The organism is Herbaspirillum sp. 1173 (genome assembly GCF_031455335.1).
GTDB lineage: Bacteria > Pseudomonadota > Gammaproteobacteria > Burkholderiales > Burkholderiaceae_D > Herbaspirillum > Herbaspirillum huttiense.
This window is the reverse complement of record NZ_JAVDSP010000013.1, coordinates 1-87,438: the sequence shown is the minus strand read 5'-3', so window position 1 is coordinate 87,438 and position 87,438 is coordinate 1. Positions and strand designations below refer to the sequence as shown.

The 87,438-nt window shown below is 63.0% G+C and carries 74 protein-coding genes, 1 tRNA gene and 1 pseudogene; 46 read left to right on the top strand and 30 right to left on the bottom strand.

The genetic code is table 11. The features are described from left to right. The 3 genes and pseudogenes from J2X56_RS25950 to J2X56_RS25940 form a co-directional block, all read right to left on the bottom strand. Nucleotides 1-422 (bottom strand): annotated as a pseudogene (locus J2X56_RS25950) (NAD(P)(+) transhydrogenase (Re/Si-specific) subunit alpha); the annotation flags it as partial. Nucleotides 423-505: 83 nt separating this feature from the next. Further along, complete coding sequence (locus tag J2X56_RS25945) at nucleotides 506-1,555, bottom strand: porin (protein ID WP_121037543.1); 1,050 nt, start codon at nucleotides 1,553-1,555, stop codon at nucleotides 506-508. 126 nt (nucleotides 1,556-1,681) lie between these two features. Then, entirely contained in the window at nucleotides 1,682-2,890 is a 1,209-nt protein-coding gene (locus J2X56_RS25940; protein ID WP_121037546.1) for an aspartate transaminase, read from the bottom strand. A gap of 411 nt (nucleotides 2,891-3,301) precedes the next feature. Between J2X56_RS25940 and nac the strand changes: the two genes are divergently transcribed. The 15 genes from nac (at nucleotide 3,302) to J2X56_RS25865 (ending at nucleotide 16,304) form a co-directional block, all read left to right on the top strand. Continuing rightward, nucleotides 3,302-4,228: a nitrogen assimilation transcriptional regulator NAC gene (nac, locus tag J2X56_RS25935; protein WP_121037549.1), complete on the top strand. Its 927-nt coding sequence runs from the start codon at nucleotides 3,302-3,304 to the stop codon at nucleotides 4,226-4,228. 147 nt (nucleotides 4,229-4,375) lie between these two features. Further along, the gene (accB, locus tag J2X56_RS25930) at nucleotides 4,376-4,822 is read left to right on the top strand and encodes an acetyl-CoA carboxylase biotin carboxyl carrier protein (RefSeq protein ID WP_121037552.1); all 447 of its coding nucleotides are present in this window, start codon (nucleotides 4,376-4,378) and stop codon (nucleotides 4,820-4,822) included. Between the two features lie 41 nt (nucleotides 4,823-4,863). Further along, nucleotides 4,864-6,216, top strand: a complete 1,353-nt coding sequence (gene accC / locus J2X56_RS25925) for an acetyl-CoA carboxylase biotin carboxylase subunit (RefSeq protein WP_310163944.1) — start codon at nucleotides 4,864-4,866, stop codon at nucleotides 6,214-6,216. 62 nt (nucleotides 6,217-6,278) lie between these two features. Further along, complete coding sequence (pxpB, locus tag J2X56_RS25920) at nucleotides 6,279-6,923, top strand: 5-oxoprolinase subunit PxpB (RefSeq protein ID WP_166675767.1); 645 nt, start codon at nucleotides 6,279-6,281, stop codon at nucleotides 6,921-6,923. After that, the gene (locus tag J2X56_RS25915; RefSeq protein ID WP_121037558.1) at nucleotides 6,920-7,921 is read left to right on the top strand and encodes a biotin-dependent carboxyltransferase family protein; all 1,002 of its coding nucleotides are present in this window, start codon (nucleotides 6,920-6,922) and stop codon (nucleotides 7,919-7,921) included. The genes pxpB and J2X56_RS25915 overlap by 4 nt, the downstream gene beginning before the upstream one ends. Nucleotides 7,922-7,928: 7 nt before the next feature. Then, entirely contained in the window at nucleotides 7,929-8,324 is a 396-nt protein-coding gene (locus J2X56_RS25910) for a biotin/lipoyl-containing protein (protein WP_134040109.1), read from the top strand. A gap of 38 nt (nucleotides 8,325-8,362) precedes the next feature. After that, nucleotides 8,363-9,127 (top strand): LamB/YcsF family protein, encoded by a 765-nt coding sequence (locus J2X56_RS25905; protein WP_121037564.1) that lies wholly within the window; start codon nucleotides 8,363-8,365, stop codon nucleotides 9,125-9,127. 133 nt (nucleotides 9,128-9,260) lie between these two features. Beyond that, nucleotides 9,261-10,004: an SDR family oxidoreductase gene (locus J2X56_RS25900; protein ID WP_121037567.1), complete on the top strand. Its 744-nt coding sequence runs from the start codon at nucleotides 9,261-9,263 to the stop codon at nucleotides 10,002-10,004. 41 nt (nucleotides 10,005-10,045) lie between these two features. Further along, entirely contained in the window at nucleotides 10,046-10,711 is a 666-nt protein-coding gene (locus tag J2X56_RS25895; RefSeq protein WP_121037570.1) for an RraA family protein, read from the top strand. 88 nt (nucleotides 10,712-10,799) lie between these two features. After that, the gene (locus J2X56_RS25890) at nucleotides 10,800-11,807 is read left to right on the top strand and encodes a D-glycerate dehydrogenase (RefSeq protein ID WP_121037573.1); all 1,008 of its coding nucleotides are present in this window, start codon (nucleotides 10,800-10,802) and stop codon (nucleotides 11,805-11,807) included. Between the two features lie 280 nt (nucleotides 11,808-12,087). Beyond that, nucleotides 12,088-12,789, top strand: a complete 702-nt coding sequence (locus J2X56_RS25885; RefSeq protein ID WP_121037577.1) for an amino acid ABC transporter permease — start codon at nucleotides 12,088-12,090, stop codon at nucleotides 12,787-12,789. A 3-nt stretch (nucleotides 12,790-12,792) separates the two neighbouring features. Beyond that, nucleotides 12,793-13,560 carry an amino acid ABC transporter permease gene (locus J2X56_RS25880; RefSeq protein ID WP_121037580.1) on the top strand — a complete coding sequence of 256 codons (768 nt, stop codon included), beginning with the start codon at nucleotides 12,793-12,795 and terminating at the stop codon, nucleotides 13,558-13,560. Next, on the top strand, nucleotides 13,557-14,285 hold the full coding sequence (locus tag J2X56_RS25875) for an amino acid ABC transporter ATP-binding protein (RefSeq protein ID WP_121037583.1): 729 nt from the start codon (nucleotides 13,557-13,559) through the stop codon (nucleotides 14,283-14,285). The genes J2X56_RS25880 and J2X56_RS25875 overlap by 4 nt, the downstream gene beginning before the upstream one ends. A 143-nt stretch (nucleotides 14,286-14,428) precedes the next feature. Continuing rightward, entirely contained in the window at nucleotides 14,429-15,274 is an 846-nt protein-coding gene (locus tag J2X56_RS25870; RefSeq protein WP_121037586.1) for an ABC transporter substrate-binding protein, read from the top strand. A gap of 166 nt (nucleotides 15,275-15,440) precedes the next feature. Next, the gene (locus J2X56_RS25865) at nucleotides 15,441-16,304 is read left to right on the top strand and encodes a DMT family transporter (protein ID WP_121037589.1); all 864 of its coding nucleotides are present in this window, start codon (nucleotides 15,441-15,443) and stop codon (nucleotides 16,302-16,304) included. Nucleotides 16,305-16,564: 260 nt separating this feature from the next. Here the strand turns inward: J2X56_RS25865 and plsY are convergent, their stop codons facing one another. The 4 genes from plsY to J2X56_RS25845 all read right to left on the bottom strand — a co-directional run bounded on the left by plsY (nucleotide 16,565) and on the right by J2X56_RS25845 (nucleotide 19,290). Beyond that, nucleotides 16,565-17,182, bottom strand: coding sequence for a glycerol-3-phosphate 1-O-acyltransferase PlsY (gene plsY, locus J2X56_RS25860; RefSeq protein ID WP_121037592.1), 618 nt, complete (start codon nucleotides 17,180-17,182; stop codon nucleotides 16,565-16,567). 94 nt (nucleotides 17,183-17,276) lie between these two features. Beyond that, nucleotides 17,277-17,777, bottom strand: coding sequence for an aminoacyl-tRNA deacylase (locus J2X56_RS25855; RefSeq protein WP_039790088.1), 501 nt, complete (start codon nucleotides 17,775-17,777; stop codon nucleotides 17,277-17,279). 76 nt (nucleotides 17,778-17,853) lie between these two features. Further along, nucleotides 17,854-18,777 carry a site-specific tyrosine recombinase XerD gene (gene xerD / locus J2X56_RS25850; protein ID WP_121037594.1) on the bottom strand — a complete coding sequence of 308 codons (924 nt, stop codon included), beginning with the start codon at nucleotides 18,775-18,777 and terminating at the stop codon, nucleotides 17,854-17,856. Nucleotides 18,778-18,786: 9 nt separating this feature from the next. Next, nucleotides 18,787-19,290 (bottom strand): methylated-DNA--[protein]-cysteine S-methyltransferase, encoded by a 504-nt coding sequence (locus J2X56_RS25845; RefSeq protein ID WP_310163932.1) that lies wholly within the window; start codon nucleotides 19,288-19,290, stop codon nucleotides 18,787-18,789. An 88-nt stretch (nucleotides 19,291-19,378) separates the two neighbouring features. Here J2X56_RS25845 and J2X56_RS25840 point away from each other — a divergent pair, with 88 nt between their 5' ends. Beyond that, on the top strand, nucleotides 19,379-20,029 hold the full coding sequence (locus tag J2X56_RS25840) for a VOC family protein (protein WP_310163930.1): 651 nt from the start codon (nucleotides 19,379-19,381) through the stop codon (nucleotides 20,027-20,029). A 509-nt stretch (nucleotides 20,030-20,538) separates the two neighbouring features. Here the strand turns inward: J2X56_RS25840 and J2X56_RS25835 are convergent. The 3 genes from J2X56_RS25835 to J2X56_RS25825 all read right to left on the bottom strand — a co-directional run bounded on the left by J2X56_RS25835 (nucleotide 20,539) and on the right by J2X56_RS25825 (nucleotide 23,521). After that, the gene (locus J2X56_RS25835) at nucleotides 20,539-21,819 is read right to left on the bottom strand and encodes a TRAP transporter large permease (RefSeq protein WP_204727168.1); all 1,281 of its coding nucleotides are present in this window, start codon (nucleotides 21,817-21,819) and stop codon (nucleotides 20,539-20,541) included. Further along, entirely contained in the window at nucleotides 21,816-22,376 is a 561-nt protein-coding gene (locus J2X56_RS25830; RefSeq protein WP_121037603.1) for a TRAP transporter small permease, read from the bottom strand. Before J2X56_RS25830 ends, J2X56_RS25835 begins: the two co-directional genes overlap by 4 nt. A 128-nt stretch (nucleotides 22,377-22,504) precedes the next feature. Next, nucleotides 22,505-23,521 carry a TRAP transporter substrate-binding protein gene (locus J2X56_RS25825; protein ID WP_121037606.1) on the bottom strand — a complete coding sequence of 339 codons (1,017 nt, stop codon included), beginning with the start codon at nucleotides 23,519-23,521 and terminating at the stop codon, nucleotides 22,505-22,507. Nucleotides 23,522-23,729: 208 nt separating this feature from the next. Here J2X56_RS25825 and J2X56_RS25820 point away from each other — a divergent pair, with 208 nt between their 5' ends. Genes J2X56_RS25820 through J2X56_RS25810 form a run of 3 tightly spaced genes read left to right on the top strand, consistent with a single transcriptional unit; the run spans nucleotide 23,730 to nucleotide 27,284 of the window. After that, a complete protein-coding gene (locus tag J2X56_RS25820; RefSeq protein WP_039790098.1) occupies nucleotides 23,730-25,757 on the top strand; it encodes a PAS domain S-box protein in 2,028 nt (675 codons plus the stop codon). A 41-nt stretch (nucleotides 25,758-25,798) separates the two neighbouring features. Further along, complete coding sequence (locus J2X56_RS25815; protein ID WP_034334304.1) at nucleotides 25,799-26,389, top strand: response regulator transcription factor; 591 nt, start codon at nucleotides 25,799-25,801, stop codon at nucleotides 26,387-26,389. 4 nt (nucleotides 26,390-26,393) lie between these two features. After that, nucleotides 26,394-27,284: an AEC family transporter gene (locus tag J2X56_RS25810; protein ID WP_034334306.1), complete on the top strand. Its 891-nt coding sequence runs from the start codon at nucleotides 26,394-26,396 to the stop codon at nucleotides 27,282-27,284. A gap of 28 nt (nucleotides 27,285-27,312) precedes the next feature. Here J2X56_RS25810 and J2X56_RS25805 read toward each other — a convergent pair whose 3' ends face one another. Then, nucleotides 27,313-29,739 carry a penicillin acylase family protein gene (locus J2X56_RS25805; RefSeq protein ID WP_310163917.1) on the bottom strand — a complete coding sequence of 809 codons (2,427 nt, stop codon included), beginning with the start codon at nucleotides 29,737-29,739 and terminating at the stop codon, nucleotides 27,313-27,315. Between the two features lie 27 nt (nucleotides 29,740-29,766). Further along, nucleotides 29,767-30,951 carry a tRNA epoxyqueuosine(34) reductase QueG gene (gene queG, locus J2X56_RS25800; protein WP_245202091.1) on the bottom strand — a complete coding sequence of 395 codons (1,185 nt, stop codon included), beginning with the start codon at nucleotides 30,949-30,951 and terminating at the stop codon, nucleotides 29,767-29,769. A gap of 67 nt (nucleotides 30,952-31,018) precedes the next feature. On the opposite strand from queG, the gene tsaE reads away from it, so the two are divergent. Together tsaE and J2X56_RS25790 are read left to right on the top strand one after the other, a co-directional pair. After that, nucleotides 31,019-31,504 carry a tRNA (adenosine(37)-N6)-threonylcarbamoyltransferase complex ATPase subunit type 1 TsaE gene (tsaE, locus tag J2X56_RS25795; protein WP_039790104.1) on the top strand — a complete coding sequence of 162 codons (486 nt, stop codon included), beginning with the start codon at nucleotides 31,019-31,021 and terminating at the stop codon, nucleotides 31,502-31,504. Beyond that, the gene (locus J2X56_RS25790; protein ID WP_121037614.1) at nucleotides 31,468-32,829 is read left to right on the top strand and encodes an N-acetylmuramoyl-L-alanine amidase; all 1,362 of its coding nucleotides are present in this window, start codon (nucleotides 31,468-31,470) and stop codon (nucleotides 32,827-32,829) included. The genes tsaE and J2X56_RS25790 overlap by 37 nt, the downstream gene beginning before the upstream one ends. Before the next feature lie 98 nt (nucleotides 32,830-32,927). Here J2X56_RS25790 and J2X56_RS25785 read toward each other — a convergent pair whose 3' ends face one another. After that, nucleotides 32,928-33,590 (bottom strand): VTT domain-containing protein, encoded by a 663-nt coding sequence (locus tag J2X56_RS25785; RefSeq protein WP_204727166.1) that lies wholly within the window; start codon nucleotides 33,588-33,590, stop codon nucleotides 32,928-32,930. Between the two features lie 514 nt (nucleotides 33,591-34,104). On the opposite strand from J2X56_RS25785, the gene J2X56_RS25780 reads away from it, so the two are divergent. From J2X56_RS25780 to J2X56_RS25760, 5 genes are all read left to right on the top strand, one after another. After that, nucleotides 34,105-37,122, top strand: a complete 3,018-nt coding sequence (locus J2X56_RS25780; RefSeq protein WP_310163907.1) for an EAL domain-containing protein — start codon at nucleotides 34,105-34,107, stop codon at nucleotides 37,120-37,122. A gap of 453 nt (nucleotides 37,123-37,575) precedes the next feature. Beyond that, complete coding sequence (locus J2X56_RS25775; RefSeq protein ID WP_134135389.1) at nucleotides 37,576-39,549, top strand: methyl-accepting chemotaxis protein; 1,974 nt, start codon at nucleotides 37,576-37,578, stop codon at nucleotides 39,547-39,549. 144 nt (nucleotides 39,550-39,693) lie between these two features. Beyond that, a complete protein-coding gene (mutL, locus tag J2X56_RS25770; protein WP_310163905.1) occupies nucleotides 39,694-41,646 on the top strand; it encodes a DNA mismatch repair endonuclease MutL in 1,953 nt (650 codons plus the stop codon). A 10-nt stretch (nucleotides 41,647-41,656) separates the two neighbouring features. Then, nucleotides 41,657-42,613, top strand: coding sequence for a tRNA (adenosine(37)-N6)-dimethylallyltransferase MiaA (gene miaA / locus J2X56_RS25765; protein WP_310163902.1), 957 nt, complete (start codon nucleotides 41,657-41,659; stop codon nucleotides 42,611-42,613). Between the two features lie 93 nt (nucleotides 42,614-42,706). Next, a tRNA-Met gene (locus J2X56_RS25760) sits at nucleotides 42,707-42,783 on the top strand. A gap of 148 nt (nucleotides 42,784-42,931) precedes the next feature. On the opposite strand, the gene J2X56_RS25755 is transcribed toward J2X56_RS25760, so the two are convergent. Beyond that, a complete protein-coding gene (locus J2X56_RS25755; protein WP_310163898.1) occupies nucleotides 42,932-43,996 on the bottom strand; it encodes an HNH endonuclease in 1,065 nt (354 codons plus the stop codon). A gap of 467 nt (nucleotides 43,997-44,463) precedes the next feature. Here J2X56_RS25755 and J2X56_RS25750 point away from each other — a divergent pair, with 467 nt between their 5' ends. The 3 genes from J2X56_RS25750 to J2X56_RS25740 all read left to right on the top strand — a co-directional run bounded on the left by J2X56_RS25750 (nucleotide 44,464) and on the right by J2X56_RS25740 (nucleotide 48,206). Further along, the gene (locus J2X56_RS25750; protein ID WP_310163895.1) at nucleotides 44,464-45,294 is read left to right on the top strand and encodes a MetQ/NlpA family ABC transporter substrate-binding protein; all 831 of its coding nucleotides are present in this window, start codon (nucleotides 44,464-44,466) and stop codon (nucleotides 45,292-45,294) included. Nucleotides 45,295-45,918: 624 nt separating this feature from the next. Further along, nucleotides 45,919-47,343, top strand: a complete 1,425-nt coding sequence (locus tag J2X56_RS25745; protein WP_310163893.1) for a diguanylate cyclase — start codon at nucleotides 45,919-45,921, stop codon at nucleotides 47,341-47,343. Between the two features lie 53 nt (nucleotides 47,344-47,396). After that, complete coding sequence (locus J2X56_RS25740; RefSeq protein ID WP_409025231.1) at nucleotides 47,397-48,206, top strand: TIGR02285 family protein; 810 nt, start codon at nucleotides 47,397-47,399, stop codon at nucleotides 48,204-48,206. A 9-nt stretch (nucleotides 48,207-48,215) separates the two neighbouring features. Here the strand turns inward: J2X56_RS25740 and J2X56_RS25735 are convergent, their stop codons facing one another. From J2X56_RS25735 to J2X56_RS25710, 6 genes are all read right to left on the bottom strand, one after another. Further along, on the bottom strand, nucleotides 48,216-49,406 hold the full coding sequence (locus tag J2X56_RS25735) for an AGE family epimerase/isomerase (protein ID WP_310163887.1): 1,191 nt from the start codon (nucleotides 49,404-49,406) through the stop codon (nucleotides 48,216-48,218). A 26-nt stretch (nucleotides 49,407-49,432) separates the two neighbouring features. Continuing rightward, a complete protein-coding gene (locus tag J2X56_RS25730; protein ID WP_310163884.1) occupies nucleotides 49,433-50,449 on the bottom strand; it encodes an ABC transporter permease subunit in 1,017 nt (338 codons plus the stop codon). 2 nt (nucleotides 50,450-50,451) lie between these two features. Next, entirely contained in the window at nucleotides 50,452-52,044 is a 1,593-nt protein-coding gene (locus tag J2X56_RS25725; RefSeq protein WP_204726040.1) for a sugar ABC transporter ATP-binding protein, read from the bottom strand. Nucleotides 52,045-52,164: 120 nt separating this feature from the next. Continuing rightward, nucleotides 52,165-53,115: an ABC transporter substrate-binding protein gene (locus J2X56_RS25720; protein WP_310163880.1), complete on the bottom strand. Its 951-nt coding sequence runs from the start codon at nucleotides 53,113-53,115 to the stop codon at nucleotides 52,165-52,167. Between the two features lie 98 nt (nucleotides 53,116-53,213). Then, complete coding sequence (locus tag J2X56_RS25715; RefSeq protein WP_121037665.1) at nucleotides 53,214-53,843, bottom strand: nucleoside/nucleotide kinase family protein; 630 nt, start codon at nucleotides 53,841-53,843, stop codon at nucleotides 53,214-53,216. A 423-nt stretch (nucleotides 53,844-54,266) separates the two neighbouring features. Then, entirely contained in the window at nucleotides 54,267-54,875 is a 609-nt protein-coding gene (locus tag J2X56_RS25710) for a cysteine hydrolase family protein (protein WP_134135423.1), read from the bottom strand. Nucleotides 54,876-55,059: 184 nt separating this feature from the next. Between J2X56_RS25710 and J2X56_RS25705 the strand changes: the two genes are divergently transcribed. The 12 genes from J2X56_RS25705 (at nucleotide 55,060) to J2X56_RS25650 (ending at nucleotide 69,533) form a co-directional block, all read left to right on the top strand. Beyond that, nucleotides 55,060-55,923: a LysR family transcriptional regulator gene (locus J2X56_RS25705; protein WP_051156696.1), complete on the top strand. Its 864-nt coding sequence runs from the start codon at nucleotides 55,060-55,062 to the stop codon at nucleotides 55,921-55,923. Between the two features lie 193 nt (nucleotides 55,924-56,116). Further along, a complete protein-coding gene (miaB, locus tag J2X56_RS25700) occupies nucleotides 56,117-57,457 on the top strand; it encodes a tRNA (N6-isopentenyl adenosine(37)-C2)-methylthiotransferase MiaB (protein WP_121037671.1) in 1,341 nt (446 codons plus the stop codon). A 30-nt stretch (nucleotides 57,458-57,487) separates the two neighbouring features. Continuing rightward, the gene (locus tag J2X56_RS25695; protein ID WP_034332135.1) at nucleotides 57,488-58,615 is read left to right on the top strand and encodes a PhoH family protein; all 1,128 of its coding nucleotides are present in this window, start codon (nucleotides 57,488-57,490) and stop codon (nucleotides 58,613-58,615) included. After that, nucleotides 58,602-59,057: an rRNA maturation RNase YbeY gene (gene ybeY / locus J2X56_RS25690; RefSeq protein WP_008325707.1), complete on the top strand. Its 456-nt coding sequence runs from the start codon at nucleotides 58,602-58,604 to the stop codon at nucleotides 59,055-59,057. The genes J2X56_RS25695 and ybeY overlap by 14 nt, the downstream gene beginning before the upstream one ends. A 317-nt stretch (nucleotides 59,058-59,374) precedes the next feature. Continuing rightward, nucleotides 59,375-61,021 carry a methyl-accepting chemotaxis protein gene (locus J2X56_RS25685; protein WP_310163874.1) on the top strand — a complete coding sequence of 549 codons (1,647 nt, stop codon included), beginning with the start codon at nucleotides 59,375-59,377 and terminating at the stop codon, nucleotides 61,019-61,021. A 211-nt stretch (nucleotides 61,022-61,232) separates the two neighbouring features. Next, nucleotides 61,233-62,111 carry an HlyC/CorC family transporter gene (locus tag J2X56_RS25680; RefSeq protein WP_034332131.1) on the top strand — a complete coding sequence of 293 codons (879 nt, stop codon included), beginning with the start codon at nucleotides 61,233-61,235 and terminating at the stop codon, nucleotides 62,109-62,111. 28 nt (nucleotides 62,112-62,139) lie between these two features. Beyond that, entirely contained in the window at nucleotides 62,140-63,765 is a 1,626-nt protein-coding gene (gene lnt / locus J2X56_RS25675; RefSeq protein ID WP_310163869.1) for an apolipoprotein N-acyltransferase, read from the top strand. Between the two features lie 120 nt (nucleotides 63,766-63,885). Next, nucleotides 63,886-64,803 carry a glycine--tRNA ligase subunit alpha gene (glyQ, locus tag J2X56_RS25670; RefSeq protein ID WP_039790129.1) on the top strand — a complete coding sequence of 306 codons (918 nt, stop codon included), beginning with the start codon at nucleotides 63,886-63,888 and terminating at the stop codon, nucleotides 64,801-64,803. Nucleotides 64,804-64,877: 74 nt separating this feature from the next. Next, nucleotides 64,878-66,998 (top strand): glycine--tRNA ligase subunit beta, encoded by a 2,121-nt coding sequence (glyS, locus tag J2X56_RS25665; RefSeq protein WP_252697618.1) that lies wholly within the window; start codon nucleotides 64,878-64,880, stop codon nucleotides 66,996-66,998. Nucleotides 66,999-67,089: 91 nt separating this feature from the next. Then, on the top strand, nucleotides 67,090-67,647 hold the full coding sequence (gene gmhB / locus J2X56_RS25660) for a D-glycero-beta-D-manno-heptose 1,7-bisphosphate 7-phosphatase (protein ID WP_017451462.1): 558 nt from the start codon (nucleotides 67,090-67,092) through the stop codon (nucleotides 67,645-67,647). A 55-nt stretch (nucleotides 67,648-67,702) separates the two neighbouring features. After that, nucleotides 67,703-68,488: a 1-acyl-sn-glycerol-3-phosphate acyltransferase gene (locus tag J2X56_RS25655; RefSeq protein WP_121037685.1), complete on the top strand. Its 786-nt coding sequence runs from the start codon at nucleotides 67,703-67,705 to the stop codon at nucleotides 68,486-68,488. Between the two features lie 52 nt (nucleotides 68,489-68,540). Beyond that, nucleotides 68,541-69,533: a M48 family metallopeptidase gene (locus J2X56_RS25650; RefSeq protein ID WP_121037688.1), complete on the top strand. Its 993-nt coding sequence runs from the start codon at nucleotides 68,541-68,543 to the stop codon at nucleotides 69,531-69,533. A gap of 29 nt (nucleotides 69,534-69,562) precedes the next feature. On the opposite strand, the gene J2X56_RS25645 is transcribed toward J2X56_RS25650, so the two are convergent. From J2X56_RS25645 to J2X56_RS25605, 9 genes are all read right to left on the bottom strand, one after another. Beyond that, nucleotides 69,563-71,686, bottom strand: coding sequence for a TonB-dependent receptor domain-containing protein (locus J2X56_RS25645; protein ID WP_310163860.1), 2,124 nt, complete (start codon nucleotides 71,684-71,686; stop codon nucleotides 69,563-69,565). 204 nt (nucleotides 71,687-71,890) lie between these two features. Beyond that, complete coding sequence (locus tag J2X56_RS25640) at nucleotides 71,891-73,174, bottom strand: chloride channel protein (protein WP_209533528.1); 1,284 nt, start codon at nucleotides 73,172-73,174, stop codon at nucleotides 71,891-71,893. 175 nt (nucleotides 73,175-73,349) lie between these two features. Then, a complete protein-coding gene (gloA, locus tag J2X56_RS25635; RefSeq protein ID WP_039790136.1) occupies nucleotides 73,350-73,754 on the bottom strand; it encodes a lactoylglutathione lyase in 405 nt (134 codons plus the stop codon). Between the two features lie 105 nt (nucleotides 73,755-73,859). Further along, a complete protein-coding gene (locus J2X56_RS25630) occupies nucleotides 73,860-75,455 on the bottom strand; it encodes an EAL domain-containing protein (protein WP_209568022.1) in 1,596 nt (531 codons plus the stop codon). 263 nt (nucleotides 75,456-75,718) lie between these two features. Next, a complete protein-coding gene (locus J2X56_RS25625; RefSeq protein WP_034335597.1) occupies nucleotides 75,719-76,096 on the bottom strand; it encodes a hypothetical protein in 378 nt (125 codons plus the stop codon). 163 nt (nucleotides 76,097-76,259) lie between these two features. Then, nucleotides 76,260-77,042 (bottom strand): 16S rRNA (adenine(1518)-N(6)/adenine(1519)-N(6))-dimethyltransferase RsmA, encoded by a 783-nt coding sequence (gene rsmA, locus J2X56_RS25620; protein WP_121037700.1) that lies wholly within the window; start codon nucleotides 77,040-77,042, stop codon nucleotides 76,260-76,262. A 26-nt stretch (nucleotides 77,043-77,068) separates the two neighbouring features. Beyond that, complete coding sequence (gene pdxA, locus J2X56_RS25615) at nucleotides 77,069-78,091, bottom strand: 4-hydroxythreonine-4-phosphate dehydrogenase PdxA (RefSeq protein WP_310163854.1); 1,023 nt, start codon at nucleotides 78,089-78,091, stop codon at nucleotides 77,069-77,071. Between the two features lie 123 nt (nucleotides 78,092-78,214). Next, the gene (locus J2X56_RS25610; RefSeq protein WP_310163850.1) at nucleotides 78,215-79,714 is read right to left on the bottom strand and encodes a peptidylprolyl isomerase; all 1,500 of its coding nucleotides are present in this window, start codon (nucleotides 79,712-79,714) and stop codon (nucleotides 78,215-78,217) included. Nucleotides 79,715-79,739: 25 nt separating this feature from the next. After that, nucleotides 79,740-82,022, bottom strand: a complete 2,283-nt coding sequence (locus J2X56_RS25605; protein ID WP_134135449.1) for an LPS-assembly protein LptD — start codon at nucleotides 82,020-82,022, stop codon at nucleotides 79,740-79,742. A gap of 97 nt (nucleotides 82,023-82,119) precedes the next feature. Between J2X56_RS25605 and J2X56_RS25600 the strand changes: the two genes are divergently transcribed. The 5 genes from J2X56_RS25600 to upp all read left to right on the top strand — a co-directional run bounded on the left by J2X56_RS25600 (nucleotide 82,120) and on the right by upp (nucleotide 87,236). After that, entirely contained in the window at nucleotides 82,120-83,151 is a 1,032-nt protein-coding gene (locus tag J2X56_RS25600; protein ID WP_088754622.1) for an aminoglycoside phosphotransferase family protein, read from the top strand. 10 nt (nucleotides 83,152-83,161) lie between these two features. After that, entirely contained in the window at nucleotides 83,162-83,878 is a 717-nt protein-coding gene (gene murU, locus J2X56_RS25595) for an N-acetylmuramate alpha-1-phosphate uridylyltransferase MurU (RefSeq protein ID WP_204726049.1), read from the top strand. Next, a complete protein-coding gene (gene pepP, locus J2X56_RS25590; RefSeq protein ID WP_310163845.1) occupies nucleotides 83,875-85,221 on the top strand; it encodes a Xaa-Pro aminopeptidase in 1,347 nt (448 codons plus the stop codon). Before murU ends, pepP begins: the two co-directional genes overlap by 4 nt. 107 nt (nucleotides 85,222-85,328) lie before the next feature. Continuing rightward, on the top strand, nucleotides 85,329-86,477 hold the full coding sequence (locus tag J2X56_RS25585; protein WP_310163843.1) for an FAD-dependent monooxygenase: 1,149 nt from the start codon (nucleotides 85,329-85,331) through the stop codon (nucleotides 86,475-86,477). 111 nt (nucleotides 86,478-86,588) lie between these two features. Continuing rightward, complete coding sequence (gene upp, locus J2X56_RS25580; protein WP_006461705.1) at nucleotides 86,589-87,236, top strand: uracil phosphoribosyltransferase; 648 nt, start codon at nucleotides 86,589-86,591, stop codon at nucleotides 87,234-87,236. A gap of 85 nt (nucleotides 87,237-87,321) precedes the next feature. Here upp and J2X56_RS25575 read toward each other — a convergent pair. Beyond that, on the bottom strand, nucleotides 87,322-87,438 hold a 117-nt coding region (locus tag J2X56_RS25575; protein WP_310163950.1), incomplete at its 5' end, for an NAD(P)(+) transhydrogenase (Re/Si-specific) subunit beta.

The window sequence follows — 87,438 nt, the reverse complement described above, 5'->3', positions numbered from 1 at the left end:
ACGGCCTTGTAACCGGCGATGTTGGCCTGCGAGGACAGCACGTCCAGCGACTGCGCGCGGGTGGTGCGGGGCGCGGCTTCGAGGCCGAAGGCGGTGAGGCCGGCGGCGGCCATGGCGGCGATGTTGTCGGCATCGAACGGGTTCAACATGCCGATGACCACGGTACCCGGTTGCAGGCGAGCGCGTTCGGCCTCATTGGGGGCGCGCACCTTGAGCAGGATCTCGGCGGTATAGACCGCTTCGGCGCTGCCGATGCTGGCGCCGACGGCCACATAGGCGTAGTCAGGAATGCTGGACCTGACGCCTGCACCGGACTGCACCCTGACTTCATGCCCGGCCGCGATGAATTTCTTGACTGTCTCCGGCGTGGCGGCCACGCGGGTTTCTCCATCCCGTGTCTCGACGGGGATGCCTATGATCATGAATTGCTCCTGCTGTTATCGTTCTTGTGACGCGGTCATGCGACGCGCAGGGGGACATCGCCGAGGATGTCCCCGGTACTGCATCAGAACTGGTGGCGAATGCCGGTGGTCACGCCCAGACGATTGCCGAACAGCGTGCCGGAGGTGGAGCCCAAGGTCTTCCATGCGTCGGTGAGCTTGGTGTAGTCCACCGTGAGATAGACATCGGTGCGCTTGCTGAAGGCATAGAGTACGGTCGGTGCGATGGTCAGGCGGTTGCCGCTGGTGCCGGCGTGCTTGAGGCGGTCGAAGTAGACCGCGTTCCACAAGCTCCACGGTCCGCTGATGTTCCATTTGAAACCGGCAGAGTAGGAACTGTTGCGATAGTCGGCGATATCGAGCTTGTTGTTGATGTAGCCTGCGTACCACTTCACCGGACCTGCGGTGTAGGTAGCGCCCAGTGACCAGGCCGTCTGCTTGCTGTTGGCGCTGATGGCCGAGCTGAAATAGGTAGTCGAATTATTCAACACCTGCCACGCACCGCCGATGTGCAGCGGACCGTCATCATAGGCCAGGCCGATGGCCCTGGATTCACCATTGTGGATGTCACCCGCCACTTCGCCGGCACTGTAGCCCAATGAGGCCGTCACACCCTTGTAGGTGCCGGCATAGCGCAAGCTGTTGTCCAGTCGCGCGCCCATGGTGTAGTTGCCGCCCTGGAAGCCGATGGTCTGGGTCACGTTGGAGAGAGCATAGACGTCATAGCTCACGACCATGTCATGGATCAGTGCATACTGACGCCCCACGGTCAGCTTGCCGAAGCCGCCTTGCAGCCCGACCAGAGACTCCCGGCCAAACAGCCGGGTGCCGGAAGCCGGTTGCTGTTGCAGCGCGCCGGTGTCGGTCCCGAATCCGGTCTCCAGCGAGAACAGCGCCGACAAGCCGCCGCCGAGATCCTCCGTCCCCTTGAAACCGATACGGCTGCCGGACAGCGGACCGCCGGCCAGTTGCACCTTGCTCCCGCCCGCGGCGTTCTCATTGGTGCTGTAGCGAACCGACGAATCGACGATACCGTAGATCGTGACACTGCTCTGCGCCTGGGCGCCACAGCTGATGATCCCCAGCGCTGCGGCCGACATGGCTATTTTTTTCATTGACGACTCCCTTTAGTGGTTGAATTGAATTGCACCCTCTACCTCAGACTCTTCGGGAGCCGGCGTGGCGCCGCCTCCCGGCAATGGCCGCCAGGATGTCAGTCATAACGGCCGTTGTTCTTGGGATCAGCGCAGTGCCGCGACCGCGCCGGCCATACGGCGGCAACCTTCTTCAATGGTTTCCACCGAAGTGGCGATGGACATGCGCATATAAGGCGAGAGGCCGTAGGCCGTCCCGGCCACCAGGGCGACGCCAGTGCTTTCGAGGAAATACATCACCACATCGATGTCGCTCTCGATCACCTTGCCTTCCGGCGTCTGGCGGCCCAGCAGGCCACTGCAGTTGATGAACAGGTAGAAGGCCCCCTCGGGCTTGCGGCAGCTCAGGCCATCAATGGCGTTGATCAGTTCAAGCCCGCGATCACGGCGGCGGCGGTAGGTATCGGCAAACTCGGCCACGAAACCCTGGTCGCCGGTCAGTGCGGCAAGAGCCGCCGCCTGGCTGACGGAACTGGGATTGCTGGTCGACTGCGATTGCAGGATATCCAGTGCGCCAATCAGATCGCTCGGACCGGCCGCATAGCCGATACGCCAACCGGTCATGGCATAGGTCTTGGAGACGCCATTGATGAGCAGGGTACGCTCGCGCAGATCGGGCGCTGCATTGAGCAGATGCGGCGTAGGCTGTCCATCGAATCGGATATGTTCGTAGATGTCGTCAGTCATCACCAGCACCTGCGGATGACGGCGCAGCACCTCGGCCAGTGCCTGCAGTTCTTCCAGGGTATAGGCTGCTCCGGTCGGGTTGCTGGGGGAATTGATGATGAGCCACTTGGTGCGTGCCGTGATGGCCGCATCGAGGACAGCAGGCGTCAGCTTGAAGCCGTCTTCCTCCACGCAGGGCACGACGACCGGTGTGCCATCACAAGCCAATACCATATCGGGATAGGACACCCAGTAAGGTGCCGGCACCAGTACTTCATCTCCGCTCTGCACCGTGATGGCCAAGGCATTGAAGATGGCGTGTTTGGCCCCGCAGGTAGCGATGATCTCTCGCGGCGCATAGGCCAGCTGGTTTTCGCGCGCCAGTTTTTCTGAAATGGCTTGGCGCAATGCAGGCGTACCCGCGGTTGGCGTATAGCGCGTCTGGCCGGACTCGATGGCCTCGGCGGCAGCGCGGCGGATGTGCGCGGGCGTATCGAAATCGGGCTCACCCACGACCAGGTTGACGATGTCCTTGCCCTGGCGGCGCAATTCGGCCGCACGCTCGGCAGCGGCACTGCTGGGGGACTGTTTGATACGACGGACGCGGTCAGCGATACGGGGGGAAGTCACACGGCTCTCCAAAAAACGATCAAGAGCGCTAACGGTAAGCGGCTGCCCATTTTTCCGATAAGACGACTTTCGTCTGGCAAAATAACCTCGCCTTATGGCTGCCCCGCAAACTGCTTTTAGCTTGGCTCTCGACGTTTCATGGAGCCATCCCGGACTCTGCTCGCAACCCCTGCAAACTCGGGCTTTCCGCCTGGCCAGCGGCATTTTTTAAGCGACTCGGCCAGTAAATAATTTCCATGCGACAGTGTGTTGATACCGCAACGCGAGCATCCATATAAAATTCTTCTGCCGTGATAGCGTTATCATTGGAGCCCTACCGATATCAACAAGCAGAAGACAAACTGCGCGCCGTATGTGGAGACAGTGGCGTGATTCTTGCATCACGGCTCGCAGCATGGGAGGAAAAGAATCGTGAATCTGCGTCGCCTTAAATATTTCGTCAAAATTGTCGACATCGGCAGCCTCACTCAGGCAGCCGAAATCCTGCACATCGCGCAACCCGCCTTGAGCCAGCAACTGGCCACGCTGGAAGGCGAGTGCCGGCAGCAGCTACTGGTACGGACCAAGCGTGGCGTGACGCCTACGGAAGCGGGCACGACCCTGTATCGCCATGCACAGATCATCCTGCGCCAGGTGGAGCAGGCCCAGAATGACGTCAAGAAATCGGGACAGGCGCTGTCGGGCCAGGTCTCGGTCGGTCTCTCGCCAGGGACGGCCGCCTCGGCATTGTCTCTGCCGCTGCTGCAGACGGTACGGGCGCGCCATCCTGGCGTACTGCTCTACATCAACGAGAACTTTGGCACGACGTTGAGTGAACTGATCATGAACGGGCGCATGGACATGGCCGTCCTGTATGGCGAGAAGTCCTTTCCCGGCCTGTCGTACAAGCCCTTGCTCAAGGAAGATCTTTATCTGGTCGCCCCCGCCTGTCTGCACTTCCCCGAACGCGAGATCAGCTTGCGCGAGCTGCGCGATGTGGAATTGCTGCTGCCACGGCCGTACAACTATGTGCGCAAGTACGTCAACGAGGCCTTCATGGGCGCACAGATGGTACCGCGCGTGGTGGCCGAAATCGAGTCGGCCGCCACCTTGTCGTCGGCTATCGGTGCCGGGCTGGGCGCGACCATCCTGCCGGTGTCAGCCGCGCGCGTGATCGCGTCCTCCGGCAACGCCACGCTCTCGCGTATTGTCGATCCGGTGATACTGGCTCCGTTGTCCCTCTGCGAGTCAGATCACCTTCCCCTGTCCGAACCCGCAAACGCGGTGCGCGAGATCCTGCTGGAGCTGGTGGATGACCTTGCCCGTGACAGCGGGCAGCCTCTCGTTCAGGAGCCGTGAACCAGCCTGGATGGGCGGCGGCAGTACCGCGCACCAATCCATAAGGTCGCCTTATCCCTTCAAAGCCAATCCGTCTTATCCCATTGCGAGCGGTCCGCGTATATTGAATTCCTGAATATCGATAGCGCCGCACAGGCAAGGAAAGCGATGGATCTCCCCAAGATAAAAGCACTGATCGACCTGCTCAACAGCTCCGGGCTGAGTGCACTTGAATTGGCCGAGGGCGAACACAGCGTGCGCCTGGAACGGCACGCAAATGCAACTGCGCATACGGTGGTGCCGGTGCCGACCGCTGCTCCCCTCTCTGCGCCTCCCCTGTTTTCTCCCGCCCCTGCTCCTGCTGAAGCAGCGTCCAGCACAGGGCGTGTGATCGCCGCCCCCATGCAAGGCATCTTCCATCTCACACCTGCTCCGGGCGAATCTCCGTTCGTGCAGATCGGCGACGAAGTGCAGTTGGAACAGGTGGTCTGCGTGATCGAAGCCATGAAGATGTTCAACACGGTCGAGTCCGACCAGTCCGGCCGCATTGCAGAGGTACTGGTGAGTTCGGGCAGCGAGGTCAAGGTCGGCCAGGCCCTGTTCCGCCTCGCCTGACCCCGGCCAGGATCGCCCTCGCTCATTCACCCCACACATTCATGCTCAAGAAAGTTCTCATCGCCAATCGTGGCGAAATCGCCCTGCGCATCCAGCGCGCCTGCCGCGAGCTGGGCATCGCTACCGTAGCGGTCTACTCCGAGGTCGACGCCGGTGCCCGTCACGTGCGCCTGGCCGATCAGGCACTGTGCATCGGACGTGCCCACCCCACCCACAGCTATCTCAACAAGCACGCCATCGTCCAGGCCGCACGCCTGTGCGGTGCCGATGCCGTCCATCCCGGTTACGGTTTCTTGTCCGAGAACGCCGAATTCGCGCAGTTGCTGGAGGATGCCGGGATTGTCTTCATCGGTCCGCTGGCAAAGTCCATCCGCGTCATGGGCGACAAGATCGCGGCCAAGCAGGCGATGCTCGCCGCGGGTGCGCCGTGCGTACCGGGCTCCGATGGCGCATTGCCCGCCGATATCGAGGCACTGAAGCAAATGGCCCGCGATATCGGTTATCCGGTCATCGTGAAGGCAGCGGGTGGAGGCGGTGGCAAGGGCATGCGCGTGGTCCAGCAGGAGAGCGAGCTGGCCGAGGCCGTTGCGTTGACGCGTGAAGAAGCGCGCCGCGCCTTCGGCAATCCGGAGCTGTACATGGAGAAATTCCTGCAGCATCCCCGCCACGTGGAAATCCAGGTCCTGTGCGACAACCACGGCAATGCCTTCTGGCTGGGCGCGCGTGATTGCTCGATGCAGCGCCGTCACCAGAAAGTCATGGAAGAAGCGCCAGCGCCCGGTATCGCCTCCGCATTGCTGGAGCAGGTGGGTCAGCGCTGCGTCGAAGCCTGCCGGCAGATCGACTACCGCGGTGCCGGCACATTTGAATTCCTCTTCGAAGATGGACGCTTCTACTTCATCGAAATGAACACGCGCTTGCAGGTCGAACACCCGGTCACCGAAATGACCAGCGGCATCGATATCGTGCAGGCCCAACTACGGGTGGCCAGCGGCGAGGTATTGCCCCTGCGGCAGCAGGATATCCAGTGCCATGGCCATGCCATCGAGTGCCGCATCAACGCAGAGGATCCCTATACCTTCGCGCCCTCGCCCGGCACCATCAGCACGTGGGAACTGCCCGGCGGCCACGGAGTACGAGTCGATTCCCATGCAGGCGTCGGTTATACGGTACCGCCCTACTATGACTCCATGATCGCCAAGCTGATCGTGCATGCGCCCACCCGCGAGGAGGCGCTGGCCCGCATGCGCGGTGCGCTGGCAGAGATGCGGGTGAGCGGTGTGAGCACCAACCTGGCGCTGCATGGCGACCTGATGACTGAACCCGGCTTTGCTGCAGGGGGCGTCAACATCCATCACCTTGAACACTGGCTCAAGCATCGGAACGCACCGTGAAACCATCGACCAAGCTCAGAGAAATCCCGCCGCCAACGCAACCGGGCAGCGATGCCCATGCCCTGAAGATCAGCCTGCTGGGCGCCAAGGCCGTCCTGTTCGAGGCGCCGGGCGCGATGGACCTGCCGCAGCAGCGCCGTATCTGGGACCTGGCCCAGCGCCTCGCAGACTGGCCCGAGGTGGCCGAAGTCGTCCCCGGCATGGCCAACCTGATGCTGGTACTGCGCCAGCCGCCGTCCGACATCGCCAGCGTGGAAGGCGCATTGCGCCAGGCATGGGAAGAATCGGTCGAATTGCACATCGAGGGCCGGCACATGGCGCTCGATGTGATCTATGGCGGGGAGGGTGGCCCGCACCTGGCCGACGTCGTGGCCCATACCGGGCTGTCCGTGGATGACATCGTGCAGATGCATGCGGCACCGCTGTACACCGTCTATGCCTTGGGCAGCCATCCTGGCTACTGTTACCTGGGCGGCATGGACCCTCGTATTGCTACCCCCCGGCGCAAGGTGCCGGTGGTACGACTGCCCGGCGGCTCAGTCTCCATCGGCGGCGAACAGACCGGCGTGTCGGCCTCGGATGGCCCCAGCGGCTGGAACACCATTGGCCACACGCAAATGCGTTTCTTCGATCCGCACCGGGAACCGCCAGCCATCCTGGCACCGGGCGATACGATCCGCTTCAACATTGCAAAGGTAATCAAATGATCGAGATCATGGCCACCGGTGCACTGAGCACCGTGCAAGACCTCGGCCGGTTCGGCGTATTGCGCTATGGCGTCGGCACCTCGGGAGCCATGGACGACCTGGCACTGGCCATCGGCAATATCCTGCTGGGCAATGACAGCAATGCTGCCGGGATCGAGGTCCCGATTCTGCCGTTTCGCGTTCGCTTCACCACCGATGCCGATTTTGCGCTGACCGGTGCCGACTGCGAAGCCACGCTGGATGGCCAGCCCGTTCCACCCTGGTGGTGCCGGCAGGCTCGCCAGGGGCAGGTATTGGCGCTGGGCGTACCGCGCAGCGGTGCGCGCGCTTACCTGAGCGTGGCCGGGGGAATCGATGTCGAGCCGGTACTGGGGTCGCGCAGCACGCAGATGCGCGGCAACTTCGGTGGTTTCGAAGGCCGCCCGCTGAAGAAGGGAGATGCCCTCAAGACAGCCTTCCGCCAAGGTGAGTTGACGCCGGTATCGGGCATTTCTTCCAGCGGCTTCGGCGTGCGTCCACCGCAACTGGGATTGCCGCTGACACTGTCGGGAAGCCAGGAGCAGATCCCCGTGCGCGTACTTCCGGCGGGCGAATATGAGGGCTATACGGCGCAATCGCTGGAGGCGTTCTGGCAGCAGCCTTGGCAGGTCACCCCGCAAAGCGATCGTTATGGCTACCGTCTCGAAGGACCGGGACTGCAGGCGGCGCGTCCCATGGAAATGCGCTCGCACGGGATCGTGCCCGGCGTGATCCAGGTACCCCACAGCGGGCAGCCCATCATTCAGTTGCGCGATGCCCAGCCTTCGGGCGGCTATCCCAAGGTGGGCACCGTCATCGAAGCCGACCTGTGGCGTCTGGGGCAGGCGCGCATTGGCCAGTCACTGCGTTTCATTCGGGTGGACCATGCGCAGGCCAGCGCCGCGCTGGAAGAAAAGGCGCTCTATCTCGCGCAATTGCAACAAGCGGTGCAGATGCAACGCAAGATCTGGAACAGCTGAGGTGGCCATGGACATTGAACAATTACAGGCGCTGGTCACACTGACGGAGCAGGGCCGGCTGGCGGTACTGGAACTGCGCCGCCCGGGAGAGCGCGTACGCCTGGAGGGACCGGCTCACCTGGATAGCCGGGTTGAGGCAGCGCTGCCGACAGTCTCGCAGGGCGACAAGACAACCCAGGTCATGGCACCTGGTTTCGGTCATCTCGTCACGCAACATCCGCTGCGCTCCGCTCCTTTCGTGACCAACGGCAGTGTGGTGAAACCGGGTGACATCCTCGCACTGATCCAGGCCGATGAACTGTACCTGCCGGTCACCAGCCAGGACGCTGGCTCGGTACGCAGCCTCACGGCAGCGCAAGGCCTGGTCGGCTACGGTACGCCGCTTTTTGAAATTGACGCCTGAGCGACAATCGCGTTGCATTCGGGAAACCAAGGATACACATGAAGATCGATCTCAATGCCGACATCGGCGAAGGCTACGGCCACTACCGCATGGGTGATGACGAGGCACTCATGGACATCATCACCTCGGCCAATATTGCTTGTGGCTTCCACGCTGGCGACCCGGTGATCATGGACCGCACCTTGCGCCAGGCTGCCGCCCGCGGCATCGATATCGGTGCCCACGTCGGGTTTCCCGACATGCTTGGCTTCGGCCGGCGAGTGATCCAGGCCGATCCGCAGGAACTGGCCAAATACGTGCTCTACCAGCTGGGCGCACTCTCCGGCCTGGCCCGGGCAGCCGGTTGCCGGGTAGGACACATGAGCTTCCACGGTGCACTGGGCAATATGGCGGCCGCCGATGATGCGCTGGCCGAACCGCTGCTCAGCGCGATCGCGCAATTCGACCCCGAGATCATCATCAGCGTCTCGACCAATACGGCCATCGAACGCGCAGCCGTACGCCACGGCCTGCCGTGCGCCACGGCCTTCCTGGCCGACCGTGCCTACGACGACCAGGGGGCCCTGGTTTCGCGCAAGCTGCCCGGTGCCGTCATCGAGGACAAGCAAGCCGTACTGCAGCGTGTGGTGGAGCTCCTGCGTACCGGCAGCGTCGCCTCCATTACCGGGACGCCGCTGCCCATGCCGGTAAAGCAAATCCTGGTGCACGGCGATACGCCGGGTGCCGTGGCCCTGGCGCGCGCCATTCGCGGTGCCATCGAAGAGGCCGGGGGCAGCGTCACGCCGGTGAGCCAGCTACTGTAACGTATTGGCCTGGCTGGACATAAGCAGTGCTTATCCCCTCAAAGCCAATCCGTCTTAGTCCGAAGCGCGCCTGCGCGCTATATTCAACTCAGCGGGCCGCCCAAGTGGCGGCTCTCATACTGGAGATCTTCACATGCCTTTTTCTGATTACAAGACCGCACTGGTGACGGGTGCCTCCACCGGCATGGGCGCAGCCATCGTCGAACGTTTCTGCAAGGAAGGACTGGAGGTGCACGCACTGGCCCGCAGCGAAGGGGCACTCAAGGAACTTGCGGCACGTACCGGTTGCATCCCGCATGTGGCCGACGTCCGTGACCTGCCCGCATTGACTCGCCTGGCACAGCAATACCAGTTCGACGTCCTGGTCAACAATGCCGGCATTTCAACACCGGGTTCGATCCTCAATGCCAGCGAGAGTGACGTCGACGCGCAGGTCGAAATCAACCTGCAAGCGGTCCTGCACCTGGTCCGCCTGATCATGCCCGGCATGGTCGAACGTGATCGGGGCCACATCGTCAACATCAGCTCGATTGCCGCCATCTACAACTTCAACGGCAACTCCATCTATCACGCCACCAAGGCCGGCATCCACGCCCTCTCACGCCAGCTGCGGGTCGATGCCACCGGCAAGCGGGTGCGCGTCACCGAGATCTGCCCCGGCCGCGTGGCCACCGATATCTTCGGACATGTGCATGGCGATATCGAGGCCGCACGCAAACAATTCATCGACGGCTTCGAGCTTCCGCAGGCCTCGGACATTGCGGATGCCATCGCCTTTGCCGTCTCGGCCCCCATCGCCGTCAACATCAGCAACATCGAAATCCTCCCGACGCTGCAGGTACCGGGCGGCCTGACCACCATCAAGCCGCAGGACTGAGTCCGGCGGCCTTCATTTCCACCAGAGAGAGAATCCATATCATGGAACATATCGGCGCACGCAAGAATCCGTCTTCGCCGCAGGCCCCTGCGGCCATCATCGAGCAGCTCAAGAGCATCCCGTCGGCACTCATCAGCGACAACATGCGCCGCCTGGCGGGCACCTCCAACCTGCGTCCCATGTATCAGGGCGAGCAACTGGTCGGTACCGCCGTGACGGTACGCGTGCGCCCCGGGGATAATCTCGCCATCCATCGCGCTTTCGACTACTGCCGCCCGGGTGACGTGATGGTCATCGACGGTGGCGGTGATACGACCCAGGCGCTGATGGGCGAAATCATGACCACCTACGCCCGCACCATCGGCATTGCGGGACTCGTGATCGACGGTGCCATTCGCGACGTGGCAGGGATTCGTGAGATGGGCTATCCGGTCTTTGCCCGTGGAGCGACGCATAAAGGTCCGTACAAATGCGGCCCCGGCGAAATCAATGTCCCGGTCAGCATCGACGGCCTGGTCATCAATCCGGGCGACATCATCGTGGCCGATGAGGACGGTATCGTCGCCTTCGCCCAGTCCGAAGCATCGTATCTGATCGAAAAGGCGCTGCAGCAGATCCAGCGCGAACAAGACACCATGACCGCCATCCGCGAAGGCCGCTACGACCGTTCCTGGATTGACGCGCTCGAAGCCAACAGCGCCGGCTGACGCCATTTCTGCACGTGTAGTACCACCTGCGCCAAATGGCGTTTGCGCGCAGGTGTCAATAAATAAAACGATATCGGAGACAGACCAGATGAAAGCAGCCATCGCCGTTACCCGGGCGACCTTCCCGGACATCCTGGAGCGCCTGCAGACGCGCTTCGACGTACTCGACAATCAGCAGGACATATTGTGGAGCCAGCCTGAGCTCATCGCCCGCCTTCAAGGCAAGGTCTGCGCCGTGACCCATGGCAGCGACCGCATCGATGCCACATTGCTGGATGCCTGTCCGCAATTGCGCGCGGTGTGCAACGTCGGCGTGGGCTACAACAACATCGATGTAGAGGCCTGCAACCAGCGCGGCGTACTGGTCACCAATACCCCTGACGTGCTCACCGAGACCACGGCGGATTTCGGCTTCGCCTTGCTGATGGCCACCGCGCGCAGAATCGCCGAATCCGATCGCTACGTGCGCGCGCGGCAATGGAACAAGACGGGGATCTACGACATGCTGCTGGGAGCCGACGTCCACGGCAGTACCCTGGGCATCTTCGGCATGGGCCGCATCGGCCAGGCCATTGCACGGCGCGGCGCGCATGGTTTCGGCATGCGTGTGATTTATCACAACCGCAGTCGCCTGGATCCCTTGGTCGAACAATCCTGCAATGCGGCCTATGTGGATCGCCAGACGTTGCTGTCGCAAGCAGATCACCTGATCGTGGTGGTCCCCTACTCTGCCTCGTCCCATCATGCGATCGGTGCTGCGGAACTGGCGCTGATGAAGCCTACCGCCACCCTGGTCAATATCGCACGCGGCGGCGTCATCGACGATGCCGCCCTGGCCCAGGCGCTGCGCGCCGGCACGATCGCTGCAGCCGGACTGGATGTCTTCGAGGGTGAGCCCAATGTGCGGCCGGACCTGCTTGACATTCCCAATGTGGTCCTGACCCCGCACATCGGCAGTGCCTCCATTCAGACGCGACGCGCCATGGCACTGCTGGCAGTACGCAACCTGGAAGCCGTCTGTGCCGCACCGGTACCGGCGGTACTGACCCCGGTCAATCCGGAACTGCTCTCCAGTCCCTCTCGTTTGCGTCGCTGACGCGTTTGCTGATGCCGGTTGCCGCCATGCGCGTGATTCTTGCAATACGCCATGGCCGCGTACTCGCACGCGCCAGATCGTGACCGGCCGCGAGCTCGGACAGCCCCAAAATGGGGCTTGCTGCACCACCAGAGACGAAGGATGCACCACCATTTCAGAAACTTATCGGATCAGATGAAAAGCGTCTTTTCTTATCGTTTTTGAACCGCGTATTCTCTCTGCAAACGAGTTGTCATTGCCAACACGCATACCGTGGGCGCATCAGTAAAGGAGAAACGCCATTAACCTCAACCTCAATTTTGCAGCCGTCCTGCAAGGGCAATATGCCGACTTGCTGGTCAAGGGCCTGCTGCTTACCCTGGAGCTGACGGTTGCGTCCTGGCTCGTGGCGATGCTGCTGGGGACCTTGCTGGCCACCATGCGCATGAGCGGTCACCGGCTTGCCACGGGCATCGTATCGTGCTTCGTGGCCTACCACCGCAATGTACCGATGCTGGTGCAGATCATGATGTGGTATTTCGCGCTGCCCTCGTTGCTGCCTGACGAGGCCCAGATGTGGATCAACCAGTTCAACGGTGAATTCCTCTACTCCGTCATTGCCATCGGCTTGTGCATGGCCGCCTATGTATCGGAAGACATCCGCAGCGGCCTGCGGGCGATTCCGGCTGGCCAGTTCGAAGCCTCGCGGGCACTGGGTCTGAGCTATCTGCGCACCATGCGTTTCGTGATCCTGCCGCAGGCACTGCGCATTGCGGTGCCGCCCCTGATCAACCATACCGTGCTGCTGTTCAAGAACACCAGTCTGGCCATGGCCATTGGTGTGGCCGAGCTGACCTACGCCACGCGACAACTGGAGAACTACACGTTCCGCACCTTTGAAGCCTATCTCATCGCCAGTGTCGGCTACCTGGCCTTGTCCCTGGCACTGATGGCAGCAGGCGAGGCAATCTCGCGTCACTACAAGATTCCAGGAAGCCGCTAAATCATGTTCGATATCCTGCACAACTACTGGGAACTGCTGCTGCTCGGGCAATATCCGCACGGTGCGCTGGGCGGACTGGCCATCACCCTGATCCTTTCATTGCTGGGTCTGGGCCTTGCCTTTCCGGTCAGTATCCTGCTGGCCCTGGCCCGCATCAGTCCGATGGCCGTATTCCGTGTTCCGGCAACCATGCTGGTCTACACCATCCGCGGCATTCCACTGATCATGGTGATCTTCTGGGTGTATTTCTTCCTGCCCTTGCTGATCGGCCGGACCATCACCGGTTTCACCACCATGCTGTGTACTCTGGTGATCTACCAGAGCGCCTACCTCTGCGAGGTCATCCGCGCCGGTATCGAAGCGCTGCCCAAAGGACAGCTCGAAGCTTCGCGTGCACTGGGGCTGGGGTATTTCCGCACGCTGCGCTTCGTGATCCTGCCGCAGGCCTTGTACAACATGATGCCCAGCATGATCAGCCAGTTCGTCTCGACCATCAAGGAAACCTCGTTGGGTTACGTGATCAACGTGCCCGAGGTGACCTTCGCAGCCAATCAGGTCAACAACCAGTTGCTGACCAAACCGCTGGCGGTCTTTTCACTACTGGCCCTGATCTATTTCGTCCTGTGTTTCTCCTTTACGGAGCTGGCGGATTACATCGAGCGCCGCATTACCAACAAGCGCGCCGGCAAGGCACGCAAGAACAAGCCGGATGTTGGCAGCAAGCTGTCCATGACCGCGCTTCCCGCAGCAGCAAGCAAGGAGAATTCATGATTATCTTCACTGACGTCAACAAGTGGTACGGCAATTACCATGCCCTGGTCAACGTCAATGCCCAGGTCAAGCGTGGCGAGGTCGTGGTTGTCTGCGGTCCCTCGGGCTCCGGCAAGTCCACCCTGATCCGGACGGTCAACCGTCTCGAGGACATCCAGCAAGGACAGATTGCCTTCGATGGCCAGGACGTCAATGCCGCCGGACTTGACCTGAACAAGTTCCGTACCCGCGTGGGTTTCGTGTTCCAGCAATTCAACCTGTTTCCGCATCTGTCTGTGATGGACAACATCATCCTTTCGCCGACCCGGGTCAACGGTCTCAAGCGCCAGGCAGCGCGCGAAAAGGCAATGAGCTTGCTGGAGCGCGTGGGCCTGTCATCCAAGGCCGACTCCTTCCCGGGCCAGCTCTCCGGCGGCCAGCAGCAGCGTGTGGCCATCGCCCGGGCATTGGCCATGGACCCGCCGGCCATGCTCTTCGATGAACCCACCTCGGCGCTGGACCCCGAAATGGTGGGCGAAGTGCTCAACGTCATGAAGAGTCTGGCGCGCGATGGCATGACCATGATGTGCGTCACGCATGAAATGGGATTTGCCCGGGAAGTGGCCGACCAGGTCTGGTTCATGGATGCAGGGACCATCCTCGAGCGAGCTTCGCCCGAGAAGTTCTTCACCAGCCCGGAACATCCGCGCGCGCAGCGTTTCCTTTCCGACCTGCGCTCGCACTGAGCCGCGCGGTGCGACACCGACAACAAGTTGCAGTCCACGGAATTCGTCCTGATCAAGCGGATTCGACCCAAGGTCTCCTGCCGGCAGGCAGGGGCAATCATTCATCAAGACCTGTTCCAAGAAAAACTGAGGAGCCTTACATCATGAAATTGAATCGCATCGCTGGTGCCTTCCTGTTCTGTAGCGCGATCGGCATCATCCCGCAGGCCAACGCGGACCAGTTGCAAGAGGTCCAGGCACGCAAGGAGTTGATCTGCGGCGTCTATGCGGATGTCGTTCCGTTCTCGTATCCCGACCCCAAGACGCGCGCGCTGGTGGGGATGGATGTGGACCTGTGCAACGCACTGGCCAAGGAAATGGGCCTCAAGCCCACGCTCAAGCCCTTGTCGGTCGAGGCGCGCATTTCGGAAGTGAAGATGGGACGCGTCGATCTGGTCATCGCCAACCTGGCCTACACCAAGACCCGCGGCGAACAGATCGAGTTCAGCAATGCCTACTACATCACCAAGGAGGTATTGCTGGTCAAGAAGGCCGACGCCGGCAAGACTCTGGCTGATTTCGAAGGCAAGCGCATCAGTGCAGCCAAGGGATCGACCTCGGAACAGTCGATCTACATGTCGGTCAAGAATGGCCAGGCCGTGACCTTCCAGGATTCCGGATCGGCCTATCTGGCCCTGCAGCAGAACAAGGTGAACGGCTTCGTCACCAACATGATGACGGCCATCCAGTATGCCCAGGAGACCAAGGGCAGTCCTAACGAACTGGCGATCCTGCGCGAACCGATGGCGCTGGAACCGATCGGAGCCGGCATGCGCAAGGGCGAGCCTGCCTTTGCGGCGGCGGTCAACAAGGGCCTGATGGCATTGGAGAGTTCGGGTGAATTCAAGAAGATCTGGGACAAGTGGCTCGGTCCGGATACCCGCTATGGCATCACCCGTACTGAAAAAATCGCACCGCTGAGCGAATTGAAGTTCCAGCCCATGCCCTGAATGTTGTCTTTGCATCCCCTGGAAGTTGCTTGAGGCAGTGTCACCTGAGTGTGGTGACTTTTCGGGGATTGGCGGCAGTTGCCAATCCCCTTTTTCTTTCCGGTCTTCGCAGGTTGCCGTTGTCACGGTGGTCTATAGCCCCCCGTCTCGCTTTATTTCCCATCTCATGTCTCCCAAGGATCTTTTTGCTGTCCTCATCGCCATCGCGGTGTGGGCGGGCAACATCATCGCCGTCAAAGCCGGTGTCGCTGAACTGCCGCCCTTGTTGATGACGGCCATGCGACTGGCCATGGTCGGTATCGTGTTGCTGCCCTTCGCGCCGCCGTGGCGCATCGCGCGCACACAATGGAAGTGGATCGTGATGCTGTCGGCCACGTTCTCGACCTTGCATTTTTCTCTGATGTTCATCGGGCTGGGCATGGCGGAGGCGGGCACCGGTGCCATCCTGCTGCAGATGGGAACGCCACTGGCGATCGTTCTGGGCGTGCTGCTGTTCGACGAAACGATGGCACGTCGTCATTGGGTCGGTCTGGCCGTCTCGCTGATGGGCGTGGCCATCCTTACCTTCAGCCCCTCGATGCCCGGAGCACTCGCCTCATTTCTGCTGCTGGGCAGTGCACTCGCCTGGGCGGCCTCGAACATCATCGTCAAGCACGCCCGTATCCCCGATCTGATGGCGATGATGTGCTGGTCTTCCTTGCTGGGCGTACCGCAAGTGCTGCTGGCATCGTGGATGTTTGAACACGGACAGGCTCATGCCGTCATGGAGGCCAGTTGGCATGCATGGCTGGCCACGGCCTATTGTGCGTTGGGTTCATCCGTACTCGGCTACTGGATCTGGTACCGCCAGCTGGAACGCTATCCGGTGAGCAAGCTGGCGCCCTTTTCGCTGCTGACACCTGTATTGTCCACACTTCTTGGGGTATGGCTGCTCAAAGACAGCGCCAATCTCATCAAGATCATTGGTATCTCTACGGCAGTATTGGGTGTGGGCGTATTAAACAGCACGCGGGTTGAAGGGAAACAATAGGGTCGGCCGTGCTTGGCAAACATTGATTCTTGACATGCACGCAGAATTGCTCCTCTCCGTCTGCCCCACCGTCCCTTGCCGTCCGGAGGCTGCCACACGGTAGTACCACTCTCAGTATCCCGGTTCGTTCAACTCCGCAAAACTTATCCCTTATCCGGTCAACGGCCTGGTGCCGATCAATCGTGAGGACGAGAACGCACCATCAACAAAAAGGGCCGCAATGCAAATTGCGGCCCTTCTTTTCATTCCAATCGGCAGTCTTACTTGGCCGCCTTCTTCTTGTCGCCAATGCGGCTTTCCTTGCCCGCCAGCAGATTGCCGATGTTCTTGCGATGGCGATAGATCAGCAGTGCCGCCATGGCGACCACAGCCAGCAGGATGCCATCGGTAGTGCCGAACAGCAGGCCGTAATAGAACGGTGCAAACAGCGCTGCCACCAGCGCTGCCAGCGAGGAATAACGGAAAGCGAAGGCCACCACCAGCCAGGTCGCCAGCGTGGCCAGACCGAGCCACGGGTTCAGCGCCAGCAGGATGCCCAGTGCAGTAGCCACGCCCTTGCCGCCGACGAAGCGGAAGAACACCGGCCACAGGTGACCGAGGAAGACCGCCAGCGTCACCAGCGCGATGCCGGTATCGTCCACGCCATAGTGCGGACCGAATTTCTGCGCCAGCCACACCGCCAGCCAGCCCTTGAAGCCATCGCCCAGCAAGGTGAGCGCGGCGGCCTTCTTGTTGCCGCTGCGCAGGACATTGGTCGCGCCCGGATTCTTTGATCCATAGGTGCGCGGATCGGACAGGCCGAACAGCTTGGACACCAGCACCGCAAAGGACAGTGAACCGATCAGGTAGGCCGCGATGGCAAAGAGGATGTTGTACATGAGGTGGGGCTTTCTGCTTTTGCTTTCTGTTGTCTCTGTTATCGGGGAGCGGCGTCAGCACGCGTCAAGTGTCGTCAAGTGTGAGCGTGACGGTTCACGCCGCATCGGCCAGCGCACACTGTACCGCCTTGGCCGGCAACACCTTCAGGATCACCGCCGGATCGATGCCGATCAGGAAACCGCGCCGTCCGCCGTTGATGTAAATCTTGTCCAGTTCGAGGATGGTCGACTCCACATAGACCGGCATGGTCTTGCGCGTGCCGAAGGGCGAAGTACCGCCGATCAGGAAGCCCGAGTGGCGGTTGGCTACCTCCGGCTTGCACGGCTCAACCGACTTGCAGCCGATCTGGCGCGCCAGATTCTTGGTGGAGACCTTGCAGTCGCCATGCATGAGTACCAGCAGCGGCTTGGCGGCCTCGTCCTGCATCACCAGGGTCTTGATGACCGCATGCTCATCCACGCCCAGTTCGCGCGAGGACACCGAGGTGCCACCGTGCTCCTCGTAGGCGTAGGGATGCTCGGTAAACGCCACGCCCTGCTTGCGCAGGAATTGCGTGGCGGGAGTTTCGGAGATGTGTTCTTTCTTGGCGCTCATCGGTCTCTTCCTGACGGTACACTGACCGGCCGCACAGGCCGGCCGGGCCGTCATGGGCGCACATTATGCCGCAAGATCAGCCGCGGGGGTGATGTGCGGCATGCAGTTGCTTGAGGCGTTCGCGTGCGACGTGGGTGTAAATCTGCGTCGTGGAAATATCGGCATGGCCCAGCAGCAGCTGCACCACGCGTAGGTCGGCCCCATGGTTGAGCAGGTGCGTGGCAAAGGCATGGCGCAGCGTGTGCGGCGACAGGCGCACCGTAATACCGGCCTGCAGCGCGTATTTCTTGATGAGGGTCCAGAACATCTGGCGCGTCATCGGCCCGCCCCGTGCGGTCACGAAGAGCGCATCATCGATCTGTCCCTGCAGGATCTGGCTGCGCGCCTCGGCCAGGTAGCGCGCCATCCACGCACCGGCTTCCTCGCCGAAGGGCACCAGGCGCGTCTTGCTGCCCTTGCCGGTCACGCGCAGCACGCCTTCGTTCATGCCGACCTCGATGCTCTTCAAGGTCACCAGTTCCGAGACCCGCAAGCCGCTGGCATACATCAGCTCGATCATGGCGCGATCACGCAGGCCCAGCGGCGTGGACACATCGGGCGCGGCCAGCAGCGCTTCCACCTGCCCCTCCGACATGGTCTTGGGCAGGCGCTGTGGCTGGCGCGCCGAGCGCAGCTTCAGGCAGGGATCGGCGGTGACGTGATGTTGGCGCAGGGCCAGCTGGAAGAAGCGTTTCAATACCGCCAGGCGGCGATTGGAGGAACTGGGCTTGGTCTCATCGTGGCGCGCCGCGAAATAGGCGTTGAGATCTTCGGCCTGCGTATCGTAAAGGGCCTTGGCGCGCTCCTGATACAGCCAGTGCGCGTACAGAGTCATGTCGCGCCGATAGGCTTCCAGCGTATTTTTGGACAGGCCATCTTCCAGCCACAGGCTGTCACAGAATTCGTCGATGGCCTCGCGGCTCACGGACGGCGCTTCGATCTTTGGTGTGGTGCGTCCCATGCGTCTTCTTCAGTATCCCGCCACGCCTTCATGGCGCAGCAGCCAGCGCTTGACCTCCAGGTGGAAGCCATCCTCATCGTCATGATGCGAGAAGCCGCCCAGGCCGCCCGCCGCCGTCACCCGATGACAGGGAATCACCAGCGGATACCAGTTGGCCCCGCAAGCCTGACCGACCGCGCGCGGTGCGGACTGGATGCGCTTGGCGACCTGGCCATAGGTCAGCACCTGACCACAGGGAATCTCGGCAATGGCACGCCAGACGCGCTGCTGGAAGGCGCTGCCCACGCTCAGCAGCGGCAGTTCGAAACGAAAAGCGGGGTCGGCCAGGTAACGCGTGATCTGCTGCACTGCCTGCGCGGCCACGGCATCGGTGGCGTCCTTCTCGGCGTAATGCGGCGGCAGGTAAACCATCTCGACCACGGCCCCGGCCTGGGTGCGCACCCCCATGCCGCCGAAGGGCGTATGCACTACGGCGGAGAACAGGGCGGTCAGTGGAGAATCTGCTGGGGTCATCGGGAGCCGTGGCGTGGACCTGGGGCAGCTATTGTAAGCAATTCACGCGCGGGCTTGATACCATCAGGCAAAACTTGATGGAGACCGCATGAGCACCGCCCCCTTGCATACCGATCCGGACCACCTGGTCATCACCGCCCCCACGCTCAAATCCGGCATGGCCTGGGTGGAACAGTGCCTGGGCGTGTCCATGGCGCCGCGCATCGGCGGCCAGCATGTGCGGCTGGGAACGCACAATGCACTGCTGTCGCTGGGCGAAGGCTTCTACCTCGAAGTCATCACCATCGACCCCAACGCCGATGCGCCCGAGCGGCCGCGCTGGTTCGGCATGGATCATCTGGGCAAGGACGCTGCGCCCCGCCTGGCGCACTGGGTGGCCCGCACCAGCGATATCGCGGCGGCCGTGGCGGCCAGCCCCGTTTCACCGGGCGTGATCGAACCCATGAGCCGCGGTGCACTGGACTGGCTCATCACCATCGCCGCCGATGGAACATTGGCCTGCGAGGGCGTGATGCCGTCGCTGATCCAGTGGCTTAGCCAGCCGCACCCGGCCAGCGCCCTGCCCGACCGCGGATGCCGTTTGCAGCAACTGGTTCTGGAACATCCCGCCGCGCAGGATCTGCAGGCCGCATGCCGGGCCATCGGACTGGACGATGCGCGTATCGTGTTGCAGGAAGGAAAGCAGGCCAGCCTGCGTGCTGTGGTGTCAACGCCACACGGGGAGCGGGTACTGGGCTGACGGCGGCGTGCGGGAGGTAAAACATATAAACCGTATAAACGATTTATACACATCATCAGCACCACGCGACACAAAGAAAAAAGGCGCATCCGCGGATGCGCCTTCAAAATACTCCAGATGCATTCCCGACCGTTTGAACGGTTTCAATCGAATGCACGTCTCCTCAGTTTCCCGGTATTGATACCGTTTGTTATGCACCACCCGCTTTGTATTCGGTGCTGCCTCGCCACGCCCGGACCGATGTGTCGGAGGGGTCGCCGCCAAGGCAAGTACATCAACAACTCACTAGAAAAACCTAAAACAAAACTCGATTGCCAGGGCGGCAAATACAAGGTGCCGATTCAGCAAAGCACGCACTTTAGCAGCACTTTGTGCCGTCTCAAAGCACTTTTTCAGGGCAAAACCAACATACTTTTCAGCAACTTGACAGACATCTGACGAAATCGGCACCGGCCTGGTGCAAGCCAGGTAACGGCGCCGATTTCATCGTCTCATGGCGTGGTTGCGGATCAGTTGTAGATCAGGTTCGGCAGCCACAGCGACAGGCCCGGCCAGTAGGTCACCAGCGCCAGGAAACCGAGCATGGTCAGCAGCCACGGCATGACCGCAATGGTCAGTTCGGTGATGCCCATCTTGGTAATGCCCGAGGCCACGTACAGGTTCAGCCCCACCGGCGGATGGCACATCCCCACTTCCATGTTGACCACGATGAGGATGCCGAAGTGCACCGGATCGATGCCCAGCTTCATCGCCACCGGGAACAGGATCGGTGCCAGGATCAGCACGATGGACGAAGGCTCCATCACGTTACCGGCCAGCAGCAGCAGGATGTTGACCACCAGCAGGAAGGTGATCGGTCCCAGTCCCGAATCGGTGATCCATGCCGCCATCGTCTGCGGAATGTTTTCACTGGTCACCAGGAAGGAGAACAGCACCGCATTGGTGATGATGTAGAGCAGCATGGCCGACATCGACGCCGAATCCAGCAGCACCTTGGGCACCTGCTTCAGGCTCAGGTCCTTGTAGACGAAGACCGCGATGAAGAAGGCGTACACCGCCGCCATGGCCGCTGCTTCCGTAGGCGTGAAGACACCGGTGTAGATGCCGCCCATGACGATGACGATCAGGAACAGGCCCCAGCCGCTCTTGCGGAAGGCTGCAGCGCGCTCGGCCCAGGTCGCCTTCTTCAGACGCGGATAATTGTTCTTGCGCGCCAGGAACCAGGTGGTCAGCCCCAGCAGGAAGGCCAGCAGCAAGCCCGGTACCACGCCCGCCATGAACAGTTTGCCCACCGAGGTATTGGTGGAGACCGAATACATCACCATCACGATGGAAGGCGGGATCAGGATGCCCAATGCGCCGGAGGTCGTGATCACGCCTGCACCGAAACGATTCGGGAAACCCTGCTTGACCATCGCCGGCAGGATGATGGACCCGATCGCCACCACGGTCGCGGGCGACGACCCCGACACCGCTGCGAACAGCGCGCAGGCCAGCACCCCGGCCAGCGCCAGGCCGCCATGCCAGTGGCCGACCATGGAGGTGGCGAAGTTGATCATGCGCCGCGCCACACCGCCGTGGGTGAGGAAATTGCCAGCGAGGATGAAGAACGGGATGGCCATGATCTCGAACTTCTCGATGCCCGTGAACAGCTTCAGCGCCACCGACTGGATCGGCACTTCGGTCATCGTGAACAGGAAAGTCAGGACCGTCAGGCCGAGCGAGATCGAGATGGGCATCCCGGTCAGCATCAGCCCGAACAGCAAGACGAAAATGATCAGTGCATTCATGCTTTACCTCCGCTGGTTTCTTCGTCCAGACCTTCCACGTGGGCATGGTCATGCTTGGGCAATTCGCCGGTCCGATAAAAATTCCACGCGACCTGGAGGAAACGGAAGCACATCAGGTACGACCCCAGCGGCACGGCCAGGTAGACGATCCACATCGGCAATTCCAGCACTTCAGAAGTACTGTCGTGCTGCGCGATGTCGTAGACGAACTCGGCACCGAAGGTCCCGACGATGCCGGTAAAGAGCGCGCCGGCAAACAGACCGAAGAGCACGAACTTGTTGCGCCACGGGGTGTTCATGCGGTTGATGAGCACATCGACGCCGACGTGGATGCCGGTGCGCACGCCATAAGCGGCGCCGAACTTGGCCATCCACACGAACATGAAGATGCACAGCTCCTGGGCCCAGCTCATGTTGATCTGGATGAGCTGGTCCTGCAGCCAGGGAATATCCAGGCCCGAGGCGTAGCGGTGTACCACCGCCACGAAAATGATGAAGGTGGCCGCGGCCATGAGGAACGCGATCAGCCACTCTTCCAGGTGGTCGAGTAACTTCATGAAGTCTCCTTGCGCCAGCAGGCCGATACCACAGCGGTATCAGCCCATGACATTGCTTGTTCGGATTGTTCTTCTCTGCAATGCGCCCGCTTCATTGCGAAGGCGGGCGCCCGTTGGAGCCAACGGATTTACTTCTGGCCCAGCGCGGCCGATTCCTTGTTGACGGCGTCGATCAGGTCCTTGCCGATGCGGCTGGCCATCTGCTGCTGTACCGGCAGCAGCGCCTTGCGCCACTCCGCTTTCTGCGCGTCGGTCAGACGGTAGACGGTGGTCTTGCCGGTCTTTTCGACGGCGGCCAGAGCAGCATCGTTTTCCTGCTGGGCGATGGCATTGGCGTACTTGGTCGCATCCTTCATGGCGCCTTCGAGCTGGGTGCGCACGTCGGAGGGCAGGCCGTCCCAGAACTTCTTGTTGACGATCACCGCATAGCCGAGGTAGCCGTGATTGGAGACGGTGACGTGCTTCTGCACTTCATGCATCTTCTGGGTGTACAGGTTCGAGGGCGGGTTCTCGGTGCCATCGACCACGCCGGTCTGCAGCGCCTGGTAGACCTCGGAGAAGGCCAGCACCTGCGGGTTGGCACCCAGTGCGCGCATCTGGGCATCAAGCACCTTGGAGGACTGGATGCGCATCTTCAGGCCACGGAAGTCCGAGGGCTGATGCAGCGGCTTGTTGGCCGACATCACCTTGAAACCGTTGTCCCAATAGGCCAGGCCGGTGATGCCCTTGGGCTCCAGCTTCTTGAACAGATCCTTGCCGATCGGACCTTCGGTCACGCGGTACAGCACGTCCTTGCTGGGGAAAATGTAAGGCAGGTCGAAGACTTCGAACTCCTTCACGCCCAGCGGCCCGAACTTGGCCAGCGACGGCGCCAGCATCTGCACGGCCCCCAGTTGCAGGGCTTCCAGTTCTTCCTTGTCCTTGTACAGGGTGCTGTTGGGATAGACCTCGACCTTCACGCGGCCCTTGGTGGCTTTCTCGGCCAGTTCCTTGAAACGCTCGGCCGCCTTGCCTTTGGGCGTGTCGTTGGCCACCACGTGACTGAACTTGATGATGATGGGCTGTTGCGCGAAGGCGCTGGCCACCAGGCCGGCATTGACGACAGTCGCCGCAGCCAGCGCAAAGACGATGGACTTCAGTTTCATGCTTGTCTCCCCAATGAGATGGAAATGATTTAGTTAGTAATTTTTATGGACTAAGGCCGGTCTTGGCGGGGACCGGATTGTGCTGGCGAATTTTGCGCGGCCTCACCAAAACGGAGCAAGTGTGGTTAACCACAATGTCCCTGCCGCCCACTTCCCGCCGCGCAGGAAGCTGGCGCAAGCTTTTGGGCGCGGCTACACTGGCGGCGTCATGAAAACCGTCCCGCCGCCCCCCATCGCTCCCCAGCCCGATGCCGCCTCGCAGCTGCAGGCCTCCGGCCGCAAGACCACCATGCGCTGGCTGATCCCTTTCCTGCTGGTGTGCCTGTTCCTGGCCACGCTGATCTGGCTGCCGCGCCAGGCGCAGCAGATGGAAGCCAGCGAACGGCTGGAGCAACTGATCGCCGATTCGCTGTGGGTGGAACAGGCGATCCGCTTCCAGCTCAGCCGCGATGACGAGAGCATGCGCATCATCGGCCGCGAGATCAGCAACGGCCGCCTGCATCAGGATCATTTCCGCAGCCGCCTGAACGCCCTGCTGCGCAACAACCGCGAGTTCTATCGCGTGACCTGGTTCAACGCCGAAGGCCATCCGGTTGCTTCAACCGATGATCTTCCGATCAGCCGCAAGGACCTCTCGCAACCCTCGCTGATGACGGCTGACCGCGCGCGCCAGATGCGCCGTCCGCTCTACAGCCCGCCGGCCATCCCGCCCGGCATCGCCGAACCGATGCTGATGGACTATCACGTGCCGCTGTTCCATGACAATCACTACATCGGCAGCCTGGTGGCCAGCTATGCGGTGGCACGCATCCTCAACGAGATGGTGCCGTGGTGGTTCGCCCAGGACAATGAAATCTCGCTCACCGATACCGATGACAACGTGGTGGCGCGCCGCACCTCGGGCGGACCGGGCCTGAACGTCTACACCCATCGGCGTGAACTGGAGCTGCCGGGCTTGACGCTGGTGCTGCATACCAACAGCACCAAGAGCGCGCCCAAGCTGCTGCCCAACCTGCTGGTGGGTTCGGTGATCGTGCTCTCGCTGGGTCTGCTGTGGAGCCTGTGGGCGCTGTGGCGCGACATCAACCGCCGCACCAAGGCCGAGAAGGCCCTGCTCAACGAAGCCGTGTTCCGTGCCGCGATGGAAAATTCACTGGTCACCGGCATGCGCGCCCGCGACCTGCAGGGCCGCATCACCTACGTCAATCCGGCCTTCTGCAAGATGGTCGGCTTCGCGGCGGAAGAACTGGTCGGCAAGATCCCCCCCATGCCTTACTGGGCGCCGGAAGCGATGGATGAATACCAGGAGCGTTTCTCCAACGTGCTGGCCGGGCGCGCCACGCCGCAATTCGAGACCATCTTCCAGCGCCGCGACGGCGAGCGCTTCCCAGTGCTGATCTTCGAATCGCCGCTGGTGGACCAGGATGGCAAGCAGACCGGCTGGATGGGTTCCATCCTCGACATTTCCGAACGCAAGCGCGCCGAAGACCTCAACCGCACCCAGGAAGAAAAGCTGCAGGCCAGCGCCCGCCTGGCCAGCATGGGCGAGATCGCCTCGACCCTGGCGCACGAGCTGAACCAGCCGCTGGCGGCCATCTCCAGCTATACCACCGGGGCGCTGAACATGATGCAGCAGGGCCAGGCCGATCCCAAGGCGCTGCAGCCGGCGCTGGAAAAGATCCACACCCAGGCCCAGCGCGCCGGCCACGTGATCCGCAGCGTGCACCAGTTCGTCAAGAAGCGCGAACCGGCGCGCCAGCGTCTGCAGATCCGACAGTTGGTGGACAACGTGGCCCCGCTCATCGAATTGCAGGCCCAGCAGTTCTTCGTGGTGCTGCAATGGCAGGTGCCCAAGTCGCTGCCGCCGGTGCTGGGCGATCAGGTATTGCTGGAGCAGGTGATCCTGAACCTGACCCGCAACGGCATCCAGGCCATGGCCGCCGTGCCCTCGGCGCGCCGCATCCTGCGCGTGACGGCCGAGCTGACCCGCAATGACGATGGTGCAGAATCGGTCACGGTCTCGGTGATCGACCAGGGGCACGGGATTGCCGAGGAAGTGGCGGCGCGCCTGTTTTCTCCCTTCTTCTCGACCAAGGCCGAGGGCATGGGCATGGGCTTGAACATCTGCCGCACCACCATCGAATTCCACGGCGGCACGCTCACTTACACCGATAACCCGGCAGGCGGTACAATCTTCCGGTTTTCGCTGCCCGCCCAAAGCGGGCAGCCACAATAACGAGACGCCCCTCCCACACTGGATTCCCGCCCCGCATACCGATGCTGCACATAGTCGACGACGAAGAAATCATCCGCGATTCGCTGACCTGGCTGGCGCGCTCGCGCAATATCGCCGCCATCGGCTATGAAAGCGGTGCCGCCGTGCTGGGCGCACTGGCCCATGCCAGCGGCATCGACGCCGAGGGCGAATGCCTGCTGCTGGACGTGCGCATGCCCGGCACCAGCGGCGTGGCGCTGTTCAATGAATTGAAAACCAAAGGCCTGTTGCACCGGCGTCCGGTGATCTTCCTCACCGGTCACGGCGATGTGCCGATGGCGGTGGACATGTTGAAGAACGGTGCCTTCGATTTCTTCGAAAAGCCCTTCAACGACAACCAGTTGATGGACCGCGTGCTGGAAGCGCTGGAAAGTTCGCGCGCCGGCGGTGCCGAGGATGCCGTACAGAGCCGCCTGGCGGCGCTGTCCGCGCGCGAGCGCGAAGTGCTGGACCTGATCCTGGCCGGCAAGATGAACAAGGTCATTGCCGATGAGCTGGGCATCAGCATGCGCACCGTGGAAGTCCATCGCGCCCACATCTTCGACAAGATGAACGTCAAGACTGCCGTCGAGCTGGCACGCCTGCTGAAGTAAGCACGTGGAGATCCTCAACCTCCTGCTGCCGGACTTCAGCCTCATTGCACTGGGCCTGCTGATCCATCGCATTTCCAACTGGGGCGAAGAATTCTGGGCCGGCATGGAGAAGCTGGTCTATTTCATCCTCTTCCCTGCGCTGCTGTTTTATTCGACGGCGCGCCTGAAGGTCGATCTCTCGGTCACCGGCGGCATGGTGCAGACGGGCGTTGCGGCGCTGCTGGTGGGCATCGCGCTGACCTGGCTGGGCAAACCCTTCCTGCGCGCCACGCCCATGACCTACGAGTCGGGCATGCAATGCGCCTTTCGCTTCAATTCCTATATCGCGCTGGCACTGGCCACCCGCATGGCGGGCGAAGAAGGCGCGGGCCTGATGGCCATCCTTCTTGGTTTTGGCGTGCCCCTGTGCAATATCGCGGCGGTCCATGCGCTGGCCGCAAAAAACAGCAACCTGCTGCGCGAGCTGGCCCGCAATCCTTTGCTGGTGGCGACTGCTGGCGGGTTGACGTTTTCTGCACTAGGGCTGCATTTGCCGGAAGTGGCCAGTGTGGTGCTCTCGCGGCTGGGCGCGGCTTCCATTGCGTTGGGCCTGCTGATGGTCGGGGCCGGACTGCGGCTGTCGGGCTTGAAAGAAAGCAAGCCGGTCGTGGCCTGGTTCATCGTCATCAAGCTGGTTGCGGTGCCGCTGGCCGCTTACCTGATCGGCATGCTGCTGCAGCTGCCACCGCTGCAGTGGCGCATCGTGGTGCTGTTCTGCAGCCTGCCCACCGCCTCCAGCGCCTACATCCTCGCCGCGCGCATGGGCGGCAACGGGCCCTTCACGGCCTTCCTCATTTCGTTCGGGACGCTGCTCTCGGCATTGAGCATTCCGGTCTGGCTGGCGCTGGTGCATTGATCCTGCCGCACCAGGCCAGCCCTGCTGTCTAGCGCACCGGCTGCACCACGATGCGGTGCTCGGTGACTTTCTCGATGGCTCCGCGTGAATAGAGCAGCGGGAAATACTCGCCCTTCAACCACTTGTCGGCCAGATCGCGATAGTGCGGGCTGTCGGGGTCGCCCGACTGGCCCGGCGCATTGACGGCCCAGGAATTGTTCCAGCGGCCTACGTCCACCACCACGCGGAAGGAGGGCCCGTTGGTCTGGCGAAAATCATTGACGCGATAGGTCGACTGATTGGGCGAATAGGCCCCGCCATGCTTGGGCATGGGTCCGACGTTGAGCTTCTTGCGGGTCGCCTCATCCACCACATCGGCCAGCGGATGCGCCATCAGGTTGTGGTGCAGCTTGCCCCATTGCCATTGCGACGGATCCGCGCCTTGCAGCTTGGCCAGTTCGGCCCAGGCAGCACCGAGGCTGGCGAGCAGCACCTGATCGCGCCGGGTGCGCGCCTGCGCAGCATCGGTGCCGAAGGCGGGTACCGGGTTTTCCAGCGTATCGAGCAGCACTGCCGTATCCGGCGCCCCCATCGCATCGGCAGCCGCCTTGGGCAGCACGGCTTCCTTGAAGGCCTTGCCCAGATGGCGCGAGAGCCAGACTTCGTACAGCGCCGGCTGCGCGGATTCGCTGCGTTCGACGTAATCCCACTGGCCCAGCATGGCCAGCGCAGCGCGGGTGTTGGCGTCATCGGAGGACAAGGGCTTGAGCAAGGCGGCCAGGCGGCGTGCGGGGATGGCCAGGTCATCGTTCTGCAGCCGCATGGAATCCTGCAGCGAGACCTTGGGCAGGCTGGCCAGCACTTCGCTGATGCGGGTAAAGCGCGAATTGTTGGTCCACTCGAATCCGAGCTTGCGCTCGCGGTAGGGATAATCGGCAGGAAGATTCATCTGGTTGGCCGAGGCAAACCAGCCCTGCGCCGGATTGTAGGACGAGGGCAGCTGGTCGCCGCGCCAGAAGCCGGACCATTCATATCGCCCGTCACCCGGCACCGGTAGCAGCCCGTCCCAGTTGGGACGCTTCGGTGCCAGCCCGCCCGGCACCCAGCCGATGTTGCCTTTGGTGTCGGCATACACCTGGTTCTCGGTCGGCGCGCCCCAGTTCAGCATGGATTGCTTGAAGTCCTTGAAATTGCGCGTGCGCATGTAGGCGATGCTGCCGAAGTAAGGCGACATGCCCGGCTCCAGCCAGCCCGACCGTACCGCGTAGGCCAGGTGTTTGGCCTGATCGACGTAGATCACCGGACCATGGCGCGTGAAACTCAGATCGGCCACGGCGGGTGCGCCGTTCTTGATGCGCACCGGTTCATGCAATACGCGCATCGATTCCCACTGCCCCTGATAGCGGTATTGCTGCGGATTGTCGGGATTGAGCTGGTAGACGTAGAGGTCTTCCTGGTCGATGTTGAAGATGGTCAACCCGAAGGCGATGCTGCCGTTGTGGCCGATGGAGATGCCCGGCAAGGCCGGTTCGCCGGCCCCGATCACGTTCATGTCCGGTGCGGTCAGGTGGGCGATGTAGCGCAGCGACGGGGCCGAATAGGCGCGATGCGGATCGTTGGCCATGATGGCGCGGCCGGTGGCCGATTTCGACGGGGCGATGACCCAGTTGTTGCTGCCCTCCATGGTCTCTTCCGGATTGACGGCCGGCTCGATGCGCACCAGCTGGGGGTCGCCTGCAGTGGTGGCGGCGTTCAGGCTCTCCCTGGTAATCCGCACGCCCTGCGTGGCCAGCGTGAAGACCTGCAGCAGGTCCTTGGGCAGGCAAGGGTCCAGGCCCTCGGGCATCCCGGCGGTCCAGGGCGGAGTCAGGCCGGAGCGGATTTCATCGGATTTCAGATCGGCCGCGCACGCCACCTTGGCGCGCGCCACTTCGCTTTGCAGGTTGCGCGTGAGGCCGTGGCTGCGGATGCGCACCACATCCTCTGCCTGCCACTTGGCCGGCAGATAGCCCAGCTGGCGGAATTCGTAAGGCAGTTTTTCCTGATGCAGGGAGACGTAATCGATATACGCATTGATGCCTTCCACGAACGCCTCCGCCACGCTTTCCGCACCGGGACCATAGGCGGCCCATTCACGCCGCATGTCGCCACGGTAGAGGAACAGCCGGGTCGCACGGTCCTGAGGCAGATAAGCGGGACCGAACACTTCGGAAAGCTGGCCCAGCCCGCGCCGACGCCACAGGTCGATCTGGAACAGGCGGTCACGCGCGGCATTGAAACCCTGCATGAAGAAGGCATCGCGCTCGCTGGCGGCATAGATGTGGGGCACGCCCCAGCGGTCGATGAGGATCTCGGCGCGTTGCTGCAGGCCGGGGATGGCGATCTTTTCGGTCGATGCGGGCTGGGCACTGGCCGCCAGCGGCAGGCTCGCAGCCAGCGCGCTGGCCAGCAGGACGGCACGATTCAGTCTGGGCATGGGGTGTCTCCTCCTTATTGGGAGGGGTCACTCTACTCCATCTGCTCCTGCGACTCCATGGACTCCATGACGGGCCAGCGCCCAGGCTACATGCTCGGCTACCAGCGCTGACGGATGATCCAGGCGCGCCCGCAAAGCCGCCACGATCTCCGCATCGCCACGGTGCGAGGGTGCATCGGCCGCATTGCCCAGCCCGACGGCCAGGTTGCGCAGCCAGCGTTCGTGGCCGATGCGGCGGATCGCGCTGCCTTCGGTGTTCTTCAGGAAGACCTCTTCACTCCAGCCGAACAGCTCGACCAGGCTCGCCCGGTCGAGGCCATGGCGCGGATCGAAGTCCGGCAGGCTGGCACGCTGGGCGAACTTGTTCCATGGGCAGTAAAGCTGGCAATCGTCGCAGCCATAGATACGGTTGCCGATCAGCGGGCGCAGGTCTTCGGGGATGCTGCCCTTGAGTTCGATGGTGAGATAGGAAATGCAGCGCCGCGCATCCAGTTCATAGGGGGCCACGATGGCCCCAGTCGGGCAGGCCGTGATGCAGGCGCTGCACTGGCCGCAGTGCGAGGTGACCGGTTCATCCACCGGCAGCGGCAGGTCGGTCAGCATCTCGCCCAGGAAGAACATCGAGCCGGCCTCCCGATGCAGCAGCAGCGTATGCTTGCCGCGCCAGCCCAATCCGGCCTTCTCGGCCAGGGCCACTTCCATGACCGGGGCCGAATCGGTGAAGACGCGGTAGCCGAAGGAACCGATGCGGCCCTCGATGCGGGTGGCCAGCTGCTGCAGGCGGGCGCGCAGGACCTTGTGGTAATCGCGGCCGCGTGCGTAGATCGAGACCTGGGCGGCCGCCGGATCGGCGCTGCGCGCCTCTTCGCGGGCACGCCAGTCAGGTTGCTCGGGCTGATCCGGATCGGCGGCGGGCGGCAGGTAGGGCATGCGCACGCTCACCACGCGCACCGTGCCCGGCACCAGTTCGGCCGGCCGTGCCCGTTTCAGGCCGTGGCTTGCCATATAATCCATCTCGCCGTGATAACCCTTGTCCAGCCAGGCCTGGAAGCCCGCCTCGCGGTGCGACAGGTCGACATCGGCGATGCGCACCTCGGCAAACCCCAGCTCCCGGCCCCAGGCCTTGATGGCGGCCGCCAGCGCCGCCAGGCCGGCGGGATCGGCGATGGCAGTGCTCCCGATCGGATCGGCGGGCGTGGGGTGAATGGACATGAGCGCTTGAACCTTCAGACTAGAACCTTGTAACGAACCATCCCGGATGACCCAGAACAGCATGAGCATGCAGCGACTCCACCTCCACCTGCCCGACGAAGCGGCCACCGCCCGCCTCGGGGCCGACCTGGCCCAGGTGCTGGCGCCGGGCCTGGCGATCTACCTGCACGGCGACCTCGGGGCCGGCAAGACCGCGCTCACGCGCGCCCTGCTGCACGCGGCGGGCTACCAGGGGCGGGTCAAGAGCCCGACCTACACGCTGGCGGAGCCTTATGAAGTTTCCTTCGCAGGCCGCATGGTAACAGTCATCCACTTCGATCTGTACCGCATGGCCAGCCCGGAAGAATTTCTCGATGCCGGTTTTCGTGAACATTTCAACGAAAACTCCGTCTGTATCGTCGAATGGCCTGAAAAGGGCGATCCGGTGTTGCCGCCACCGGACATACACGTCAACCTGTCGCTTGCAGGGGACGGTCGTGATGTAGAATTGCGTGCGTTGTCCGACAAGGGTCATCAATGCCTCGCTCGACTGAAATTCGCTCCCAACCTGTGAAGTCCAAAACCCGCCGCACCATCCTCAAAGCCGGCGGCGCCCTGTTCGTCTCCGTCGTCACTCCCCTGCCCGCTCTGGCTTCGCAGATCCTGGCCGTGCGTGTCTGGCCGTCCGAGGACTACACCCGCGTCACGCTGGAAAACGACAGCGACCTCAAGGTCACCCACTTCGTGGTCAAGAACCCGGAGCGCCTGGTGGTGGACATCGAGGGCATCGACCTCAACAGCACCCTGAAGGACCTGGTCGCCAAGATCCAGCCCAACGACCCCTACATCAAGCAGGTACGCGTGGGCCAGAACCGGCCCAGCGTGGTGCGCCTGGTGTTCGACCTGAAGGACGAGATCAAGCCGCAGGTCTTCACCCTGGCCCCGGTGGGCGAATACAAATACCGCTTCGTCATCGACCTGTACCCGGCCGCGCCGCCCGATCCGATCGCCGCCCTCATCCAGAAGGGCGAGTGGAACAAGGAAAGCCCGGCCACCCCGCCGCTGGCGCAGGCACCGACCGCACCGCCCAAACCCGATCCGGCCCCGCTGGCCGAGATCAAGCCGCAGCCGGAAGACAAGACCGAGCGCAACCCCAAGGTGGTGCCGGACGAGCCGCGCATGCAGCTGACCCGCATGATCACCATCGCGCTGGATCCCGGCCACGGTGGCGAAGACCCGGGTGCTACCGGCGCGCGCGGCAACCGCGAGAAGGACGTGGTGCTGTCCATCGCCAAGCGCCTCAAACGCAAGATCGAGCAATACCCCAACATGCGCGTCATGCTGACTCGCGACGCCGATTTCTTCGTGCCCCTGGGCCAGCGCGTGGTCAAGGCGCGCAAGGTGCAGGCCGACCTGTTCGTGTCGATCCATGCGGATGCCTTCGTGCAGCCGACGGCGCGCGGCTCTTCCGTGTTCGCCCTGTCGGAAAAGGGCGCCAGCTCCACCGCCGCACGCTGGCTGGCCAACAAGGAAAACTCGGCCGACCTGATCGGCGGGGTCAACATCAAGACCCATGACCGCCAGCTGGCCAGCGTACTGCTGGACCTGTCGACCACGGCGCAGATTAACGACAGCCTGCGCGTGGGCAATGCGGTGCTGAAGGAAATCGGCGGCATCAACAAGCTGCACAAGGGCGCGGTGGAACAGGCCGGCTTTGCCGTGCTGAAGGCACCGGACATTCCCAGCATCCTGATCGAGACCGCCTTCATCTCCAACCCGGAAGAAGAAGCCAAGCTCACCGACGAGCGCTATCAGGAGCAAATGGCCGATGCCATCCTCACCGGCATCCGCAACTACTTCGCCAAGAACCCGCCGCTGGCCAAGAACCGGCTGACCTGAAGTAGCGTTTCAGGCGGCAGACAACAAAAAACCCGGTCCTGCTCTGGCAGACCGGGTTTTTTGTCGGGTGCGGCGTCGGTGCACCGGGGACGCGGCGCTCAGGCGTTGCTGACCTTGCGCTTGCCGCGCAATTTGCGCCACAGCTGCCACAGCGCCCCCAGCACGATGGGAACGATGGCACCGACGATGCCGATGAGCACCAGCGTATTGAGGTTCTCCCGCACCACCGGAATATTGCCGAACAGGTAGCCCAGCACCACAAGGCTGACCACCCACAGGAAGGCACCCAGCACGTTGAACAGCTGGAAGCGCGCAAAGCTCATGGCCGAGACGCCGGCGATGAAGGGCGCAAAGGTGCGCACGATGGGGGTGAAACGGGCGATCACGATGGTCTTGCCACCGTGTTTCTCGTAGAAGCTGTGGGTCTTGCGCAGGGCGTCGGGGTTGAGCCAGCGGTAGTTGTGGGTATAGACGCGTTGCCCGACCCAGCCGCCGATCCAGTAATTGAGCGTGTTGCCGGCCACCGCGGCGGCGATCAGCAGGCCCATCAGCAGCCAGATGTCCATGGCCCCCAGCGCACAGAAGGTACCGGCGATGAACAGCAGCGAATCCCCCGGCAGGAAGGGCAGGACCACCAGCCCGGTTTCACAGAAGACAATCAGGAACAACACCGCATAAATGAGCGGGCCGTACTGCTCGATCAGGACGCCCAGATATTTGTCCACGTGCACCAGCACGTCCAGCCACTGCAGATAATCCATAAAGCCCAATCTTTGGTGATTCATCAAGGCCGGGGCTCCCCATCGCCGCGCGGCCGGATATTTCCCTTCTGCAACTCCGTCGGGACCTATCGCACAGGCAAAGCGATCTCGCGCACCTGCGCAGGCATCATACAACACTCACCCCGCCGCAACTCAAGAAGCCCCGATACCGGCCGATAAAATCCTTGAGGAAACTTGCCGCAAGAAGATCCTCACACAAGCTCACAGAGCGTTGTGTGGCGGCCCGGCGAGGCCGCTGCCCGCACGCACAACCGGAAGGATTTGGCATATGATCAAAGTCAGATTCGTTCAGTTTTGATGTGCCGAATATGCATCATCAAGCATGTTCTGCGCCTTTCCGCGGCGCGGTCGCTGGCGGTAAGGCAGACGGGACGGCGCTGACGGACGGGCAAATGGAAGCCACCGGGGGAAAACGGGGAACCCGGGCAATCGCAACTCCGCACTGCATGAGGCAAGACGCACGGGCGTCAATACCGGCCAGAGGGGGCGCTGTATGGGGAGCCAGGAGTCATTCGTGGGCCAGTTCGATCATCCGTCGCAGCCGCAGGGGGATCACCAGCGCCTGCGCGAGGAGGAACGCGAAGCGCTGCTGGGCGCGCTCTGGCGTTCCATGGCCATTCTCGAATTCGCTGCCGATGGCAGCATCCTCGATGCCAATGACAAATTCCTCGGCATGCTGGGCTACCAGCGGCATGAAGTGGTAGGCCAGCATCACCGCATGCTGTGTGACCCGCTCTCTGTCGAGACCGAGGACTACCAGCGCTTCTGGCAACACCTGCGCCAGGGCGAGGTGATCGCCGGTACGCTGCAGCGGCGCAGAATCGACGGCACCATCGTCTGGCTGGAAGCCCTGTGCAGTCCGATCCTGGATGGCAGCGGCCAGCTGCGCAAGGTGATCTCGGTGGCGGCCGACATCAGTTCGCACATCGACGATTCGCATCACAGCAACAATGTGCTCAGCGCCCTGAACCGCTCGCTGGGCGTGGTCGAACTCTCGCCCCAGGGCATGATCCTGGCGGCCAACCGCAACTACCTCAAAACCATGGAATACCTGGCCGACGACCTGATCGGCCAGCCGCACAGCGTGCTGTGTCCGCCCGGCTATGCCGACAGCGAGGAATACGCGATCTTCTGGCGCGACGTCTGCAGTGGCCGCTTCTTCTCCGGCCGCTTCCCGCGCCGCACGCGCAGTGGCCGCACGATCTGGTGGGAAGCCACCTACTCGCCCCTGCTCGATCCCCAGGGCAAGGCCGAGCGCGTGATCTGCATCGGCAACGACGTCACCTACCGCGTCACCCGCGAAAAGAGCGACCGCGAACACCTGCACCTGCTCTCGCTGGGCATCAACGAAACCGACAATGCCGTGCTCATCACCGACGAGCAGAACCGCATCGTCTTCCACAACACCGGGTTCACCCGCATGCTGGGCTTCCAGAGCCAGCAGACCATCGGCAAGCTGCCGCGCGAGCTGTTTGCCAATCACCCGAGTTTCGTCAAGTCGATCGAACGCTGCCATGGCGAACTGCTGCAGGGGCACAGCTTCCACACCGAGGAACTGATCCACGACTTGCACGAACAGCCGGTCTGGATCTCGGCGGTGGTCAATCCCATCCTCGATGTGCAGGGCAAGCTCATCAATGCGGTTTGCGTGATGACCGACATCACCAATACCAAGGTCCATGAAGTCCTGCAGTATCGCGTGCTCAACGCCATGGCGCGCGACTCATCGCTGGCGGAGCAGATGAGCCTGCTGTGCGAAGAAGTGGAACGCGTCGCGCCCGAGGTGATCGCCTCGGTGTTGAGCGTGGATGAACAGGGCCGCCTGCATACCCTGGCCGCACCCAGCCTGCCGGAAGCCTACACACGCGCCATCGAGGGTATCCAGATCGGTCCGCTGGTGGGCTCCTGCGGCAGCGCCGCCTATACCGGCGAGAGCGTGGTCTCGGAAGAGATCGCCACCGATCCGCACTGGGCCGACTACAAGGAAATCGCCTTGAGCCACGGTCTGCAGGCCTGCTGGTCGACCCCGATCAAGTCGGCCGACGGCAAGGTCATCGGCACCTTCGGTTTCTACTATCGCCATCCGCGCGCGCCCAGCGCCTTCCACCACCTGCTGGTGGATGCCGGCCTGCACCTGTGCGCACTGGCCATCGAACGCGAAGCTTCGCGGGCGCGCATCCACCAGCTGGCGTTCTATGATTCGCTGACCGGGCTGCCCAACCGCAGCCTGCTGCTGGTACAGGCCGGGCAAGCGATCGCGGCAGCCGAGCGCAACCGCAGTATGGTGGCGGTGATGTTCATCGACCTTGATCGCTTCAAGCAGGTCAACGATTCACTGGGCCACCAGGCCGGCGATGAACTGCTGCGCACGGTGGCCACGCGGCTGCAATCACAGGCGCGCCGCTCGGACATCGTCGGCCGTCTTTCCGGCGACGAGTTCGTGGTGGTGCTGACCCAATACGACACCGACCACCTGACCGAAGTGGTCAAGCGCATCCAGGAACGGCTGGCCATGCCCTGCCACATCAACGGCACGCCGCTCAATCCCTCGGCCAGCATCGGCGTGGCGATCTTCCCCGACAACGGCCACGACATCGAGACCCTGCTGCATCGGGCCGACATCGCCATGTACCAGGCCAAGGCCGTGAACCGGGGACGTTTCAGCTTCTTCAGCGAGGAGATGAACAGCCTCGCCCAGGAACGGCTGGTGCTGGAAGGCGCGCTGCGGGATGCCTTGCGCGGCGGCAGCTTCGAACTGCACTTCCAGCAGCAGATCAACCTGCACGACCTCAGCCTGCACGGCGTGGAAGCGCTGGCCCGCTGGCACGATCCGCAACTGGGACAGATCTCGCCGGGCCGCTTCATCCCGATTGCCGAAGAATGCGGCCTGATCGGCGAACTGGGCAAGTGGGCGCTGGAAGAGGCCTGCTTCCAGCTGGCTGACTGGCGGCGGCGCGGGATCCAGGTGCCGTCGGTCTCGGTGAACCTGTCGGCCACCAATTTCCACGATCTCGACCTGCCGCAATTTCTCACCGGCCTGCTGCGCCGCTACAGCCTGGCACCGACCGACCTCACGCTGGAAATCACCGAGACCGTGCTGATGGATACCAACCCCAGCACCAACCAGACCATCGCCGCCGTGCATGCACTGGGCATTCCGCTGGCCATGGATGACTTCGGCACCGGTTATTCCAGCCTCGGCTACCTGCGCAAGCTGCCGGTCTCCGAACTCAAGCTGGACCAGAGCTTCGTGCGCGACATGGCCAAGGACGCGGCGGTGAGCGCCCTGACCAATGCGGTCATCCGCATCGGCGAAAGCCTCAAATTGACCGTGGTGGCCGAAGGTGTGGAAGATGCCGACCAGTACCGGCTGCTGATCAGCCAGGGCTGTGACGTGGCGCAGGGCTATTATTTTTCGCGGCCGATGTCGGCTGATCAGCTCGAAAGCTGGGTGCGGGCTTACCGTGGAGAAAACGCCGCTCCGCCGGGGGCGACAGGACCGCGCGGCTGAACTTGGAGAGAAGTAAATACAAGCAGGCAAGAACAATCGAAAGTTCCATGCAAAAAAGGCACTTTCTCGCCGGAAAAACAACAGCACAGTTACATGTGGGCGCAAACATTCGAAGTATTTTGATGCAGCGCAAAATGCTGACGATATACTGACTCGCTTCCCCGCAAGTACCGTGATTTCAGCATGAACGTTGGGCCTCCCTGCAAGGAAGGCCCCTGACGTGAGTGACCGCGTTGCATTGCCGTTTCGGCAATCCGATGCAGCATGCCGCTCCTCCGGCCAAGCTGTCATCGGTACGCAGGCACTGTGTTGCAGGACCTTCCGGAAGACGGAAAGAAGGAGGGCAAACGATGGCGAGATGAGCGCGTAGTCAGCGATCGCCATCGGTCCTCGGATAGTTTTGGTTCGGTATTTGCTTTTCCACACCCTTTGACTTCAAGAACAACAACAGCCATGGCTAATGCAATGTCTGATGCGCGCGGCGCATCTCTGTTTCATCGCTCGGTCGGTGCAAAACTGACTGCCATGACGGTAGCCCTGGTGGGCATCGTCTTCGTGATCGCACTGATGCTGATCACTTACTCCGCTTCACGCATGGTGGAATCGCGCTCCATCGAACAGATGGGCAACGACGCGCGCGGCGTGGCCAACATGGTGGGCATCTTCGACCGCTCGGTGAACAGCCAGGTGGACCGCTTCTCCACCATGTTCGACAAGGAATTCGGCAAGCTCACCCTGGACGAAAGCCGCACCGTGCAGATTGGCGACCGCGCCACGCCGGTGCTGTCCAATGATGGCCGCGAACTGAACCTGGATTTCTCCATCCCCGACCGCTTCACTGCCCACACCGGCGTGACCGCCACCATCTTCGCCAAGACCGGCGATGACTTCGTGCGCGTGTCAACTTCCGTCAAGAAAGAAAACGGCGAACGCGCCGTCGGCACCCTGCTTGACCGCGCCCATCCCGGCTATGCCGCCCTGAAGTCCGACAAGAGCTACAGCGGCCTGGCCACTCTGTTCGGCAAGCAGTACATCACCAAGTATGTGCCCTTCAAGAATGACGCTGGCCAGATCATCGCGGCGCTCTACGTGGGCATCGACATCTCGGCCGACGTGAAGGCGCTGAAGGACCAGATCAAGTCGCTCAAGATCGCCGAGACCGGCAACTTCTACGCGCTCAATGGCCGCGAAGGCAAGGACCAGGGCGTGATGATTGCCGGTGCCCCGCGCGAAGGCAAGGAAGAAGGCGGCAACCTGATCGAGGCCAAGGATGCCGGCGGCGACACCTACATCAAGACCCTGGTGCAGCAGAAGGAAGGCCAGCTGCGCTACACCGGCAGCGATGGCCGCCAGAAAATCGCGGTCTTCACTCACTATGCCCCGTGGAACTGGGTCATCGTCGGTGAAGCAGCAGTCGATGAGATCACGCGCGAAGTCAATTCCATGCGCAATCTCTACATCGGCCTGGGCCTGCTGTTCCTGGCGGTGCTCGGCGCGATCCTGACGGTGATGATCAACCGCATGATCACCCGTCCGCTCGATGCGGTGTGCAATGCCGCCGACCGCATCGCCGGCGGCGACCTCACCACCCGCCTGCACGTGCACAGCAGCGACGAGATCGGCCGCCTGATGGGCGCCTTCAACGGTATCAGCATGGGCCTGTCGGAAGTGGTCTCCAGCGTGCGTGCCGGGACTGAGGAAATCAACACCGCCGCCAGCGAGATCGCCGCCGGCAACCTCAATCTGTCCTCGCGTACCGAGCAGCAAGCGGGTGCCCTGGAAGAAACCGCCTCGGCCATGGAAGAGCTGACCTCGACCGTGAAGCAGAATGCCGCCAACGCGGTTCAAGCCGATGAACTGGCCGGTTCCGCTTCGGAAGTGGCCAGCCACGGCGGCGACGTCGTGGGTCAGGTGGTGCAGACCATGGATGCCATCAACAGCTCCTCGCAACGCATCGTCGACATCATCAGCGTGATCGATGGCATCGCCTTCCAGACCAACATCCTGGCCCTGAACGCGGCGGTGGAAGCGGCCCGCGCCGGTGAGCAGGGACGCGGCTTCGCCGTGGTCGCCACCGAAGTGCGCACGCTGGCCCAGCGCAGCGCCTCGGCCGCCAAGGAAATCAAGGAACTGATCGACGCCTCGGTGCAGACCGTGGCCGGTGGCGGCCAGCTGGTCTCCCAGGCCGGCAACACCATGAACGACGTGGTGGCCAGCGTGCAGCGCGTCTCCACCGTCATCAGCGAGATCACCACCGCCAGCCGCGAGCAGAGCGAAGGCATCGACCAGATCAACCGTGCCATCGCGCAAATGGATGAGAGCACCCAGCAGAATGCAGCGCTGGTGGAGCAGGCCGCAGCCGCTGCACAATCGCTGCAGCAGCAGGCCGAGCGCCTGGCTGCCGCAGTGAGCACCTTCCGTGTGTAAATCATTTATATCGTTTGCATGATTTTCTGCGCGGCGATCCGCGGATTGCCCTGCAGAAAACCCTGATCGCATCAGCTCCCAAGAAGCCGCCCCCGGGCGGCTTCGTCACATCCGGCCCCTGGCGTCGGCAGGTATAATCCCGCCATGAACGCACCGCACTCCTCCCCCGCTTCCGAACCGGCTGCCGCCCTGTCTCACCGCCCCATCCAGGCCCTGCCCGATCAGCTGATCTCGCAGATTGCTGCTGGCGAGGTGATCGAACGTCCTTCCGCCGTGGTCAAGGAATTGCTGGAGAACGCGCTCGATGCCGGCTCCACGCAAATCACCGTGCGCCTGGAGCAAGGCGGCGTCAAGCGCATCGCCATCACCGACAACGGACGCGGCATTCCACCGGAGCAATTGCCGCTGGCACTGGCGCGCCATGCCACCTCCAAGATTGCGTCGCTGACCGATCTGGAGAATGTCTCCACGCTCGGCTTCCGCGGCGAGGCGCTGGCCTCGATCGCCTCGGTGGCCCAGCTCACGGTAACCAGCCGCACCGCCGATGCCCCGCATGCATGGGAAATCACCGGCTCCCAATTTGGTACCGTGGCCCCGGCCTCAGGCGCACAGGGCACGACCATCGACGTGCAGGACCTGTATTTCAACACCCCGGCGCGACGCAAATTCCTCAAGTCCGAACAGACCGAATACGGCCACTGCGCCGAGGTCGTGCGGCGTATTGCGCTGGCGCGTCCGGATGTGAGTTTTTCGCTGTCGCATAACGGCAAGACGGTCGATCACTGGAACGTCGGTGAATTCGCCAAGCGCAGCGCCCACATCCTCGGCGACGAATTCGCCAACGCGCGCCTGCCGCTCGACGAGAGCGCGGGCCCCTTGCGCCTGCATGGATTCGTCGGCCTGCCGACGGCCTCGAAGGCACGCGCCGATGGCCAGTATTTCTACGTCAACGGCCGCTTCGTCCGTGACAAGCTGCTCACCCACGCCGTGCGCGCCGCCTACCAGGATGTGCTGCATGGCGACCGTTATCCGGCCTATGCGCTGTCGCTGACGCTGGACCCGGCGCTGGTGGATGTGAACGTGCACCCATCCAAGATCGAAGTGCGTTTCCGCGACAGCCGTGCGGTGCACCAGTTCGTATTCCACGCGGTCTCGCGCGCGCTGGCGCAGACCTCGGCCGTGTCCTTCGGCAATCTGCCGCAGCAACAGACCGAGAGCGCCGAGGGCGCGCCCGCTCCCGCCAGTGGCCCGAATGCCCCGCTGCCCTGGATGCGCGAACAGAAACAGCAGAGCTTCTCCGCCCAGTTCGCCGAACAACCGCGCCCGTTCTCCTTTGCCGGCAACGGCGGACCGGGCAGCGGCGGCTTCGGCGTACGCCAGGACCGCGCGGCCTACGGCAACATGTTCCGCAGCGAGCCTGCCGGGCAGAGCGACAGCGGCAATGCGGCGGCAGGCTTCAACAGCGCAGCCTTCCAGTCCGCTGCACAGCCCGCCGCCCCCCTGCCGGACGGCGACTTCCCGCTCGGCTTCGCGCTGGCGCAACTGCATGGCATCTACGTGCTGGCGCAGAACCAGGCCGGCCTGGTGGTGGTGGACATGCATGCCGCGCATGAACGCATCCTCTACGAGCAACTGAAGACCGCGCTCGATGGCAACGAGATGTTCGTGCAGCCGCTGCTGATTCCGGTCACCTTCTATGCCGATCCGGTGGAAGTGGGCACGGTGGAAGAACATCAGGAAACGCTGTCGGCCCTGGGCTTCGACATTGCCGTGATGTCCCCGACCACGCTGGCCGTGCGTGCCGTCCCGGCGCTGCTGAAGAACGCTGACGCCCAGACGCTGGCCCGCGACGTCCTGCGCGATGTGCGCGAGTACGGCGGTTCGCGTGTCTTGCTGGAGCGCCGCAACGAACTGCTCGGTACGCTGGCCTGCCATACGGCGGTGCGTGCCAATCGCAGCCTGACGCTGCCGGAGATGAATGCGCTGCTGCGCCAGATGGAAGCCACCGAACGTTCCGACCAGTGCAACCACGGCCGTCCGACCTGGACCCAGATGGGCCTGTCGGATCTGGACAAGCTCTTCCTGCGTGGCCAGTAAGGATCGTGTGATGACCCAGCAACTGCCTCTGGCGGTGGCCATCATGGGCCCCACTGCGTCCGGCAAGACTGCCGCTGCGCTGGAGATTGCCCGCCACCTGCCCTGCGAAATCATTTCCGTCGATTCGGCCCTGGTCTATCGCGAGATGGACATCGGCACCGCCAAGCCCAGCCCGGAAGAGCTGGCGGCCGTGCCGCACCACCTGATCGACATCATCGACCCGACCGAAGCTTACTCGGCCATGCAGTTCCGCCAGGATGCGCTGCGGCTCACGCTGGAGATTGCATCGCGCGGCAAGCTGCCCTTGCTGGTGGGCGGCACGATGCTGTATTTCAAGGTGCTGCGCGACGGGCTGGATGAGCTGCCGCAGGCCGATCCGGCATTGCGTGCGCAACTCGACGAGGAGGCGGCACGGATCGGCATGCCGGCCATGCATGCGCGCCTGGCGACGCTGGACCCGGTCACGGCTGCGCGACTGAAGCCGACTGACAGCCAGCGCATTCAGCGTGCGCTGGAGATCAGCTTGCTGACGGGGCAGCCGATGTCGTCCTTGCTGTCGCAGAAGCCGCCTGAGCCGCTGCCGTTCGAGATGCTGCCGCTGGCGCTGGAACCGGCTGACCGTGCGGTACTGCACGAGCGCATTGCGTTGCGTTTTGATCTGATGCTGCGCGGTGGTGCGCTGGAACGTGAAGTCGCCGCTTTGCGTGCGCGGGGCGACCTGCATCTGGGGCTGCCGTCGATGCGTTGTGTGGGGTATCGCCAGATGTGGGAATACCTGGACGGCAGCATCGATGCCACGGCCCTGCGCGAGAAAGGCATTGCCGCCACGCGGCAACTGGCCAAGCGCCAGCTGACCTGGCTGCGTTCGATGCCGGAGCGCGTCAGCATCGACTGCAACCGCTCGGAGGCAACCGCCGAGGTGCTGGCGCGGGTGCAGCAAGCCTTGGCGGAACGCCGCGCCGGATGAGCTGCCGGGGCCTGTGGATAAAATTAAGAGGGAAATGCGGAAAAAGTATTGACAGAAGGCGATTGGACCTCTATAGTCTCGGGCTTGCCTCCTGGTGATATAGCTCAGCTGGTTAGAGCACAGCACTCATAATGCTGGGGTCGGTGGTTCAAGTCCACCTATCACCACCAGATACCCGTCGCTGCATGTGCAATCATGCGTATGCGGCGCCGTCCGAAAAACCCGCCTCTTCGAAAGAAGGGCGGGTTTTTTGTTTTCTACGTTCAGCTAGATTCCATCATCCAATCAAATCAAAAATCAAAAAATGCATATCACGACCTAGCAACGACCTTGAGCATCTTTGACGGCCGCCTTCACCTGGTCGATGCTCAACCAACGCCTGGAGGAATGCACAACTCTATGGCAATTGGCGCACAGAAGAGCCAGATCTTCTAGCTTGGTTTTGTCGCCCTCTGTCAGCATGTGAACCGGCTTAGTATGATGAACCTCAATGATTCCCTGCCCGACTTCGCCATATTTAATCGAGAAATCGAACCCACATGCCTCACACGCCAAACGACCGTGAGTCTTGAGTGCAATCTTTTTTCGTTGCTCAACGAGTCCTCGTTTACGTTCACGAACGCGATGTATTCTAGTCAAAACACGCCCCTCCTCGGCCTCCTCAATTCCAGGCTCGTCATCACCGCCAAGTATTGAAGGGCTTTGTTCCACTGCGATGCAAATCGCTTCGGCAACTCGCCGCAATCTTTCAACGTCACCGGAAAATTCGCGCCATACTCGTTCTTCATCTTTGTTTCCTCGAGTCAGCCCAACCTTGCCATCCGCGGTGTAATCGGGATCGAAGCGCCTAAAATTCATTAGTTTCATATAGACGCCGTTCGCGTTACGGAATGTTCCATTACTGCTTATTCCAAGCGCGCTCCCCATTTTATTCAGAACTTCAGACAGTTCTTTAACCTCCACACTGTCTTTACCAGGAGGTGATTTTTTATAATCAAGATACAACCGGAGAGCTAAAATCAGTTCGTCTCTTGACCAGGCTTGATTGCGGTGACGGTTAATGTTCCGGTCATGTTCAAGAATACTGCCTCGAATGCCAACTGGCTCGCCTGGGGAAATCGAATTTCCACCTCCATTATTTGACGCCGACAACAATCCCCATACGCCGGAACCTTGGCCGTTAACCGAGTAAAAAAGTGGCTGACCTTTGAAATCCAAGGATTCACTGGCATGCGCTTGAATTTCTCTTTGGATAATATTTTGCCAAGAGTTTGGCAAGGAACTGCCTCGAATGCGTTTGATTTCCGCATAGATGTCATCATAGGAAGCCGTACCTCCCAAATTTAATAGCGCTGAAACAATATCGCTAATCCAGGTAGCCATAAATTTTGATTTTCTTGAATAGACATTTAGTCAAGTGAAAATCAATAATACACTCCATACCTAGAATTATTTCGATGCGTATAAATAGAATGACTTGGTCGGAAGACTTCGTTGAGAAAAGTAATGCAAAGCGATTTGCTGATTGAAAGCCTAGAAGTTCAAGACTAGATAGCTTTGGATCGTATGCAGCGCCGTCCGAAAAAACTCACCTCTTCGAAAGATGGGCGTTTTTTGTTTTCATCGCACAGTGTGTCCGCAGCGCATCTACGCTGCGAAGTCCCTCCCCGACCGAGCGCGCGAAGTGGAACGTGCGACATGACACGACACCGACGGACGCCCCCCCCTGCCACGCTTACTCGAATCCCCAAGAAGCTAATGCGAAATCGTTTGTTGGGCCGCTGAAGGTGCCTGCCTATACTGGGCTCCCGCTTCTCACCCCTCTGACCTTTCTTGCAAACGGGCCCTCCATGACTGCTTTCCCCTCGATCACCAAACGCTGGATACCCAAACTCACCGCATTGCTGGCAGGCCTGACCGTCGCCAGCACCGTGCTGGCCGCACCGCTCAAGATCGGCGTAGTCCCCGGCATCTTCGCCGACTCCGTGGAAGTCGCCGCCAAGGAAGCCAGAAAACAAGGCCTGGATGTGCAAGTCATCGAATTCAGCGATTGGGCCACACCCAACATCGCACTGGATGCCGGCGACATCGACCTGAACTACTACCAGAACAGCAATTACCTGGCCAATGCCGTGCGCAGCAAGGGATTCAAGCTCACCAGCGTGCAGGCTGGCATCCTCTCCTACCTGGGCCTGTACTCCAGCAAATACAACTCCTTGGCCGATCTGCCCAACGGCGCCAAGGTGGCCATCGCCAGCGATCCCGTCAACGTCGGCCGCGGCCTGCGCCTGCTGCAGCACGCAGGCCTGATCACGCTACGCCCTGACACAGGGCTGCTCGGCACCCAGGCCGACATCGTCTCCAATCCCAAGAAGCTGCAGTTCGTCGAGGTCGAGGGACCGCAACTGGTCCGCGTGACGCCCGATGTGGATCTGGCGCAGGGCTTCCCCTATTTCATCATCGCCTCCAAAGCCTTCGATGCGCACAAGGGACTGGCCTATACCAGCTACGAGGATGATTCCTGGGCCATCCAGTTCGTGGCCCGCAGCGACAAGACAAACGATCCGCGCATTGCCCGGTTCCTCACCATCTACAAAAATTCGGAAGCAGTGCGCAGCAGTATCCAGGCGTTCTATCTCAACGACCAGAAACTCTATCGCCTGGCCTGGCTGAAGAAGTAAGCCACCCTACGCAGCATCGTTAACTTTCTTGGAAACGAGCGCGCGGTTGATATTCATCCTGGCAGTTGCAACTCAAGTACGCGCGCAAGCCCGGCAAGCCGAACAGTCGTCATCACGGTGACGGCTGTTCATTTCCAGCGCACCCTGCGCCGCACAGTCAGCGCATCAAACCTGCGAAGGATCTCCGCTCATGCCGCAGGGCAACGGCGAGCGCACAATCCTCACCAACACTCCTGCCTCGGCGGCAATGATGCGAACGAGATGGACAATTTGCTTACGTTCAAGCAGCTTTCACCAACATCTCAGCAACACCTGACGTTAGAATTTACCCCGCACGTGACCAGCAATTAAGCGGCCCGCTAACGGCCCTCATCACATCCGCGGGAGGAGATTCAATGCGGCAGTTCCACGCCATGCCAAAGCAGCGCATCCGTAATAATGCGCGCTGGTCCGCCGTGGCTACAACCATCGCCGCATTGCCTGCACACCACGCCATGACGCCACGCAGCGTCTCGCCATCGGTTGCCCGCACCCCTCGCGCTGGCACGATGTCTGCATACCGCATCTGCATTGCGTTGCACGCACGCGCGAACTCCTGAGCAAGGCAACCCGCTACGCAAGAACATGAATTTGCTCTCCAAGAATTCCCTGGCAGTCCATCTGCTGCGCATCATCTTCGGCAGTTACTTTCTGGTGACGCTGATCGTGACCTGCCTGCAACTTGGCGCTGAATATGAGCACACGCAATCCGGTGTGGACAACGAATTGCGGGCCATGGACCTGACCTTCGGTGCCAGCCTGGCCAGCTCCACCTGGCGCTTCCAGGGGGACGTGCAAAAGGCCACCCTGCGCGGCATCAGCAACCTGCCCGTGGTCACCGGGGTGAAGATCGAAGACCCGCAAGGCAAGCTGGTGATGGCCCAGGGCAATATCATCGATCACGATGGCAAACAGATCCACGTCGACGCCGACGGCGCGCGCAGTACCGTCAAGCCGGGCTTCTTCAATGCCGCCACCAGCCATCGCTTCCCGATTCTCTATCGCGATGAACACGGCGTCACCCACGACATCGGTGCCTGGACCGTCTATTCCAGCCGCCAGGTGGTGATCCGCAAGGTGGCCTACGGCTTTACGCTGATCCTCATCAACTCGGTCATCAAGACGCTGGTGCTGTGGTTCATCTTCCTCTACGTCTTCCATCGCTGGCTCGGACGGCCCATCACACGGCTGTCGGACTTCGTGCGCGGACAGGATCTGAACCAGCCCGATCACCCCGACAATCCGCAACGCATCCGCCTGCGCGGACGCACGCGCCATGAGCTGCACTTCCTGGCCGATGCCATCAACGCGATGCTGTCCAGCCTGCGCAAGCAGTCACGCCAGAACCGCGCGCTCTACGCGCAACTGGAACAGGAAAAGGAATCCCTGCGCGCCCTCAACAAATCGCTGGAGCTGCGCATCGCCGAACGCACGCGTGATCTGGCGCAGGCCAACGAACGTCTGCGTTCACTCAGCCTCACCGATGGCCTCACCGGCATCGCCAACCGCCGCAGCTTCGACGAGACACTGGATCACGAATGGCGGCGCAGCCTGCGCCACGCCAAGCCGCTCACGGTGGCTTTCATCGACGTCGACTGGTTCAAACCCTACAACGATCATTACGGCCACGTGGCCGGGGATGCGGTCTTGCGCCAGGTAGCGCAGACACTGCAGCACACCATCGGCCGCGCCGGTGAAACCGTAGCGCGCTATGGCGGTGAAGAATTCGCGGTGATCCTCGCCGAGACCGATGGCCTCCAGGGCCAGCACATCCTGCAGCGCATGTGCGATGCCATCCATGCGCTGAACCTGCCGCATGCCGGATCCGCTCTGGGCCGCATTACCATCAGCGCCGGCGTGGCCTGGTGCATTCCGGCCCATCCCGACGCGCGGCTGGAATCCTTGCTGCAAGCGGCCGACCGGGCACTCTATCAAGCCAAGACCGATGGCCGCAATCGTGTGTTGCTGGCACCGGCGTTGCCGCCGTCGTCTTCCGCTGCCCCCATCTGAAAAGGAAGTCGCGCATGCTCCATCGTCATTGGCTCAAACCCCTCTCCCATCTGATGTGCTGCGCGTGCCTGGCGGCCATGCTGCCCATCGCGATGGCAGCCGACCAGATCACCTGGGGCAAATACAATGTGCCGCCCTACATGATTCGCAGCGGAGAATTCGCGCATCAGGGCATCTTCGATCTCACCCTCAACGTGCTGAAAAAGGAAATGCCCGGCTACGAGCACGTCGAACTGGAGGCCCCCTTCCCGCGCATCAACAGCGAGATCCGCAAGGGCAGTCACTGGTGCTTCAACGGCATGCTCAAGACCCCGGAGCGCGAACATTACGGCTACCTCTCCCTGCCGATGTCGATCTTCCTGCCACTGCGTATCATCGTGCGGCGTGATCGCGTGGAGGAATTCAGGCACCGGACCTCGCTGACGGGCTTGCTGCAAGACCCTCGGCTGACTACATCGGTGATGCGTGACCGCTCCTACAGCCCGACGGTGGACAAGCTGCTGGCCACCTATCCGCCGCGTGAAAATTATTCCGAACAGATGGAAGCGATCGGCATGCTGCTGGCCGGTCGCCTTGACTACATGGTTGAGCTGCCGCTGCTGGCCTTCGACCAGGCGCGCGCCATGGGCCATGCCGGCGAACTGGTGGCGCTGCCGATGCAGGAGGCCAATGAAGTCGTCTTCAATCGCGTGATGTGCCCCCATAACGAATGGGGCCGGCAAGTGGTGGAGCAGGTCAACAAGGTCCTGCTGGCCGAACGCGCCAAGCCATCGTATCGCGCCATCGTCGAGAAATGGCACGATCCGGAATCGGTAGCGGAAATCCGCAAGATCTATGACAAGGTGTTCCTGAAGATTCCCTGAGCGTGTTGCTCACTCGCGCAGGCCGCCCGCTTCCATCACATCCCAGCACGCGCCCATGGTGTGATAGTCGACCTTGCCGGCGGGCGACTTGGTGTCTTCCAGCTTGCTGCCATCGGCGGCCAGAATGCGGAACCAGGCCCCGTGATGATGATCGACCAGATGCGCCCAGCTCCACGCCCAGATGGCGTGATACTGCTGGCGGAAACGTTCTTCCCCGGTCACGCGCCACAACCGCCATGCACTGGCGAAGGATTCGGCCTGGACCCAGAAATATTTGTCGGTGTCATACGGCCGCAGGTCCGGATCGAAGCCGTAGATCAAACCGCCATACAGGGCATCCCAGCCATGCTGCCACGCCGCGTCCTGCAATTCGGCAGCACGCGTCACGTAGGCCGGGCGCGGCTCCTGTGCATGGGCGATCAGCAGCAGCTTGGCCCACTCGGTCTGGTGGCCGGTCTGGAAGCCCCATGGCTTGAAAATGTTGTCGCGGTTGCCGCGGTTGTAGTCGTGATCCAGGGACCAGTCCTGACGATAATGCTCCCACACCAGATCCTGCGATTGCCGTGCCAATCCAAACACGAAGCGCTCGATCAGCAACTGCGTACGCTCCAGGTAGACCGCGCGCCCGGTGGCGACATGCGCAGCGAGGCAGGCTTCGCACATGTGCATGTTGGCGTTCTGGCCGCGATACGGAATCAGCTCGCCGGAGGGCGTGATCTCGTCCGCATACGCTTCATGCGCAGGCTCAAAGAAGGCGCTCTCCATGCGTTCATACGCCTGCGCCACCTGCTGAGCATCACACAGGCCGACGCGGTGTGCCTGCGCGAATGCCAGCAGCACGAAGGCCTGGCCATAGGCCATGACGGTGCCATCCTCGATCTGGCCATCGCGCAGGGTCCAGGCATACAGGCCGGCCAACGGTCCCTCTGCATGACGGAAGCGCTGCAGATGCGCCAGGGCATGGCGCGTCTGTTCCAGATAGCGTGATTGCCCGGTATGCAGATACGCCATGGACTGCGTGAAGACCAGCCGCGTCGCGCTGACCAGATGCCGATGGCTGCGCTCATAGACGCTGCCATCGTCCTTCAGGTAGTGAAAGAATCCGCCCTCGGGATCGATGGCATGGCGGTCGTAAAAGGCCAGCGTATCGGCCACATGCGCCTGCAGGAAGGCGCGGCTTTCGAGATCGGGAAGGGACATGCCGGCTCCGGATGGGGAAGAGAGTGTCATTGCGCGGCATCCTTCTGACGCCATTTGTCGAGGATCACGGCCAGCACGATGACCGCGCCCTTGGCCACGTATTGCCAGAACGACGACAGGCCGAGGATGGTCAGCCCGTTGTTCATCACGCCGATGATCAGCGCCCCTACCACCGTCCCCCAGATCGTGCCCACGCCCCCCATGAGGCTGGTGCCGCCCAGCACCACGGCGGCAATCGCGTCCAGTTCATAGCCGCTGCCCCAGTTGCCGTTGGCGCCATACAGGCGGCTGGCCGACATGGCGCCGGCCAGGCCGGCGAACAGGCCGCTGATCGAATATACGAACAGCAGCACCAGTCCCACGCGGATACCGGTCAGGCGCGCCGCCTGCAGGTTGCCGCCGATGGCGTAGATGTGCATGCCCAGCACCGTCTTGCGCAGGATCACCCAGGACAGCAGCACCACCGCGACCGCCACCCAGATCAGCCAGGGGACGTGCAGGAAATCGCCATTGCCTATCCATTCGAAACTGGGGATGTCATTGTTCAGCACCGTGGTGCCATCGGCCAGCAGATAGGCCGCCCCGCGGAAGGCTGTCATCGTGCCCAGCGTCACCACGAAGGCATTGATGTTGAGGAAGGCCACCATGGCCCCATTGACCATGCCCATCAACAGCCCCGACAAGATGAACATGGGAATCGACCAGCCCGGCGCGGCACTGAGCGATATCTGCATGCCCAGCACCGCCGACACTGCCAGCACGGAGCCGACCGACAGGTCGATGCCGGCGGTAAGGATGACGAAGGTCATGCCGGCCGCCAGTACCAGGTTGATGGCGACCTGGCGCAGGATGTTCATGGTGTTTTCGGCGGTGGCGAAGTTGGAACTGCCGTCGCCGCTGAGATAGATGGTGAGCGCATAGAACAGCAGATACAGCACCACCAGTACCGGCAACATGCCCAGCCGGTGCAGCAGCCATTGCGACGCCGTGGAAGAGGAACGCGCCGCAGCCGCGTTCTTGTGCAGAGGAGTTGGATGAGCCATGACTAGAAGGAATGAGAGGAAGGAGAAGAAGGCAAGCCCGAATGCGCCATGCCGTAAGCCGGAGCGGCCTGTCCATGCGCACCATGCATGCCCCCCGCATCGGTGGCCAGATGCATGATGGCTTCCTGGGTGATGGCCGCGCCGGCCAGTTCACCGGTGATGCTGCCCTCGCGCATGACCAGCACGCGGTCGCAGATGCCGATCACTTCCGGCAGCTCGCTGGAAATGACGACAACGGCCACGCCCTGTTCGGCCAGCTTGTGGACAAGTTGATAGATCTCGCTCTTGGCATAGATATCCACACCCCGCGTGGGCTCGTCCAGGATCAGGACCTTGGGTGCGATCTCCAGCCAGCGCGCCAGCAGGACCTTCTGCTGGTTGCCGCCGGAGAGCTTACCCACTGCCACGCCGGGATGCGCGACCTTGACGTTGAGGCGCTGGATGGCATCGCGCGCCACGCCATCCAGCGCGCCGCTGCGTACCAGTCCCAGCGTGCTGTGGCGGCCCGCCACGTTCATGGTGGCGTTGGCTCCCACGGCCATCTGCAGGAACAGGCCCTGGCCCTTGCGGTCTTCCGGCACGTAGGCGATGCCGGCGCGCATGGCGGCGCGCGGTTCATCTATCCGCACCGCCTGGCCATCCAGCAGCACGTGGCCGCCGCTGCGGGCATCGGCACCGAAAAGCAGGCGCGCCAGTTCGGTACGCCCGGCACCGACCAGTCCGGCAAAACCGAGCACCTCGCCGGCACGCACCGCGAAGCTGGCCGGCCTGACCTTGCCGCCCGCCAGATCCTGCACCTGCAACACCACCGGCAAGGCCGCCGCGCGTTCCGGGGCCATGCGGGTGTGCTGGTAGAACTCGCCCAGCGAGCGGCCCACCATCATCTGCACGATGCGCTCGGAATCGATCTCCTCGCGTGCCAGTTCACCCACGAAGCTGCCATCGCGCAGCACCGTCACGCGATCCGCCAGGGCATACACCTCCGCCATGCGATGGCTGATGTAGATGATGGCCAGGCCCTCATCGCGCAGGCGTTTCACGACGCCGAAGAGATGCTCGGTCTCGCGTTCGGAGAGCGCCGCCGTCGGTTCATCCATGATGACGATGCGGCTGCGGTGTACCAGGGCACGGGCGATTTCGACCTGCTGCTGTTCGGCGATGGAAAGACGTCCGGCCCGGTCCGAGGCGCGGAAGCTGGCGCCCAATTGGCGGAGGACGGCATCGGTGCGCGCGCGCATGGCGGCGTGATCGATCAGCCCCCAGCGCGTGCGCAGTTCGCTGCCCATGAAGACATTGGCGGCCACGCTGATGTTGGGCGCGACCGCCAGTTCCTGGTAGATCAGGTTGATGCCGGCAGCGCGGCTGGCACCGGGGTCGCGCAGCGAGACCGGCTTGCCGTCCAGCAGGATCTGGCCGTCATCGGGCGCATGGACGCCGGACAGCACTTTCATGAGCGTGCTCTTGCCGGCGCCGTTCTCGCCCATGAGGGCGTGGATCTCGCCGGGGCGGATGGTCAGGTGCATGTCCGACAGCGCGCGCGTGGCCCCGAAGGACTTGCTGATGCCGGTCATCTGCAGAATGGGAGTGGAAGTCATGGCAATCAAAGAAAGCAGCCGCAGGACGGCAAGCGCGTCCCGCAGCCGGAAGATCTCCTGACTGCGGGCGCTGCGGATCGGGCTCGCTCACCTGTCAGGTGAGCTGCCAGATGCGTGGCTTCAGTTGGCCGGGACCCAGCCCTTGTAATCCGCCACGTTGTCGCGCGTGATCAGCTTGACCGGGAGCAGCTTGACGGCCTTCTCGGGGGCGCGGCCATTCATGACCTGATAGCCGATGGCCACGCTTTCAGCAGCCATGCCATATGGGTCCTGCGCGGGCGAGGCGGCGAAGAGCGACTTGCTGTCCTTGAGCGCACGCTCGGCATCGGGTGCGCCATCAACACCGGTGATGACCTTGATGTCGCTGCGCTTGGCCTGGCGGATCGCCAGTTCAGCCCCGATGGCAGTCGGGTCGTTGATGGCAAAGACGCCATCGATCTTGCCTTGCGCGGCCAGCAGATTGGACATGGTGGTCATGCCGCCATCACGGCTGCCGCCGGCGTTCTGGTTGTCGGAGAGGATCTTGATGCCGGGCGATTTCTTGAACTCCGCCTTGCAGCCGGTGACGCGGTCCATCACGGCCGAGACCGGCGGACCATTGACGATGACCACATTGCCCTTGCCCTGCAGCTTGTCGGCGATGAACTTGCAGGACTCGGCGCCGGCCATGGTGTTGTCCGACATGACGGTGACGTCCGCACCTTCTGCGGCCACGTCCACGGCCACCACCACGATGCCGGCCTTCTTGGCTTTCTTCACGGCCGGGCCGATGCCCTTGGAATCGGCGGCGTTGAGCACGATCAGGTCAACCTTGTTGGCGATGAAGTTCTCGATCTGGCCGACCTGGGTGTTGAGGTCATACTTGGAAGAGACCACGGTGACCTTGGCGTCCGGATTGATCTTGTGGGCGCCGCTTTCAGCGCCCTTGGCGATGGCCACGAAGAAGGGATTGGCCAGGTCGCCGAGGGTGACGCCGACCGATTTGAGGGGCTTGTCGGCGGCCTGGGCAGGGGCCGTGGCGGCGCCCAGTGCGATGGTGGCGCAGGCGATGGCGAGGGTTTTCTGGATCATGCTGGTCTCCGTTCTTGTTGGAAGTTCGAGGGGGATGGCTGGGGCCTGTCGCGGCCCTTTGCTGCTTGCTGCTTGCTGCATACAACACGCCGGAACGGTCAGTCCCGGCGAACAATCTGGTCGGCACGGCTGCGCGTCGTTTCGATCAGCGCTGCGTTGATTTCATCGCTGTGCATCACCCACGCCTCCGCCTCTTCCGGACTGCGGCCAAACTGCACGTGGCGCGCAATCAGCCGCTGCAGCCGCACGGCAGGATCGACATCGACATACCAGACCTCATCGAGCAAGGGCCGCACGCGCGACCAGTGGCCGCGGTCGAGCAGCAGGTAATTGCCTTCGGTGATGATGAGCCGGGTATCAGCAGGGATGGCGATGCTGCCGGCAATGGCTTCCTCGATCTCGCGCAGGAATTGCGGTGCGTAGATGACTTCATCGGCCTGCTGCTGGCGCAGCCGCGCCAGCAGGTGAACGTAACCGGCGCTGTCGAAGGTATCTTCCGCCCCTTTGCGCGTGGCGCGGCCCAGGCGTGCCAGCTCCGCATTGGCGAGGTGGTAGCCATCCATGGGCAGGATGACGGACTGCGTCAGTCCGTGCGCCTGTGCATGCGCCAGCAGCGCAGCGGCGAACGTGGACTTGCCGCTGCCGGGCGGACCGGCGATGCCGAGTATGGTGCGCTGGCCTCGGGCCAGCAGCGCTGCGAGCCGGTCGCTGAAGGGGGCCGGAATCATGGTCGACTCATTCCTTTTTCTAAGGACGGCCTGCCAGGCCATCCGTGCGCGCCGTGCGCGTTCTTTATTGAAATGCAGCACAACAGCAGCTTCTCCTGTTGTGCTTGCCTCGCCCATCTGCCGCATGGCAGGCGGCTGTCGTGCCAACCGGATGCGGACATGCGCGAATTGCGGAAAGCCGACAAACTAAGCGATTCTGTCTCCTGAATTTCAGCACTCCTGAATATTCATGCGTTATTTCTAATTATTGCTAGTTCCTCGTCGTCAACGTGATGAAATTTTCTTTGAATTTTTTCGATATCGATCCCCTTATGAGTAAGTCAGATCATTTTCAAGCTGCATGAAAAAAGGACGCTACCTTGGTGGTAGCGTCCTTGTGATTGTCTTTTTCGCGCAGGGCGAAAAAGCCGTGATGCAATGAGATCAGGCCCCGGCCAGCGCCGCCGCATCTGCTACCACGGTGGCATAGCGATCGGCCAGTTCGGTCAGCGCCACACGCTGGACCTCGGCCGCCTTGACCGGCGCACCGCCCAGGGGATCAGGCAGGTCGCGGGTAGCGCAGGCAGCCGCCACGACCGTGGAGGCATAGCCATGGTCCAGCGCCGAGCGCACAGTGGCACTCACGCACATGTGGGTAGCAAAACCGGTCACGATCAGGGACTTGCGGCCGGTCTTCCTGATGGCCTCGTCCAGCGCGGTACCGGCGAAGGCATTGGGCAGGCCCTTGGGCAGCACCAGCTCGTCGCCCTGCGGCTGCACGCCGTCGATGATGGCCACGTGCGGGCCTTGCGGATCGAACATGGCACTGCCCGGCTTGCTGTGGTGGACGATGTGGATCACCGGCGCACCGGCGGCACGGGCCTGGCGCAGCAGCTCGGCGATCTGGCCGACCGCGGCATCGATGCCGGCCAGCGGGGCGCGGCCGGTGGTGTATTCGGTCTGGTGGTCGATGATGAGCAGGACGGCTTCCTGCCAGGTGGCGGCGCGGGCGCTGCCACCGGCGATCTGGATCAGGGTCTGGGGTGAGGACATGCGCGGTTCCTTGTTAAAAATTGTTCGAGAGAAGTCGATAAAACGCTGCAACTGAACGTCAATGCACAGTGACGGACCATCTTAGTCCGATAAAATTCGCACTGCCATTCACCAAAATCGCCAGGCCCCTGTGAAAAAATTAACAGCCCGCAGCAAGGCCGCGCCCTTGCCCTCCCCGCAAGCCATGCATGCCGCCCTGGATGCCGACTGGGAGAGCCTGCGCAGCTTCGCCGCCTTCGTCGAAGCCGGCAGCCTCTCCGGCGCGGCCCGCGCGCTGGGCGTCACGCATGCCACCATCGGCCGCCGCCTGCAACTGCTGGAAGAGGCCTTGCAGGGTCCGCTGTACCTGCGCCGCGCCGAGGATGTGGAACTGACCCGCCTGGGCGAGAGCGTGCTGACGGCTGCCCGCGCCATGCAGGAACAGACCCGGCAACTGGCGCGCACCCTGGCGGGCGGGGACCTGCGGCTGGAAGGCAAGCTGCGCCTGGCCTGCACCGATGCCATCGGGACCATGTTCCTGGCCCCGCGCCTGCCCGCTCTGCTGGAGCAATGGCCAGCGCTGGACGTGGAATTCGCGCTGGGCCACCAGACCCTGAGCCTGGCGCGGCGCGAAGCCGACCTGGCCCTGCGCTTCGGCAAGCCCCAGGATGGCGAACTGATTGCCCGGCCGCTGGGCGCGGTGCGTTTTTACCTGTGTGGCACGGCCGACAACGTCGCGCTCTGGCGACGAGCGCGCAAGACGGCGCCCTTCGTGGCCTATGACGATGGCGTGCCGGACATTCCGGAGACGCGCTGGATCGCCGACCATGCCGCCGGCAACCCGGTGCGTTTGCGCAGCACCAGCCTGGTGGCGCAGTGCATGGCCGCGCGCGCCGGGGTCGGGCTGGCCTTGCTGCCAAGCTATCTGCTGGCACCGGAACTGCAGACTGTGGAGTCCGCGCCACAGCTGCAGCGCGAACTGTGGGCGGTATTCCATCGCGACCTCAAGACCCTGCCCCGGCTGCGCGCCGTGCTGGCATGGCTGCAGGACTGCTGCGCGCAACTCTGAGAATTGCCTCATGGACAGGCCCGCCCGGCGCTGGCGGCGGCTGCACGGGGCCTGCGGTGCTATAATCGCGAACCTCCGGGGATGGGCTCCACCACCGCTGCAGCAGCACATTCAAGCGGCCCGCCGCCCTCCTCCTCGCCGGCGCGCGCATGTTCCATGCGTCCTTCCTGCGCTCTTCGCCTGATAAAGATTTATGCAGAAAAAAGTATTCATCAAAACCTTCGGCTGCCAGATGAACGAGTACGACTCGGACAAGATGGCCGACGTGCTCCATGTCGCCGAAGGCCTCGTCAAGACCGATCGTCCGGAAGAGGCCGACGTGATCCTGCTGAACACCTGCTCGATTCGCGAGAAGGCGCAGGAGAAGGTGTTTTCCGACCTGGGCCGCCTGCGTGCGCTGAAGAAGGACAAACCCGACCTGCTCATCGGCGTGGGCGGCTGCGTGGCCTCGCAGGAAGGCGACGCCATCATCAAGCGCGCACCCTTCGTGGACATGGTGTTCGGTCCGCAGACCCTGCATCGCCTGCCGCAGATGATCTCCGAGCGGCGCTACAGCGGCCGTCCGCAGGTGGACATCAGCTTCCCCGAGATCGAGAAGTTCGACCACCTGCCGCCGGCCCGCGTGGAAGGGGCGACCGCCTATGTCTCCATCATGGAAGGCTGCAGCAAGTATTGCAGCTACTGCGTGGTGCCCTATACGCGCGGCGAGGAAGTCTCGCGCCGCTTTGAGGATGTGCTCACCGAAGTGGCCGGGCTGGCCGACCAGGGCGTGAAGGAAATCATGCTGCTGGGCCAGAACGTCAATGCCTATCGCGGCGTGATGGAAGACGGCGAGATCGCCGACTTCGCCCTGCTGATCGAATACATCGCCGAGCTGCCGGGCATCGAGCGCATCCGCTTCGTGACCAGCCATCCCAAGGAATTCTCGCAGCGCCTCATCGACACCTATGCCAAGGTGCCCAAGCTCTGCAATCACCTCTACCTGCCGGCGCAACACGGCTCGGACCGCACGCTGGCGGCGATGAAGCGCGGCTATACCGCGCTGGAATACAAGTCGGTGATCCGCCGCATGCGCAAGGTGCGTCCGGATATCACGGTGCAATCGGACTTCATCGTCGGCTTCCCCGGTGAGACCGAGGAAGATTTCGAAGCGCTCATGAAGCTGGTGGCCGATGTGGGCTTCGACAACAGTTTCTCCTTCATCTTCAGCCCGCGCCCCGGCACGCCGGCCGCCAGCCTGGCCGACGACACCCCGCAGGAAGTCAAGCTGGCCCGCCTGCAGCGCCTGCAGGCTGCGCTCAACGAGAACGCGGCAAAGATCAGTGCCGCGCAGGTCGGCACGGTGCAGAAGGTGCTGGTGGAAGGCATTTCCAAGCGCCGCGAGCATGAGCTGCAAGGCCGCACCGAGAGCAATCGCGTGGTCAACTTCGACGGTGGTCCGAACGGCCAGCGCCTGATCGGCGAGATCATCGAAGTCCGCGTGACCGAAGCCTTCCCCTTCTCGCTGCGTGGCGAGATCGTGACCCGTCATTGATGATTCAATCCCCTTAACCGGAATCGTGCATTGAAAAAAATCCCCAATCAGCCTCATCACTTCACGCCCCAGCCGCTGGACAACAAGCGCCTGGCCAACCTGTGCGGTGCGCTCGATGAAAACCTGCGCCAGATTTCCGCCGCGCTGGACGTGACCATCTTCCGCCGTGGCGACCGCTTCGTGGTTACCGGCACCAACGCCGAACGCGCCGTGGAAGTGCTGGAACGTTTCTACGAGAAGGCCGACCGTCCGGTGGCCGTGGACGATATCCAGCTGGCCCTGGTGGAGCAGCGCGCCAACGCCGCCGCCGACGAAGAAGCCGGCCTGCCGCCGCTGCCGGCGCGCCGTGGCAAGGCCGCTGCTGCACCGGCTGCGCCTGCCGCCGATGACAAGGACAGCCAGGACCCGCTGCCCGAGAGCCCCATCCTGAAGACCCGCAAGCACGACCTGCGCGGACGCACGCCGCACCAGAGCCAGTATCTGAATGCCATTCTGGAACACGACATCACCTTCGGTGTCGGCCCGGCCGGTACCGGCAAGACCTACCTGGCCGTGGCCTGCGCGGTCGATGCGCTGGAACGCGATGCCGTGCAGCGTATCGTGCTCACGCGCCCGGCCGTGGAAGCGGGCGAGCGCCTGGGGTTCCTGCCGGGCGACCTGGCACAGAAGGTCGATCCATATCTGCGTCCGCTGTATGACGCGCTGTATGACCTGCTGGGTTTTGACCGCACGCAGAAGCTCTTCGAGAAGCAGGCCATCGAGATCGCCCCGCTGGCCTACATGCGCGGCCGCACGCTCAATCACGCCTTCATCATTCTCGACGAAGCGCAGAACACCACGCCGGAACAGATGAAGATGTTCCTGACGCGCATCGGTTTCGGCAGCAAGGCCGTCATCACCGGCGACGTCACCCAGGTCGACCTGCATCACGGCCAGAAGAGCGGCCTGGTCGATGCGCTGTCGGTGCTGCATGACGTGCGCGGCATCGCCTTCTCGCGCTTCACCAGTGCCGACGTGGTCCGCCATCCACTGGTGGCGCGCATCGTCGATGCCTATGATGCCGCCGGCAACCCGCGCCCGGATACCGCGCGCGCCACTGCCCGCACTGCCACCAATCTCCTGACCAAATCCGCCAAGCCGCGCCATGCCAAAACATAAACTCACGCTGTCGGTGCAATATGCCGACGACCGCCTCAAGGACAGCATCACCCGCCCTCTCCTGCGCCGCTGGGTGCAGGCCGCGCTGTTTGCGCCGGCCGAACTGACGCTGCGTTTCGTCGGTTCCGAAGAAGGCCGTGACCTCAACCGCGACTATCGCGGCAAGGACTACGCCACCAATGTGCTGACCTTCGCTTATACGGAAGATGAAGACAGCGAAGTTACCGAAGCCGACATCATCTTCTGTACCGACGTGCTGGAGAAGGAAGCCGCCGAGCAGAAGAAGACCGTGGAAGAACACACCGCTCACCTGGTGGTGCATGGGGTGCTGCATGCGCAAGGCTATGACCACGAGGACGACGAGGAAGCCAACGAGATGGAAGCGCTGGAAACCGAGATCCTGGCTACCCTGGGCTACGACAATCCCTACAAGTCACGCTGAAGCAGAGACTGCCTTGCCGCTTCGGCAACGCAATCTGATGTCGCAAACAACGGTCTGCTACTGCAGGCCGTTTTTTGTTTGCGGCCCAGGTTTCATTTTTGTTGGTTTGCCTCAAGCGGTTGCCGCTTTATCACGCAAAAAAGTAATCGATTTTTCAGATGTGATCATCGATTTTTTCCGTTTCGTAATGGAGTGACAATTTGCTGGTGATTTTCCGCTGACATTTAACTAGGCAATTCAGGAAAAGCCCGATGGGAAGCGGACTCCGGCTGAACGAGAATGCTTCCACACCAATTAAACCCATCGGGGAGGATGTCATGAAGAACCTGAAGATCGGCCATCGTCTTGGCCTTGGCTTTGCCGCAGTACTGGTCCTGCTGGTGGCGGTTGCCACCTTCGGCCTGCAGCAAGTGTCGCGCCTGAACGATCGCATCATCTTCCTGACTTCCGTCGATGAGGGCAAGCTCGAAGCGCTTTCCAAAGTGCAATTTGCCGTGGGCCTGCGCGCCATTGCGGCCCGCAACCTGACGCTGGTCAATGGGACTGCCGAACAGAAAGGCGATCTCGACCTGGTCGGCAGCGCCCAGAAAGATATCGATTCCGGCATGGCCGAGCTGACCCGCCTGATGCAAGATCCGGCGACCACGCCGCAGGAACGCGACATGCTGGAGCAACTGCGCAAGCTGGAGGCGCAATACCTGCCGGTGGCCGTCAACATCGTCAAGCTGGCGACCTCGCAACAGAACGAAGCGGCACGCACTTCGCTGGTCAAGGATTGCATGCCCATCCTCAATCGCGTGATTGCCCACGTGGAGCAATTCAACAAGCTGCTGCGCAAGAATTCAGAAGCCAATGTGGACGCAGCTGAAGCCGCCTACGCCATGGCCAAGTGGACCATGATGGGAGCCAGCATTGCGGCCCTGATCCTGGGTGGCCTGATCGCCTGGCTGCTGACCCGCTCGATCTCCCGTCCGCTGGCCCAGGCCGTGAGCGTGGCGCAGAGCGTGCAGTCGGGTGATCTGGGAAGCCGCATTGAAGTCACCAGCAAGGATGAGCTGGGCCAGCTGATGGCCGCGCTCAAGGGCATGAATGACAGCCTGGTGGCCATCGTTGGTGAAGTGCGCCATGGTACCGACACCATCGCTGTGGCCTCTGATGAAATCAAGCGCGGCAACATGGATCTGTCCCACCGCACCGAACAGCAAGCCGGCTCGCTGCAGGAAACCGCCTCGGCGATGGAGCAGCTGACTGCCACCGTCAAGCAGACCTCCGACAATGCCCGCGAAGCCAAGCGCCTGGCCGACAATGCCTCGGACGTGGCCACCAAGGGCGGCGCCGCCGTGAACCGCGTGGTCGAAACCATGCACGCCATCAGCACCTCCTCGCACAAGATCGTGGACATCATCAGCGTGATTGACGGCATCGCCTTCCAGACCAACATTCTGGCCCTGAATGCTGCAGTGGAAGCGGCCCGTGCCGGTGAGCAAGGCCGTGGTTTCGCGGTGGTCGCCTCCGAAGTGCGCTCGCTGGCCCAGCGCTCGGCCGTTGCCGCCAAGGAAATCGAGGCGCTCATCAATGAATCGGTCGCCAAGGTCGCCACTGGTGAAAAGCAGGTCAGCGAAGCCGGGTCGACCATGGACGAAGTGGTCAGGAGCATCCAGAGCGTGACCCACATCGTGCAGGACATCAGCGCCGCCAGCGCCGAGCAGACTGCCGGCCTGGAACAGATCAACACCGCCGTGGCCCGGATCGACGAAACCACCCAGCAGAACGCAGCCCTGGTGGAACAGGCTGCCGCGGCCGCCGCGTCCATGCAGCAACAGAGCGTGGCCCTGACCGATGTGGTGAGCATCTTCAAGCTCTCGGCCGAGCAGGCTGCACCTAGCGGTGTACGCGGCTCGCAGCAGGCCGCTGTGCAGCAATATTCCCAAGACACGGCGATGCCGGCCCTGAGCTACGCCTGAGCACCAGGCAGAAAGTTTTTCCCTGAGGGTGTACTTGCCGGCATCGTGAATGCCGGCTTTTTTTTTGCTCGGTGAAATGGCGTGAAGACATCGGAATTTCCAAGAGGCAAGCGGGACGGCGGCCCGCTGTGGCCGGGCCTTTAGTGGACTTGTCACATAATTGTTGTATCCTATGGCTCTTCGAAACTACGTCGGGCTCGCGCCTAACGCCATGCAAGATCACCCTAGTAGCGTCAAGTCTGACGCTAAACCCCATCGTTCCCTGTTTGAACGACTCACCGCACTGATTTCCCCCGAGCCCGAGAACCGGGCAGAACTGCTCGAAGTGTTGCACGACGCACACGAGCGCAATCTCATCGACGCCGATGCGCTGTCGATGATCGAAGGCGTGTTCCAGGTCTCCGACCTGGCCGTGCGCGACATCATGGTGCCGCGCTCGCAGATGGACACCATCGACATTTCCAAACCGATCGAAACCTGGATGCCCGAAGTGCTGGCCACGTCCCACTCGCGCTTCCCCGCCGTGGATGGCGAGCGCGACAAGGTGATCGGCATCCTGCTGGCCAAGGACCTGCTGCGTTACTACGCCGAGGAATCCTTCGACGTGCGCGACATGCTGCGTCCGGCCATCTTCATTCCCGAATCCAAGCGCCTGAACGTACTGCTGCGCGACTTCCGCGCCAACCGCAACCACATGGCCGTGGTGGTGGACGAATACGGCGGAGTGGCCGGCCTGATCACCATCGAGGACGTGCTGGAACAGATCGTCGGCGACATCGAGGACGAATACGATTTCGATGAAGCCGAAGACAATGTGCTGGCCCTCAAGGATGGCCCGCACGGCGCGCGCTGGCGCGTGAAAGCCCTGACCGAGATCGAGCAGTTCAACGCCGAAGTGGGCAGCCGCTTCTCCGACGAAGACGCCGACACCATCGGCGGACTGGTCGCCAATCACGTGGGCCGCGTGCCGCGCAAGGGCGACGAATTCGACATCGATGGCCTGCACTTCGAAGTGCTGCGCGCCGATGCGCGCCAGGTCCACGTGCTGCTGGTGTCCAAGCTGCCGCCGGCACCGCTGGACGACGAGTGAATCGCCTGATCTGCCTGCCGTTGCAACCGTGACTTCCCCCTCCTCCCAAGACCTGCCGCTGCCGCGCGGCGCGACCGCTGCGCGCGGTCGCCTCGGCACGGCGCTGGCCCTGCTGCTGCCGGTGGCAACGGGTGCGGTCAACGTCTTCGCCTTCGCGCCCTTCAAGCTGTGGCCCTTGCAGATCCTGGCCCTGGCCTGGCTGTTCCATGGCGTGCTGGCGCAACCGCAAGCCTCCACCGGCCGCCACTTCCTGCGCGGCTGGCTGTACGGTTTCGGCTGGGCGGCGGCGGGCGTGCACTGGCTCTACATCAGCATGCATGACTACGGCGGCATGCCGGGCTGGATGGCGGCACTGGCCGTGGGCTTGCTGGCGCTCTATCTGGGCTTGTATGCGGGTGCGGCTACCGCGCTGGCAGGCTGGCTGCGCCATCGCTGGTCGTCCTCGCCGCTGGTACTGGCGCTGTTCATGCTGCCGGCGCTGTGGGCGCTATCGGAGTGGGCGCGCGGCTGGATCTTCACGGGATTCCCTTGGCTGATTTCGGGCTATGCGCATACGGTTGGCCCACTGGCCGGCTTCGCCCCGGTGGGCGGCGTCTATTTCGTCGGCTGGGTCGCAGCGCTCATCGCGGGCAGCCTGGCGCTGCTGTGGATGGGCCTCGCGCGCAAGGGCGTGGCTGGCACTGGCCAGCGCATCGTGCTGCCGCTGTGTGCTGCGGCCCTGCTGTGCGCGGGCGGCGTGGCCTTGCGGCTGGCGCACTGGACCACGCCACAAGGCCAGCCGATCACGGTGCGCCTGCTGCAGGGGAACATTCCGCAGGAAATGAAATTCTCCAACGATGCCCTGGTCTCCACCCTGGGCATGTACGAACAGATGATCAGCGCCGCGCCGGCCGACCTGATCGCCACCCCGGAAACCGCCATCCCGCTGCTGCCGCAGCAATTGCCGCCGGATTACCTGGAACGCATCGCGCGCTTCGCGCAAAAGAGCGGCAGCCATCTGGCGCTGGGCATTCCCCTCTCCGATGGTCCGCAGCTGTATGCCAATTCGGTGCTGGGCTTCGGCCCGGGACTGGGATCGGCCTTGATGCCCTACCGCTACGACAAGCACCATCTGGTGCCCTTCGGTGAATTCATCCCGCCGGGCTTCCGCTGGTTCGTCGACCTGATGCACATCCCGCTGGGCGACATGACGCGCGGCGCGCCGGTGCAGTCGCCCTTCGGCGTGAAGGACCAGTGGGTGCTGCCCAACATCTGCTACGAAGATCTGTTTGGCGAAGAAATCGCCGGCCAGCTGCGCGATGCCTACCGTGCCGGCCAGCCGCAGGCCAGCCTGCTGCTGAACCTGTCCAACATTGCCTGGTTCGGCAATTCGATCGCCCTGCCCCAGCACCTGCAGATCTCGCAGATGCGCACGCTGGAAACCGGCCGCCCGATGCTGCGCGCCACCAACACCGGGGCCACTGCGGTGATCCTGCCGGGTGGCACAGTCAGCGAACTGCCGCCCTACACGCGCGGCGTGCTCTCCGGCCAGGTGCAGGGCTATGGCGGCCAGACCCCCTACATTCTGCTGGGCAACAAGCTCATCGTCGGGCTGGCGCTGCTGATGCTGCTGCTGGCCTGGGGCCGCAACAAGGCCGCGCGCATTCGCCACTGATCTCAAATGCCAGGGGCCGGCAGTGCCGCGCCCTGGCAAAACCGGGTCAAACGCCCCAAAAGGCGCTAAAATTCAAGGTTTTCGCAATTCCTCCGCCGGTTCGCCAGGCCACCACATACGATGCTGACATTTCAACAAATCATCCTCAAGTTGCAAGAATATTGGGACGCCCAAGGCTGCGCACTGCTGCAACCCTACGACATGGAAGTCGGCGCGGGCACCTCGCACACGGCAACCTTCCTGCGCGCAATCGGCCCGGAACCGTGGCGCGCCGCCTATGTCCAGCCTTCGCGCCGTCCCAAGGATGGCCGCTATGGCGAAAACCCCAACCGCATGCAGCACTACTACCAGTACCAGGTGGTCCTGAAGCCGGCGCCGGAAAACATCCTGGACCTGTACCTGGGCTCGCTGGAGGCGCTGGGACTGGATCTGAAGCAAAACGACGTGCGCTTCGTCGAGGATGACTGGGAAAACCCCACCCTGGGCGCCTGGGGCCTGGGCTGGGAGGTCTGGCTCAATGGCATGGAAGTGACGCAATTCACCTATTTCCAGCAGGTCGGCGGCCTCGATTGCAAGCCGGTGCTGGGCGAGATCACCTACGGCATCGAGCGCCTGGCCATGTACCTGCAGGGCGTGGAAAACGTCTATGACCTGGTCTGGACCGAATGGACCGAGAACGGCGTCAAGAAGCACCTGACCTATGGCGACGTGTTCCACCAGAACGAAGTGGAACAATCCACTTTCAACTTCGAGTACTCGAACACCGACTTCCTGTTCTCGCTGTTCACCAACTACGAAGCCGAAGCCAAGCGCCTGATGGAAGTGCCGCTGGCCCTGCCCGCGTATGAACAGGTGCTCAAGGCCGCCCACACCTTCAACATGCTCGACGCCCGTGGCGCCATTTCGGTGACCGAGCGCGCCGCCTACATCGGCCGCATCCGCAATCTTTCGCGGGCGGTGGCGCAGGCCTACTTCGAATCGCGCGAGCGCCTGGGCTTCCCGATGCTGGGCCAGGCACCGGCACAAGCGGCCGCCTGAGACGCAGCAACACGACATCATGCGGCACCGGTTGACTTGACCGGTGTCCCGAGCAAGACAGCAAGACAGACAACATGAACCAGACACTCCTCGTAGAACTCGTCACCGAAGAACTCCCGCCGAAGGCGCTGGCCAAGCTGGGCGATGCCTTCGCCAATGGCATCTTCAATGGCCTGCAAAGCCGCGGCTATCTCGATGCCGGCGCTGCCGCCACCGCCTACGCGACGCCGCGCCGCCTGGCCGTCTCCATCACGCAAGTGCGCGCCGCCTCGCCGGACAAATCGATCCGCGAAAAAGTGCTGCCGGTGACCGTCGCATTGGACGCCGAAGGCCGCCCGTCGGCTCCGCTGGTGAAGAAGCTGGCCGCACTGGCCGCCTCCACCGGTGCCACCGTCATCACCCCGGACCAGCTGGAACGCGCCCAGGATGGCAAGGCCGAGAGCTTCTTCTACACCTATACCGCCAAGGGTTCGGCCCTGGCCGTGGGCCTGCAGGCTGCGCTCGACGAAAGCCTGTCCAAGCTGCCCATCCCCAAGGTCATGAGCTACCAGCGCCAGTTCGGCCGCGCGGCCGGCGAGACGGTGCACTTCGTGCGTCCCGCGCACTACCTGGTGGCGCTGCTGGGCAACGACGTGGTGCCGATCAATACGCTGGGCCTGGATGCCGGCCGTACCACGCTGGGCCATCGCTTCCTGTCCTCGGGTGTGCTGCAGATCGCCTCGCCCGATGCCTACGTCGAGGCACTGGCCACGCAGGGCAAGGTCATCGCCAGCTTCACCGAGCGCCGCGAAAAGATCCGCACAGCGCTGCTGGCCAAGGCCGGTGGCGATCAAGTGCTGATGCCGGATTCGCTGCTGGACGAAGTCACCGCACTGGTGGAATGGCCGGTGGTCTACGAATGCAAGTTCGAGGATGAATTCCTGGCCGTGCCGCAGGAATGCCTGATCCTGACCATGCAGACCAACCAGAAATATTTTGCGCTCACCGACGCCGATGGCAAGCTGCGTTCGCGCTTCCTGATCGTTTCCAACCTGGAGACCGATCGCCCCGAACACATCATCGGCGGCAACGAGCGCGTGGTGCGTCCGCGCCTGTCGGATGCCAAGTTCTTCTTCGAGCAGGACAAGAAAAAATCCCTGGCCGATCGCGTGCCGCAACTGGCCAACGTGGTCTACCACAACAAGCTGGGCAACCAGCTGCAGCGCACCGAGCGCGTGCAGGCACTGGCCGGCAAGATCGCCAGCCTGCTGGGCGGCGACGTCAAGCAAGCCGAGCGCGGCGCACTGCTGGCCAAGGCCGACCTGCTGACCGACATGGTCGGCGAGTTCCCGGAGCTGCAAGGCATCATGGGCACGTACTACGCGCGTCATGACGGCGAGTCCGATGAAGTGGCACTGGCCGCTTCCGAACACTACCAGCCGCGCTTTGCCGGCGACGCCTTGCCTGCCACCGCCACCGGTACCGCCGTGGCCCTGGCCGACAAGCTGGAAACCCTGGTCGGCATCTGGGGCATCGGCCTGCAGCCGACCGGCGACAAGGATCCGTTCGCCCTGCGCCGCCATGCCCTGGGCGTGTTGCGCATGCTGGTCGAAAAGCGCCTGCCGCTGTCGCTGACCGCCTTGCTGGATGCGACTGCGGGACTGTTCGCCGGAAACGCCAATTTCAAGGATCCGCGCGCCGATGTGCAGGCCTTCATCTACGACCGCCTGCGCGGCCTGCTGCGCGAGCGCGGCTTTGCACAGAACGAAGTGGAAGCCGTGGTGGCCCAGCAGCCTGACGTGCTGGACAACGTGGTGGAACGCCTGCAAGCCGTGCAAGCCTTCGCCGCCTTGCCGGAAGCCGAGGCCCTGGCCGCTGCCAACAAGCGCATCACCAACATCCTGAAGAAGATCGAAGGAGTGGCCATCGATGCCCACGGTGCCGTGCAGGAAAACCTGCTGCAGGAAGCCGCCGAGCAGGGCCTGTTCGCCGCCATGCAGACCACGCGTCCGCAGGTGCAGGCAGCCTACGCCGCGGGTGACTTCGCCGGTGCGCTCAAGGCCCTGGCACAGCTGCGCCAGAACGTCGATGCCTTCTTCAACGACGTGATGGTCAATGCCGAGGACGAACAGCTGCGCAAGAATCGCCAGGCCCTGCTGGCCTCGCTGCATGGCATGCTCAACCAGGTGGCTGACATTTCCAAGCTGGCGGCGTAATCCATCACGCTACCGGCTGTCGTACACGCAACACCGATCCGCCGCGCACGGGCTTGTCCTGGCGCGGCGGTATTCATGAAGGAAAGCAGGAATGAAACTGATCATTCTCGACCGCGATGGCGTCATCAACCAGGATTCCGATGCCTTCATCAAGTCGCCCGACGAGTGGATCCCCATCAAGGGTTCGCTGGAAGCGATCGCGCGCCTGAACCAGGCCGGCTATCGCGTGGTGGTGGCCACCAACCAGTCCGGCGTGGCGCGCGGCTTGTTCGACATCAAGACCCTCAACGCCATTCACCAGAAGATGCACAATGCGGCCCAGCAGGCCGGTGCCGATATCGATGCGGTGTTCTTCTGCCCGCACTCGGCCGATGACAATTGCGATTGCCGCAAACCCAAGCCGGGCATGTTCCACGAGATCGCCAAGCGCTTCAACATCAGCCTGCGCGGCGGTGTGGCGACCGTAGGCGATTCGCTGCGCGACTTGCAGGCGGGCTATGTGGCCGGCTGTGCGCCCTACCTGGTGCTGACCGGCAAGGGCGAGAAGACCCAGGCCAAGGGCGGCTTGCCGCCGGGCACGCTGGTTTTTCCGGATTTATCGGCAGTGGTTGATTTCATTCTGAAGTCGCCGGTCGGGGTCTCGGTATAGTGCCGTCACTGCGACCGCGCAGCCAACCCCATTCATTACAACAACATGCTTCGGCATGGGAGAAACGATTTTGCGCCTTGTCCTGATTCTGCGTTCGGTGGTCTTCATGGTCCTGATGGCCGTGGCCACCATCATCTGGTCCTTCGCCTGCCTGCTGTCGGCCCCCTTCCCTTACGCCCAGCGCTACTGGTGGACTTCGCGCTGGAACGTGTTCGTGATCTGGACCGCGCGCGTGATCTGCGGCATCCGCTACGAAATGCGCGGCACCGAGAACCTGCCCGATGCGCCGGTGATCCTGCTCTCCAAGCACCAATCGGCCTGGGAAACCATCTTCTACGTCATCAACATGCCGCGTCCGCTGGTGTTCGTGTTCAAGAAGGAACTGACCTACATTCCCTTCTTCGGCTGGGGCATCGGGCTCTTGCGCATGATTCCGATCGATCGCAAGAAAGGCCGCGACGCCTTTGCGCAAGTGCTGGAACATGGCCGCCGCCGCCTGCGCGATGGCCAGTGGATCATGATGTTCCCGGAAGGTACGCGCACCGCCGTGGGCTCGCAGGGCAAGTACAAGGCCGGTGGTTCGCGCCTGGCGGTGGAAACCAATACGCTGGTGGTGCCGGTGGCGGTGAACTCGGGCGAGTGCTGGCCCAAGGGCAGCTTCGTCAAGAAGCCGGGCGTCATCACGGTCTCGATCGGCAAGCCGATTTCGCCGGAAGGCCTGAATCCCCAGGAATTGAACGAGCGCGTCGAAAATTGGATAGAATCCGAGATGCGCGTGATTTCGCCGGACGTCTACAAAAACAGCGCGCCCCGGCCGGCCGCCACGACTGCATCGCAGTAATGCCGCGCGGCCAACTCCTTGGCCAACAGCAACACAGGACGCCGCGACTGCCTTGATACTGCTCCGCAAACCCAAACCCAATCCCGACCAGCTCTCGCTGCAACTGGATTTGTTTGGCGCGCCCGCCGCTGCGCCGGCAGCGGCGCCCGTCGATCCGGGTCCGGCGTTGCCTTCACCTACGGTGCAGCCGCCGCTCATCGTGACACCGCATCCGGTCGTCCATGCGGCTCCGCTGCCGCCGCCCCTGATTCCCGAATCACCCGCATCACCCTCACCTCCCAGCCCGCTGCTGGCCCCGCCGACCACGGCCCGTCCGGCCGATGGCAAGCGCCGCATCCAGCTGGGCGAGCACACCATCGATTTCGCACTGCTGCGTTCCAAGCGCCGCACCATCGGTTTCCTGGTCAGTGATGAAGGCCTGCGCGTGACCGCGCCCAAGTGGGTCACGCTGGCCGAGATCGACAACGCCATCCGCGAGAAGCAGCGCTGGATCCTCTCCAAGCTCAACGAGCGCCGCGAGCGTTCGGCGCGTCGCCTGCAACCGCAGATGCAATGGCGCGATGGCGCCACCCTGCCCTATCTGGGTGCCGAGATCACGCTGCGCATCCGCACCGGCCAGCGCCAGGCGGTGTTCCTCGACGAAGTCACGCGCGAACTCAACATCAGCCTGCCGGCCGACGCCGGCGAGCAGCAATTGAAGGATCGCGTGCAGGGCTGGCTACAGGCGCGCGCCGAAGAACTGTTCGGCAAGCGGCTCATGATTTATGCCGAGAAGCTGGGCGTGCAATATCGCTCCTACGCACTGTCCTCGGCCACCACGCAATGGGGCTCCTGCACGTCGGATGCACGCATCCGCCTGAACTGGCGGCTGATGCATTTCGCCCTGCCGCTGATCGATTACGTGATCGCGCATGAACTGGCGCACCTGCGCGAGATGAACCACAGCCCGCGCTTCTGGGCCACGGTGCAATCGATCTTCCCCGAATTCGAATCGGCCAAGAAAGCCTTGCGCGACAGCGCAGCCGAGACCATGCCGATCTTCTGACCGGCCGGGTCCGGCCCTCCCTCACTCGCTCAGAAGCGCACGTTCACACCCACGTCCAGCGAGCGCCCATAGCCCGGCAAGGCTTGCAGGCTGCCGCTCTTGGTCTTGGCCAATCCCGACAGGTAGACCCCGCCCAGCGCATCCGCATAGTTGCGATTGAACAGATTGCTGATGCCTGCGCTGACGCTGATGGCCTGGTTGAACTGATAGCTGCTGCGCAGGTTGAAGACGGTATAGCTGGCGGTCACGGGCTCCAGGCGGTTGCTGTCCACCAATGTCTTGCGTGCGACGTAATTCACTTCAGCGCGGTTGGTCCACGCGCCTTGCTGCTGCTCCAGCGCGGCCAGCACGTTGAAGGGCATCATGTGATAGAGGTTGCCGCCATCGACACGCTTGCCGCGCGTGAGGCCGGCCTTGCCGGTGAAGGCGATGTCCCCCAGTCCGGCGGTACGCAACAGCGGCCACTTCCACGAGGCGTTGATGCCATAGAGACGGGCATCGTGATTGGCGAATTGCAGCAGCGCACCGGATGCGGTGCTGACGCTGTAGGGATTGAAGCGGCCGATGACGTCGGCATCGATGTAGTTCTCGACGTAGCTGAAATACGGTGTCAGCTTGAAGAACCAGCGCGGTTCGTTGCCGTCCTTGTCGGCCGCATGCCAGTCAGCGGTGGCCGAGAGGGTATGCGCCACTTCCGGCTTGAGATCGATGTTGCCGACATAGCCGTTGCCATCGCCGAACCAGTTGGTCATGGTCATGGCCATGGTGCCGCGGCCCCAGGTGTAGCGCTCGTAGAGATTGGGCGAACGCGTCTTGCGGGCATAGCCCACCTCCCAGGTCTGCCCGGCGTCGGGCGTGAAGCGCGCCAGTGCGGTGAGGTCGATGTTGTTGTCGGTCTTCGCGTGGCCGCGGGCATTGAAGGCATTGGCCGCCGTCAGGTCAGCCATGTTCATCATGTTGGTGCCATAGGACTGCACGTTGCCGGCATCGGTCTTGACCAACTCGTCGCGCACACCCACGATCGTGCTCCAACGTTCATTCAACTTGCCTTCCCACTCGGCGAAGAGGGCGTAACGATCGCGCTTGCCGTCGTTGATGTTCACATAGGTCCGTGGGCCCATCATCATCGAGCCAGGTACGGCCGGCCAGTCGTCATCCAGATGGAAGCTGTGGTACTCGTTGCCCACGCGCAGTACGCTGCGGCCCTCCGGCGCGAGGTCGATATCGGCGCGCAGCGTGTAACCGAGATCACGGCCCTGTGTCTGCATGGGCATGGTGCCGGTGCGTTCCGCGCTGAAAAATCCCATCTCATGCTCGGTGCGCTGCCAGTACACGCGGCCCAGCAGCTTGCCCCAGTCGAAGCGGCGCTCATAGCCCAGGTTGGCAAAGGTGGAGCGGTTGCCGGTCATGTCCATGTACTGGTTCGGGAAGCCCTGGTAAGGGATGTACTGCTGCCCGGCCTTGAACACCAGTTGCTGCCCGTCGCCGCGTGCGGCCACCGTCACCGCGTGGTTGTTGCTCTCGAACTGGCTGCCCAGCACCTTGTCGCCACGGCCGTTGACGTAGCTCTCGGCCCGCGACTGGCTGGCCACGTAATGGACCGAGAGACTGTCGCTGGCCACCGTGCCCTCCACCGACGCCGACACTTCCGAATTGACGCTGCGGGCGGCCACCGAGAAGCCACCCTTGGTCAACAGCTCGCCGGGCTGTGCCGCGAACTGCGGTGCCGGCGACGCCAGTTCGATGGTGCCGCCGATGCTGTCGCCACCCACGCTGACCGGCGTGATGCCGGCCATCACGCGCGTGATCCCGACCTGCGCGGGCGGCATGTAGGACATGGGTGCGTTCATCTGGTTGCCACAGGCGGCGGTGACCTCCATGCCATCGAGGCGGATCTTGAGGCGGTCGGCAGCGAAGCCATTGAGGACCGGCAGCGCCGAAACGCCGCCTGCTGCCGCGCTGGCGTAACCGGGTTGATCGGCCAGCAGCGCAGCGCTGTCGGCGTTGAGCGGGGCCGTTGCGGCAGGCTTGTCACCGCGCACGGTGACGGTCGGCAGGGGCGCATCGGCCGCATCAGAAGTGGTCTGGGCCAGGGCATGGCCGCAAGCGCTGAACGCCAGCGCGATGGCGCAGGCACAAGGAGTGAGTTGCATGGAAATCCCCAGGGGTTGTCGTTATCGGTCTGCCTGTCTGTGCAGGCAAGTACAGCGGGCGATTATGGCCAAGCAAAACGACGAGGGAGTGCGACATATTGTCGCGCGCGGCACGACAGAATGACGAAGGCGGCGCGCAGCTGCCCGGGGAGCGGGTGTCGGCGGCTGCGTCAAATTGACGCAGCCTTTCGACGATGTGTAGCGTCAGTGCTTGAGATAACGTTCGGCCAGCGTTTCGTACAGCGGCGGTGCGAATACTTTGGAGACCGCCGAGGCGATCAGCGCGGTGGCCATCAGCGAGATCACCAGCGCATGGCCGTCGACCATTTCCATCACGATCACGAAGGCGGTGATCGGCGATTGCGTGACGGCCGCGAGGTAGCCCACCATGGCCAGCGCCACCAGCATCGGCAGCGAGGTGCCGCCGAAGAGCAGGTGCAGCAGGTTGCCGAAGCCGGCGCCGATGGACAGCGAAGGCGCGAAGATGCCGCCCGGCAGGCCCGGCAGGTAGGAGCCGATCATGGAAGCGAACTTGAGGAAGGGATAGAACACCGACAGCCCCTGCCCGTCGTTGAGCAGGCCATGCGCCTGTTCGTAGCCGCTGCCGAAGGTGGCCCCGCCGGCGGCCACACCGATGACCGCGACGATGAAACCGCACAGCGCCGCGAACGCCACCGGACGTTCGGCGCGCAGCGTCACGACGGGGGCAGGAATCCAGCGGGTGGGATTGAGGATGAGCCAGCAGAACAGTCCGCCGGCCACGCCCATCAGTACCGCGGTCACGATCACGGCAAGGATCAGGCGGCCGCTGGTTTCGCCAGGGAAGGCAATCGAGCCGAAATAGGTGTAGTTGCCATTGATCGACAGCGCCACCAGGCCGGCGAAGATGATGGTGGTGATGACCACGCCGCTGGCGCGCTGTTCGAAGCTGCGCGAGAGTTCCTCGATGGCGAAGACGATGCCGGCCAGCGGCGTATTGAAGGCCGCCGCCAGGCCGGCGGCGGCGCCAGCCAGGATCAGGCGGCGTTCCATGTGCTCGTATCCGGTCGGATACAGGCGGCGCAGGTTGTACATGATGGCCGCACCGATCTGCACCGTCGGTCCTTCGCGCCCGATGGTCATGCCGCCCGCGATGGCCACCACCGACAGCACGATCTTGCCGGCCAGCACGCGGATGGACAGCAGCACGCTGCCGCGTTCAGCGGTATCCCCATGCAGGGTAGCAATGGCCTGCGGGATGCCGCTGCCTTCCGAGCCGGGGAAGTAGCGGCGCGTGAGCCACACGCAGGCGGCACAGACAGCGGGCGTGAGCAGCAGCGGCAGCCAGGGCGACCTGTGTTCGATACTGCGGAAGACACCGAAGCCGAGTTCGATGGCCTGTGCATACAGCACCGCGACCAGGCCGACGATGATGGCACCGCTCCAGAGGATGCCGTATTCGACCCATAGCCGGCGCAGATGACTTTTGGAGAGTTGGTAGAGGCTCAATTGGCGTTCCTGTTGTTGTTCTGTTGATGCAGAGATGCAAGATGCAAGATGCAGACTTGCGTGGATGCAGCGATGCATCCTCATGGACACGGCCTGTGCTGCGAAAATCCCGCCGCATGGCCGCACCATGAAAAAAGCCCGCGTGAGCGGGCTGGCAGGCTGACAGCGACTTGCCTCAGTCGGCGGCGCTGTATTGTTCCTTCTTCTGGATGAACTCGATCTTGTAGCCATCCGGATCGGTGACGAAGGCAATCACGGTCTTGCCGTGCTTCATCGGACCGGCTTCGCGGGTAACCGCGCCGCCCTTGGCCTTGACCGCCTCACAGGCGGCGTAGGCATCGTCCACCTCGATGGCGATATGGCCGTAGCCGGTGCCCAGGTCATAGGATTCGGTATCCCAGTTGTGGGTCAGTTCGAGCACGGTGTGATCGCGTTCTTCGCCGTAACCGACGAAGGCCAGCGTGAACTTGCCGTCGGGGTAGTCATTCCTGCGCAGCAGTTTCATGCCCAGCACCTGGGTATAGAAATCGATGGAACGGTCCAGATTTCCCACGCGCAGCATCGTATGCAACATTCTCACTTGGCGACTCCTTTTCATGGCTAACGTGAAGCAAGCCGACATTATCCCCGATTTGCCGGGCGCTCGCCGAAAGCCCACCATGCAAGTCCGCAGCATCGCGACCACTCAGTCCTGATCGGTCCCGCGCAGACGGTGGATCTGCTCTTCCAGCGCGCTGATCCGGTACTGCAAGCGGCGCTCCGTACTGATGTCGACGATCAGTCCGTACCAGCGCACGATGCGGCCCTCGCTGTCGCTGTGGGGCGAGGCACGGCTGCGCATCCAACGCCATTGGCCGTCCGGCCAGAGCACGCGGAATTCGGTGCGGAAGGGGCGCCCCGTGGGCAGGTTGGCCAGCCATTCCTGACGCACCCGCAAGCGGTCTTCCTCGGGCATGCGCGCCAGCCACTGCTGGTGGCGCTGGGCGGTGGTCAGCTCGGGCTGCCATTCGAAGGTCGGGCCAATGTAGTCGATCACGCCTTGCGCATCGGCGGCCCAGGGGATGTTGGGACTGAGGTCGATGGCCCGATGGAAATGTTCTTCACTGTCGCGCACGGTGCGCTCGGCGGATACGCGCGCCGTGATGTCCACCGCCGAGCCTGAGATGCCCAACAATTCACCCAGGTCGCTGCGCACCACCTGGAAGGCCAGCAATGAGGTACGTCCGGTACGCGAATTGAAGAATTCCGTGGCGGCAGGAGACGCACCGTCGACCACCTCGGCCACCATCTGCAGCAGCGGGCGATGTTCGCTGCGGTTCAGCAGGTCGATGACCGGGCTGCCCTCCAGCTCGGTGCCGGCATAGCCACCGAGCAGGTCGATCATCATGGCATTGGCGCTGACCACGCGCAGCAAGGGATCGAGGAAGCACAGGCCAACCGGCGCGCTGCGATAGAGCGAATCGAGCTGGTGCCAGCGCTGGAAGGGCGAGGTATCGATCCCGGCGCTAAGGCGCGACCACACGCCGCGCTCGCCGATCAGCCGTGCCGCATCGGCCAGCGGAGCAGGACGGCCGAGATGGAAGCCTTGCCCGAATTCGCAGCCCATGCGCTTGAGGAGATGGGCGTGGTGTTCAGTCTCGATGCCTTCGGCGACCACGTGCATCTTGAGACTCTGGCCCAGGCCCGCGACCGCCAGCACGATGCGGAAGCTGTCCGGGTTCTGGTCCATGGTGCGTACGAAACTGGCGTCGATCTTGATCTCGTCGAAGGGATAGGACTGCAGGCGCGTCAGGCTGGAATAGCCGGTGCCGAAATCATCCAGCGACAGGCTGGCCCCGGCCTGGCGTGCGGCCAGGATGGTCTGCAAGGTGCGCTCGTGGTCTTGCACCAGCACGGTCTCGGTGATCTCCAGCTGCAGGCGCGACATGGGCAGGCCATGCTGATGCATCACGGCGGCCAGACGATCCAGCAGGCTGCCGTCGAGGAACTGGCAGGGCGACAGGTTGATCGCCAGGCGCAGCTCCGGGGGCCAGTGGCGCAGGGTGGCGGCCACCGTGTCGAGCAACTTGAGCAGCAGGACATCCAGTACGCCGCCACGTTCGGCGATGTCGATGAAATCGATGGGGGAGACCACGCCGCGCTGCGGACAGGTCCAGCGCGCCAGCATCTCGAAACCGGCAATGCGGCCGCTGCGCAGATGCACCAGCGGCTGCAGCGCCGGCCAGAGGTGGCCGGCGTCGAGGGCGGTCCGGATGTCATCGGCGGCGATGGGGGCCATCATCGTGGGGGCATCTCCTTGCTGGTTGGCAATGCGCGCTGTTTCGTCATTCTGACGAAACGATCAACCTCATTATGCTGACAAAATGCCAATCGGCTCGTCATTATGTAGCGTTTTACTGACGCTTTGCTTGCCCACCACCGCTTTTCCGCGCCCCACGACAAAAAACGGGCAACCCGACAAGGTTGCCCGTTTTCCTCAAGATGGCTTGCGCCCGGATGTCCTGCCGAAGGACCGTGGTCCTCCGCCCTGCTCATCGGCCGTGATCAGCGGCCGTAGTAGGAGTAGTAGTCCGGACGGTCGTCGTAACGATAGGTACGTACCTCGGTCCGTTCCACGTAACGCACCGGACGCGGCGGCGGCGGGGCGTAGTAGCGCGGCTGCTCGTAGACTACCTGCTGCGGCGGCTGGTAATACACCGGCTGCGGGGCCTCATAGTAAACCTGCTGCGGCGGGGCCTGATAGACCGGTGCCGGCTGCGAGTTGGCGATCAGTGATCCGATGGCGACGGCACCGATGATACCGGCAGCAATCGCCACGCCGTTGCCGCCCCGGTCATGCGCCATCGCAGGCGTGCTGACGACGGCGGCCGAAGCCAGAAGAGTGGTGGCGATCAATACCGATGCGATTTTTTTGCTGGCCATGATTGGCTCCTGTCAAAGAAGTCCGCGATCTGTCGCGGCACGATTCCAATATAAGACAGGTTCAGCTTGAAACTACGGAATATGAAACTTCGTTACAGTTCTTACGGGTGGCGCCGCGGCTGTAATAAAGTGCAACAGCCGCATTGCACGCCCAGTACGGGCCTCAGGCCTGGCGCGCGGCCAGCAGGTTGGCCAGGGCCACGAACTGGTCCACCGGCACCGCTTCCGGACGCGCCTGCGGATCGACGCCGGCCTGGCGCAATTCGTCTTCCGTGAAGAGGCCCGCCACGCAGTTGCGAATCACCTTGCGGCGCTGTGAGAAGGCCTTGGTGACCACCTGCTCCAGCAAGGCCTGCTCGCAGGCCATGGGCTGCGCCAGCGGGATCATGCGCACGATGGCCGAATCCACCTGCGGCGGCGGATCGAAGGCGGTCGGCGGCACCACGAACAGCAACTCCATGTGATAGCGCCACTGCAGCATCACCGACAGGCGGCCATAGGCCTTGCCGCCCGGTTCGGCGACCATGCGTTCGACCACTTCCTTCTGCAGCATGAAATGCTGGTCCTGCACCTGCGGGGCGATCTCGGCCAGGTGGAACAGCAAGGGGCTGGAAATGTTGTAGGGCAGGTTGCCGACCACGCGCAGCTTGCGGCCTTCCGGCACCGGGATGCTGGCGAAGTCGAACTTGAGGGCGTCCGCTGAATGCACGGTCAGGCGCTCGGCGCTGAACCGTTTCTTGAGGCGCTCGACCAGGTCGCGGTCCAGTTCCACCACGTGCAGGTGGCGCAACTCTTCCAGCAGCAGCGCAGTCATGGCCGCCAGGCCCGGGCCGATCTCGACCATGGCATCGTCGGCGGCGGGCGCGATGGAGCGGATGATGTCGTGCAGCACCACGTCATCGGTGAGGAAGTTCTGGCCGAAGCGTTTGCGCGGGATGTGTTTCATGGTGGTTCCAGTGGGTTCTTGCAATATCAGGCGGCGGCCCGGCGGCGCGCCATGTCGGCAGCGGCACGGATGGCTGCGCACAGGCTGCCATGGTCGGCGTGGCCGAGGCCGGCGGCGGCCAGGTCCAGGGCAGTGCCGTGGTCGACCGAGGTGCGGATCAGGGGCAGGCCGAGGGTGATGTTGATGCCATGGCCGAAGCTGGCGAATTTCAGGACCGGCAGGCCTTGGTCGTGATACATGGCCAGGACGCAGTCGGCCTCTTCCAGGTACTTGGGCTGGAACAGCGTGTCGGCGGGATATGGTCCCCGGGCATCGATGCCGCGCGCACGGGCCGCTTCCAGGGCGGGCGTGATGACCTCGATTTCTTCGCGGCCCAGATAGCCGTTCTCGCCGGCATGCGGGTTCAGGCCCGTGACCAGGATGCGCGGATGGGCGATGCCGAACTTGTCGCGCAGGTCTGCTTGCAGAATGTCGAGCGTGCGTGCCAGGCTCTCGCCGGTGATCGCGGACGGCACATCCTTCAAGGCCAGGTGCGTGGTGGCCAAGGCGACGCGCAGGTGCGGCGCATCGCCGCCGGCCAGCATCATCACGACTTGCGGCGTGCCGGTGACTTCGGCCAGGTATTCGGTATGGCCGGTGAACGCCACGCCGGCATCGTTGATGGTGCTCTTCTGCAGCGGCGCGGTGACGATGGCGGAGAAAGCGCCGGAGAGCGCGCCCTGCACGGCCAGGTCCAGCGTCTGCAACACGGCGCGGCCATTGCGCGCATCCAGCACGCCGGCACGCACCGGTTCGGCCACCGGACAATCGATGACGGTGAGGCAATCGACCGGAAAATCGGGCAGGCCGCTGTTGCGCCAGGCCTGGATGGAGAGCGCCGCAACCCGCATCTGCGGATCGATCTCATAGGCCGTCTGTGCCAGCAAGGCGGCGTCACCCAGCAGGATGCAGCGCGCTTCGTGGCGCAACTCCCAGGCGGCCCGCAGGGAAATTTCCGGACCGATGCCTGCCGGTTCGCCGCAGGTCAGCGCGAGGATGGGTCGGTTCATGGCGGTGTCACTCATGGCCTGTATGGGAAAAAACGGGCTTCAAAAAGGCAAGGGCCGGCGACAAGGCCGGCCTCTCTTGCACGCATGGGGACAGCCCGCTGGCTGCCCCTGCCGGTGCGGCGATCAATCGTCGTTGCGATACTCGACGTAGGCGCGGTCGCGGATCTGGCGCATCCAGTCCTCGGTGGCTTCCTCGATCTTGCGCTCACGGATGGCCTGGCGCGCGGCCTGGCGGGTGCGCTCCTTGGAGGCATCGTCGGTCTTGCGCTCGACCACCTGGATCAGGTGATAGCCGAACGGGGTTTCGATGGGCTGGCTGACTTCGCCCGGCTTCAACTGGTCCATGGCGCGCTCGAACTCGGGCACGGTATCGCCCGGATAGATCCAGCCGAGGTCGCCGCCCTTGGAGGCGGACAGGTCATTGGAGTACAGCTTGGCCAGTTCCTCGAAGGTAGCCGAACCGTGGTCCAGGCGCTCCTTCAATTCGGTCAGCTTGCGCTTGGCTTCGGCCGCGGTGACGACCTGGTTGACCTTGATCAGGATGTGGCGCACGTGGGTCTGCTGCACGGCGGGGGCGGCTGCCTGGGTGCCCCCGGCGGCGCGGCGGCCGACCAGCTTGAGGATGTGGAAGCCGTTGCCGCTCTTGAGCAGGCCGCTGACCTGGCCATCCTGCAGCTTGGCCACGCCATCCAGGAACAGTTGCGGCAGGCGGTCCGCCGGACGCCAGCCAAGGTCGCCGCCGGACAGGGCATCCGACGAATCGGAGTAAGCGGCAGCGGTCTTGGCGAAATCGGCACCGGTCTTCAACTGGCGCAGCACGTCTTCAGCACGTTCACGGCGGGCGGCCAGCTGTTCGGGGCTGGCGTTTTCCGGCACGCGGATCAGGATCTGGGCGATGTCCAGTTCCTGACGCTGGCCGCCGGCATTGGCTTCGGCGGCGAGGTAGTTGTCGATCTCGGACTCGGTGACCACCACCTTGTTGTCCACTTCACGCTCGCGCAGGCGCTGGCTCAGGATTTCGCGGCGAATCTCTTCGCGGAAGCTGGCGTAGTTCATGCCCTCGGCCTCCAGGCGGCTGCGGAATTCCGGCATGGACAGCTTGTTCTGCTCGGCGATGCGCTGCATGGCGCGGTCCAGCATGGCATCGTCGACCACGATGCCGTTTTCCTTGGCCATTTGCGCCTGGGCACGTTCGACGATCATGCGCTCGACCAGCTGGCGCACCAGTTGCTGGCGCGGCGGCAGCTGCACGTTCTGTGCGGCCATGCGCTTCTCGACGCTGGCCAGGCGCTCGGCGACTTCCTTGCGGGTGATGACTTCATTGTTGACCACCACCAGGATGGAATCCACCGGGCGCGGCTCATTGCGCGCGCTGGCTGCCGCCGGTGCGGGGGCAGCGGGCACCGCCGCAGGGGCGGCCGGCTTGCTGGCGGCGGGCTTGACGGCGGCCTTGGGCGAGCCCTTGGCTGGTGCCGACGGCGCGCTGCTGGTGGTTTCCGGCGGGGTTACCGGGATGATGGTGGTCGCGAACTGCGCATGCGCATTGCTGATCACGCCCAGCATGCACAGCAGCGCGGTCACTGTTTTGGTTGTTGCGAGGAGTGGTGTACGCATATTACGCATGGACTAATCGTTGGTTCGAAAAAGGTTAGAAGTTGTTGCCGGGCATGGTATCCGGCAGGTTCACGTTCTGGTAACCGGGCACGCTGCTCTTGATGGCATCCAGCGGGTTGGACCCGATCTTGGAGAGGCCATTGAGTTCGAGCTGAATGAAGAAGCCCGTCGATGCCTTGGTGGACGAGGTCGGGATGCGTTGCGCCACCACCCGGAAGACCCAGCAGTCGGCCTTGTACTCGAAGCCGGCCAGGCCTTCGGCCACGGTGCGGTCCGGAATCGAATAGTTCATGCGGCCGACGGCGTAGATGCGCTGGGTAATCGGCCACTGGCCGGACACGTCGATCTGCTTGAGCGGATCGAGCACGCCGGTGTAGGGGTTGATGTAGGTACGGTCCAGGCGGTATTGCAGGTTCAGCACGCGCTTGGGGGCCGGCTGCCAGCGGATGCCGAAGGTGGAACGCACCATCTGGCGCAGGGTCTCGCTGTACTGCACGGTGTTGTCGGTGGAGAACTCGCGGGTGATCTGCCCCCCCAAGGCCAGCAACAGATCGGATTTGCTGCCCAGCGTGGTGGTGGTGGTGCCGCTGATGCCGACCTTGGGATCGGCAAAGTAGTAGCGTTGGCCGATGGCCGCGCGCAGGCGCTCCAGGCCGTTTTCCTCGATCAGGCGCGAGGTGACGGCGGCGGTCAGCTGGTTGGCGTCGCTGATGCGGTCGTGGCCGACGAAGCGGTTCTCGGTGAAGATCTGGGCGAAGTTGAAGTCGGCCAGGCCGGAATCGAACACCGGATACTGCGACTGGTCGCGGTAAGGGGTACGGACGTAGAACAGGCGCGGTTCCAGCGTTTGGGTCACGCTGCGGCCGAACAGGTTGGCGTCTCGCTCGAAGATCAGGCCGGAGTCCAGCGATACCGTCGGCACCGTACGCGTCAGATTGGTCGGCTGACCCGCCGAGACATTGTTCAGGTTGTAGCTGGTCGCATCCAGGATCACCTTGGGCGTGATGAAATAGCCCGGGCGGATGATGGGATACGACACCGCTTGCGTGACGTAGGCGCGGTCGCCGCCGATCAGGTCGCCGCTGGAGAAGCGGGTGAAATCGGCGGTGGTACTGAAGTCGAATCCGCCGATGTCGTAGCGGTTACCCGTGAAAGTGATCTGCGGCACCCGGTCGTAGGGCTTGCCGATCGGCGCGTTGACGTCCTGCAGCAGCTGGTACTTTGACACCAGTCCGGTCACGCTCCAGTAGGTGCTGGCGTAGCTGAGGCTGACGTTACGCGGCAGCAGGCGCTGCGTACTGCCCGTGATTGAGTGCGCGAAGTCCGACGGATAGTCGTCGTCGGAGGCCTTGTTCAGGTTCCAGGCCAGCTGCAGGCCGGGTGCCAAGGTCTGATTGTGGATCGAGGACAGCGAATAGCGGCCGGTTCCGGTGACCTGATCCTGGATGCCTTCCACGTTGGTGACACCGCTATAGGTGTCGCCAATGTATCGGGTTTCCGCCCCCATCTGCAGCCCGCGGCGCGCGATGTACTTCGGCACCAGCGTCAGGTCATAGTTGGGTGCCAGGTTGAAGTAGTAAGGCACCGAGATCTCGGCACCACCGGTACTGGTCATGCCGATGGTGGGCGGCAGCACGCCCGACTTGCGCTCCCCCGACAGCGGGAACGTCATCCAGGGCGAACCCAGAATCGGTACATCCTTGAAATACAGCAGCCCGCCATGCATGGTGCCAATATCGCGACCGCTGTCGAGGTCCATGGTGTTGGCGCGCAGATACCAGTCGGGATCCGGTGCTTCGCAGGTACTGTAGGTCCCCTGCGTCACCTTGGCCTGGTCGTCCGCCAGGAAGTCGATGCGCTCGGCCTTGCCGCGCCCGCCGTTCTTGCCGATCAGGTAAGTCGGATTGGTCACGTAGCCAGCGCCGGTGCCCATGTTCATCTCGGCGTAGTCGCCGGTGTACTGGTCCTGCAGGCGCTGCATCCAGACGTGGCCGGTGGCCTCGACTTCATCCTGGATGATGCGGTATTCGGCCTTGTCGGACTTGATGGTGGTCGCTGCCTTGACCAGCTCCACGTCGCGGTCCAGGTTGACCTGGCGGTCGGGACGGCCGGTCATCTGCTCGGCGCTGACATTGACCGGGGCGTCCTGGTCCTGTGCGGGCGGCGTGGCAGGCGCAGCGGTGGGCATGCTCATCTGGGCGTGCACCGACAGCGGCAGCAGGGCCGAGGCAGAAGCCACTACCATTGCCGAAGAGAACAGACGCGCCAGCCGCCAGTTGACAGTACGTTCAGTGAAAGACTTGGAAAACCGGATCATGAAAAGAGAGGCTAGATACCGTGCAGGCGGATTTTTTGGGTTTAATCCCTTATTATATGGGAACTCAACCTCGTCAAACGATTTCCTCAGATAGTTCATGTCTTCACCTGGTTCCACCCCCGATCTCCGCCTGTCCGAATTGCAAGCCTGGCTGGCCACCCTGGCCGATACCCCGGTGCTGTCCTCCACCCTGCGCCCGGCCTCGGCCGACGCCAGCTTCCGCCGTTATTTCCGGGTGGACACACCCGACGGCGGCAGTGCCATCGTGATGGATGCCCCGCCGCCGCAGGAGGACGTCCGTCCCTTCGTGAAGGTCGCCGGCCTCTTCGGCGAGACCGGGGTGACCGTGCCGAAGGTACTGGCGCAGGATACCGAGCGCGGCTTCCTGCTGCTCTCGGACCTGGGTTCCACGACCTACTTGTCGCAGCTCTCGGCCGACAGCGCGCACGCACTATACATGGATGCGATCGAGGCCCTGGTACTTTTACAAGCGCAAAGCAAGCCCGAGGCCCTGCCCGAATACGACCGCCCGCTGCTGCTGCGCGAGCTGGAACTGTTCCGCGAGTGGTATATCGGCAAGCACCTGGGCGTGACCCTCACCGACGAGCAGAACGCGGTGCTGGACAAGACCTTCGACGCCATCCTGGCCAACAACCTGGCCCAGCCCCAGGTCTACGTGCACCGCGACTATCACTCGCGCAACCTGATGGTGCTGCCCAAGGGCAACCCGGGCATCCTGGACTTCCAGGATGCGGTCTACGGCCCCATCACCTACGACCTGGTCTCGCTGCTGCGCGATGCCTACATCCAGTGGGATGAGGAAATGGTGCTGGACTGGGCCATCCGCTACTGGGAAAAGGCGCGCCGCGCCGGCCTGCCGGTCACGCCGGACATCGATACCTTCTACCGCGACTTCGAATGGATGGGCCTGCAGCGCCACCTGAAGGTGCTGGGGATCTTCGCGCGCCTGTGGCATCGCGACGGCAAAGATGGCTACCTGAAGGACATCCCGCTGGTGATGGAATACACCCTCAAGACCGCGCGCCGCTACGTGGCCTTCACGCCGCTGGTGCGCCTGATCGAGAAGCTCGAACAGGAACACGCGCCCAAGTTCGGCTACACCTTCTGAGGCGCCCTGCATGAAAGCCATGATCTTCGCAGCCGGCCGCGGCGAGCGCATGCGTCCGCTGACCGATACCTGCCCCAAGCCGCTCCTGAAAGTACGCGGCCGCCCGCTGATCGTCTGGCAGATCCTCTCGCTGGTACGCGCCGGCATCACCGAGATCGTCATCAATCACGCCCACCTGGGCCAGATGATCGAAGACACCCTCGGTGACGGCAGCCGTTATGGCGCAAAGCTCTTTTATTCACCCGAAAAGACCGCGCTGGAAACGGCAGGCGGTATCGCCCAGGCCCGCCACCTGCTGGGTGAAGAACCTTTCATAGCGGTCTCCGGCGACATCTGGTGCCCGCACTTCGACTACAGCGAACTGCTGACCGTGCTGGAAGACGAGGACCCGTGGGGCAATCCGCTGCCGCAAGACAAGCGTGACCTGGCCTGGCTGTTCCTGGTCAAGAACCCGCCCTTCCATCCCGAGGGCGACTTTGCGCTCAACAACTTCGCCATCGCCAACGAGGGCCAGCCCAAGCTGACCTTTGCCAACATCGGCGTATATCGCCCGGAAATGTTCGACGGCATCGCGCCCGGCAGCCACGCCAAACTGGGGCCGCTGCTGCGCCAGTACGCCGACCAGGGCCGCATCGGCGGCGATGTGTATCGCGGCGACTGGCACAACGTCGGCACCATCGATCAACTGGAAGCACTGAACCTGCCACCGCAAGGAACCCGACCATGAGCTTCGACGCCACCCCCTTCGCCGCCCGCCGCGCGCGCCTCCTGGCCAGCCTGCAACAAGCCGGGGGCGGCGTGGCCATCATCCCGACCGCGCCCGAGGTGATGCGCAATCGGGATGCCGATTATCCGTATCGCCACGACAGCTACTTCTACTACCTGACCGGCTTCACCGAGCCCGAAGCCGTACTCGTACTGGTGGCCGGCAAGGAAAACCGCAGCATCCTGTTCTGCCGCGACAAGAACCTGGAACGCGAAATCTGGGACGGCTACCGCCACGGCCCGCAGGCCGCGCAGCAGCTCTTCGCGCTCGATGCAGCCCATCCGATCGAGGAGCTGGACAAGAACATGCCCGCCCTGCTCTCCGACGCCCGCGCCGTCTACTACGCGCTCGGCCAGGACGGCCAGCGCGATGCCCAGTTGCAGCGCTGGCTGCAGGGCGTGCGCGCGCTGGCGCGCAGCGGCGTGTCCGCGCCCGGCGCGGTGGTCGATGTGAGCGTGCTGCTGGATGACATGCGCCTCTTCAAGGACGCCTACGAGATCGACGTGATGAAGCGCGCCGGCATCATTTCCGCCGAGGCGCATTGCCGCGCCATGCGCATCTGCCGTCCCGGCCTGCGTGAATACCACCTGGAAGCCGAACTGCTGCACGAATTCCGCCGCAACGGTTCGCAGTATCCGGCCTATGGCTCCATCGTCGCCACCGGCGCCAACAGCTGCGTGCTGCACTATCGCGCGGGCGACGCCGAAATCAAGGACGGCGACCTGGTCCTGATCGACGCCGGCTGCGAACTGGACAGCTACGCCGCCGACATCACCCGCACCTTCCCGGCCAATGGCAAGTTCAGCGGGCCGCAGAAGGCGCTCTACGAGATCGTGCTGGCCGCGCAAGCCGCCGCCATCGCCGAGACCGCACCGGGCAAACGTTTCATGGATGGCCATGACGCCGCCGTGCGCGTGCTGGCGCAGGGCATGCTCGATACCGGCTTGCTGGACAAATCCAAGGTCGGCTCGCTGGAAGACGTGATCGAAAAAGGCGACTATCGCCAGTTCTACATGCATCGCACCGGCCACTGGCTGGGCATGGATGTGCATGACGTGGGCGACTACCGCGACCCCGCCACCGCCGATGGCAGCAAGCCCTGGCGCACGCTGCAGCCGGGCATGGTGCTGACCATCGAACCGGGCATCTACGTGCGTCCGGGCGAGGGCGTGCCGGAGCAGTTCTGGAACATCGGCATCCGCATCGAGGATGATGCGCACGTCACCCCCTCCGGCTGCGAATTGCTGACCACGGGCGTGCCCACCAAGGTCGATGACATTGAAGCGCTGATGCGCCAGGCTTAAGCGCCCGTCTCCCCAGGGCCGCGCATGCGCCGGATCAAGCCCGGCCGGCGCGGCTCCGCTACAATGAGGCCTTCCTGAATCTTCTGCAGAAGGCATTTCCCGGCATCATGGAATCCGTCGATTTCGACCTCATCATCTGCGGCGGTGGCCCGGTCGGCCAGAGCGTGGCCGGCCTCTTGGCGCGCCGCCAGTTGTCCGCCGCGCGCATCGCTCTGGTGGACATGAAGTCTCCTGAACAAGCCGCCGCTGACCCGCGCACCATTGCCCTTTCCTACGGCAGCCGCCAGATCCTCGATGAACTGGCTGCCTGGGACGCCATCGGCCGCAGTGCCACCGCCATCGAACAGATCCACGTCTCGCGCCGTGGCCACTTCGGCCGCACCCTGCTGGACCGCAAGGATTACCACTTGCCCGCGCTGGGCTACGTGGCGCGCTATGGCGAGGTCAACCGCGCCCTTGCCTCGGCCATCGCACCGCTGGGACTGACCCAGATGCGCCCCGCCGAAGCACAGGAGATCACGGAAGAAGAAGACCACGTCGCCGTCACCCTCAAGGATGGACGCGTACTGCGAGCGCAACTGGTGATCCAGGCCGAGGGTGGCGTCTTCGGAGAACAGCAGCAAAAAAGCCTGCAGCGCGACTACCAGCAACTGGGCATCATCGCGCACGTACAGGCCGATGGCGTGATCGCCCATCGCGCCTTTGAACGCTTCACCGATGAAGGCCCGCTGGCCCTGCTGCCGCAGGATGATGGCTATGCGCTGGTGTGGTGCGTACGTCCTGCCACCGGCGAAGCATTGCTGGCACTGGACGATGCCGCCTTCCTCGCGTCCCTGCAGCGCACCTTCGGCGAGCGGGTGGGCCGATTCACCCGCATCAGCGTACGCCACGCCTTCCCGCTGGGCTTGAACGCCCGCCCCGGCCAGAGCCGGCGCGTGGTGGCCATCGGCAACGCTGCACAAACCCTGCATCCGGTCGCCGGCCAGGGCCTGAACCTGGGCTTGCGCGACGCCCGCGTGCTGGCCGATGTGCTGGCGCGCGAGGTCTCTCCCGAAGCCTTGCAGGCCTTCGAGCGCCAGCGCGGGCAGGATCGCGGCCTGACCATTCGCCTGACCGACCTGATGGCGCGCATCTTTGCCGGCTCGCCCCAGGGTTCGCCCCTGCAGGCGGCGCTGGGCCTGTCGCTGGGCGCGATCGACCTGCTGCCGGCAGCACGCGGCTTGCTGGCCGAACAGATGATGTTCGGTCGCCGATGAGGTGAACAATGCTGCAGTTGCGCGACGTCCCGGCGTCGCGCAGGCGGTCAGGAAATGCGACAATGCTGACTTGCGGCACCCGCCGCTCCACCCAGCAGATACGCATTTGCCATGAAACAAGACCCGCGCTTCAAGAATCTCTTCATCCTCGACCATCCGCTGATCCAGCACAAGCTGTCGCACATGCGCGACAAGCGCACCTCCACCCGCACTTTCCGCGACCTGCTGCGCGAGATCACGCTGCTGATGGGTTACGAAATCACGCGCGACCTGCCGCTGACCACCGAGACCATCGAAACCCCGCTGGTGACCTATGAAGCGCCGGTAATCGCCGGCAAGAAGCTGGCCGTGGTGCCGGTGCTGCGTGCGGGCGTGGGCATGAGCGATGGCCTGCTGGAACTAATCCCCTCGGCGCGCGTGGGCCATATCGGCGTCTATCGCGACGAGAATCACCTGCCAGTGGAATACCTGGTGCGCCTGCCGGACCTGCAGGACCGCATCATGATCCTGTGCGACCCCATGGTTGCCACCGGCAACTCGGCCGTCTATGCGGTGGATGCCCTGAAGAAGCGCGGCGTGCCGGCTTCGCATATCGTCTTCGTGGCCCTGGTCGCGGCACCGGAAGGCGTGCAGGTGTTCGCTGATGCGCATCCGGATGTGAAGCTTTACGTCGCTTCCCTGGATTCCCACCTGGATGAGGATGCCTACATCGTGCCTGGGCTGGGCGATGCGGGAGACCGCATTTTCGGGACCAAGTAAGCAGCACCTTCGGACTTCACGGATCCAAGACAAAACGGGTTGCGCATCACTGCGCAACCCGTTTTTCCATTGAGGCCGGGGAAGATCAGTCCACCGCCTTGACCATGTCTTCGATGACCTTCTTGGCATCGCCAAAGACCATCATGGTCTTGTCCATGTAGAACAGTTCATTGTCCAGACCTGCATAACCCGCTGCCATGGA

Coding starts and splice junctions, on each gene's coding strand:
- J2X56_RS25945 (WP_121037543.1), bottom strand. CDS start 1,555: ATGAAAAAAATAGCCATGTCGGCCGCAGCGCTGGGGATCATCAGCTGT.
- accB (WP_121037552.1), top strand. CDS start 4,376: ATGGATCTCCCCAAGATAAAAGCACTGATCGACCTGCTCAACAGCTCC.
- accC (WP_310163944.1), top strand. CDS start 4,864: ATGCTCAAGAAAGTTCTCATCGCCAATCGTGGCGAAATCGCCCTGCGC.
- J2X56_RS25915 (WP_121037558.1), top strand. CDS start 6,920: ATGATCGAGATCATGGCCACCGGTGCACTGAGCACCGTGCAAGACCTC.
- J2X56_RS25910 (WP_134040109.1), top strand. CDS start 7,929: ATGGACATTGAACAATTACAGGCGCTGGTCACACTGACGGAGCAGGGC.
- J2X56_RS25905 (WP_121037564.1), top strand. CDS start 8,363: ATGAAGATCGATCTCAATGCCGACATCGGCGAAGGCTACGGCCACTAC.
- J2X56_RS25900 (WP_121037567.1), top strand. CDS start 9,261: ATGCCTTTTTCTGATTACAAGACCGCACTGGTGACGGGTGCCTCCACC.
- J2X56_RS25895 (WP_121037570.1), top strand. CDS start 10,046: ATGGAACATATCGGCGCACGCAAGAATCCGTCTTCGCCGCAGGCCCCT.
- J2X56_RS25890 (WP_121037573.1), top strand. CDS start 10,800: ATGAAAGCAGCCATCGCCGTTACCCGGGCGACCTTCCCGGACATCCTG.
- J2X56_RS25880 (WP_121037580.1), top strand. CDS start 12,793: ATGTTCGATATCCTGCACAACTACTGGGAACTGCTGCTGCTCGGGCAA.
- J2X56_RS25875 (WP_121037583.1), top strand. CDS start 13,557: ATGATTATCTTCACTGACGTCAACAAGTGGTACGGCAATTACCATGCC.
- J2X56_RS25870 (WP_121037586.1), top strand. CDS start 14,429: ATGAAATTGAATCGCATCGCTGGTGCCTTCCTGTTCTGTAGCGCGATC.
- J2X56_RS25865 (WP_121037589.1), top strand. CDS start 15,441: ATGTCTCCCAAGGATCTTTTTGCTGTCCTCATCGCCATCGCGGTGTGG.
- plsY (WP_121037592.1), bottom strand. CDS start 17,182: ATGTACAACATCCTCTTTGCCATCGCGGCCTACCTGATCGGTTCACTG.
- J2X56_RS25855 (WP_039790088.1), bottom strand. CDS start 17,777: ATGAGCGCCAAGAAAGAACACATCTCCGAAACTCCCGCCACGCAATTC.
- xerD (WP_121037594.1), bottom strand. CDS start 18,777: ATGGGACGCACCACACCAAAGATCGAAGCGCCGTCCGTGAGCCGCGAG.
- J2X56_RS25845 (WP_310163932.1), bottom strand. CDS start 19,290: ATGACCCCAGCAGATTCTCCACTGACCGCCCTGTTCTCCGCCGTAGTG.
- J2X56_RS25840 (WP_310163930.1), top strand. CDS start 19,379: ATGAGCACCGCCCCCTTGCATACCGATCCGGACCACCTGGTCATCACC.
- J2X56_RS25835 (WP_204727168.1), bottom strand. CDS start 21,819: ATGAATGCACTGATCATTTTCGTCTTGCTGTTCGGGCTGATGCTGACC.
- J2X56_RS25830 (WP_121037603.1), bottom strand. CDS start 22,376: ATGAAGTTACTCGACCACCTGGAAGAGTGGCTGATCGCGTTCCTCATG.
- J2X56_RS25825 (WP_121037606.1), bottom strand. CDS start 23,521: ATGAAACTGAAGTCCATCGTCTTTGCGCTGGCTGCGGCGACTGTCGTC.
- J2X56_RS25820 (WP_039790098.1), top strand. CDS start 23,730: ATGAAAACCGTCCCGCCGCCCCCCATCGCTCCCCAGCCCGATGCCGCC.
- J2X56_RS25815 (WP_034334304.1), top strand. CDS start 25,799: ATGCTGCACATAGTCGACGACGAAGAAATCATCCGCGATTCGCTGACC.
- J2X56_RS25805 (WP_310163917.1), bottom strand. CDS start 29,739: ATGCCCAGACTGAATCGTGCCGTCCTGCTGGCCAGCGCGCTGGCTGCG.
- queG (WP_245202091.1), bottom strand. CDS start 30,951: ATGTCCATTCACCCCACGCCCGCCGATCCGATCGGGAGCACTGCCATC.
- tsaE (WP_039790104.1), top strand. CDS start 31,019: ATGCAGCGACTCCACCTCCACCTGCCCGACGAAGCGGCCACCGCCCGC.
- J2X56_RS25790 (WP_121037614.1), top strand. CDS start 31,468: ATGCCTCGCTCGACTGAAATTCGCTCCCAACCTGTGAAGTCCAAAACC.
- J2X56_RS25785 (WP_204727166.1), bottom strand. CDS start 33,590: ATGGATTATCTGCAGTGGCTGGACGTGCTGGTGCACGTGGACAAATAT.
- J2X56_RS25780 (WP_310163907.1), top strand. CDS start 34,105: ATGGGGAGCCAGGAGTCATTCGTGGGCCAGTTCGATCATCCGTCGCAG.
- J2X56_RS25775 (WP_134135389.1), top strand. CDS start 37,576: ATGGCTAATGCAATGTCTGATGCGCGCGGCGCATCTCTGTTTCATCGC.
- mutL (WP_310163905.1), top strand. CDS start 39,694: ATGAACGCACCGCACTCCTCCCCCGCTTCCGAACCGGCTGCCGCCCTG.
- miaA (WP_310163902.1), top strand. CDS start 41,657: ATGACCCAGCAACTGCCTCTGGCGGTGGCCATCATGGGCCCCACTGCG.
- J2X56_RS25755 (WP_310163898.1), bottom strand. CDS start 43,996: ATGGCTACCTGGATTAGCGATATTGTTTCAGCGCTATTAAATTTGGGA.
- J2X56_RS25750 (WP_310163895.1), top strand. CDS start 44,464: ATGACTGCTTTCCCCTCGATCACCAAACGCTGGATACCCAAACTCACC.
- J2X56_RS25745 (WP_310163893.1), top strand. CDS start 45,919: ATGAATTTGCTCTCCAAGAATTCCCTGGCAGTCCATCTGCTGCGCATC.
- J2X56_RS25740 (WP_409025231.1), top strand. CDS start 47,397: ATGTGCTGCGCGTGCCTGGCGGCCATGCTGCCCATCGCGATGGCAGCC.
- J2X56_RS25735 (WP_310163887.1), bottom strand. CDS start 49,406: ATGTCCCTTCCCGATCTCGAAAGCCGCGCCTTCCTGCAGGCGCATGTG.
- J2X56_RS25730 (WP_310163884.1), bottom strand. CDS start 50,449: ATGGCTCATCCAACTCCTCTGCACAAGAACGCGGCTGCGGCGCGTTCC.
- J2X56_RS25725 (WP_204726040.1), bottom strand. CDS start 52,044: ATGACTTCCACTCCCATTCTGCAGATGACCGGCATCAGCAAGTCCTTC.
- J2X56_RS25720 (WP_310163880.1), bottom strand. CDS start 53,115: ATGATCCAGAAAACCCTCGCCATCGCCTGCGCCACCATCGCACTGGGC.
- J2X56_RS25715 (WP_121037665.1), bottom strand. CDS start 53,843: ATGATTCCGGCCCCCTTCAGCGACCGGCTCGCAGCGCTGCTGGCCCGA.
- J2X56_RS25710 (WP_134135423.1), bottom strand. CDS start 54,875: ATGTCCTCACCCCAGACCCTGATCCAGATCGCCGGTGGCAGCGCCCGC.
- J2X56_RS25705 (WP_051156696.1), top strand. CDS start 55,060: ATGCATGCCGCCCTGGATGCCGACTGGGAGAGCCTGCGCAGCTTCGCC.
- miaB (WP_121037671.1), top strand. CDS start 56,117: ATGCAGAAAAAAGTATTCATCAAAACCTTCGGCTGCCAGATGAACGAG.
- ybeY (WP_008325707.1), top strand. CDS start 58,602: ATGCCAAAACATAAACTCACGCTGTCGGTGCAATATGCCGACGACCGC.
- J2X56_RS25685 (WP_310163874.1), top strand. CDS start 59,375: ATGAAGAACCTGAAGATCGGCCATCGTCTTGGCCTTGGCTTTGCCGCA.
- J2X56_RS25680 (WP_034332131.1), top strand. CDS start 61,233: ATGCAAGATCACCCTAGTAGCGTCAAGTCTGACGCTAAACCCCATCGT.
- glyQ (WP_039790129.1), top strand. CDS start 63,886: ATGCTGACATTTCAACAAATCATCCTCAAGTTGCAAGAATATTGGGAC.
- glyS (WP_252697618.1), top strand. CDS start 64,878: ATGAACCAGACACTCCTCGTAGAACTCGTCACCGAAGAACTCCCGCCG.
- gmhB (WP_017451462.1), top strand. CDS start 67,090: ATGAAACTGATCATTCTCGACCGCGATGGCGTCATCAACCAGGATTCC.
- J2X56_RS25655 (WP_121037685.1), top strand. CDS start 67,703: ATGGGAGAAACGATTTTGCGCCTTGTCCTGATTCTGCGTTCGGTGGTC.
- J2X56_RS25645 (WP_310163860.1), bottom strand. CDS start 71,686: ATGCAACTCACTCCTTGTGCCTGCGCCATCGCGCTGGCGTTCAGCGCT.
- J2X56_RS25630 (WP_209568022.1), bottom strand. CDS start 75,455: ATGATGGCCCCCATCGCCGCCGATGACATCCGGACCGCCCTCGACGCC.
- J2X56_RS25625 (WP_034335597.1), bottom strand. CDS start 76,096: ATGGCCAGCAAAAAAATCGCATCGGTATTGATCGCCACCACTCTTCTG.
- rsmA (WP_121037700.1), bottom strand. CDS start 77,042: ATGAAACACATCCCGCGCAAACGCTTCGGCCAGAACTTCCTCACCGAT.
- pdxA (WP_310163854.1), bottom strand. CDS start 78,091: ATGAACCGACCCATCCTCGCGCTGACCTGCGGCGAACCGGCAGGCATC.
- J2X56_RS25610 (WP_310163850.1), bottom strand. CDS start 79,714: ATGCGTAATATGCGTACACCACTCCTCGCAACAACCAAAACAGTGACC.
- J2X56_RS25605 (WP_134135449.1), bottom strand. CDS start 82,022: ATGATCCGGTTTTCCAAGTCTTTCACTGAACGTACTGTCAACTGGCGG.
- J2X56_RS25600 (WP_088754622.1), top strand. CDS start 82,120: ATGTCTTCACCTGGTTCCACCCCCGATCTCCGCCTGTCCGAATTGCAA.
- murU (WP_204726049.1), top strand. CDS start 83,162: ATGAAAGCCATGATCTTCGCAGCCGGCCGCGGCGAGCGCATGCGTCCG.
- pepP (WP_310163845.1), top strand. CDS start 83,875: ATGAGCTTCGACGCCACCCCCTTCGCCGCCCGCCGCGCGCGCCTCCTG.
- J2X56_RS25585 (WP_310163843.1), top strand. CDS start 85,329: ATGGAATCCGTCGATTTCGACCTCATCATCTGCGGCGGTGGCCCGGTC.
- upp (WP_006461705.1), top strand. CDS start 86,589: ATGAAACAAGACCCGCGCTTCAAGAATCTCTTCATCCTCGACCATCCG.